Source organism: Ruegeria sp. HKCCD7221, assembly GCF_013031225.1.
Taxonomy (GTDB): domain Bacteria; phylum Pseudomonadota; class Alphaproteobacteria; order Rhodobacterales; family Rhodobacteraceae; genus Ruegeria.
Genome location: NZ_WPZE01000001.1, coordinates 396,263 through 508,818, shown reverse-complemented (window position 1 = coordinate 508,818; position 112,556 = coordinate 396,263). Strand labels below are relative to the sequence as shown.

The 112,556-nt window shown below is 57.2% G+C and carries 113 protein-coding genes, 2 tRNA genes, 1 pseudogene and 1 riboswitch (2 of these 117 running past the window's edge); of the genes and pseudogenes, 53 read left to right on the top strand and 63 right to left on the bottom strand.

All coding sequences use genetic code 11. The features are described from left to right. Positions 1 to 2,352, bottom strand: partial view of a helicase-related protein gene (locus GOX73_RS02535; protein WP_171122909.1) — the 5' portion only. 462 nt of this gene lie to the left of the window's left edge; the window shows 2,352 of its 2,814 coding nt (coding positions 1–2,352); the start codon lies at positions 2,350 to 2,352; the stop codon falls past the left edge of the window. 16 nt (positions 2,353 to 2,368) lie between these two features. Further along, positions 2,369 to 2,977: a tetratricopeptide repeat protein gene (locus tag GOX73_RS02530; protein ID WP_171134770.1), complete on the bottom strand. Its 609-nt coding sequence runs from the start codon at positions 2,975 to 2,977 to the stop codon at positions 2,369 to 2,371. A gap of 31 nt (positions 2,978 to 3,008) precedes the next feature. Between GOX73_RS02530 and GOX73_RS02525 the strand changes: the two genes are divergently transcribed. The 3 genes from GOX73_RS02525 to GOX73_RS02515 all read left to right on the top strand — a co-directional run bounded on the left by GOX73_RS02525 (position 3,009) and on the right by GOX73_RS02515 (position 6,163). Continuing rightward, positions 3,009 to 3,299: an SCP2 sterol-binding domain-containing protein gene (locus tag GOX73_RS02525; RefSeq protein ID WP_171121120.1), complete on the top strand. Its 291-nt coding sequence runs from the start codon at positions 3,009 to 3,011 to the stop codon at positions 3,297 to 3,299. Then, positions 3,299 to 4,276, top strand: a complete 978-nt coding sequence (locus tag GOX73_RS02520; protein WP_171122906.1) for an alpha/beta fold hydrolase — start codon at positions 3,299 to 3,301, stop codon at positions 4,274 to 4,276. The genes GOX73_RS02525 and GOX73_RS02520 overlap by 1 nt, the downstream gene beginning before the upstream one ends. A 66-nt stretch (positions 4,277 to 4,342) precedes the next feature. Next, entirely contained in the window at positions 4,343 to 6,163 is a 1,821-nt protein-coding gene (locus GOX73_RS02515; RefSeq protein WP_171122904.1) for a M3 family oligoendopeptidase, read from the top strand. On the opposite strand, the gene GOX73_RS02510 is transcribed toward GOX73_RS02515, so the two are convergent. Genes GOX73_RS02510 through GOX73_RS02500 form a run of 3 tightly spaced genes read right to left on the bottom strand, consistent with a single transcriptional unit; the run spans position 6,164 to position 8,369 of the window. Further along, positions 6,164 to 7,051: a DMT family transporter gene (locus tag GOX73_RS02510; protein ID WP_171122902.1), complete on the bottom strand. Its 888-nt coding sequence runs from the start codon at positions 7,049 to 7,051 to the stop codon at positions 6,164 to 6,166. It abuts the gene before it with no gap. 15 nt (positions 7,052 to 7,066) lie between these two features. Beyond that, the gene (locus GOX73_RS02505) at positions 7,067 to 7,336 is read right to left on the bottom strand and encodes a DksA/TraR family C4-type zinc finger protein (protein ID WP_171122900.1); all 270 of its coding nucleotides are present in this window, start codon (positions 7,334 to 7,336) and stop codon (positions 7,067 to 7,069) included. A 58-nt stretch (positions 7,337 to 7,394) separates the two neighbouring features. Further along, a complete protein-coding gene (locus tag GOX73_RS02500) occupies positions 7,395 to 8,369 on the bottom strand; it encodes a Gfo/Idh/MocA family protein (protein WP_171122898.1) in 975 nt (324 codons plus the stop codon). 131 nt (positions 8,370 to 8,500) lie between these two features. Between GOX73_RS02500 and GOX73_RS02495 the strand changes: the two genes are divergently transcribed. Next, positions 8,501 to 9,682: a dipeptidase gene (locus GOX73_RS02495; protein WP_171122896.1), complete on the top strand. Its 1,182-nt coding sequence runs from the start codon at positions 8,501 to 8,503 to the stop codon at positions 9,680 to 9,682. Positions 9,683 to 9,730: 48 nt separating this feature from the next. On the opposite strand, the gene rpoH is transcribed toward GOX73_RS02495, so the two are convergent. Continuing rightward, the gene (gene rpoH, locus GOX73_RS02490; protein ID WP_170383778.1) at positions 9,731 to 10,627 is read right to left on the bottom strand and encodes an RNA polymerase sigma factor RpoH; all 897 of its coding nucleotides are present in this window, start codon (positions 10,625 to 10,627) and stop codon (positions 9,731 to 9,733) included. A gap of 146 nt (positions 10,628 to 10,773) precedes the next feature. Next, positions 10,774 to 11,808, bottom strand: a complete 1,035-nt coding sequence (locus GOX73_RS02485; RefSeq protein ID WP_171122894.1) for an RluA family pseudouridine synthase — start codon at positions 11,806 to 11,808, stop codon at positions 10,774 to 10,776. Between GOX73_RS02485 and GOX73_RS02480 the strand changes: the two genes are divergently transcribed. The 3 genes from GOX73_RS02480 to GOX73_RS02470 all read left to right on the top strand — a co-directional run bounded on the left by GOX73_RS02480 (position 11,807) and on the right by GOX73_RS02470 (position 14,863). Next, positions 11,807 to 12,109 (top strand): DUF6476 family protein, encoded by a 303-nt coding sequence (locus GOX73_RS02480; RefSeq protein WP_171122892.1) that lies wholly within the window; start codon positions 11,807 to 11,809, stop codon positions 12,107 to 12,109. The two genes, GOX73_RS02485 and GOX73_RS02480, sit on opposite strands and share 2 nt — an antisense overlap. A 281-nt stretch (positions 12,110 to 12,390) precedes the next feature. Continuing rightward, a complete protein-coding gene (locus tag GOX73_RS02475) occupies positions 12,391 to 13,854 on the top strand; it encodes a glycosyltransferase family 2 protein (protein ID WP_254429108.1) in 1,464 nt (487 codons plus the stop codon). After that, positions 13,844 to 14,863, top strand: coding sequence for a glycosyltransferase family 2 protein (locus GOX73_RS02470; protein WP_171122890.1), 1,020 nt, complete (start codon positions 13,844 to 13,846; stop codon positions 14,861 to 14,863). The genes GOX73_RS02475 and GOX73_RS02470 overlap by 11 nt, the downstream gene beginning before the upstream one ends. A 108-nt stretch (positions 14,864 to 14,971) precedes the next feature. Here GOX73_RS02470 and GOX73_RS02465 read toward each other — a convergent pair whose 3' ends face one another. The 4 genes from GOX73_RS02465 to GOX73_RS02450 form a co-directional block, all read right to left on the bottom strand. Beyond that, a complete protein-coding gene (locus tag GOX73_RS02465) occupies positions 14,972 to 15,769 on the bottom strand; it encodes a sulfotransferase domain-containing protein (RefSeq protein ID WP_171122888.1) in 798 nt (265 codons plus the stop codon). Positions 15,770 to 16,473: 704 nt separating this feature from the next. Further along, the gene (locus GOX73_RS02460; protein WP_171122886.1) at positions 16,474 to 17,097 is read right to left on the bottom strand and encodes a hypothetical protein; all 624 of its coding nucleotides are present in this window, start codon (positions 17,095 to 17,097) and stop codon (positions 16,474 to 16,476) included. Between the two features lie 388 nt (positions 17,098 to 17,485). Next, the gene (locus GOX73_RS02455) at positions 17,486 to 17,731 is read right to left on the bottom strand and encodes a hypothetical protein (RefSeq protein WP_171134768.1); all 246 of its coding nucleotides are present in this window, start codon (positions 17,729 to 17,731) and stop codon (positions 17,486 to 17,488) included. Between the two features lie 269 nt (positions 17,732 to 18,000). Then, positions 18,001 to 18,087: transfer RNA gene (locus tag GOX73_RS02450), tRNA-Leu, on the bottom strand. Positions 18,088 to 18,229: 142 nt separating this feature from the next. Here GOX73_RS02450 and GOX73_RS02445 point away from each other — a divergent pair. Next, entirely contained in the window at positions 18,230 to 18,889 is a 660-nt protein-coding gene (locus GOX73_RS02445; protein ID WP_171122882.1) for a DsbA family oxidoreductase, read from the top strand. Positions 18,890 to 18,927: 38 nt separating this feature from the next. Further along, a complete protein-coding gene (lipB, locus tag GOX73_RS02440) occupies positions 18,928 to 19,584 on the top strand; it encodes a lipoyl(octanoyl) transferase LipB (protein ID WP_171122880.1) in 657 nt (218 codons plus the stop codon). 417 nt (positions 19,585 to 20,001) lie between these two features. Here lipB and GOX73_RS02435 read toward each other — a convergent pair whose 3' ends face one another. After that, positions 20,002 to 20,421 (bottom strand): HIT family protein, encoded by a 420-nt coding sequence (locus tag GOX73_RS02435; RefSeq protein WP_171122878.1) that lies wholly within the window; start codon positions 20,419 to 20,421, stop codon positions 20,002 to 20,004. A 287-nt stretch (positions 20,422 to 20,708) separates the two neighbouring features. Here GOX73_RS02435 and ctaD point away from each other — a divergent pair, with 287 nt between their 5' ends. From ctaD to GOX73_RS02420, 3 genes are all read left to right on the top strand, one after another. Beyond that, positions 20,709 to 22,367 (top strand): cytochrome c oxidase subunit I, encoded by a 1,659-nt coding sequence (gene ctaD, locus GOX73_RS02430; protein WP_171121106.1) that lies wholly within the window; start codon positions 20,709 to 20,711, stop codon positions 22,365 to 22,367. 338 nt (positions 22,368 to 22,705) lie between these two features. Next, positions 22,706 to 23,305: a 2-hydroxychromene-2-carboxylate isomerase gene (locus GOX73_RS02425; RefSeq protein ID WP_171121105.1), complete on the top strand. Its 600-nt coding sequence runs from the start codon at positions 22,706 to 22,708 to the stop codon at positions 23,303 to 23,305. 44 nt (positions 23,306 to 23,349) lie between these two features. Continuing rightward, positions 23,350 to 23,841 carry a DUF2244 domain-containing protein gene (locus GOX73_RS02420; protein WP_171122876.1) on the top strand — a complete coding sequence of 164 codons (492 nt, stop codon included), beginning with the start codon at positions 23,350 to 23,352 and terminating at the stop codon, positions 23,839 to 23,841. A 23-nt stretch (positions 23,842 to 23,864) separates the two neighbouring features. On the opposite strand, the gene GOX73_RS02415 is transcribed toward GOX73_RS02420, so the two are convergent. Beyond that, positions 23,865 to 24,350, bottom strand: a complete 486-nt coding sequence (locus GOX73_RS02415) for a GatB/YqeY domain-containing protein (RefSeq protein ID WP_171122874.1) — start codon at positions 24,348 to 24,350, stop codon at positions 23,865 to 23,867. A gap of 183 nt (positions 24,351 to 24,533) precedes the next feature. Between GOX73_RS02415 and carA the strand changes: the two genes are divergently transcribed. Next, positions 24,534 to 25,700: a glutamine-hydrolyzing carbamoyl-phosphate synthase small subunit gene (gene carA / locus GOX73_RS02410; RefSeq protein WP_171122873.1), complete on the top strand. Its 1,167-nt coding sequence runs from the start codon at positions 24,534 to 24,536 to the stop codon at positions 25,698 to 25,700. 81 nt (positions 25,701 to 25,781) lie between these two features. After that, positions 25,782 to 27,653: a glycosyltransferase gene (locus GOX73_RS02405; protein WP_171122869.1), complete on the top strand. Its 1,872-nt coding sequence runs from the start codon at positions 25,782 to 25,784 to the stop codon at positions 27,651 to 27,653. A gap of 3 nt (positions 27,654 to 27,656) precedes the next feature. Here the strand turns inward: GOX73_RS02405 and GOX73_RS02400 are convergent, their stop codons facing one another. Continuing rightward, positions 27,657 to 28,304, bottom strand: coding sequence for a GntR family transcriptional regulator (locus GOX73_RS02400; RefSeq protein ID WP_171121100.1), 648 nt, complete (start codon positions 28,302 to 28,304; stop codon positions 27,657 to 27,659). 100 nt (positions 28,305 to 28,404) lie between these two features. Between GOX73_RS02400 and GOX73_RS02395 the strand changes: the two genes are divergently transcribed. The 3 genes from GOX73_RS02395 (at position 28,405) to GOX73_RS02385 (ending at position 30,658) form a co-directional block, all read left to right on the top strand. After that, on the top strand, positions 28,405 to 29,049 hold the full coding sequence (locus GOX73_RS02395) for a pyrimidine 5'-nucleotidase (protein ID WP_171122868.1): 645 nt from the start codon (positions 28,405 to 28,407) through the stop codon (positions 29,047 to 29,049). Positions 29,050 to 29,136: 87 nt separating this feature from the next. Further along, positions 29,137 to 29,385 carry a hypothetical protein gene (locus GOX73_RS02390; RefSeq protein WP_171121098.1) on the top strand — a complete coding sequence of 83 codons (249 nt, stop codon included), beginning with the start codon at positions 29,137 to 29,139 and terminating at the stop codon, positions 29,383 to 29,385. Between the two features lie 76 nt (positions 29,386 to 29,461). Then, a complete protein-coding gene (locus tag GOX73_RS02385; protein WP_171122866.1) occupies positions 29,462 to 30,658 on the top strand; it encodes a UbiH/UbiF family hydroxylase in 1,197 nt (398 codons plus the stop codon). 10 nt (positions 30,659 to 30,668) lie between these two features. On the opposite strand, the gene GOX73_RS02380 is transcribed toward GOX73_RS02385, so the two are convergent. Beyond that, on the bottom strand, positions 30,669 to 31,796 hold the full coding sequence (locus GOX73_RS02380) for an aminotransferase class V-fold PLP-dependent enzyme (RefSeq protein ID WP_171122865.1): 1,128 nt from the start codon (positions 31,794 to 31,796) through the stop codon (positions 30,669 to 30,671). A gap of 317 nt (positions 31,797 to 32,113) precedes the next feature. On the opposite strand from GOX73_RS02380, the gene GOX73_RS02375 reads away from it, so the two are divergent. After that, entirely contained in the window at positions 32,114 to 32,728 is a 615-nt protein-coding gene (locus GOX73_RS02375) for a GntR family transcriptional regulator (protein WP_371808559.1), read from the top strand. A 1-nt stretch (position 32,729) separates the two neighbouring features. Here GOX73_RS02375 and GOX73_RS02370 read toward each other — a convergent pair whose 3' ends face one another. Together GOX73_RS02370 and GOX73_RS02365 are read right to left on the bottom strand one after the other, a co-directional pair. After that, positions 32,730 to 33,188 (bottom strand): Lrp/AsnC family transcriptional regulator, encoded by a 459-nt coding sequence (locus tag GOX73_RS02370; protein WP_171122861.1) that lies wholly within the window; start codon positions 33,186 to 33,188, stop codon positions 32,730 to 32,732. Beyond that, the gene (locus GOX73_RS02365) at positions 33,185 to 33,640 is read right to left on the bottom strand and encodes an Lrp/AsnC family transcriptional regulator (protein WP_171121093.1); all 456 of its coding nucleotides are present in this window, start codon (positions 33,638 to 33,640) and stop codon (positions 33,185 to 33,187) included. Before GOX73_RS02365 ends, GOX73_RS02370 begins: the two co-directional genes overlap by 4 nt. A 132-nt stretch (positions 33,641 to 33,772) precedes the next feature. On the opposite strand from GOX73_RS02365, the gene ilvC reads away from it, so the two are divergent. Both ilvC and GOX73_RS02355 read left to right on the top strand, forming a co-directional pair. Continuing rightward, positions 33,773 to 34,795: a ketol-acid reductoisomerase gene (ilvC, locus tag GOX73_RS02360; protein WP_171121092.1), complete on the top strand. Its 1,023-nt coding sequence runs from the start codon at positions 33,773 to 33,775 to the stop codon at positions 34,793 to 34,795. 66 nt (positions 34,796 to 34,861) lie between these two features. Further along, entirely contained in the window at positions 34,862 to 35,764 is a 903-nt protein-coding gene (locus GOX73_RS02355) for a DMT family transporter (RefSeq protein WP_171122859.1), read from the top strand. On the opposite strand, the gene glmM is transcribed toward GOX73_RS02355, so the two are convergent. The 9 genes from glmM to GOX73_RS02310 form a co-directional block, all read right to left on the bottom strand. Continuing rightward, positions 35,761 to 37,104, bottom strand: a complete 1,344-nt coding sequence (gene glmM / locus GOX73_RS02350; protein WP_171121090.1) for a phosphoglucosamine mutase — start codon at positions 37,102 to 37,104, stop codon at positions 35,761 to 35,763. The two genes, GOX73_RS02355 and glmM, sit on opposite strands and share 4 nt — an antisense overlap. 35 nt (positions 37,105 to 37,139) lie before the next feature. Beyond that, entirely contained in the window at positions 37,140 to 38,138 is a 999-nt protein-coding gene (folP, locus tag GOX73_RS02345; protein WP_171122857.1) for a dihydropteroate synthase, read from the bottom strand. Then, positions 38,135 to 39,055: a dihydroneopterin aldolase gene (locus GOX73_RS02340; protein WP_171122855.1), complete on the bottom strand. Its 921-nt coding sequence runs from the start codon at positions 39,053 to 39,055 to the stop codon at positions 38,135 to 38,137. Before GOX73_RS02340 ends, folP begins: the two co-directional genes overlap by 4 nt. Positions 39,056 to 39,157: 102 nt before the next feature. Next, complete coding sequence (locus GOX73_RS02335; RefSeq protein ID WP_171134767.1) at positions 39,158 to 40,528, bottom strand: multicopper oxidase family protein; 1,371 nt, start codon at positions 40,526 to 40,528, stop codon at positions 39,158 to 39,160. A gap of 73 nt (positions 40,529 to 40,601) precedes the next feature. Next, complete coding sequence (locus GOX73_RS02330; protein WP_171122851.1) at positions 40,602 to 41,243, bottom strand: cell wall hydrolase; 642 nt, start codon at positions 41,241 to 41,243, stop codon at positions 40,602 to 40,604. A 186-nt stretch (positions 41,244 to 41,429) separates the two neighbouring features. Beyond that, positions 41,430 to 43,991: a pyruvate, phosphate dikinase gene (locus GOX73_RS02325; protein WP_171122849.1), complete on the bottom strand. Its 2,562-nt coding sequence runs from the start codon at positions 43,989 to 43,991 to the stop codon at positions 41,430 to 41,432. Between the two features lie 43 nt (positions 43,992 to 44,034). After that, the gene (glyS, locus tag GOX73_RS02320) at positions 44,035 to 46,233 is read right to left on the bottom strand and encodes a glycine--tRNA ligase subunit beta (RefSeq protein WP_171122847.1); all 2,199 of its coding nucleotides are present in this window, start codon (positions 46,231 to 46,233) and stop codon (positions 44,035 to 44,037) included. Positions 46,234 to 46,242: 9 nt separating this feature from the next. After that, positions 46,243 to 47,457, bottom strand: a complete 1,215-nt coding sequence (gene gltS / locus GOX73_RS02315) for a sodium/glutamate symporter (RefSeq protein WP_171122845.1) — start codon at positions 47,455 to 47,457, stop codon at positions 46,243 to 46,245. Between the two features lie 7 nt (positions 47,458 to 47,464). Next, positions 47,465 to 47,986 (bottom strand): DUF6446 family protein, encoded by a 522-nt coding sequence (locus GOX73_RS02310; protein WP_171122843.1) that lies wholly within the window; start codon positions 47,984 to 47,986, stop codon positions 47,465 to 47,467. 91 nt (positions 47,987 to 48,077) lie between these two features. Here GOX73_RS02310 and GOX73_RS02305 point away from each other — a divergent pair, with 91 nt between their 5' ends. Then, positions 48,078 to 48,710 (top strand): MarC family protein, encoded by a 633-nt coding sequence (locus GOX73_RS02305; protein WP_171122841.1) that lies wholly within the window; start codon positions 48,078 to 48,080, stop codon positions 48,708 to 48,710. Positions 48,711 to 48,718: 8 nt separating this feature from the next. Here the strand turns inward: GOX73_RS02305 and GOX73_RS02300 are convergent, their stop codons facing one another. Next, a complete protein-coding gene (locus GOX73_RS02300) occupies positions 48,719 to 49,648 on the bottom strand; it encodes a glycine--tRNA ligase subunit alpha (RefSeq protein ID WP_171122838.1) in 930 nt (309 codons plus the stop codon). A 205-nt stretch (positions 49,649 to 49,853) separates the two neighbouring features. On the opposite strand from GOX73_RS02300, the gene GOX73_RS02295 reads away from it, so the two are divergent. Then, positions 49,854 to 51,587, top strand: coding sequence for a serine protease (locus tag GOX73_RS02295; RefSeq protein WP_171122836.1), 1,734 nt, complete (start codon positions 49,854 to 49,856; stop codon positions 51,585 to 51,587). 48 nt (positions 51,588 to 51,635) lie between these two features. On the opposite strand, the gene GOX73_RS02290 is transcribed toward GOX73_RS02295, so the two are convergent. Together GOX73_RS02290 and GOX73_RS02285 are read right to left on the bottom strand one after the other, a co-directional pair. Beyond that, entirely contained in the window at positions 51,636 to 53,210 is a 1,575-nt protein-coding gene (locus GOX73_RS02290; RefSeq protein ID WP_171122834.1) for a thiamine pyrophosphate-binding protein, read from the bottom strand. Next, positions 53,210 to 54,658 (bottom strand): TrkH family potassium uptake protein, encoded by a 1,449-nt coding sequence (locus tag GOX73_RS02285; RefSeq protein WP_171121077.1) that lies wholly within the window; start codon positions 54,656 to 54,658, stop codon positions 53,210 to 53,212. Before GOX73_RS02285 ends, GOX73_RS02290 begins: the two co-directional genes overlap by 1 nt. On the opposite strand from GOX73_RS02285, the gene GOX73_RS20980 reads away from it, so the two are divergent. Next, entirely contained in the window at positions 54,657 to 55,196 is a 540-nt protein-coding gene (locus GOX73_RS20980; RefSeq protein WP_171134766.1) for a hypothetical protein, read from the top strand. The genes GOX73_RS02285 and GOX73_RS20980 overlap by 2 nt on opposite strands. A 566-nt stretch (positions 55,197 to 55,762) precedes the next feature. On the opposite strand, the gene folE2 is transcribed toward GOX73_RS20980, so the two are convergent. After that, positions 55,763 to 56,866: a GTP cyclohydrolase FolE2 gene (gene folE2 / locus GOX73_RS02275; protein WP_171122830.1), complete on the bottom strand. Its 1,104-nt coding sequence runs from the start codon at positions 56,864 to 56,866 to the stop codon at positions 55,763 to 55,765. A gap of 172 nt (positions 56,867 to 57,038) precedes the next feature. Next, positions 57,039 to 58,229 carry an O-succinylhomoserine sulfhydrylase gene (metZ, locus tag GOX73_RS02270; RefSeq protein WP_171122828.1) on the bottom strand — a complete coding sequence of 397 codons (1,191 nt, stop codon included), beginning with the start codon at positions 58,227 to 58,229 and terminating at the stop codon, positions 57,039 to 57,041. 65 nt (positions 58,230 to 58,294) lie between these two features. Then, a riboswitch (SAM riboswitch) is annotated at positions 58,295 to 58,372 on the bottom strand. Between the two features lie 224 nt (positions 58,373 to 58,596). On the opposite strand from metZ, the gene GOX73_RS02265 reads away from it, so the two are divergent. Then, positions 58,597 to 59,286, top strand: coding sequence for a glutathione S-transferase N-terminal domain-containing protein (locus GOX73_RS02265; RefSeq protein ID WP_171122826.1), 690 nt, complete (start codon positions 58,597 to 58,599; stop codon positions 59,284 to 59,286). A 38-nt stretch (positions 59,287 to 59,324) separates the two neighbouring features. Here GOX73_RS02265 and GOX73_RS02260 read toward each other — a convergent pair whose 3' ends face one another. Together GOX73_RS02260 and GOX73_RS02255 are read right to left on the bottom strand one after the other, a co-directional pair. Beyond that, positions 59,325 to 60,089: a hypothetical protein gene (locus tag GOX73_RS02260; protein WP_171122824.1), complete on the bottom strand. Its 765-nt coding sequence runs from the start codon at positions 60,087 to 60,089 to the stop codon at positions 59,325 to 59,327. Between the two features lie 219 nt (positions 60,090 to 60,308). Next, positions 60,309 to 60,743 carry an OB-fold nucleic acid binding domain-containing protein gene (locus GOX73_RS02255; protein ID WP_171122822.1) on the bottom strand — a complete coding sequence of 145 codons (435 nt, stop codon included), beginning with the start codon at positions 60,741 to 60,743 and terminating at the stop codon, positions 60,309 to 60,311. A gap of 127 nt (positions 60,744 to 60,870) precedes the next feature. Between GOX73_RS02255 and GOX73_RS02250 the strand changes: the two genes are divergently transcribed. Then, a complete protein-coding gene (locus tag GOX73_RS02250; RefSeq protein ID WP_171121070.1) occupies positions 60,871 to 61,194 on the top strand; it encodes a 2Fe-2S iron-sulfur cluster-binding protein in 324 nt (107 codons plus the stop codon). After that, positions 61,194 to 61,970: a VCBS repeat-containing protein gene (locus GOX73_RS02245; RefSeq protein WP_254429107.1), complete on the top strand. Its 777-nt coding sequence runs from the start codon at positions 61,194 to 61,196 to the stop codon at positions 61,968 to 61,970. Before GOX73_RS02250 ends, GOX73_RS02245 begins: the two co-directional genes overlap by 1 nt. A gap of 117 nt (positions 61,971 to 62,087) precedes the next feature. On the opposite strand, the gene purD is transcribed toward GOX73_RS02245, so the two are convergent. Further along, a complete protein-coding gene (gene purD / locus GOX73_RS02240) occupies positions 62,088 to 63,350 on the bottom strand; it encodes a phosphoribosylamine--glycine ligase (RefSeq protein WP_171122820.1) in 1,263 nt (420 codons plus the stop codon). Between the two features lie 75 nt (positions 63,351 to 63,425). On the opposite strand from purD, the gene xseA reads away from it, so the two are divergent. Next, positions 63,426 to 64,919, top strand: coding sequence for an exodeoxyribonuclease VII large subunit (gene xseA, locus GOX73_RS02235; RefSeq protein WP_171122818.1), 1,494 nt, complete (start codon positions 63,426 to 63,428; stop codon positions 64,917 to 64,919). Between the two features lie 8 nt (positions 64,920 to 64,927). Here the strand turns inward: xseA and GOX73_RS02230 are convergent, their stop codons facing one another. Next, on the bottom strand, positions 64,928 to 65,323 hold the full coding sequence (locus GOX73_RS02230) for a hypothetical protein (RefSeq protein WP_254429106.1): 396 nt from the start codon (positions 65,321 to 65,323) through the stop codon (positions 64,928 to 64,930). 136 nt (positions 65,324 to 65,459) lie between these two features. On the opposite strand from GOX73_RS02230, the gene GOX73_RS02225 reads away from it, so the two are divergent. From GOX73_RS02225 to GOX73_RS02205, 5 genes are all read left to right on the top strand, one after another. Next, a complete protein-coding gene (locus GOX73_RS02225; protein ID WP_171122816.1) occupies positions 65,460 to 66,095 on the top strand; it encodes a lysoplasmalogenase in 636 nt (211 codons plus the stop codon). A 58-nt stretch (positions 66,096 to 66,153) separates the two neighbouring features. Then, positions 66,154 to 67,296 carry a signal recognition particle-docking protein FtsY gene (gene ftsY, locus GOX73_RS02220; RefSeq protein ID WP_171122814.1) on the top strand — a complete coding sequence of 381 codons (1,143 nt, stop codon included), beginning with the start codon at positions 66,154 to 66,156 and terminating at the stop codon, positions 67,294 to 67,296. A 91-nt stretch (positions 67,297 to 67,387) separates the two neighbouring features. Next, the gene (locus tag GOX73_RS02215) at positions 67,388 to 68,290 is read left to right on the top strand and encodes an EamA family transporter (protein WP_171122812.1); all 903 of its coding nucleotides are present in this window, start codon (positions 67,388 to 67,390) and stop codon (positions 68,288 to 68,290) included. A 16-nt stretch (positions 68,291 to 68,306) separates the two neighbouring features. Then, the gene (locus GOX73_RS02210; RefSeq protein WP_171122810.1) at positions 68,307 to 68,912 is read left to right on the top strand and encodes an inner membrane-spanning protein YciB; all 606 of its coding nucleotides are present in this window, start codon (positions 68,307 to 68,309) and stop codon (positions 68,910 to 68,912) included. 138 nt (positions 68,913 to 69,050) lie between these two features. After that, on the top strand, positions 69,051 to 69,719 hold the full coding sequence (locus GOX73_RS02205; protein ID WP_171121056.1) for a Crp/Fnr family transcriptional regulator: 669 nt from the start codon (positions 69,051 to 69,053) through the stop codon (positions 69,717 to 69,719). Positions 69,720 to 69,934: 215 nt separating this feature from the next. On the opposite strand, the gene GOX73_RS02200 is transcribed toward GOX73_RS02205, so the two are convergent. The 6 genes from GOX73_RS02200 to rpiA form a co-directional block, all read right to left on the bottom strand. Next, a complete protein-coding gene (locus tag GOX73_RS02200) occupies positions 69,935 to 71,464 on the bottom strand; it encodes a Do family serine endopeptidase (RefSeq protein WP_171122808.1) in 1,530 nt (509 codons plus the stop codon). Between the two features lie 92 nt (positions 71,465 to 71,556). Further along, a complete protein-coding gene (locus GOX73_RS02195) occupies positions 71,557 to 71,751 on the bottom strand; it encodes a DUF2065 domain-containing protein (RefSeq protein WP_170482677.1) in 195 nt (64 codons plus the stop codon). Then, entirely contained in the window at positions 71,751 to 72,629 is an 879-nt protein-coding gene (hflC, locus tag GOX73_RS02190) for a protease modulator HflC (RefSeq protein WP_170482680.1), read from the bottom strand. Before hflC ends, GOX73_RS02195 begins: the two co-directional genes overlap by 1 nt. After that, positions 72,629 to 73,774 (bottom strand): FtsH protease activity modulator HflK, encoded by a 1,146-nt coding sequence (gene hflK / locus GOX73_RS02185; protein ID WP_171122806.1) that lies wholly within the window; start codon positions 73,772 to 73,774, stop codon positions 72,629 to 72,631. The genes hflC and hflK overlap by 1 nt, the downstream gene beginning before the upstream one ends. Before the next feature lie 72 nt (positions 73,775 to 73,846). Then, complete coding sequence (gor, locus tag GOX73_RS02180; RefSeq protein ID WP_171122804.1) at positions 73,847 to 75,205, bottom strand: glutathione-disulfide reductase; 1,359 nt, start codon at positions 75,203 to 75,205, stop codon at positions 73,847 to 73,849. A gap of 133 nt (positions 75,206 to 75,338) precedes the next feature. Beyond that, positions 75,339 to 76,124, bottom strand: a complete 786-nt coding sequence (rpiA, locus tag GOX73_RS02175) for a ribose-5-phosphate isomerase RpiA (protein WP_171122802.1) — start codon at positions 76,122 to 76,124, stop codon at positions 75,339 to 75,341. 167 nt (positions 76,125 to 76,291) lie between these two features. On the opposite strand from rpiA, the gene GOX73_RS02170 reads away from it, so the two are divergent. From GOX73_RS02170 to GOX73_RS02155, 4 genes and pseudogenes are all read left to right on the top strand, one after another. Continuing rightward, positions 76,292 to 76,993: a glutathione S-transferase family protein gene (locus GOX73_RS02170; RefSeq protein WP_171122800.1), complete on the top strand. Its 702-nt coding sequence runs from the start codon at positions 76,292 to 76,294 to the stop codon at positions 76,991 to 76,993. A gap of 1 nt (position 76,994) precedes the next feature. Continuing rightward, positions 76,995 to 78,368, top strand: coding sequence for an L-serine ammonia-lyase (locus GOX73_RS02165; RefSeq protein WP_171121044.1), 1,374 nt, complete (start codon positions 76,995 to 76,997; stop codon positions 78,366 to 78,368). 21 nt (positions 78,369 to 78,389) lie between these two features. After that, entirely contained in the window at positions 78,390 to 78,818 is a 429-nt protein-coding gene (locus tag GOX73_RS02160) for a GFA family protein (RefSeq protein ID WP_171122798.1), read from the top strand. Positions 78,819 to 79,026: 208 nt separating this feature from the next. Then, positions 79,027 to 79,287 (top strand): annotated as a pseudogene (locus GOX73_RS02155) (EamA/RhaT family transporter); the annotation flags it as partial. On the opposite strand, the gene GOX73_RS02150 reads toward GOX73_RS02155, so the two are convergent. Next, positions 79,232 to 79,918 (bottom strand): thiamine diphosphokinase, encoded by a 687-nt coding sequence (locus tag GOX73_RS02150; RefSeq protein ID WP_254429104.1) that lies wholly within the window; start codon positions 79,916 to 79,918, stop codon positions 79,232 to 79,234. The pseudogene GOX73_RS02155 and the gene GOX73_RS02150 overlap by 56 nt on opposite strands. 144 nt (positions 79,919 to 80,062) lie before the next feature. Between GOX73_RS02150 and GOX73_RS02145 the strand changes: the two genes are divergently transcribed. Then, the gene (locus GOX73_RS02145; protein WP_171122794.1) at positions 80,063 to 81,739 is read left to right on the top strand and encodes a hypothetical protein; all 1,677 of its coding nucleotides are present in this window, start codon (positions 80,063 to 80,065) and stop codon (positions 81,737 to 81,739) included. A gap of 179 nt (positions 81,740 to 81,918) precedes the next feature. Then, positions 81,919 to 82,482, top strand: coding sequence for a GNAT family N-acetyltransferase (locus GOX73_RS02140; RefSeq protein ID WP_171122792.1), 564 nt, complete (start codon positions 81,919 to 81,921; stop codon positions 82,480 to 82,482). A 7-nt stretch (positions 82,483 to 82,489) separates the two neighbouring features. Here the strand turns inward: GOX73_RS02140 and GOX73_RS02135 are convergent, their stop codons facing one another. The 5 genes from GOX73_RS02135 to nthA all read right to left on the bottom strand — a co-directional run bounded on the left by GOX73_RS02135 (position 82,490) and on the right by nthA (position 85,861). Beyond that, positions 82,490 to 82,732: a DUF2842 domain-containing protein gene (locus GOX73_RS02135; RefSeq protein WP_171121034.1), complete on the bottom strand. Its 243-nt coding sequence runs from the start codon at positions 82,730 to 82,732 to the stop codon at positions 82,490 to 82,492. Beyond that, positions 82,732 to 84,027: an adenylosuccinate synthase gene (locus tag GOX73_RS02130; protein WP_171122790.1), complete on the bottom strand. Its 1,296-nt coding sequence runs from the start codon at positions 84,025 to 84,027 to the stop codon at positions 82,732 to 82,734. The genes GOX73_RS02135 and GOX73_RS02130 overlap by 1 nt, the downstream gene beginning before the upstream one ends. Before the next feature lie 213 nt (positions 84,028 to 84,240). Beyond that, a complete protein-coding gene (locus GOX73_RS02125; RefSeq protein ID WP_171122789.1) occupies positions 84,241 to 84,576 on the bottom strand; it encodes a nitrile hydratase accessory protein in 336 nt (111 codons plus the stop codon). After that, a complete protein-coding gene (nthB, locus tag GOX73_RS02120) occupies positions 84,573 to 85,250 on the bottom strand; it encodes a nitrile hydratase subunit beta (protein ID WP_171122787.1) in 678 nt (225 codons plus the stop codon). Before nthB ends, GOX73_RS02125 begins: the two co-directional genes overlap by 4 nt. Beyond that, positions 85,247 to 85,861 carry a nitrile hydratase subunit alpha gene (gene nthA, locus GOX73_RS02115; protein ID WP_171123571.1) on the bottom strand — a complete coding sequence of 205 codons (615 nt, stop codon included), beginning with the start codon at positions 85,859 to 85,861 and terminating at the stop codon, positions 85,247 to 85,249. Before nthA ends, nthB begins: the two co-directional genes overlap by 4 nt. Before the next feature lie 150 nt (positions 85,862 to 86,011). Here nthA and secG point away from each other — a divergent pair, with 150 nt between their 5' ends. From secG to GOX73_RS02065, 10 genes are all read left to right on the top strand, one after another. Next, entirely contained in the window at positions 86,012 to 86,377 is a 366-nt protein-coding gene (gene secG, locus GOX73_RS02110) for a preprotein translocase subunit SecG (protein WP_171121693.1), read from the top strand. Positions 86,378 to 86,537: 160 nt separating this feature from the next. After that, entirely contained in the window at positions 86,538 to 88,181 is a 1,644-nt protein-coding gene (locus tag GOX73_RS02105) for a CTP synthase (RefSeq protein ID WP_171122785.1), read from the top strand. A 103-nt stretch (positions 88,182 to 88,284) separates the two neighbouring features. Further along, positions 88,285 to 89,052 carry an isocitrate lyase/phosphoenolpyruvate mutase family protein gene (locus GOX73_RS02100; protein WP_171122783.1) on the top strand — a complete coding sequence of 256 codons (768 nt, stop codon included), beginning with the start codon at positions 88,285 to 88,287 and terminating at the stop codon, positions 89,050 to 89,052. 112 nt (positions 89,053 to 89,164) lie between these two features. Then, positions 89,165 to 89,614: a TerB family tellurite resistance protein gene (locus tag GOX73_RS02095; RefSeq protein ID WP_171121692.1), complete on the top strand. Its 450-nt coding sequence runs from the start codon at positions 89,165 to 89,167 to the stop codon at positions 89,612 to 89,614. A 20-nt stretch (positions 89,615 to 89,634) separates the two neighbouring features. Next, entirely contained in the window at positions 89,635 to 90,072 is a 438-nt protein-coding gene (locus GOX73_RS02090) for a TerB family tellurite resistance protein (RefSeq protein ID WP_171121021.1), read from the top strand. Next, entirely contained in the window at positions 90,069 to 90,821 is a 753-nt protein-coding gene (locus GOX73_RS02085) for a PhnD/SsuA/transferrin family substrate-binding protein (RefSeq protein ID WP_171122781.1), read from the top strand. Before GOX73_RS02090 ends, GOX73_RS02085 begins: the two co-directional genes overlap by 4 nt. Positions 90,822 to 90,946: 125 nt before the next feature. Beyond that, a complete protein-coding gene (locus tag GOX73_RS02080) occupies positions 90,947 to 91,723 on the top strand; it encodes an ABC transporter ATP-binding protein (RefSeq protein ID WP_171122779.1) in 777 nt (258 codons plus the stop codon). A gap of 32 nt (positions 91,724 to 91,755) precedes the next feature. Continuing rightward, on the top strand, positions 91,756 to 92,469 hold the full coding sequence (locus GOX73_RS02075) for a transporter substrate-binding domain-containing protein (protein ID WP_171122777.1): 714 nt from the start codon (positions 91,756 to 91,758) through the stop codon (positions 92,467 to 92,469). A gap of 72 nt (positions 92,470 to 92,541) precedes the next feature. After that, positions 92,542 to 93,429, top strand: a complete 888-nt coding sequence (locus GOX73_RS02070; protein WP_171123568.1) for an ABC transporter permease subunit — start codon at positions 92,542 to 92,544, stop codon at positions 93,427 to 93,429. Then, positions 93,426 to 94,232, top strand: coding sequence for an ABC transporter permease (locus GOX73_RS02065; protein ID WP_171122775.1), 807 nt, complete (start codon positions 93,426 to 93,428; stop codon positions 94,230 to 94,232). The genes GOX73_RS02070 and GOX73_RS02065 overlap by 4 nt, the downstream gene beginning before the upstream one ends. An 80-nt stretch (positions 94,233 to 94,312) precedes the next feature. Here GOX73_RS02065 and GOX73_RS02060 read toward each other — a convergent pair. After that, positions 94,313 to 94,389: transfer RNA gene (locus GOX73_RS02060), tRNA-His, on the bottom strand. Positions 94,390 to 94,436: 47 nt separating this feature from the next. Next, positions 94,437 to 94,919: a GNAT family N-acetyltransferase gene (locus GOX73_RS02055; RefSeq protein ID WP_171134765.1), complete on the bottom strand. Its 483-nt coding sequence runs from the start codon at positions 94,917 to 94,919 to the stop codon at positions 94,437 to 94,439. 77 nt (positions 94,920 to 94,996) lie between these two features. Here GOX73_RS02055 and GOX73_RS02050 point away from each other — a divergent pair, with 77 nt between their 5' ends. Beyond that, positions 94,997 to 95,185 (top strand): DUF6324 family protein, encoded by a 189-nt coding sequence (locus GOX73_RS02050; RefSeq protein ID WP_171122772.1) that lies wholly within the window; start codon positions 94,997 to 94,999, stop codon positions 95,183 to 95,185. Between the two features lie 4 nt (positions 95,186 to 95,189). Here the strand turns inward: GOX73_RS02050 and GOX73_RS02045 are convergent, their stop codons facing one another. From GOX73_RS02045 to GOX73_RS02020, 6 genes are all read right to left on the bottom strand, one after another. After that, on the bottom strand, positions 95,190 to 95,621 hold the full coding sequence (locus GOX73_RS02045) for an MmcB family DNA repair protein (protein WP_171122770.1): 432 nt from the start codon (positions 95,619 to 95,621) through the stop codon (positions 95,190 to 95,192). Between the two features lie 258 nt (positions 95,622 to 95,879). Further along, complete coding sequence (locus tag GOX73_RS02040) at positions 95,880 to 96,185, bottom strand: hypothetical protein (RefSeq protein ID WP_171121004.1); 306 nt, start codon at positions 96,183 to 96,185, stop codon at positions 95,880 to 95,882. Positions 96,186 to 96,244: 59 nt separating this feature from the next. Beyond that, entirely contained in the window at positions 96,245 to 96,727 is a 483-nt protein-coding gene (gene nusB, locus GOX73_RS02035) for a transcription antitermination factor NusB (RefSeq protein ID WP_171122768.1), read from the bottom strand. Next, positions 96,724 to 97,275, bottom strand: coding sequence for a 6,7-dimethyl-8-ribityllumazine synthase (locus GOX73_RS02030; RefSeq protein ID WP_171122766.1), 552 nt, complete (start codon positions 97,273 to 97,275; stop codon positions 96,724 to 96,726). The genes nusB and GOX73_RS02030 overlap by 4 nt, the downstream gene beginning before the upstream one ends. A 2-nt stretch (positions 97,276 to 97,277) precedes the next feature. Beyond that, positions 97,278 to 98,399 carry a 3,4-dihydroxy-2-butanone-4-phosphate synthase gene (gene ribB / locus GOX73_RS02025; protein ID WP_171122764.1) on the bottom strand — a complete coding sequence of 374 codons (1,122 nt, stop codon included), beginning with the start codon at positions 98,397 to 98,399 and terminating at the stop codon, positions 97,278 to 97,280. 102 nt (positions 98,400 to 98,501) lie between these two features. After that, positions 98,502 to 99,089 (bottom strand): riboflavin synthase, encoded by a 588-nt coding sequence (locus tag GOX73_RS02020; protein ID WP_171122762.1) that lies wholly within the window; start codon positions 99,087 to 99,089, stop codon positions 98,502 to 98,504. A 140-nt stretch (positions 99,090 to 99,229) separates the two neighbouring features. Between GOX73_RS02020 and GOX73_RS02015 the strand changes: the two genes are divergently transcribed. From GOX73_RS02015 to GOX73_RS02005, 3 genes are read left to right on the top strand one after another with little or no spacing between them, the layout of a single operon-like run. Beyond that, a complete protein-coding gene (locus tag GOX73_RS02015; RefSeq protein ID WP_171122760.1) occupies positions 99,230 to 100,576 on the top strand; it encodes a capsule biosynthesis protein in 1,347 nt (448 codons plus the stop codon). A 31-nt stretch (positions 100,577 to 100,607) separates the two neighbouring features. After that, the gene (locus GOX73_RS02010; protein WP_171122758.1) at positions 100,608 to 101,741 is read left to right on the top strand and encodes a polysaccharide biosynthesis/export family protein; all 1,134 of its coding nucleotides are present in this window, start codon (positions 100,608 to 100,610) and stop codon (positions 101,739 to 101,741) included. Then, positions 101,741 to 103,741 (top strand): capsular polysaccharide biosynthesis protein, encoded by a 2,001-nt coding sequence (locus tag GOX73_RS02005; protein ID WP_171122756.1) that lies wholly within the window; start codon positions 101,741 to 101,743, stop codon positions 103,739 to 103,741. Before GOX73_RS02010 ends, GOX73_RS02005 begins: the two co-directional genes overlap by 1 nt. Here the strand turns inward: GOX73_RS02005 and ribD are convergent. The 4 genes from ribD to GOX73_RS01985 form a co-directional block, all read right to left on the bottom strand. Further along, positions 103,738 to 104,835, bottom strand: coding sequence for a bifunctional diaminohydroxyphosphoribosylaminopyrimidine deaminase/5-amino-6-(5-phosphoribosylamino)uracil reductase RibD (ribD, locus tag GOX73_RS02000; protein ID WP_371808571.1), 1,098 nt, complete (start codon positions 104,833 to 104,835; stop codon positions 103,738 to 103,740). The two genes, GOX73_RS02005 and ribD, sit on opposite strands and share 4 nt — an antisense overlap. Next, positions 104,835 to 105,305, bottom strand: coding sequence for a transcriptional regulator NrdR (gene nrdR / locus GOX73_RS01995; RefSeq protein ID WP_171120987.1), 471 nt, complete (start codon positions 105,303 to 105,305; stop codon positions 104,835 to 104,837). The genes ribD and nrdR overlap by 1 nt, the downstream gene beginning before the upstream one ends. Before the next feature lie 121 nt (positions 105,306 to 105,426). Then, positions 105,427 to 105,840, bottom strand: coding sequence for a secondary thiamine-phosphate synthase enzyme YjbQ (locus GOX73_RS01990; protein ID WP_171122752.1), 414 nt, complete (start codon positions 105,838 to 105,840; stop codon positions 105,427 to 105,429). A gap of 18 nt (positions 105,841 to 105,858) precedes the next feature. Further along, positions 105,859 to 106,260 carry a hypothetical protein gene (locus tag GOX73_RS01985; RefSeq protein ID WP_171120983.1) on the bottom strand — a complete coding sequence of 134 codons (402 nt, stop codon included), beginning with the start codon at positions 106,258 to 106,260 and terminating at the stop codon, positions 105,859 to 105,861. 459 nt (positions 106,261 to 106,719) lie between these two features. On the opposite strand from GOX73_RS01985, the gene GOX73_RS01980 reads away from it, so the two are divergent. Then, on the top strand, positions 106,720 to 107,694 hold the full coding sequence (locus GOX73_RS01980; RefSeq protein WP_254428676.1) for an AraC family transcriptional regulator: 975 nt from the start codon (positions 106,720 to 106,722) through the stop codon (positions 107,692 to 107,694). 181 nt (positions 107,695 to 107,875) lie between these two features. Here GOX73_RS01980 and rpoD read toward each other — a convergent pair whose 3' ends face one another. The 4 genes from rpoD to GOX73_RS01960 form a co-directional block, all read right to left on the bottom strand. Then, on the bottom strand, positions 107,876 to 109,867 hold the full coding sequence (gene rpoD, locus GOX73_RS01975) for an RNA polymerase sigma factor RpoD (protein ID WP_171122750.1): 1,992 nt from the start codon (positions 109,865 to 109,867) through the stop codon (positions 107,876 to 107,878). 114 nt (positions 109,868 to 109,981) lie between these two features. Then, a complete protein-coding gene (gene dnaG / locus GOX73_RS01970; RefSeq protein ID WP_171122748.1) occupies positions 109,982 to 111,928 on the bottom strand; it encodes a DNA primase in 1,947 nt (648 codons plus the stop codon). Positions 111,929 to 112,008: 80 nt separating this feature from the next. Further along, a complete protein-coding gene (locus GOX73_RS01965; protein ID WP_171120975.1) occupies positions 112,009 to 112,305 on the bottom strand; it encodes a hypothetical protein in 297 nt (98 codons plus the stop codon). A gap of 144 nt (positions 112,306 to 112,449) precedes the next feature. Beyond that, on the bottom strand, positions 112,450 to 112,556 hold the end of the coding sequence (locus GOX73_RS01960; RefSeq protein ID WP_171122746.1) for a Glu/Leu/Phe/Val dehydrogenase. Its footprint extends 1,324 nt past the window's final position; the window shows 107 of its 1,431 coding nt (coding positions 1,325–1,431); its start codon lies beyond the right edge, outside the window; the stop codon is at positions 112,450 to 112,452.

Here is a 112,556-nt window from a genome sequence, read left to right as displayed (position 1 = left end):
GGCCTTATAGCCCAGACCCTGCATCAGGTCGGCGAATTGTTCCAACGTCATGCCGGTGATCGACAGCATGTCGGGCTTGGCTTCGAACCCGCCCCGGCTGTCCTCGGACCGCAGCATATCGGCCAGACGCTCCAGCATGTCGATGCGGATCGAGCGTTCACCTGCGTCACGATAGCCGCACATTGTGTCATAGCCTTTGGGCGCATCCTTGGCGACCGGCACAGTGACCAGGCCCGGAGGCGGTGCCTCGGGGAATTCCTGCAGACCACTGGACAGCGCCCACAGCACCAGACGCAGGCGCGTCGGCGCGGGTTTCAGCAGCAGTGGCATGAAGATGGTGAACTGACCAAAACGGATGCCGTGCTTGCGCAGCGCACCGCGAGCGTCCTGATCCAGATCCTTGACCTCTTGCGCGACCTGCGCGCGGGGCAGCACGCCCAAAGCTTCGACCATGCGGAAGGCAAAGCCTTTGGCCAGACCGGACAGTTCCTCGTCCCGCGACAGGTTCAGCAGCGGCTCGAACAGCGCGGCAACCTTACGGTCGATGAAGTGTTGCAGACGGCGCTGCACCTTCTGTTCAACGTCAGGGCCTGCGGCTTCGTCCACGAAGACTTCAACCATGGGCTTGAGTGGCTCAGCCCCGGCGACCAACTTGCCGACAGCATATTCGCCCCACATCAGGCCACCTTGTTCGGTGAAATCAATTTCGGTATCGGGCGCGTTGTAGAAGCGGTCGGCACGCAGATGGAATTGCGGCGCGAGAGCCTGCAAGGACGCCGATTTCAAGGCTTTCGCCTCGGCCCCCTGCGCGGCTTTGTCCGGAATGAACCGGAACCCTTCCAGACGACCGACGAATTCGCCTTCGACGGTCACTTCACCCTTGTCATTTACTTCGGCCAAAAGGGCCTCCTTCTGTTTGAGCCGCCGCAGCAAAACGGATGTGCGCCGGTCCACAAATCGTTGGGTCAGACGGTCATGCAAAGCGTCCGACAGCCTGTCTTCTACAGTGCGCGTTTCCTCACGCCAATGGGATTCGTCACGCACCCATCCGTTTCGTTGCGCAACATATGTCCAGGTGCGAATATATGCCAGCCGTTTGGACAGTGCATCAATATCTCCGTCTGTCCGGTCAATCCGGCGGATTTGCCGCGCCATAAAGTCATCAGGGATCGACTGACGTTCATGCAGATAGCCGTAGATCACCTCGAGCAGGCTGGCATGTTCGGCATGGCTGATGCCGCGAAAATCGGGGATTCGGCAGACATACCACAGCAGACGGATGGATTGCGGATCGCTGGCGCGGGCCATGACCTCGGTCACTTGTGACAGCGATTTCAGCACGTTCAGGTCGTCGGCCGGGCGCGCCTTGAGCAGGTTTTCATTGTCCGGGCCAACCTCAAGCGATGTGATCAGCGCCTCGATCGAGCCAAACCGCAGGGCGGCATTCCGCCAGTTCAGCTTTTTCATCGGCGTAAAGCGGCTGTCCATGATCGCCTGCGCCACACCTTCATCCAGCGGCGGGGCCTCGCCCGTGACGCCGAACGTGCCGTCCGACATGCCACGCCCTGCCCGGCCAGCGATCTGGGCCAGTTCGTTGGGGGCCAAGGGTCGCATCCGCCGACCGTCAAACTTGGTCAGCGAGGAAAACGCCACATGGTTTACATCCAGATTCAGCCCCATGCCGATGGCATCGGTGGCGACCAGATAATCGACCTCGCCATTCTGATAGAGGTCCACCTGTGCATTCCGCGTGCGCGGGCTAAGCGCGCCCATGACGACCGCCGCCCCACCCTTTTGACGGCGCAGAAGTTCCGCAATGGCATAAACACTATCGACCGAGAACCCGACGATGGCGCTACGAGGAGGCATCCGGCTAATCTTTTTCGACCCGGCATAAACAAGCTGAGACATGCGTTCGCGCCGCACAAACTGCGCCTCGGGGACCAACGCCGCGATGGGGCCGCGCATTGTGTCCGAGCCCAGAAAAAGCGTTTCGCTTGTGCCGCGCGACCGCAACAGGCGATCGGTGAAGACATGGCCGCGCTCGGGGTCGGTGCAGAGCTGGATTTCGTCGATGGCCACAAAATCAGCGCCCATGCCCTCGGGCATCGCTTCGACGGTGCAGACCCAATACTGGGTGCGCGGGGGCACAATGCGTTCCTCACCCGTGACCAGCGCCACGACAGACGGCCCGCGAATGGCAACGATCTTGTCATAGACCTCGCGTGCTAGCAGGCGTAGCGGCAGACCGATCACACCTGTCCGGTGACCCAGCATCCGCTCGATCGCGTAATGGGTTTTACCTGTGTTCGTCGGGCCAAGTACGGCCACAATTCGGGATGACCCGCTCACTCTTGCCCCCTGCCCCTTAGAGGGCCGAGCCCTCGACCTGAGGCTTCAGTCGATTCACGGCATTGGTTACTTCTTCGTGATGGGGATGTATAGCCAGCGCGCGTTCATAAGCCGCAAGCGCCTTATCAGGCTGACCGACAATCTCGAAAATCAAACCCAAGCCGTAAATCGCCTCGTAATTGTTGGGATTTAAAGTCAGGGCCTGCTCCAGATCGGCCGCAGCCATTCCAAAACGCTCGATCCCGAAAAACGCCGAGGCACGGACATGCCAGCCCTCTGCGAACTCGGGCGCGTGGTCGGTCAAAGCCGTCAAGTGATCAATCGCTGCCTTTGCGTCACCGTCGTCCAATGCCTCACGCCCGCGTTCCAGCAACAGGTCCGCCGAAGCAGACCCTGACAAAGCCCACAGCGCCTTAAGCTGCCGGTCTAACCCCAGCGCCTGTTCCGGCGTCGACTGCGCCAGTTGTTCAAGCAATTCGGTTTCGTCCCGGGAATCGGCGGTCTGAGCGACACAAGGAATGGAAAACGTGACTAGCATTGCGGTTGCCGCAACGATACCTTTGAGATTTGTGTAATTAGTGCCCATAACAACGTTCAGTGTAGCGTAGCGCAGAAGGATGTCCATTCCTCGCGCTCAAATCAAAGTGAGGAGAATCATGAGCGACACTCTGGAGAAAGCCGCAGCAGCGCTGAACGAAAAACTGGACGGCAGCGGTTTTGGCGCATCGGCCAAATTTGCCATCGAAGGTCTTGGTTCGATTGTTCTGGACGGCAGCGGTGCACGCGTTGGCGATGAAGAAACCGACGTCACCATGAGCGCGGATGTCGACACGTTCGAACAAATTCTCAGCGGTGAGCTGAACCCGACCGGTGCGTTCATGGCCGGCAAACTCAGCGTTGATGGCGACATGAGTATCGCCATGCAGCTAGCATCGGCTCTGGCCTGATGAAAATGTCGCCGGCCCCTTTGTTTGAAGACGTTGCCGGCGCACCCTCTGGCGGTGTGGCGCACTGGTTGGACACCGAAGATGGCGTGCGCATTCGCGCCGCCCATTGGTCGCCCAAAGACGAAGCCCGCGGAACGGTAATGATATTCCCGGGGCGAACAGAATATATCGAAAAATATGGCGAAGCCGCATCTGAATTTGTGGGCCGTGGGTATGCTGTTCTTTCTGTTGACTGGCGTGGTCAGGGGCTGGCGGATCGCCTGCTGGATGACAATCGTGTTGGACATGTCGACAAGTTCACCGATTACCAACACGACGTAAGGGCCGTTCTTGATCTGGCCCAGCGTCAGAACCTGCCAAAACCCTGGTATGTCATCGGCCACTCGATGGGCGGTGCAATCGGTTTGCGGGCGGTACTGGAAAACGACTGCTTTGCCGCCTGCGCCTTTACCGGGCCGATGTGGGGAATCTTCTTTACACCGCTGATGAAACCTCTTGGCCGGTTGACGGCTTATTGGGGACCTCGTTTTGGCCTTGGTGAAAAGACACCTCCAACTACGTCGCTGGATAGCTATGTTCTGTCCCAACCCTTTGACGGCAATGTACTGACCCGCGATCCTGACATGTACAAGATGATGCAGGATCAACTGGTCGCGCATCCTGAGCTGACATTGGGTGCGCCGTCGACCATCTGGCTGCGCGAGGCGCTGGATGAGTGTTCGTGGCTGATGGCGCAGACCGCCCCTTCCACCCCTTGCTTGACCTTCCTTGGCTCGCATGAGCAGATCGTCGACCGCAAGGCGATCCGTGCGCGTATGGCGAATTGGCCAAATGGAACTCTGGTCGAAATTCCAGACGGTGAACACGAAGTGATGATGGAAGCGCCGGATGTCCGCGGCCCCGTATTTGACCAGCTTGCAGCCCATTTCGGCGCAGCCAGCACCGACCCTGAGGCAAAAGCGGCCCTGTCGAGCTAAGACCCTGCTTGTGATCCTTGAGCGTCGCGCCTAGATGTTTGCAAATGCAGATTTTCGAGGTGATCCATGTGCGACCTTCCCTTTCCCGTCCGTGACGCAAATGCAGTCGGAGGAGCCGACAATCTTGGCGACCTGCCGGAATGGGACCTGACGGACCTTTACAGCTCTGAGGACGCGCCTGAACTGGCTGCCGATCTGGAATGGCTGGAAGGGGAATGTACTTCTTTCGCCGCCGATTACGAAGGTAAGCTGGCTGATTTGGATGCCGACGGCCTGCTGCAATGCGTTCTGCGCAACGAAAAGATCAACGCGATAGCCGGACGGATCATGTCCTTTGCCGGGCTTCGCTATTACCAACTGACCACGGATGCCGAGCGCGCAAAATTCCTGTCGGACATGCAGGAAAAGATCACGATCTTCACCACCCCGCTGGTCTTCTTCACATTGGAAATCAACCGCATCGACGACGAAGTGCTGAAGACGCATTTCGCGGAGAATGCTGATCTTGCCCGGTATGAGCCCGTATTCCGCCGTATCCGCGCGATGAAACCCTATCAACTGTCTGATGAACTGGAAAAGTTCCTGCATGACCTCGGTGTGGTTGGCGACGCATGGGAACGTATTTTCGACGAAACCATCGCCGGACTGACCTTTACGGTCGACGGCGAAGAACTGAACATCGAAGGCGCATTGAACTTCTTGACCGAGCAAGACCGCAACAAGCGCGAAGCAGCAGCACGAGAGCTGGCCTCGGTCTTTCAGGACAACATCAAGACCTTTGCCCGCGTTCACAACACGCAGGCCAAGGAAAAAGAAATCGTGGACCGCTGGCGCAACATGCCGACCGCCCAAACCGGTCGCCATCTATCAAACGATGTCGAGCCTGAGGTGGTAGAGGCGCTGCGCGAGGCGGTTGTGGCCGCTTATCCCAAGCTGAGCCATCGCTATTACGAGCTAAAACGCAAATGGCTGGGGCTGAACGTCATGCAGGTCTGGGACCGCAACGCACCGCTGCCGATGGAAGATACGCGCGTCGTAGGCTGGGACGAAGCCGAGAAAACGGTGATGAACGCCTATAACGCATTCGATCCCCGCATGGGTGAGATCGCGGCCCCCTTCTTTTCCAAAGGCTGGATCGACGCGGCGGTGAAGCCGGGCAAGGCGCCCGGTGCGTTTGCACATCCGACCGTGACTGACGTGCACCCCTATGTGATGCTGAACTATCTGGGTAAACCTCGCGATGTGATGACGCTTGCGCATGAGCTGGGCCATGGCGTTCATCAGGTACTGGCTGCGGATCAAGGTGAGATGTTGTCTTCGACCCCGCTGACTCTGGCCGAGACAGCGTCGGTGTTTGGCGAAATGCTGACCTTCCGCAAGATGCTGGATCAGGCCGATACGCCAGAACAGCGCAAGGTGCTGCTGGCCGGAAAAGTCGAGGACATGATCAACACGGTCGTCCGCCAAATTGCGTTTTATGACTTTGAATGCAAACTCCACGCAGCCCGCCGCGAAGGTGAACTGACGCCCGACGACATTAACGCCCTTTGGATGAGCGTTCAGGCCGAAAGCCTTGGGCCCGCGTTCGAGTTCATGGAGGGGTACGAGACCTTCTGGGCCTATATTCCGCACTTCGTCCACTCGCCCTTCTACGTTTACGCCTATGCGTTTGGCGATGGATTGGTCAACGCGCTCTACTCGGTTTACGAAAGCGGATCAGAAGGGTTCGAGGACAAGTACTTTGAAATGCTGCGCGCAGGTGGGTCAAAGCATCATAAAGACTTGCTGGCCCCTTTCGGGCTGGACGCGAGCGATCCGAAGTTCTGGGACAAAGGGCTAAGCATGATCTCGGGCTTCATCGACGAACTGGAAGCGATGGAAGACTGATCACGTCTGTTTCTTGGTCGTCAAAAAGACGGCGATCACAATCAGTACAGCACCTGTGGCCGCGATTGGCGTGATCGCGGCCCCCAAGAATATCGCCGCATTGATGAATGTGAACACGACCGAGGCCGCGAACATGAGTGTCGCGGTCAGAGTAGAGACACGCGCAGCAGCCTCGTACCACAGATAATATGCCAACGCCGTCGGCAAAACACCAAGAAGGATCAGGAACACAAGGTCTGTTGCCGTCGGCACCTGCATGGACAGTGCCGCGAATGGTAGCAACAGCAGTCCCGAGCACAAGAATATCCCGAATAGAAAATGCAAACGCTCGCCAGTGGATTTCGAGTTTCGCATTGCCCGGCTGCTTGCGATCAGGAATACCGCCCAACTCAGGCCCGCGCCGATTTCAAGAATATCGCCGAACAACGGTTCGCCACCGCCCTGAAAATCTTGAAAAACGGTCAGAAACACGCCCAAAATCGCGAGGCCCGTCGCCAGAACATCGGTTCGGGTAACGGGTGTTTCGGCGAAAAAGTACAAAAATACCAACACGAAGAACGGTGCCGTGTTCTCGAGCACCATGGCATTTGCGGCCCCGGTATGTTCCAGGCCTATGTGAAAGAGGATGTAGTTGATAACGGTGGACAAGACAGCAAGCTGAAAATAGCGATCGTGCCATCGGACTGACACCGGAACGTTCAAAACACGCAGCAGGCCATAGATCGCCAGCGCAGCAATAAATAGGCGTGATACGGCGATCTGCATTCCACCAAGATCTTTGGTCAGAAACCGAACGATGACACTATGCGTGCCCCACAGGAACGCCGCCATAAACCCCAAAACCAGCCCGTTTTGCCATATCGACTGCTGGGTGCGGATGTCGGACAAGCGGCACCTCCGGCGTTATTTAAGCTGGCTGTCTTTCGACCCGCGCCGATTGATCCCAACGCGCGACTTGTAGGTCCCGTCGCGGTCTTGCTGACAACCCAGACACAGTTTCACGCCTGGAATGGCGGCCCGCCGCTTTTCAGGGATCGGTTCTTCGCACTCAGCGCAATGGGTCAGGCTTTGCCCCACAGGGCGCTTTTGGGCCTGCATGCGGGCAAGCTCGTCTGAAATTGACGCCTCGATCTGTTCACCAACCGCGCCATCGCGCGCCCAGCCGCCAGCCATTTGCACTCTCCTCATCCGGTACCCGACAGGTTAGTCCAGTTGCGCGGCGGCGTGCAAGTCAGAGGGGTTCCGCGCCCTCGAAAACGCGGTCTATAACCTCTTGCGTGCCGCGCGAGAATTCAAGTGAGCATGGGTAATCTGCACCGTCACGGACCGATCGGCAGAACGCTTCGACCTGCAGCTTGTAGTGATCGTCGCCGGGAAAACGCGTGACCTGCACTTCCAGACCGGGGCGATGCAATTCCACGCGCGCCTCGCCGAAAACCCGCGCGTTGAACGGTGCCGTAAGGCGGATTACACCCCCTTCGCCGTGAAACACCATTTCCTGATGCGGATGCATTCGGATGGAGACATAGCTGGAATAGGTGAAATCCGGGAACTGCGCACGAATTTCGGTAAAGGCATCGATGCCGTCTTCCCAGCGGATTGCGGACTGCACCGAAACGGGTTCCTGCCCCGTTGCAAACCGGGCACTTCCGATTACGTAGACGCCGATATCGCGAAGGCCACCGCCGCCAGTCTCAGCCCGATTTCGGATGTTTCCGGTGTCGGTGCGATTGTCGAAACTGAATGCGCCGGTCACATGCGCCAGCTTCCCAATCGCTCCGTCCGCAATAAGATTGCGCGTGAACTGCCACTGGGGGTGGTGCACGATCATATACGCTTCGGCCGCGAGCAGCCCAGTTTGGTCACGTTTTGCAATCAACGCATCGAATTCAGCGGCCTGCATCGTCATCGGCTTTTCGCACAATACGTGCTTGCCAGCCTCGAGCGCCTTCAGGCTCCATTCCACGTGCAGATGATTGGGCAGCGGGATATAGACGGCCTCGATGTTCGGATCCCCCAACATCGCCTCATAGTCTTCATAGACTTTCAGATCTGGGCAAAACGCCTGAAACGGCTGGGCTTTTTCTGCGCTGGACGTGGCAAGCCCGGCTAAACGCGAACCATTTGCCGCATGGATCGCCGGAGCCATATAGCGACGCGCGAAATTGGCAGCGCCCAAAACGCCCCATTGAACAGGTTTTTGCATGTGTCTCCTCCCAATCCAGTCTCAGCCGGCCCGTGCCGCCGTGACCTCTTTATCAACCAGTGGACGTTAAGTCAGGCTTTTCTCGGCAGGCATTCTCCGTAACCTAGCGCCAACAACGAGAGGGAGAGCAAATGCGCAGGTTTTTCAAATGGGTTGGTATCCTGATCGCCGTCACGGTGGTTATAGGGGCGTTGGTTTTCTTCGTGTTTCTACCACCTTACATCGAAGCGGAACGCAACAATGTTATTGCGCACGCCCCCTACGATGTGACGAATGATGCCGCCGCCTTGCACGAGACCCTCATCGTCGGTGATCTTCACGCCGACCCATTGCTGTGGAGCCGGGACCTGACTGAGCGTGGTACACGCGGACAGGTCGATATCCCGCGCCTGATCGAAGGAAACGTGGCCCTGCAGGTTTTCACCGCTGTAACGAAATCCCCGGCGGGCCAGAACTATGAAGCCAATTCCGCGGAGTCGTTTGACAACATCACCCTTCTGGCCGTCGGTCAGTTATGGCCGCTGCGTACATGGGGCAGTCTGAAGGAACGCGCGATATATCAGGCAGAAAAGCTCCACCAGTTCGAGGCCGCGTCCAATGGCCAGCTTAAAGTCGTTAAGACACGCGGTGATCTGGAACAGGTGCTTGAAGCGCGCGCCGCGGGCAAGCCAATCGTAGGCGGAATTCTGGGCATCGAAGGTAGTCATCCACTGGAAGGTGATTTGGCCAATCTCAATGACATTTTTGACGCCGGGCATCGGGTGTTCGGGCTTCACCACTTTTTCGACAACGAACTGGGTGCATCGCTTCACGGGCAGGCAAATACCGGACTGTCAGATTTCGGGCGTGAGGTCGTAGCAGAGTTGGCAGCGATGCCAGTTGTGATCGACCTTGCGCATTCCAGCCCGCAGGTCGCGCGGGACGTGATCGCAATGACAGACGTCCCCCTGATCGTCAGCCACGGTGGGTTGCATGGGTTCTGCCCCGTCAAACGGAACTACCCTGACGATCTGATGCTGGATATTGCCGAAACCGGGGGCGTCATCGGCATGGGATATTGGGCGGACGTCACCTGTGGGGACATCACGCCAACCGGTATCGCCAAGATGATCAAGGCCGCCGTTGAAACGGTTGGCGAAGACCATGTTTCGCTTGGGTCAGATTATGACGGTTCGGTCGAGACCGCGTTTGACACATCCGAACTGGCGGCTCTGACCTCTGCCCTACTTTACGAAGGGTTGACCGAGGATCAAATCCGCAAGGTGATGGGCGGAAACATGGTGCGCGTGTTCAGGCAACAGCTTGCCCAGTAACAAAAAAAGCCCGCCAACTTCGGCGGACTTTTCCAGAATTAGGGTGGCTTAAACCGTTCCCAACATTCCCTTTTCACGCGCGAGATCACGCATCTTTTTCTGCAGCTTTTCAAACGCGCGCACCTCAATCTGACGAATGCGCTCACGGCTGACATTGTACTGCGTGCTCAACTCTTCCAGCGTGACGGCCTGATCCATCAGACGGCGCTGAGTCAGAATGTCCTTCTCGCGGTCATTCAGAACCTCCAAAGCAGCAGCCAGCAGCTCGCGCCGTGCGTCCAATTCATCACGCGCCTCATAGTCACCAGCTTGGTCGGCATCTTCGTCCTCAAGCCAGTCCTGCCACTGCATGGTGCCTTCGCCTTCGGACCCAACCGTCGCGTTGAGCGAAGCATCGCCACCGGACATCCGGCGGTTCATGCTGATCACTTCCTCTTCGGTCACGCCCAGATCGTTGGCGATCTGTGTCACGTTTTCGGGACGCAAGTCGCCCTCTTCCAACGCGCCGATACGGGCTTTGGCCTTGCGCAGGTTAAAGAACAGCTTTTTCTGCGCCGAAGTTGTACCCAGCTTCACCAGTGACCATGACCGCAGGATATACTCCTGGATCGAGGCACGGATCCACCACATCGCATAGGTCGCCAGGCGAAAGCCCTTTTCAGGGTCAAACCGTTTCACGGCTTGCATCAGACCCACATTGGCCTCAGAGATCACCTCGGCCTGAGGCAATCCATAGCCGCGATAGCCCATGGCGATCTTGGCCGCCAATCGCAGGTGCGATGTGACCATTTTATGCGCAGATTCAGTATCTTGCTCCTCCACCCAACGTTTGGCGAGCATGTATTCTTCTTCCGGCTCCAGCAGGGGAAATTTGCGAATTTCCTGCATATAGCGGTTCAGTCCGCCTTCCGGCGTCGGCGCGGGGAGATTTGCGTAATTTGCCATGTTTCATGTCCCTCCGACAAATGTTTAGTTCGTTAACATAGGATATGGGAGGTCATCCCGATCCATTCAAGAGGTACCTTTAACAGTTTGGAATTAACGATCTATAAAGGAAAGATAAGAACGCGTTACTCACAATGGTTTGCACTTTATGACAGTGGCGCGCGAAGCCGATCAATCAGATTCTCCATGTCTTTGGGAAGATTTGCCTCAAACCGCAAAGATTCGCCTGTGACCGGGTGCTCAAAACCCAAAACAGCCGCGTGCAGGGCCTGTCTGGGAAAGGCGCGCACCGCCTCGGCAGTTGCGGGATCAAAGGCTTTGACGGCCAGCTTTCGCTTGCCTCCATAGACCGGATCACCGACCAAACCGTGCCCCACATGCGCCATATGGACTCGGATTTGATGCGTGCGCCCCGTTTCCAGCCAGCATTCGATCAGGGCCAACCCAGCAGGAGCGCCAAAAGTCTCAACGACCCGCGCCCGCGTAACCGCGTGCCTGCCACCATGAAACAGAACGGCCTGCCTTTGACGATCCGTCTTGTGGCGGGCCAGTTGCGTGGTCAGACGCATGACATTGCCGGGCTCAAAACTGACCCCTTTGACCCCCCGCAATCTGGGGTCGTTCGCATCCGGCACCCCGTAACAGATAGCACGGTAATACCTCTCGACCGTATGCGCCTCGAACTGGGCGGCTAAACCGTGATGCGCTGCGTCTGATTTAGCGACGACCAGCAAGCCACTGGTTTCTTTATCAATTCTATGGACGATGCCGGGGCGCTTCACACCACCGACGCCAGACAAATCCGATCCGCAATGATGCAGCAGCGCGTTTACCAACGTCCCGTTCGGAGACCCCGGCGCTGGATGAACCACCATCCCCGCCGGTTTATTGATAACGATCAAGTCATCGTCTTCAAACACGACATCCAAGGGAATTTCTTCGGGTCCGATATGGCTATCCTCGGCTTCTGCGACGGTTATCTTGACCGTGGCCCCTTCTGTGACCTTGGCCTTAGGGTCCGTGACCTGAGAACCGTCAACCAGCACAGCGCCGCTTTCGATCAGACGCCCCAACCGGGTACGCGAAAGGTTTTCCTCGGCTGGCACATCACGCGAAAGCGCCTTATCAAGGCGTGACGGCGGATCAGCCGCGATGTGAAATTCAATCTGGCGAGTGCCCATGACTGTCCCTTCCGAACCCCAAGAACCGCTGGAAACGCCGCAGATCAGATTGTTGCGGCGAATGGTCATGCTGCTGACCGCGGTGATGATTGGCGGCGTTCTAGTGACATTCGCCCTGATTGTCATCCGGCTATCGGACCGAACCCCCACTCTGCCCGACCAGATTGAACTGCCGGGCGGCGCAAAGGCACAGGCTGTGACGATTGGCAACAATTGGTACGCGGTCGTGACCGATGACAATCGTATTTTGATATTTGACAAAACAACCGGAAAGCTGCGCAGCGAAGTTCAGGTCGAGTAACGCTTTGGAAGGACAGGCTGTGTTTGATTTGGTCTGGCTGCGTCTGATCGAACCATTTTGACAACCTCAAGGCAGAATGCCCCGCAGCTTGCGCCATCAGGCTTCCATCAAAAGGTTCAAAAATACCCGCTTTCGCCAGATTGTGGAATTTAACTTGAGCATTGAATTTGCTACTGAATGTCCGTGAACATCACTATGCGCGAAAAACCTCGAACCGCTTGGATCGGGAAAGACCCTCGTAAGAGCTGTTTATCGCCGGAACCGATAGGCATGGAGAACTAATGCCCAAACACCGCTTCACGATCATGTCCATGATGAAGGATGAAGGTCATTCGTTGGTGGAATGGGTCGCCTATCACAAGCACATAGGTTTCGATAATATCGTCGTTTATACAAACGACTGCACCGACGGCACAGACGACATGCTGATCCGTCTGCAAGAGCTGGGATGGGTACAACACTTCCGCAACGACGTACCCGAGGGGCGCAAACCGCAGCCAAATGCCCTTGCGCTTGGAACCAGAAATCCGGAAGTGACCGACAGCGAATGGATTCTGACGATGGACGCGGACGAGTTCCTTTCGATCAAAGTTGGGCGCGGCTGGATCACAGACCTTGTGGAAAACATTGACCCCAAGGCAGATGGGATTGCCATTACCTGGCGCTTTTTCGGATCGAATGACCTGACGCGATGGGACCCAGGGTTGGCAATCGAATCTTACACCCGATCCGCGCCGGATAGGTTTCCAAAAGGCTGGGGGGTGAAAACCCTCTTCAAGCCATATCGGGACATGAAACTTGGCATCCACCGACCGCACATAAAAAAAGCCAAGAAACTTCCCGCCAACGCCAAACTGCTGTTGGACCAGTTCTGGCTAAACGGATCAGGCGATCCCATGCCGCACGAGTTTTCTTTGTCAGGCTGGCGCTCTACAAAACCGACCTTGGGGTATGACTTGGTCGAGATGAACCACTATGCGGTCAAGTCCTACGAGTCATATTTGCTCAGGCGCATTCGGGGCAATGTTAACAACAAACCAGACAAGTATAACGCCGCCTATTTCGCGTTGTTTGACCGAAACGAGTCCGAAGCCACAAACGTGAAGCGACATATTCGCGCGACCAAGCGAAAAATCGAAGCGATCCTGGCCGACCCGATCATGCGGGAACTGCAGGACAAAGCAATCCACCACCATGAGAACCGCGTTCGACAACTGCGCGAGACCAAAGAATATGAAGGATGGCTGGAAGAGTTGAAGACAGCGGGTCAGGTTCCGCTGAATAAGCTTGACGAAGTTCTCTTTGTTCAACACTTGCCAAAAGAATGGCAGTTGAAGGTCAAGGAGCTGCAGGCACAAGGAGTATCCGACAGCGAGATTGCCAAAATGATCGCTCAGACTCAGACGGCGAAAAAAGGTCAAACGCGCCGCGAGTTGCTTGAACTTTCCGGCAAGACCCCGGCAAACGACCTTGAAGGCGACGAACCGGGGGCCGACAACCGAATGGATGACGAAAACGTCCCGGACAATCCATTTATGAACACTGAGGCTGCCGCAGGTTTGGGTGTACCATTGTCCAAGGACCGCACCCTTAAAATGGCGTTGGCTGCTCAAGCGGCAGATGAGGCCGACAACCGCGTTTCTGACGTGGTAGGTAAAGCCCAATCCGTGAAACACGCAGTTGGCAGATACAGTGCCAAGGGGGCATTGAAACGACCGACCAACGGGGATGAGGATGAAAACTGAAGACACCCCCCCGAACGCAGGCCGCAAGCTGTTGCTTTCTACGGTAAAAAACGAAGGAATATACCTGCTGGAATGGCTGGCCTATCACAAATCAATTGGCATTGACGATTTCTGCATCTTTTCCAACGACTGCAGCGATGGCACCAATCTAATGCTCAACCGCCTTGATCAATTGGGGGTGGTCCGTCACTTTGATAACCCCATCGGCCCGAGGATGGACCCGCAGCGCGCTGCCTACTCACGAGCGAACCGAATGGACTGGGTGCGGGATGCCGATTGGGTGCTCATACTTGACGCAGATGAATTCCTTAACGTCCACGTAGGCGATCGCAGCTTAGATGCACTGATCGACAATTGTGGCGCGCCAGACGCGATATCCGTCAACTGGCGCCTTATGGGGTCATGTGGGCTGGAACATTGGGACCCAGAGGCCCTAGTCACGGAACGCTTCACGCGCGGATCAACTTTCGAGGCCCCTGAAAACGGTTTGGTCTGGGGTTTCAAAACGCTGTTCCGCCCTTCAACGTTCGACTATTTCGGAGTGCACCGCCCCCGCTTTTTCAAACACCGCGAGATCGAGCCAGACATGGCGCGTTGGACAAACGCGGACGGAAAGCCAATGGGCGGGAATATTCTTCAAAAAGGATGGCGCGGCAACAGAGACAACGTCACAGGCAAAACTGCACAAGTAAATCACTATGCGGTCAAAAGCCGGGAAGAGTTTTTGCTCAAGCGGTTACGTGGAACTGCCAATTCAAAAAACAAAGACCGCATCGACATGGAGTATTTTGGGAAATACGACATCAACACAAGCCATGACGATTCAATCGACACCTCAGCCATTCGTTCAATTATGTCTGATTGGCTGAAAGATGGCGATCTGGCGGCTCTGCTTCGATCCTGCCACGACTGCGCGCGACGTGTTCTGGATTATCAACTTGAGGCGCCCGAGTTTCGAGAGTTTGTGGATTCTGGGTATTTTCCGAAACCGGAAGCTGAAACTTCATGAAGCATGGGTCGTTGCATCTTTGATGCAAGCCAAAGTCACGGCGCATTTGAATCCGACCGATTGCGGCGCGACACACCGAGCCACGCTATTCCGGTTTTTCGACGGCAATTATACGAAGATTTGACTGCTTGGCGGGCAGGTCTTCACCCAATCCGAGTTACTTTCATAGGCAAGCTTCCTCAGAGCACCACCATAGCGCGCCTCATAAACCTCGGCGACTTCACGTGGCAGTTTGCTTTGCCACTGCGCTTTAGCCCCTGACACGATATGCAACGAAATCCGTTCCGCTCGGTCAGTTTTCTTTTTCAAGCCCCCAAACAAAGAGTGCTTCCAATAGGACCGCACGGCTTTGTCGATATCCAATCCTTCAATGTCAAAATTGCTAAGAATTTCTCGGAACAAATCACACGTCGAGTCTTCGATCAAATCCTCGTACTTCACGTCTATCGCGTTCTCATGACCATATGGCCAAGCCATCATTTCGGTCAGAGTTTGATGGTGCTTGTTTTCCATTTCAAACATGAGCTTGTCGAGCTCATTTGGCAGGCTGGAAATATACTCTTTGTAAGTCTTGCCATCCCATTCTGCTCTTACCTCTCGCAGAAACTTCTCATTGCCGGTCGGCGCTATCTGGTGATAGCGAGTGCCGGACAGCAGCACATCACGCGGGTCTCGGATAACGTGCAGAAATCTGGCGTGACCCAGCTCCAGGAGCTCTCTAGGAAATTTAGACGACCAATTCACAATAATCTGTGGCCCTGTCTCAGCCGCGTCAGCAAGTCTTTTCGCTCTGTAGCACTGCATAAATGGGATGGATTGATCTTGATGGATTTCACGAAAAACCTTTCGCATCCAAATTGTGCCAGTCTTGTGATGTGTACCGACGCACAAAAATCTAGGCTTCATCGCGGAAAGTTCTCTTGAGTTGATGTTTTGAACACGTCAATTCGCTGTTGCGTTGAGCCTAGCGCCTGACGCGGCATTTCCTGGAAATTGTGTCAGATACCAAAGGCATTTAAGGCACTAATAATAAAGACGCGTGACCGCCTCAACCAATTCGTCATGCACGGCGTGCTTAATCGTGTCCTATGAACAATCAGCGCTATTCACTGCGCGAAAAGAGTGACAAAATAACGACTTATGACAGTCTGGTCACGCATGGCATGAAAACCTACGAAAACCTGGAGGATTGTACTGGTGCGGTCGAGAAGACTCGAACTTCCACGGGTGTTACCCCACAGCGACCTCAAGTAAACCGCGTGTCGACATTCCGTCTAACGCACTGAAAACTTGGTGTCTTTGACCGCGTGACATTCTTGGGTTCTTCGCACAGTTAAGTACTGCGAGTACGACACTTACTGTAACGGAATCTGGGTGGTCAACCCGTACATGTAAGGATGAGTCACATTGGCTCAGTGTGATTACACTGAATTGCACGAGAGGAATACATGGGGCACCGAATAGAAACCCGCTCGGTTACTTTGAGTATTCCTAGCAGTGTTACACGTTGCAACTCCGTTCCCGGCGGCAAAACTGCGACAATAGGCTAAAATTGTAGACGTGGTGTAGAGCGTAATAGTTGCAACAAGTAAAAAACGTTGATCGACAACTTAAAGTGAATATCCGGTAAACTGATTAGAGCTTGAAAACGCGTCATAGATTATTTTTTTATGACTTTCCAAAACTTCTATGTCCTGACGAAATCCTGCTTTTGCCCTTGCTCGCAAATCAAGCTTGAATCCAAGCATTTCTCCAACCGCATTTAGCTCTTCAGGCAAGTTTTCGTACTTTAAAATCTTATCGACGAGAAGGGCGCCATACTTGTCTGTATATTTCCCAGTATCTACGGGAAAATCTTTCATTTCCAGATAGTTCTCCCAAGATAAATTTTCGTTCCCGGAATTATGGTCAGGGCTGTTTTTTATCATACTGTACCAACTGATGCACTTATCTAGCGGCTCTCTTTCAACACAGAAAACAAAGTAGTTGTTAAATACACTGCCCCCAACAATTTCCTTAACCTCAGCGGCGCCCATGTGGTTCCGAAATCTTTTCGTAAAAAGGCCAAACTTCTTATATTCAAAATTTTGCGCTTCGTGGCCGCTTACTTTCGGGAAAATTGGAGTTGCAACGTCGCTCTCTCCCAGAATTTTATTCAAATCTACCTCAATAGAAGTTCCCGCAGTTTTTACTGTCTTGATAAAAATAAATTTGAACTTGTGAGATATAATCATTTTTTCAAGCCGTTGCCAAAGAGCCTTAAGATACCTATCGCTTCAAGCAATTCTGCTTTTTCTGGCAGGCAGCATGCAAGAACAAAACCTTAATTTGGTGCTACTCCCCATCTGGCGTTGGCTAGCATACAACGGGACGTGAATCCACCTACCTAGCCAGAACATTCGCAACGATTTTTTTTGGCCCGAAACTCGTCTTTCCTAGGGCCATTTTATTATATCCTCTCGGCGCCGAACGGGCCAAATCTTCTCTGGCGCCTGCACCGCCGAGCATATCGATAAAAGCAAGCTTATTTCACATCATAGTCCTTGGCGTCGTAGTTGGCCTTTAGTCAAGACTGCAAAAATGATTCAATTGACTCAGAGTGTTGCTCGCGGCAGCTTTCACTCAAGCTTCAACCTTGACCGGGAAGTCCAATTCTGCATCCAGACGCTGGCTGGCGTAAGAAGTAGCTGGAACCCTAGGGTCAATCGGTTGAACCTTATGTTCCTTCATTAGCTTTGCCGCCGTTGAAAGGTCGGTACCTGTGGCGGTACCTTCCTTAATCTTTGCAATCAATTCCCGAACAAACAGCCCGTTGAGTTCTTCGAGTTCACCTTGGGTCGCGTTCTTGATGCTATCCTCAGCCATCATACGGCCCCCAAAGTTGATCAAACGCTTCAAGCGCCTCGTCTCTGGTCAACTGACCTGTTGCAGCTTCGAACCAGATGTCCCGAACCGTCGCCTGTTACCCCGCACGATCTCTTTCTTGCCGATGATAGCTTGATATTCATTGGGTACCGCGACTCTTACCGCGTAACCCTTGCCTCTCCTAAAGAGGCCCTTTGGCACCCGTACATCCATCTCAAAAGGCTCCATTTACCGTTACATTCGGCGAAGAAACCTGTTGAAAATCAAGAATTTGGTGCGGTCGAGAAGACTCGAACTTCCACGGGTGTTACCCCACAGCGACCTCAACGCTGCGCGTCTACCAATTCCGCCACGACCGCACTGTATGTGACTTGGTAGAGGCGCGTATAGACGGTGCGGAACGGGATGTGAAGAGGCAAAAAACAAGCCGGATTGAATTCCTTTTCGACCTTCATATCTGTATCACAGATTTCACTTTGCCACCTGATCCGGAGACGCATCATGACTTCAACAGACACGCGCCCGATCATCCAGATCGACATTGTCTCGGATGTGGTATGCCCTTGGTGTATTGTCGGCTTCCGGCAGCTTGATCTGGCGCTGCAGCAACAGGGGGTGCTTGCGCAACTCCGATGGCACCCGTTTGAATTGAACCCTGCTATGGGGTCCGAAGGGCAAAACCTGCGCGAGCACATGGCTGAGAAATACGGGTCTACGGCCGAGCAAAGTCAGCAAGCGCGTGATCGGTTGACGCAGCTCGGCGCAGAGTTGGGTTTCTTATTTAATTTCAACGAAGAGTCCCGAATCTACAATACCTTTGCCGCACACCAGCTTTTGGACTGGGCCGATGCCCAAGGGCGTCAACACCCGCTAAAGATGGCTCTGTTTCAGGCATATTTCACCGACCAAAAGGATATTTCCGATCCCAAAGTCCTTCTCGACGGTGTTGAAGCCGTCGGATTGGACAGGGTCGCCGGACAGCAGGTCCTTTCCTCTGGTGCCCACGTGCAACCAGTGCGACAGAAGCAGGAATTCTGGACCAGTCGCGGCATCTCGGGCGTGCCTTCGATGGTGTTTGGCGGCAAGTACCTTGTGACAGGGGCGCAGGGCCAAGATACCTATGCGCAAATCCTTAGGCGCTGTTTGGCAGAGGCGGCGTAACCCCTTTTCCTGCCTGATACCGCGCGGTAAGAGACCTCATGGAATGGAAAATCACTGACGGCTTGACCGACTATGACGATGCCGTGGCCTTTATGGAGGCGCGGGTAGCGGCAATTGCGGCCGGTGAAGCAGGTGAATGCGTCTGGCTGCTCGAGCACCCCCCGCTCTATACCGCAGGAACATCCGCCCGGATCGAAGACCTGACCGATCCTGATCGGTTTCCCGTTTACGAAAGCAAGCGCGGCGGTGAGTACACGTATCATGGCCCCGGCCAGCGGGTTGCCTATGTAATGCTTGACCTGAACAAACGCGGGAAAGACGTCCGGCACTTTGTAAAACAGCTAGAAGCCTGGGTGATCGCGTCACTTGCGGAATTCAATGTCAAAGGTGAAATCCGGGATGGTCGCGTCGGTGTTTGGGTGCGCCGGGACGACAAGCCCTTGACGGCTTCGGGCACCCCTGCCGAGGACAAGGTGGCAGCGATTGGCTTGCGACTACGCAAATGGATCAGCTTTCACGGAATCTCGATCAACGTGGAACCTGATCTTGATCATTTCTCAGGGATCGTGCCCTGCGGGATTTCCGAACATGGTGTAACGTCTTTGGTCGACTTGGGGCTGCCTGTCACGATGGCAGACATGGATGCCGCGCTACAGAAAACCTTTTCCCAAATATTCGAAACGATCAGGGCCTGACGTCACAAACCGAATCGTTTCGCGACTCCAGTTGGTTAACAATCCACACCCCAGCTTGCGCTCTGTTTCCAAAGCGCGCCCAAAACTCGCACAAAAGCCGAGTGAATCATGACAATTGTCTGTTCAACCCCACTCAAATGAATACAGGCCCGAGATTTGCGGTTAGACTGATTTCACCGTTCTAGAGTGAGTGGTGTGTTAAACCGGTAATCGTGGGATTTCTGCGAAAACGGAAAAGTTTTTTTTACGAGTCTGCCGTTCCGACCCCAAATCGGAACGGCAATTCATTTCTGGGGCATCCACCCTCCGTACTTCGCGCATCCGGCTTTCCCAAACTTTCTCACTTTGGCCGAAGCCGCATCAACTGCCCAAGGCCCGCAAGAAGTTCCGACTACCCGGTGATCAAGTGCGTGACGTTCAGCCAACAGCAGTTCTGATTTTTTCGGCGTGCTCCGCGATCAGGTCGAAATCCCCCATTGTTCCGGGCGCACGCAAAGCAACATCTTCGTGGCGAGGAAGAACGTGGAAATGCAGATGGAACACCTCCTGCCCTCCGGCCGTTTCGTTGAATTGCTGGATCGTTACTCCGTCAGCGTCAAAGGCCTTCACCACCGCCTTGGCCAGTTTCTGAACAGTGGCCATCACTGATGCCAGTTGCTGCGGAGATGCATCCAGCATATTGCGGCACGGTGTTTTGGGTATCACCAAAAGGTGACCGTCCGATCGGGGCATAATGTCCATGAACGCAAGTGTATCGTCATCCTCGTAAACGCGGTTCGCGGGGATCTCCCCCTTCAGGATCTTGGCAAAGATGTTTTCTGGATCGTAGGCGGTCATGTCAAATCTCCGATTTCGGCGTTACGCCCAGTTCTGCGTTTCGTCCGCACCAGGGTCAAGCGAAGAAACCTCTGTCACGCGCAGCGCTTGAATTTTGACAGCCAATACCCAACTGAAAGGTGAATTTAGCCGACAATGCACGTTTCGGGCCCCTGCCCGCGACAATTAATCTTGATCCAGATCAAACTCGACCATTGAAGGCGCCCTCTTCGCATTCTAAAACCAGCAGGAATCCCGCGCGCCGGAGAGGTCCGGCTGCGCGGTAGAATTGTAACAGGAGGCACCTAATGGCAGACGCAGCCATTCATGGTCACGATCATGAAGACCAGCGTGGGTTCTTTACCCGCTGGTTCATGTCGACCAACCACAAGGACATCGGGATTCTGTACCTGATCTTCTCGGCGCTGGCCGGGTTTATCTCGGTGGCGATGACCGTCTATATGCGGCTCGAACTGATGCACCCCGGTGTGCAGTACATGTGCCTCGAAGGGTTCATGGCCGACCCATGTACCCCCAATGGACACCTGTGGAATGTGATGATCACATATCACGGCGTTCTGATGATGTTCTTCGTTGTCATCCCTGCCCTGTTTGGCGGATTTGGCAACTATTTCATGCCGTTGCAGATCGGCGCGCCGGATATGGCGTTCCCGCGGATGAACAACCTGTCCTTCTGGCTGTATGTCGCTGGTACCTCGCTGGGTGTGGCCTCGTTGCTGAGCCCCGGTGGCAATGACCAGCTCGGTTCAGGAGTTGGCTGGGTGCTTTACCCGCCGCTGTCCACGACAGAGGGCGGCATGTCCATGGACCTTGCGATCTTTGCCGTGCACGTATCGGGCGCCTCCTCGATCCTCGGCGCGATCAACATGATCACCACGTTCCTGAACATGCGTGCCCCGGGCATGACCCTGTTCAAGGTGCCGCTGTTCAGTTGGTCGATCTTCATCACCTCGTGGCTGATTCTTCTGTCGCTGCCGGTTCTGGCAGGCGCGATCACCATGCTGCTGATGGACCGCAACTTTGGCTTCACCTTCTTTGATCCAGCCGGTGGCGGTGACCCGATCCTGTATCAGCACATCCTGTGGTTCTTCGGCCACCCGGAAGTGTACATCGTTATCCTGCCCGGTTTCGGCATCATCAGCCACGTGATCGCCACCTTCTCGCGTAAGCCGATCTTCGGTTACCTGCCGATGGTCTGGGCGATCATTGCGATCGGTGTTCTGGGCTTTGTCGTCTGGGCGCACCACATGTACACCGTTGGCATGTCGCTGCGTCAGCAGGCCTACTTTATGCTGGCAACGATGGTCATCGCGGTTCCAACCGGCGTTAAGGTCTTCTCATGGATTGCAACCATGTGGGGCGGCTCGATTGAGTTCAAGACGCCGATGCTGTTCGCCTTCGGCTTCCTATTCCTGTTCACCGTTGGCGGTGTGACCGGTGTTGTTCTTTCTCAGGCCGGTATCGACCGTGCTTATCACGACACCTACTACGTCGTGGCACACTTCCACTACGTGATGAGCCTGGGCGCCGTCTTTGCGATCTTCGCGGGCGTATACTTCTACTTCTCGAAGATGACGGGTCGCCAGTACTCGGAATTCTGGGGCAAGGTTCACTTCTGGCTGTTCTTCATCGGCGCCAACCTGACATTCTTCCCACAGCACTTCCTGGGCCGTCAGGGGATGCCGCGTCGGTATATCGACTACCCCGAGGCATTCGCTCAGTGGAACTTTGTCTCGTCGATTGGTGCGTTCATCTCGTTCGCTTCGTTCCTGCTGTTCTTCGGCATCGTGATCTACGCCCTGCTGCGCGGCGCTAAAGAAACACGCCCGAACCCGTGGAACGAATACGCAGACACGCTGGAATGGACCCTGCCCACCCCGCCGCCCGAACACACGTTCGAGCAGCTTCCAAAGCAGGAAGACTGGGACAAAGGCCACGCGCACTGATCCCTTCCATTAAGGAACAAAGAAAGCCCCGCCTCGTGCGGGGCTTTTTCATTACCCGTCGGTAACGCGCGTTGGACAGATGCTCCGAGACTCCCAAAAAGATCGCAATTTGAAGTTCATGATGTTTCAGATGATTGGCGGACCTTCACATCAGTCCACCATGTGCAGAACGTTGCTATCGACATGCGTCAGGCAATCGGTGAGCAAGGTCATGCCCATGGGACGCATGGATAGCACCCTGTACTGACCTTTGTGGAAAGTCGTCAAACGGCAGAGATCGAAAAAATCCAAAAATTAGGCTATTATGGAAACTGAAACTCTGAGATCGGGGTGATCCAATGCCCGAAATTGATTTTTGGTATTCCATTGGCAGTACGTACAGCTTCCTGACGATCATGCGCTTGGACGACTGGTGCGCTGAGAATGATGTCGCAGTTGCGTGGCGCCCTTTCAATGTCCGAAGCGTCATGTCCGAACAGAAGAACATCCCATTTGCTGGTAAGCCTGTTAAGTCGGCGTATATGTGGCGCGATATCGAGCGGCGAGCTGCCAAGTATCATATCCACGCCCGTCTGCCTGCGCCCTATCCAATTTCTGACCTCGAACTTGCCAATCAGGTCGCATTGATGGGAATACAGGATGGATGGGGCAAGAGCTTTACACAAAACCTCTACCGGATCTGGTTCGAAGACGGCATCGAAGCTGGCAGCGAGGCGGCAATTTCCGAGGCTCTTTTACGGTGCCAGCAAGACCCTCGTCTGACTCTGGCACGTGCCCGCAGCCCTGATGCGGTTTCAGCACTGGAATTCGAAACTGACCGCGCCTCCCGTCTTGGCGTATTCGGCGCGCCCAGCCTTGTCGTGCGGGGCGAGGTTTTCTGGGGCGACGACCGGCTGGACGACGCCTTGTCATGGTCGCGCGTAGGTCACGTTGTGTGATCATTTGGCGTCGACTTTGCATTGCAAGACGTTATTTTTTGACCATGCCCTACCGATGGAATCAAACCTCTGGATCGAATCTGGAACTGCGCCTGTGGCCGCATAACTCACTGCCGCCAAAATGGGCTATGCGTGTTGTTCTGGCGGTCTTTTTGTTCGGCCTCATCCCCATGATGGCAGTTCTGGGTTCCGTGCTGTTATGGGGTTTACTTCCATTCCTGCTGCTGACAGTGGTCGGATTGTGGTTGGCAATACAGGCGAACTATCGTTCCCGCAGCGTTTTTGAGGTATTCACTCTGACAGGTACGCAGGCCCGGCTTGTCCATCACCATCCCGGCCGAGGGTCACAGGAATGGACCTGCAACCGATACTGGGCGCGCCCTGAGATGCACAAGCATGGCGGCCCCGTACCCAACTATGTCACGCTGAAGGGCGACGGGCGCGAAGTGGAAATCGGGTCTTTCCTGACCGAAGAAGAACGGATCGCCCTGTATGACGATCTGACAGAGAAACTGCGCGACCCGGTCGCGCAGTAACGTCGTGTTTGAGGCGAAAGCGGTCAGCAGCTGCCGCTTGCAGCCGCGCAGAGCTGATCTTTGACCATCGGTCCCACTTTGCCGAAATCCATTTGGCCAGTGTAGCGCGACTTCAGCTCGCCCATCACTTTGCCCATATCCCGAATCGAACCAGCGCCTGTTGACGAGATTGCCGTCTGGATGGCCTGAGAGACCTCATCTTCATCCAGTTGTTTGGGCAAAAATTCCTCGATAACTTCGACTTCGCGAAGCTCACGCTCGGCAAGGTCCAACCGCCCGCCCTCTTCATAGGCGCGCGCGCTTTCCTTGCGCTGTTTGGTCATTTTGCCAAGGATTTCAAGAACCTCGGCATCGCCGCAGCCCTTCGCCTCTTCGTTGTCAGAGGCACGTGACGCAATGTCACGATCCTTGATCGCGGCATTAATCAGCCGCAGCGTCGACAGACGCTCGGCCTCCTTATCTTTCATTGCCTGCTTCAGGGCTGAGTTCACCCTTGATCGCATATCCATATGATCTGTCCATCCCCATGGAAAAGGAACCACGACCATATCTAAACAAAAAGCGTGATACAACAGGGAAGAAATATGGCTAACCTATTGATTTTTAACAATAGCACAAAATTTGAACAGACTTGACCCAAGCGCCCAAGCCCCTTAGGTATGCGCCGATTTACCCTGCAAGAGAGTCGCCCCATGTCGCAGAACGCCCCGACCAAGCCCACCGCATGTCTGGCATTGGCCGACGGAACATTGTTCTACGGGATGGGCTTTGGCGCCACCGGACAGACCGTGGCCGAACTGTGCTTTAACACCGCCATGACCGGCTATCAGGAAATCATGACGGACCCGTCCTATGCCGGTCAGATCGTCACCTTCACCTTCCCCCATATCGGCAATGTCGGGGTGAACCCCGAAGATGACGAAACCGCTGACCCTGTTGCAGCCGGGATGGTGGTCAAATGGGACCCGACCGAGCCATCGAACTGGCGCGCGGCGGAAGAACTGAAAACCTGGCTGGCCCGTCGGGGACGTATTGCTATTGGCGGCGTGGACACCCGCCGCCTGACCCGCGAGATCCGTCAGCAGGGAGCGCCGCATGTCGCGCTGGCTCATGACCCTGAGGGGAATTTCGATATCGAGGCTCTGGTGGCGGCCGCACGCGGGTTTGCCGGACTGGAAGGCATGGATCTGGCAAAGGAAGTGACCTGCGCCCAGAGCTATCGGTGGGACGAGATGCGTTGGGCCTGGCCCGATGGCTACGCCCGTCAGGACGCCCCTGCGCACAAGGTTGTGGCCCTGGACTTCGGTGCCAAGCGCAACATCCTGCGCTGCCTGGCCACCGCAGGATGCGACGTCACAGTTTTGCCGGCCACGGCAACAGCAGCCGAAGTCCTTGCGCACGAACCCGACGGGGTGTTCCTGTCGAACGGTCCGGGCGATCCTGCGGCGACCGGCGAATACGCCGTGCCGATGATCAAAGAGGTGCTAGAGACCACCGACCTGCCCGTCTTTGGGATCTGCCTCGGTCATCAGATGCTGGCCTTGGCGCTGGGTGGTCAGACCGTCAAGATGAACCACGGCCACCACGGAGCAAACCACCCGGTCAAGGACCTGGATACTGGCAAGGTCGAGATTACCTCGATGAACCACGGATTTGCTGTCGACGCGCAATCACTGCCCGAAGGTGTCGTGGAAACCCATCGCTCGCTGTTTGACGGGTCGAACTGCGGTATTCGTATGAAAGATCGCCCTGTTTACTCGGTGCAATACCACCCCGAGGCATCACCTGGTCCACAGGACAGTTTCTACCTGTTCGAGCGGTTCGCCGAGGCGATGGCGAACCAAAAAGCAAAGGTATAACGGCTGCTTTAGTTAGAATTAACCCGCTGTTAACCTAAATATACCAACCCTGACACCGGTTTTACGTGTCAGGGTTTTTTTATGGTTGAACTGAACCTGCAACACTTTGCGCAGGCGGCGCCTATTCCTGTGCAGGTCAGAAAACCTTTGGGCATCTGCCTGCTTGAGAGTGGCCTGATTACCCAGGCGCAGTTGGAAAAAGCGCTGGATCTCAGATCCCGGCAGGACGTGCCACTGGGCGAGATTCTTGTGGCCGAAGGCTGGGTCAACCGCCGCGACGTGATGAACGCGCTTGCTGACCAAAACCATCTTCAATTTGCTGATCTGATCGCATCCCCGCCTTCTCTTGAGCTTTGCCAGATAAAGCCCGTTCGCTTCTGGCTTGAACATAACGCGATCCCTTGGAAACAGGTGGGCCCATTCCTTTTGGTGGCGACTGCCAAGCCGGATTGCTTTGAAACAGTTCGAGCGCACTTGGACAAAGTCGGCCTTACTGTCCTGCCCGTCCTTGCGGCGACAGATGATATAGACGGCACGATTGCCGCTATGTTTTCGCCCCAACTGGCAGCGGATGCCGAGACCCGAGTGGATGCAAAGCATAGCTGTCGATCCTGGGCACGTCGCGCACGGATTAAACCACTTGCAGCCCTGATCGCTGTGGTGGCGATTTTCGCAGCGTTACCAAAAATTGGACTGATGTTCTTCGTGACACTCGCGGTCTGCTCACTGATCTTGTTTTTTGCACTACGGTTAAGCGGCTTGCTGAGTTTTCTGCACCAGAGGTTTCAGACCCCCAAAAGCGCCCCGAAACCCTTGCCGCAGCCCCTTCCCCGTGTGTCGATCATGGTGCCTCTGTACAAGGAAGAAGAAATAGCAGACGCCCTGATACGACGGTTGCAACGCCTGACATATCCCAAGGCCTTATTGGACGTCATTTTGGTTCTTGAGGCATCCGACGATGTCACACGCGCGGCGCTTGCGCATGTCGACCTGCCGTCTTGGATCAGGTCCGTCGAAGTTCCGGCATCAAGCGGGCTGACAACGAAACCCCGGGCAATGAACTATGCACTCGATTTTTGCAGGGGCGACATTCTGGGTGTCTGGGACGCCGAGGATGCTCCACAGCCCGATCAGATCGAACGTGTGGTCACGCATTTCGCGAATGCAGACGATAGCGTCGTCTGTCTGCAAGGGGGACTGGACTATTACAACCCGCGCACCAACTGGAGGTCGCGCTGTTTTACAATCGAATACAATAGCTGGTTCCGCATTCTGTTGCAGGGTATCGCGCGCTTGGGTCTTGTGGTTCCGCTGGGCGGGACAACCTTCTTTTTCCGCCGGAAAAAGCTTTTGGAGTTGGGCGGATGGGACGCCCACAATGTCACTGAAGACGCGGATCTGGGTGTGCGGCTAAGCCGCGCGGGGTATAGAACCGAGATGGTCGACACCACCACCTTTGAAGAGGCTAATTTCCGCGCTTGGCCTTGGGTGAAACAGCGTTCGCGCTGGCTAAAGGGTTTCATGGTCACCTATCTCGTTCACATGCGTGACCCCGTCCAGCTTTGGAACGACCTCGGAGCCTTGAAGTTTCTAGGCTTTCAAGCGTTCTTTCTTGGAACGGTAGGGCAATTTCTGTTGGCACCCGCTCTTTGGGTGTTCTGGCTGACCGCGCTGGGGATGCTTAACCCGATGGAGGCACTGCTGCCGCGTTGGGCGCTGTTTTCGTTATTTGCCCTCTTCCTTGCCGCAGAACTCACAAACCTTTTCGCCGGAGTCCTGTCGGTTTGGGCGCGGGAAAGAAGGTTTCTTGTACCTTGGGTGCCAACTATGCCCTTGTACTTTCCGCTTGGGGTTGTCGCAGCTTACAAAGCGTTGTGGGAATTGATCGGAAACCCATTCTTCTGGGACAAAACCCAACACGGGCAAGCCTGCGAAGAGATTCAGCCAGAATAAACGTCAGTTTTCGCGGCGCACTGCATCCTGTTTCAGACGCGTCATGAAGGCGACGGAAATATGCTCTTTGAGCGCGCGGGCGGCAGCGGCTTCGTCACGGGCAGCGATGGCCTCGACAATGCCTTTATGTTCGCTCTGGGCGATCTCGCCTCGGCCCTGCACCGCCAAAGAAGTGGTTGCCATCAAAGCCATCGTTCGATGCACCAAATCCAATTGCTGAACCAAATAGCGGTTGTGCGAAGCCAGGTGGATCTGTTCGTGGAAACGGCGGTTGGCACGGGACAAAGCGGTCGGGTCATCGACCAATGCATCGTCGGCGGCAACCATATCCTGAAGCACCTTGATCTCTTCTTCGGTCGCGTGTTTCGCCGCCAGACTCGCGGCCAATCCCTCTAACTCACGACGCACCACGTAAAGCTCGGCCATCTGGTTGTGATCCAGCGAGGCCACGATCAACGACCGCCCATCCCGTTCCAGCAGCGACTGCGTCTCAAGCCGCTGCAACGCTTCGCGAATGGGGGTGCGCGATACGCCGAACCGCTCGGCCAGTTCGCTCTCGACCAGTCGGTCTCCGGGTTTGTAGACGCCCACGTCAATCGCTTCGAGTATCAGGCTATAGGCGTCCTTGTTGGACTGTTTGGACTGGGGCATGGGATGGATCGTCTCCTCGTTCGGACCTGTGTATCCGCCTCAGACCCCCGCAATCAAGTCCGGCATTGAAAACCGGGACATGGCGGCCTAAACCCAAGCCATGGTCAAACCTGCATTTGCTCACGTCACCCAATGGGTGTTCGACCTCGACAACACGCTTTATCCGCCGCATATGCGCCTGTTCGATCAGATCGAGGTGCTGATGACGGACTACGTGGTTCAGGCCATCGGCGTCGACCGGGCCGAGGCAGATCGGCTTAGGTCGCATTACTGGCGCGAATACGGCACCACTCTGGCCGGGCTGATGGCCGAGCACGACCTTGACCCGGACCCATATCTTCATGCCGTTCATCAGGTCGACATGAGCCATATGGACCCGGACGCCGATCTGGCCGATCACATCCGCGCCCTGCCGGGCCGCCGGATCGTCTATACGAACGGCAGCGCGCCTTATGCCGAGCGCGTATTGCAGGCGCGTGGCCTGAGCGGATTGTTCGATGCGATTTACGGCATCGAGCACGCAGAGTATCGCCCAAAGCCACAGAAAGCCGCGTTCGAAGCAATCTTTGAGCGCGACGGAATTGACGCAGAAAAAGCCGCGATGTTCGAAGATGACCCGCGCAATCTGGCTGCCCCGCACGAGATGGGGATGCGGACGGTCCACGTCGCACCCGAGCCGCACGAGGCCGATCATATCCACCATCATACCGACGACCTAACGTCATTTCTGTCCCGCCTGCGGTAGGCTGTCACACTACGACTTTCCGCGTATTTCGCAGACGCAGCATCGCCCCTATATGCGCCTCAGCGACGAATAGAAACGGAGACACCCATGACCGCGATCGAGGCCCCTCGGCGTCTGCCAATCTGGCAGCGTCTGTTGTTTGCAATTCCCCTGTTTGGCTGGATGGCCAAAGACGTTGCCCATGGCGAGGCCGAGGATTGGGGCTATGCCGCACTTGCGATCTTCAGCATGTGGGGTTGTTCGACCCTGTTGTTCGGCCTGCCGGGCCTTTACATCCCCGCCGTGATGATGGTGCCGGTGATGTTCTTGATCCTTTTGCTGATTACCCGAGGTTAAGACACGGGACAGGATGTCACTTGGCACACGCCTTGGAACCGCACTAGGGTCTGCCTAAGATACGGAGACCAAGGCCATGACTGAAAGCTGTGACATCCTGATTTCTGGTGGCGGGATTGCCGGTTTGACTGCTGCGGCAGCCTTTGGGACAGCCGGGTTTGACGTCGTGTGCGTCGACCCTGTTCCACCTGTTACCGAACGCGATGTCGACGGCTCGGACATGCGGACCACGGCGTTTTTGCAACCAGCACGCGGGTTGCTTGAACAGTGTGGGCTGTGGGAAAAGCTGGCCCCGCATGCCGCCCCTCTTCAGATCATGCGTATCGTGGATGCAGGCGGCGACGTGCCTGAACCACGTGTGGTGCGGGACTTTGACGCCGCCGACATTTCGGATCAACCCTTTGGCTGGAACCTGCCGAACTGGTTGCTTCGGCGCGAAATGGTGAACCGTCTGGCTGAACTTCCGAATGTCGATTTCCGCCCGGGGACCGGAACCGCCAGCCTGTTCACCCGAACCGCCTACGCCCGCGTCGGACTGAGTGATGGCAGCCGTGTTTCTTGCAAACTTGTTGTGGCTGCCGATGGGCGCGATTCCCCGATGCGCGAAGCTGCTGGAATTTCTGTGCAAACAACGCGCTACGGGCAAAAGGCGCTGGCCTTTGCAGTAACGCACCCAATCCCACACGACAATGTCTCGACCGAGATTCACCGGTCCGGTGGCCCATTCACTCTGGTCCCTCTACCGGACTGGCAGGGTCAGCCTTCTTCCGCGGTTGTGTGGATGGAACGTGGACCGCGCGCGGTCGAGTTGCTGAACACCGAGCCGCAAGCTTTTGAGGCCGCCATGACCGAACGCTCTTGCGGGTTGTTCGGCCCGCTGAAACTTGCCTCGCAGCGAACCATCTGGCCGATCGTCAGCCAGTCGGCTGAACGTCTGTCCGGGGAACGGATCGCATTGATGGCCGAGGCTGCGCATGTCGTTCCGCCCATTGGCGCGCAGGGTCTGAATATGTCACTGGGTGATCTTCGCAGCCTGCTGGACCTTGCCGCTGAACGGCCCGAGGGCCTTGGTGACGTGCAAATGCTGGATGCCTATCACAAAGCCCGACACACCGAGATCGCGATGAGGGTCAAAGGCATCGACCTTCTTAACCGCGCCTCGATGATCGAAACGCGGGCGTTGCGTGATGCTCGGGCGATGGGGCTGAACGCCCTCTATTCGCTGCCGACGGTGCGAAAGACACTGATGCAGATGGGCCTTGGCGTTCGGTGAATGCCGACGCTCAAAGAACCTGATCCAAGACGCGTTTCAACCGTGCGATGGTCCTGTCTACGTCATACAACTTATCCAGTCCGAACAGACCCAGCCGGAATGTGCTGAACCCGTCCGGTTCATCGCATTGAAGGGGCACACCAGCCGCGATCTGCATGCCCAGAGCGGCGAATTTCTTACCGTTTTGCACGTCCGGGTCCGACGTATAGCTTACCACCACCCCGGGTGCGCCAAAGCCATCGGCCGCGACAGAGATCACGCCCTTTTCCTTCAACATCGCGCGGACACCGTCACCCAGCGCCCATTGCGCGCGGCGTAGCTTGTCAAATCCATAGTCGCGGGTTTCAACCATCGTGTCACGAAAGGCGCGTAAAGCATCCGTCGGCATCGTCGCGTGATACGCGTGGCCACCGTTTTCGTATGCCGCCATGATCTGACGCCATTTTTTCAAGTCTATCGCAAAGCTGTCTGAGGTGGTTTCTTCCAACCGCGCCTCTGCGCGCTCGGACAACATGACCAAACCGGCGCAGGGCGACGCGCTCCACCCTTTCTGAGGGGCCGAGATCAGAACATCGACACCTGTAGCCTTCATGTCGACCCACGTGCATCCCGACGCGATGCAATCCAGCACCATCAGCGCACCAACCTCATGAGCGGCTCTAGCCATTTTTGTCACGTAGTCGTCGGGCAGAATGACACCCGCCGACGTTTCCACGTGCGGGGCGAACACCACATCCGGGCGCTGATCTTGTATGGTCGCAACGACATCTTCGATTGGAGCTGGTTCGAAAGGCGAAGGGCTGGAGTTCCCGACCTGCCGCGCCTTGAGCACCGTTGTCGAGGCCGTCAGACCGCCGGTTTCTATGATCTGGCTCCAACGATAAGAGAACCATCCGTTGCGAACGACCAGAACATTTCGATTCCGGGCAAACTGACGCGCGACGGATTCCATGCCATAGGTGCCGCCTCCGGGGATAACCGCGACGCCGTCCGCGTTGTAGACGTCTTTCAGCATCGCCGAAATGTCCCGCATGACCTGCTGAAACTGTACCGACATGTGATTCAGAGAACGGTCCGTAAAGACGACCGAAAATTCTTCAAGCCCATTTGGGTCAACGGTATCCAATAGTGCTGGCATGACACGTCCTTTCACTTTGCATTGCCGGCCCCAAATACGGGCACTTGGTGGCAAGTGATACCTGCCGAACGCAATTGACGTCAGGGAAGCCCATAAGTTCAATAGAAAACTTGATTTTTTTGGCAAAAAACACCCCAAAATGTGACGCCAAACAGTGTCAACGCCCCTTTACACCGATGCGTGTTTCTGACCAGATACACTCACTTTATGGAAGAAAGGTAATTCGGGTCGTGACGGCGCAAAAACGGATCAGTTTTCAAGTTGTTCGGGACGAGGTTAAAAGGCGAATCGAAACTCGAATTTGGCCACAGGGATCCTTGCTGCCGACGGAAACGCAACTCGCTGAAGAGTTCAATTGCGCGCGCGCAACCGTGAACCGGGCCTTGCGTGAATTGGCCGAACAAGGCTTTGTCGAGCGAAAGCGTAAAAGCGGTACGCGCGTCAAAAAAGAGCCCAGCAAACATGCAAAGCTGGAATTTTCGCTGGCGCGTCAGTCAGTTGAAAGCCAAAACTCTACCTACCGGTATTCCCTGGTCGAACGGAACGTGGTTGCAAGTCCGGGTTGGCTTGCATCACAGCTTAGCGTTTCGCCGGACGTGCGGGTGCTGCACGTGATTTGCATGCATTACGCCGACAATCGCCCCTTCCAACTGGAAGAACGCTGGATCAACATAGATGCCGTCCCAGAAGTTGAGCACGCCGATCTGAACGCACATGGCCCGCACGAGTGGTTGTTGAATGCAGCTCCTTTCACCGAGGCCGAGGTCGCATTCTGCGCGGTGTCTGCGGATGGTCGCCTGGCTGAATTCATGGGGACCACAGCAGGGGCATCCATGATTCAACTTGAACGCACCACATGGAAGAACGGTCAGCCCATGACCTTTGCGCGGATGACCCATCATCCGGGGTACCGCATCCGCACAAAATACTGATTTAGCCGATTGGCCCGGGTAATCGCTCTTCGCTGAGAAGAACATTGGCCTCGACATCTCCGGCTCCGGGCAAGGTCATGATTCGCCGTCGCAGGACACGCTCAAAGTCAGCAAGGTCGCGTGCAACGACCCGCAACCGATAGTCATACAGCCCTAGTACGTGCTCGACGGTTTGCACTTCGGGGATTGCGCTGACGGCGCGTTCAAAGTCCTCAAGGCTCACCTGCCCTTTGCGGGCCAGTTTGACGCCAAGAAAGACCGTCACGCCAAAACCCAAAGCTTCGGCGTTCAAACGCAAGCGGCGACCCTTTATCACCCCTGCATCTTCCAGTCGCCGAATACGGCGCCAGGTAGCGGGTTGCGACAGTCCCAACTTGCGCCCCAATGCCCCTGCGCTTTGCGATGCCTCCTGCACCAAAGCGCGCAGGATATTGCGGTCGATCTCATCCAACTCGATCATACTGGAAGAGCCACTTCGCTTTTGACGCGCGCGATGTGCATCAGGGCCTCGATATCCGCGATATGCGGCAGAGTCAGAATCTGATCCCGATAGAGTTTCTGATAGTGGGACATATCCCGCGCCAATATCGACAACCGAACATCCACACGGCCCAGAAAGGTTTGAATCTCTATCACCTCGGGCACCTGACGGGCGGCCGCTGTAAACTCGTCAAACGCGCGGGGTTGCGTTTTATCCAGCGTGACCCGAAGCGATACCTCTACGGCATACCCCAGCGCGGCCCAGTCGATGATGGCCTCCTGCCCTTCGATCACGCCGGCTTCCTGCATCTTTTCAATGCGACGCCAACACAGGCTTGCGCTGATACGACTGCGCTCGGCCAGTTCCGCGGTCGACAATGTGGGATCAGATTGAAAATGGCGCAGGATTCGCCGGTCGACGTCGTCGAGCATGATTTTTTCCAATTCTGGCAATTGAGAGAATAATTTCTCACAATCCATACAGAATAACAAGGAAAACGCTATCGCTATCTCGAAAGATCGCAAGTAGAACCGTCGCCAAGTCAAACAGAAAGGACCAGCGACATGCGCGTCTATTACGATCGCGATTGCGATATCAACCTGATCAAAGACAAGAAAGTGGCCATCCTGGGCTATGGTAGCCAAGGCCATGCCCACGCACTGAACCTGCGTGACTCGGGCGCAAAGAACCTTGTCGTTGCGCTGCGCGAAGGCTCGGCCTCGGCCAAGAAAGCCGAAGCCGAAGGTCTGACCGTGATGGGCATCGCCGAAGCAGCCGCATGGTGTGACCTGATCATGTTCACCATGCCCGATGAACTGCAGGCCGAAACCTACAAGAAATATGTGCATGACAACATCAAGCCCGGCTCGGCCATTGCCTTTGCCCACGGCCTGAACGTCCACTTCGGCCTGATTGAGCCGAAAGAAGGCGTCGACGTCATCATGATGGCCCCCAAAGGCCCCGGCCACACCGTTCGTGGAGAATATGTCAAAGGCGGCGGCGTACCCTGTCTGGTTGCCGTCGATAAGGACGAAACCGGCAAGGCGCTGGAAATTGGCCTGTCGTATTGCTCGGCCATCGGTGGCGGCCGCTCGGGCATCATCGAAACCAACTTCCGTGAAGAATGCGAAACCGACCTGTTCGGTGAGCAGGCCGTTCTGTGCGGCGGTCTGGTCGAACTGATCCGCTGCGGCTTTGAAACGCTGGTCGAGGCAGGTTACGCGCCTGAAATGGCCTATTTCGAGTGTCTGCACGAAGTGAAGCTGATCGTGGACCTGATCTATGAAGGCGGCATCGCCAACATGGACTACTCGATCTCGAACACGGCTGAGTACGGCCAGTACGTCACCGGCCCGCGTATCCTGAAATACGACGAGACCAAAGCGCGCATGAAAGAGGTTCTGAACGACATTCAGCAGGGTAAATTCGTTCGTGACTTCATGTTGGAAAACGCCGTTGGCCAGCCGACCATCAAAGCGTCGCGCCGTGCCAATGACGAGCACATGATCGAGGAAACCGGTGCCAAGCTGCGCGCCATGATGCCCTGGATCTCGGCTGGTAAAATGGTCGACAAAGAAAAGAACTGATCCTTTTGGGATAGTGCGAAAGGGCGGCCCACGGGTCGCCCTTTTTGTCCGGGCCGGAGGGCGTAAATGGTCGATCAACCCACATCCCGCGACTGGAGCGGTGTATTCTCTCTGGGCCTGATCTGGGGCGGCACATTCATGGTCGTCGCCATGGCGCTTGAAGGGTACGGACCGATCACAGTCGCGACCGCGCGCACCACTTTGGGTGCGGTGACGTTGCTGGGGCTTATGGCCGTCACAAAACGTCGGATGCCCGGATTTTCTGCGGCACTGTGGTGGTCGATTGTGATCATCGGCATCCTGTCCTCGGCCCTACCCTTCCTGTTGTTGAGCTGGGGGCAGCAATTTGTACCATCGGCTTTTGCAGGTCTGTCGATGGCCGCAATTCCACTGATGGTTCTGCCGCTGGCGCATTTCTTCTCGGATGAGCCTCTGAATGCGCGCCGCCTTGTGGGTGTATGTCTTGGATTTTCCGGCGCGCTGGTGCTGATCGGACCGGGATTGGCGCAGATCGGGCAAGGCACGGAACCTCTGGCCCAACTGGCCTGCGTCAGCGCCGCGCTGTGCTACGCCTGCGCATCCATCTTCACACGACGGTGCCCACCGATTGACCCCGTGGTTCTGGCCGCCCTGACCCTGTTGGTTGGCGCGATAATCTTGCTTCCCATCATGTTGATGACCGAAGGGTTGCCGGCATGGGAAGGTACTCGACCAAGCCTAGCCATCATCGCACTTGGCCTCGTGCCAACGGCGCTTGCCACATTGCTGCGCGTTTCGATCATCCGCAGCGCAGGATCGGTTTTTCTGACGCTGGTGAATTACCAGGTCCCAATCTGGTCAATGGTTTTTGGCGCATGGATTTTGTCCGAAGCGTTGCCACTTCGGTTCTTCGTCGCCCTAGCCATGATCCTGACCGGCTTGGCGATCAGCCAATGGTTCAGCCTGCGCAAGATGCTATTTGGTTACTAACCGGTAACAGCCTCGACTTCGGCCACGATACCGTCGACGACCTGACCCAACAAGGCATCGTCCTCGCATTCTGCCATGACACGGATCAGCGGTTCGGTCCCGGACTTGCGGATAAGAAGACGCCCCTGCCCGTTCAAACGCGCCTCGGCATCCGCGATTGCGGCCTGAACGCTTGCGGATTCCAACGGCGTCTGCCCGTCTGCATAACGCACGTTCTTCAACAACTGAGGCACGGTTTCGAACTGCGCCGAAAGCTCGGACGCCTTGCGGCCAGAATGGACCATCTCGGCCAAGAAATGCAGTCCCGCCATAAGACCATCGCCGGTCGTCGCAAAATCGCTCATGACGATGTGGCCGGATTGCTCGCCACCCAGATTGAACCCGCCTTCACGCATCCGCTCAACCACATAACGGTCGCCGACCGCCGTTCGCTCCAGCCGCAGCCCCTGAGCGATGAGATACCGCTCCAACCCAAGGTTTGACATAACCGTAGCAACCAAAGCGCCGCCATTAAGCCTGTCGGCCTTGGCCCACGAGGTTGCCAGCAAGGCCATCAACTGATCGCCGTCGGCCACTTGTCCGTGTTCGTCGATCATGACGACGCGATCCGCATCACCGTCAAGGCAAATCCCAACGTCTGCACCATGCGCCACAACCGTTTCTGCGGCCAGTTGCGGCTTGGTTGAACCACAGTTCAAATTGATGTTCTTGCCGTTGGGCGCAACGCCAACGGGAACAACCTCGGCCCCCAGTTCCCAAAGAACCTCGGGCGCGGTCCGGTGCGCGGCACCGTTTGCACAGTCCACCACGACCTTCAACCCGTCCAGTCGTAAATCGCGGGACAATGACGACTTGATACGCTCACCATAGCGGAAACGCGCATCGTCAACCCTCCGCGCACGCCCGATATTCTGCGCTTGGGCTGGGCGCACACCTTCTTCGATTAGTTTCTCAATCTCGATCTCGGCCTGATCGGACAGCTTGTACCCGTCAGGACCAAAGAACTTAATTCCGTTATCTTCCGCCGGATTGTGACTGGCTGAGATCATGACCCCCAAATCAGCACGCATTGACCGGGTCATCAGACCCACCGCCGGAGTCGGCACCGGCCCAAGCAAAAGCACGTTCATACCTGTCGACGTCAAACCGGCCGTCAAAGCACTTTCCAGCATATAGCCTGACAGACGCGTATCCTTACCGATTACCACCCGGTGTGCTCCGGATTGACTACGGCGGAAATACCGCCCAACCGCCGCACCGATGCGAAGGGCCATCTCAGCCGTTATCGGATGCGTGTTCGCGGTGCCCCGTACCCCGTCGGTTCCGAACAGCTTGCGCATAGATGTCACTCCGTAAATTCTTGCCTGTAGATGGCTTACCGGACGGCAGCCCAAAGACGCAAGGCTTGAGCCGTCTCAGCTACGTCATGTACCCGCAGGATCTGCACCCCTTGTGCTAGACCTGCCAACCCGACTGCAATCGACCCCGGCGCACGGGCATCCTTGCGCGTCTCTTTGCCGATCTGGCCGATAAAGCCCTTGCGCGATACACCCAATAGAATCGGACAGCCCAACCCGTGAAACAGGCTGAGGTTCTGGAGCAGAGTCAGGTTATGGGCCTCGGATTTGCCAAAGCCAATCCCCGGATCGACCAGGACCTTGCTGCGGTCCAGCCCCAGCCGCTCCAGATAATTCACTTGGCCGTCTAGAAAATCATACACATCCAGCAGAACGTCATCATAAGTGGGATTATCCTGCATCGTGGCCGGATCACCCTGCATATGCATAATGCAGACCGGCGCACCAACCTCGGCACAAAACGGCGCCAGTTGCGGATCAAAAGTGAAGCCCGAGACATCATTGATCAGCCCCGCGCCCGCCTTCCACGCGGCCTTTGCAACCGAAGATTTGCGCGTATCTATGGAAATGAGCGCATTCGTTTCAGCCCGAATTGCCCTGATCAGCGGTTCGGTCCGCGCGATTTCTTCGGCTTCAGGCACAAAAGAGGCACCGGGCCGTGTGGATTCACCGCCGATATCCAGAATGCTTGCATCATGGTCAACCATAGCCCGCGCAGCCGCCTGTGCCGCATGGACCGAGTTGTGAAGCCCACCGTCCGAAAAACTGTCGGGCGTGGCGTTCAGGATACCCATGATCTGAGGGCGGTCCATCGCCAGACCAGCAACCGGCTGGCGTGGTCTCGTCAAGCGATCCAAGTCCTGAACCGGTACTTCGCCTACCGGAAGAACCACAGGGGCATCCACGCGGCTAAGCCGCTCTACGTGAGAAAACCAAAGCTGCTGCCCAGCCAAGGCTACTGCCCCATCGGGACGAGCCGGGCCATGCTGAACCAAAGGGCGGTAGTATTCTGTCACAGTCGCGCCTGATCCACGGGTACTGCACGCAACGGGGTTTTCGGCGCTTCGGGCAAGCCCCCACCGATCACCATCATCTCGCTGGCCTCAAAAGTCGCGGCGAACCATGCGGCCAATGCAACTGCATCAGACGGAGCAGCAGACGGTCCATCCACCGCGTCTAGAACAATCTTGGACGGTGCCCATACGCAAATCTGGCCGTTCTTCATCGCCCAATCCAGTTCCGTTCGGGTCGACACAACGACACAGCGATGATCCCGCGCAGCCAGCACCCAAGCATTTTGTTCGATGGCCAGCAGGTCAATCCGACGCTGTGTCATCGCGTGCCCTGTTTGCGGAACCGCCATATCTGCGGCCCCGACACAAAGGATCAGCGGGCGTTTACGGTTCTCCAACTGATCAATCCAACCGGTCAGATTGTCGGACGCAATGGCCTCGTTCGACAAGAATACCAGTCGCGGGTGCGGGCGCTCTTCCTCGACCAGATCATGATGGGCCATATCCCGGCCACGCACGATCTCAACGCCCAAGGCACCTGGGCCGCGATCCAATTTTTCTATTCTTACAAAAGCCCTTACAGCCTGAGGCTCAAACAAAATCCGTTCCGCAATCCGGTCGGCCAGAGTTTCCAGCAGGTTTAGACGCTCGGCGGCCAGTTCATATGCGATTGCTTCTGTCACCCGGTCATAGGACAAAATCCGGTCAACATCATCGTCGATAGGATCGGTCAGCGGGCGCACTTCAACAACTATGTTAAAGCAGATGCGCTGCGTCGTACCGCGCTCCGCCTGAAATGCGCCGATCTCAACTTCGACAATATGGTCGCGCAGAGAAATGCGATCCAACGGCCCCAGAGTGGCAGTTGCCTCGGACCGCTCAGAGGGGTGCGCAAAGGCAAGACGGATTTCGGAACTCATGCAGCGAACCTTTTCGGGCTTTTGGGACGGGCTTACCCAAATTAAACGATGCGGGCGCGTATAACACCGCAACAAACGCCTTTCTAGTCGTCGAATGCGGCGTCAGGTGACGCGGAACCAGCTCATCATACCCGAAGCAGCATGTCCCAGCATATGACAATGCAACAGCCAGTCGCCCGGATTATCCGCCACAAGTGCGATTTGACGGGTTTGCCCACGCTCAACCAAAACAGTATCGCGCCACGGGCCCAAGGTCCCGTCCTGAAGGATCAGGCGAAAATGGTGACCGTGTAAGTGCATCGCGTGTGGAAACGCAGTCTCGTTGACGAACTCGATCCTATGGGTCGTCCCCTTTTGGACATCCAAAAACGGCTCTGCCGGTCGCTCGGCATTGCCGTTCAATGCCCAAAACCGCCCGAGCTGAGCCAGTTCCTGCCCCGAAAGCTCTGTCTCTCCGATCCTTGCCGTGTCCAGCCAACGCATCGCGCCTCCCTGCATCTCCATTCGATGCAGAGGAGTATCCTCAACCAAGACCTTAGGCATTTGGTTCGGGACCAATGGCGTAATTCCGGCTCGAGCAGGTTTCGACGGGCCGGAAACGCCGAACCGAACCAGCCCATAGCTACCGTCCCTTTCAAAACTCACGAGGTTCGCAGTACCAAAAGGTTCTGCCCGGACATCCACGATCAGGTCTACCCTTTGCGCCGGTGCCAGGGGAAATCTGTCGCTGACCTCTAGCGGACCCTCTAAGGGCATACCGTCAAGTGCAACGATCCAACCGGTCAGGCCATCCAGCCTAAGATCAAATATCCTGGCATTGGACGCGTTAATCAGTCGTAAACGCAACCTCTCGCCGCTGCCCACCGAATAGGCAGGATCAAACCGCCCATTGACGGAAACAAGGTTTCCCAGCCGTCCCGCATGGCTCAGGTCATGACCATTCCCAAAATCGTCCATGATTTGCGCGGTTTCAGGGTCCAGTCGCCAATCATCCAACATCAATGTCAGATCGCGATCGACATCCGGCGCGACCGCCTCTTCAACGATCAGCGGCCCGTAAAGCCCCCGCGCAACCTGCTCCATCGAGCGATTATGCGCGTGATACCAATATGTTCCGGCATCTGGGACCTTGAAATCATAGTCAAAGGAAGATCCCGGTTGAACGACATCCTGAGTCAGCCCCGGTACACCGTCCATTGCGTTGTCGATGCGAATCCCGTGCCAATGCACGGTTGTCGGCTGCGGCAGAGTGTTCGACAATCTTCGTTGGACGCGCGCACCCTGAGATACCCGGATTTCCGAACCGGGCACCTGACCGCCATAGGTCCAGACGCGCGTCTTAGAAAACCCTTCCGGGGCAATCTGTTGCACAGCTTCCTGAGCCACTAGCGCAGGGTATGAAGCCCACCCAAAGCTGGGCAAAACGACCGCCGCAGCAGTCGTTTGCATGAATTGTCTGCGGTTCAATGTCATTACGGGCCTCCCGGCCCGCAACATAAGTCAAAAAACATCCCGCGCCAGCAAGCTTCCAGCGCGGGTGCGTCAGTTAGTTGCTCGCCGTCCGATAGTTGTGACGGTAGAAAATGTGCACGCCAATGCGCGCCGTTTCCTTGTACACACGCGACCAGGACGGGCGAACCGCAGTGGTGTGGTAATGCGTGGCACCTTCGGTCATTTCACCGACTACACCATCAATGGCCGCCCGCGCGACTTTCGACACACGCTCGTAGGCCTTCTTCTCGTGGATCACTTCCTTGCGCCCATCACAGGTATAAGTGAACTGGCATTGGTACTTTTTGCCTGTCCCCTGCTTGATCACACCGCACAGCGAATTTGGAAACCGGCTGCTTTTGACACGGTTCAGAATAACTTCGGCCACAGCAAACTGGCCGCGAACGCTTTCGCCACGGGCCTCAAAGTACAGCGCCTCGGCCAAACACTTGAAGTGTTCATCCCCCGCAGCCGCAGGCTGTTCGTCCAGCCATGACTTCGAGTAAGACATTTTTTGTGGTTCAACCGTTTTTCGCGGTTTGAACAAACTCAGATATTCACGGAAATTCTGACCGGGCAATTCGCTCCGCGTCACAAGTTCACGCTTGGCAGTATCAGTGGTTTCCCTCTCAGCGACGGAAACACTCGGCAGCACGGTTGCTGCCAATGTGGCAACAGCCAGTATGTATCGTAGCATCAGATAACCTCGCACAGGCACATTCCGCGCCAAACCCTCCCCCGGCGGGCGCGACGAGGCTCATACCGAATTGAAACGGAAACGTCCAGTTTTCGCGGAAAAGCAAGTGGAAAATCGCCGTAACGTCAAAAATGATCGACGACGGCGTGCTTTGTTTCCTACTAATCCTAGCGGAAAGGGTAAGTGTCAACCCCCAAGTCTGGACGAAATCGCTAATTGCGCGGCAGCCAGCCGAGCGACCGGCACGCGGAACGGTGAACAGGACACATAATCGAATCCGAGCTCTCGGCAGATGGCAATTGATTCGGGATTGCCCCCGTGCTCGCCGCAGACGGACAATGTCACGTCCGGCTGGGCCTGTCTGCCGCGCTCGGCCCCCAATCTTAGCAACTCGCCCACACCGTCCGGATCAAGCACGTGGAACGGGTCTTCGGCGAAAACACCCTGCCGAACGTAAGCCGACATAAAGCGCCCCGCGTCATCTCGGGAAAGCCCATAGGTCATCTGGGTCAGGTCGTTCGTCCCAAAGCTGAGAAACGAAGTCTGTGGCGCGATCTCGTCCGCCCGCAGACATGCACGCGGTGTTTCGACCATGACCCCTAGACGGTACTCGAACTCCTGCCCCTGTTCGGATGCAACCGAGGCTGCGACGGAATCGATACGGGATTTCACAAGCTCGACCTCACGCTTGGCCGAAACCAGCGGGATCATCACCTCGGGCACAACGGGTGCACCGTTCTTGCTGGCCTCAAGCGTTGCCTCGAAAATCGCTCGCGCCTGCATGTCATAGATTTCGGGAACAGTGACACCCAGCCGAACCCCGCGCAGCCCCAGCATCGGGTTATACTCGGTCATGGCGGCGACGCGGCGCTCGACATCCGACACCGGCAGGTCCAGCGCCTCGGCCAGCTCGCGTTGACCGCTGCGCGTGGTGGGCAGAAACTCGTGCAGAGGCGGATCGAACAGTCGGATACAAACGGGCTGACCTTCCATGATCCGGAAAAGCTGCACGAAATCGTCGCGCTGCATCGGCAATAGCCGTTCCAGCACCGCCTCTCGGCCCGACGAGGTTTGCGCAAAGATCATCTCGCGCATCACGATCAGGCGGCCGGGATCAAAGAACATATGCTCGGTCCGGCACAGGCCGATCCCCTGCGCCAGAAAGTTTCGCGCAGTTTGCGCGTCGGCGGGTGTATCGGCGTTGGCACGGATGGCGATGTCGCGTTCGGCATCGGCCCAGCCCATTAGCGTTTGGAAACAGTCATCCAGCGCGGCTTCCAGCATCGCGGGCTGCCCGGCAAGAACCTGACCGGAGGTCCCATCAATGGTCAGCGTATCGCCAGTCTGGAACACACGCCCGTCAGATGCCGTCAGCAGTTTCTTTTTCGTCTGAAACCGCATCTCGGACGCGCCGACGATACAGGGCAGGCCCAGACCGCGCCCGATAACGGCTGCGTGGCTGGTCATCCCGCCCTTCTCGGTCAAGACCGCGACGGCCGCATGCATCCCGCGTACGTCTTCAGGCGCGGTTTCGCGGCGGACCAGAATACACGGCTCGCCCCGGGCAGCGCTGGCCTGCGCTTCGGCGGCAGTGAATACTATTTTCCCTGTGGCTGCGCCGGGGCTGGCTGCGATGCCAGTGGCCAGCACATCCCGGCGCGCTTCGGGATGAACCTGACGGTGCAACAGTTCGTTCAGAGAATGCGGATCAACCCGCATGACGGCCTCTTGCGGTGGGATGATACCATCCTCGGCCAGCCGCACGGCAATCCGCATAGAAGCCCTTGCGCTGCGCTGAACGCGAACGCCATCCAGAATATGGACGTGGCCGTTTTCAATGACAAACTCGACCTGCATCTCTTCGCGCAATTTAATGCGCATCAGGGCAGCGTGCGCCTTAAGTTCGGCAAAAGCCTCGGGCGCGACGTCTTCCAAAGACGTCCCGCGCGGGTCCTTTTCCAAATACAGTGCGGAAACGCCTTCGCCCAATGCATCGCGGCCCTGGCTCTGACTAAGGTACCGGCCAGTCAATTGCGGCATTCCGGTCGTGGGATCAACCAGTTGCAGCACACCCGACCCACATTCACCCTGCCCGACACCGGGGATCATTTCCTGAATGACCAGACCCAGCCCGGCATCCGCAGGGGCACCCTTGGCCTGCCGCAACAGGCGCGCGGACGTCCCGTCCCAAGCCCGCGCCATCGAGCGGAGAACGGCAACCAGTTGCTCTCCTCTATCCTGGGGAAAGGCTTCGTCCGTTTCATCTTCGTAGGCGCGAAGCGATAGCTTCAGACCTTCGCGGCCGTCAGAGTCGATATCGTCAAATACGTCGGCATCCAAACGTGCGACATGGACGGCAAAGCTTTGGACAAAACGCAGGTAAAGCGCCGCCGCAGCTTCGACACCCATTGAATCGGACAGGTCCACATAGCGCGCGTCATTCATCCCGATATTCAGGATAGCGCCAGGCCCGCCCCAGTCAGGATCCTCAGAGCTTGGGCGGACACATAGCAACGCAGCCTGATCAAACTGTTCAAGAATTGCGTCAATGTCCGGAACCTGACCACTTGCGATCTTTTGCACGGCATCAAAGGACAAAGCCACCGTGCGTGGCACAGGCAAGTCCAGACGAACAAGGCGTTGCAGACATTTCGCCCGGCCACCATGAGATGTGGTCGCAACGGGCGCTGTCGGAGTAATAAGCGTGGTATGCGGGTTATTCTGCACTGCGGCACCTTTTGGTTTCACCGCAGCATAAGCCCCTGCACCAGTGGCGCAAGGGCGATCTAGCTTAACCTTCGATCTTGCTGAGGTCAGCCACGCGCGCACAAACCTGCCGGATCTGACTGAGCAGGTTCAGGCGGTTGCGGCGCAGGATATCGTTGTCGGTGTTAACCTGAACATCCTCGAAAAACGCATCCACCGGACCACGCAGGGCGGCCATGGCGGTCATGGCGGTGGGGAAATCCTCGGCCTTTTGCGCCGCCTCGATCTGCCCCTGTGCGTGATCCAGTGCCGCAAACAGCGCCTTTTCGCCGTCGGTTTCCGCGAATTTCACGTCCGCACCGTACGAGTATTCGACACCGTCCTTTTCCTCGGCCTGCGTCAGGATGTTGTTGGCGCGTTTGAACCCCTGCACAAGGTTCTCACCATCCTCGGTCGCGATCACCGCATTCAGCGCGCGGGCGCGTTTGACCAACAGGTTGAGGTCATCATTGCCGTCCATCGCGATACAGGCGTCGATGATGTCGTGTCGGATGCCCTCATCGCGCAGGAACACTTTGAGGCGGTCGTGGAAGAAAGACAACAGGTCTGCCGGGGCATTGGTAACGATTGCGGTCGCTGCTTCGACCTGATGGGCCAGCCCGTGAACCTCTTGCGCGGCGGCCTCGGCATCCTCGGCCTTGGCTTGTTTCGCCTTGGCCTCAAGCAAGGCAGCCTGCCATTCGGGCAGCTTCAGCAATTTGCCAAGCGCCCCTGCAAAAGTATCATTCAACGACAGGCGCAGATCGTTGGTCAGGATCAACCGGATCACCCCAAGCGCTGCTCGGCGCAGGGCAAACGGGTCTTTTGATCCGGTGGGCTTTTCGTCAATCGCCCAGAACCCGGTCAACGTGTCCAGCTTATCGGCCAGAGCGACCGCCACGGAAACCGGCGCGGTCGGCACATCATCGGACGGGCCAAGCGGAGAATAATGTTCCTGACTCGCCTGCCCCACCTCTGCTGGCAGATCAGCGGCATCGGAATAGTAGCGGCCCATCAGGCCTTGCAATTCGGGAAATTCGAACACCATCTCGGATGACAGATCGGCCTTGCACGCCTGCGCGGCCATCATCGCCAGCGCGGGTGTTGCACCTGTTGCTCCGGCCAGTTCATGCGCCAGCGCGGCGATGCGCTGAACCCGTTCACCCTGCGAGCCCAACTGCGCGTGGAACGTGACAGCATCCAGCTTTTCGACCCACGGTTCAAATCCGTCGGATTTGACGATGCGCAGGTCATTCTCCCAGAAGAATTTCGCGTCAGCCAAACGAGCCGACAGCACCTTTTGGTTCCCCGCCAGAATGGTCACGCCATTGTCGGCAGTTTCGCGGTTGGCTACGGTGATGAACTGTTCGATCCGGCCAGTCTTGGGGTTCTTCACGGAAAAGAATTTCTGATGCTCTCTCATCGAGGTCTGCAATACCTCGGGCGGCAGGTCGAGGAATTCGTCGTCGATCTTGCCCATTAGCACCACGGGCCATTCGACCAGCCCCGAGACCTCGGCCAGCAGGCCCTTATCCTCGACCACTTCCAAACCAGCAGCAAACGCCATGTTTTGCGCGTCGTTCCAGATATGCTCGGCCCGGTCCGCAGGGTTCAGGACGACGAACGCGCGTTTCAGCTTGGCGGCATAATCGTCAAACGACGAAACCGCGAAACGATCCGGCGCCATGAAACGATGACCGGCCGTTGTGTCACCGGATTTGATCCCCTCGACCTCTAACGGAACAACTGTTGTGCCCGCTTCATCGCTGAGAATGCAAAGGATCGAGTGCAGCGGGCGCACCCAGCGTAATGGTCCACTGCCCCAGCGCATCGACTTGGGCCACGGGAAATTGCGAATGGTGGTTTCAAGCACTTCGGCCACGATCTCGGCAGCCGGACGTCCAGTTTTTTCGATGGTGGCGAAATAGACTGCGCCTTTGGGGGTTTCGCGCTCTTCCAACTGATCGCGGGTCAAACCTGCACCACGCAAAAAGCCCTCAATCGCCTTGTCCGGGGCACCCACTTTGGGACCCTTGCGTTCTTCATGAATGGTGGGGCTTTCCGCCAGCAAGCCTTCGATTGCCAGCGTCAAACGGCGCGGCGAGGTCAGGGCGGCGGCCCCGGCATAGGTCAAACCGGCCTCGACCAGACCGTCGGTGATCCGCTTTTTCAGGTCCTCACCGGCGCGGGTCTGCATACGCGCGGGGATCTCTTCAGAGAACAGTTCGATCAGCAGGTCGGGCATTGTCAGTCCTTAGAAATTGACGATCGTCTGGATGACGATTGCATTGGCGATATCCACAAAGAAGGCGGATACAAGGGGCAGCACGATAAAGGCAATAGGCGATGGACCATATCTCTTGGTCACTGCGGTCATATTGGCAATAGCGGTAGGTGTCGCACCCAAGGCGAACCCTCCGAACCCGGCGGCCAGAACTGCGGCGCGGTAGTTGCTGCCCATCACCGGGAACAGCACCCAGATTACGAACATCACCGCAAACAACGTCTGCGCGGCCATGATCACGACAATGGCCATTCCAAGTTCAGCGATAGTCCACAGTTGCAAGCTCATCAACGACATGGCCAAAAACGCGCCCAGCGAGAATTCCGAGATCAGAGCCAGTGACGGTGTCCGCGACACGGGTGGCGCGTTGGGGGCCAGGGCCGTGCGGATATTTGCGATGACGATCCCCATGATCAGGCAGGGCACGAACAGAGGCAGCCTCAGCCCCGCCGCCTCAATGACCCCATTCAGCATATATCCAAAGATGATCGCCAAATTCAGATACAGCAGAACGCGCATGATGGTCAGGTGGTCGATCTTAGCCTCGGCCTCGGTGGCGTCCTCAGGCAGGCCGACCGTATGCTCTTCGTTTGGGCGGTCAGGCGTCAGGTTCTTGCCTTCAACCAAAAAGCGGGCAATCGGCCCGCCAACCACCGCCGCCAGTACAAGACCCAGAGTCGCCACGGCGACCCCCAATTCGGTGGCGCCGCTTAGACCGGTGACCGCGCCGACCTCAGGCGCCCAGGCGATCGCAGTTCCATGACCGCCGATCAGGGCAGCCGAGCCGAACAGAACCCCTGCCTGTGCCGGATAGCCGAACGCCACCGCGCCTGCCGCTCCAACCACATTCTGAGCGACAATCGTAACTAACGTCAAAATAAGAAGCAAAAACAGAGGTTTGCCGCCAGAAATCAAATCGGACAGACGAGCATTCAGCCCGATCCCTGCGAAGAACACGATCAACAGGAAATCGCGGGCAGAAAGGTCGAAACTCAGCTCAAGGCCGGTGATGAGATACAAAAACAGCAGAGTGAACGAGGCAAGCAAACCGCCTGTGACCGGCTCGGGTATGTTGAACTGACGCAGCAACGCGAAGCGCGCGTTGATCTCGGCCCCGATCAGGTAAACCGCGATGCCAAGCGTCGCGGTAAGAAAATTAGGAACGTGCAGCGCGGCGTCGTTCATGGGGCCCTCAACTCTCGGGTCGGGGTGGGCATTCCTCACCCACTACCGTTCCGTCATAGGCTTTCTCACCGCAATTATTTAGCGCGTGCCAGACAAAACCTTTGCCATCTTCTGTAATGGCGACAATGCGATCAACGCCGTAGTGGATGTTTTTGACCCCTACAAACGCGCGGGCCTGCCCCGATTTCAAAGCATCTGCGATGGCTATCGCATCATAACATTCGAACCAGCTTGGGGCCGTCAACGGCTCGGGGCTTTCGGCAGGCAAGAAGGCTGACAAAGTCGAAGCGTTTTCTTCTGTCTCAAAACAGGCCCGATACCGGATCGGCGAGCTGTCGGCGTCAATCGCCTGAAAAGCGGTGTGTTCAAGGGGAATGGACGTTTCACCATCCGCGGACAAAAGAACGACATCCTGATCCGAACCGGGTTCGACCGAATAATAAAACCCATAGACCTGTAAGTAGTACATGGCCGCACCAGCGATGCCAGCCGACACAAGCAACAAAATAGCAAGCAGTTTTCCGGTCATAGTTTCCACACCCCGATCACGCGACCTCTTTCAAACTTGCGAAAAATGCGACAGGTTTCAATCCAATACAGGTTGAGTTGAGGCACACGGAATGGACCCCACCCTTGCCGCCGGTTTTTTCGGCGCGTTGTTCGCAATCATGAACCCCATCACCAACCTGCCCGTCTTCCTGAGCGTGACAGATGGCCTGTCGCCCGCCGATCAAAGAAAGGTCGCGACCAAGACCGCACTTTATTGCCTGATACTGGGTGGAGCGTTTGCCGCTGTTGGCAACAAAACCCTTGGTCTTTTCGGCATCAGCGTGGACGACCTGCGTGTCGCGGGCGGGTTGGTTGTTCTCATGATTGGGCTGAACATGCTGAACGGGAACGAAAGCACCTCTCATCACGGGACGGAAGGAGAAAAACAATCCTACCCCAAGCCCGAAACCGTAGCTTTCTATCCGTTGGCCTTCCCCATTCTTGTTGGGCCCGGCACGATCACGACGCTGATCCTGTATGCGCACCACGTTTCCAAACCCGTTGACGCCATGATCTACTCGGGCGTTTTTCTGGCGGTGCTGTTCTTGCTGTTCATCACCTTCTGGAACGCATCGGCATTTGCCAAGCGGCTGTCTGCAAACGCCCGCGTCATCATGAGCCGTTTCATGGGCATGATCCTGTCGGCCATCGCAATCGGGATGATTGCAGACGGCCTGAAGGTTCTGTTGCCCGGTTTGGCGTGATCGAGGCATCAGGCCTCGAACCCGGCGGCCTCAGTCATCACAAAGGCGTCGGCGCATTGCTTGGCCAACGCCCGAACACGACCGATATAAGCCTGCCGCTCAGTGACCGAGATCACCCCCCGCGCGTCCAGCAGATTGAAAATGTGGCTGGCCTTGATGCATTGATCATAAGCCGGATGCGCCATCACGATCCGCTTGCCGGTTTTCGGGTCGTCATGTTCCTGCGCCAAAATAGTGGCGCACTCGGCCTCGGCCTCTTCGAAATGCCGCAGCAGAACCTCAGTATTGGCCACGTCAAAATTCCAGCGGGCGTATTCCTCTTCGGTCTGCTTGAAGATATCACCGTATTTCAATGGGCTGGGGGATTGGGGATCGTTGAACGGCATGTCCATAACATGATCGATGCCCAGCACATACATGGCCAGACGCTCAAGGCCATAGGTCAGCTCGCCTGAAACAGGCGCGCAGTCATGGCCGCCGACCTGCTGGAAATAGGTGAACTGGCTGACTTCCATACCGTCACACCAGACTTCCCAGCCCAGCCCCCACGCGCCAAGGGTGGGGCTTTCCCAGTCATCCTCGACAAAACGGATGTCATGCAGATCCATGTCGATCCCGATCGCCGCAAGCGACCCCAGATACAGCTCTTGCAGGTCCGGCGGGCTGGGTTTGATCAACACCTGATACTGATAATAGTGCTGCAGCCGGTTCGGGTTTTCACCGTATCGCCCGTCTGTGGGGCGACGCGAGGGCTGCACATAGGCGGCAGCCCAAGCCTTTGACCCCAATGCGCGCAACGTGGTCGCCGGGTGGAACGTACCTGCGCCAACTTCCATGTCGTAGGGCTGTAGAATGGCACACCCTTTCGAGGCCCAATAGGTTTGTAGCCGCAGGATTATCTCCTGAAAAGAACGAGGTGCGCTGGACTGTTCGGTCATGACTTTCCCTTTGGGCGGATTTGCGCCCGGTTCCGATGGGTTTTGCCCTTCCTATGCAAGGGGCCAATGGGCGTCAACGTCCCAGTGCACCTTGGCTGTCACTGGACCGCCACACTGGAAATTCCCCGTAATCGGGGCATAGCGTTCAATGGTGCAAATCGCTTAGTCTGACCCAAAGATAAAACACTGCGGACACGGGCAGACAATGACACGCATATTCACTGCAATTCTGTTTCTATTCTTCTTTGGCGTGCGCGCCGTATTTGCGCAGCAAGACGCTGGCGTCTGGGTTCAGGTCGAGGCACAGCCCTCACTTCGTGAGGCGCAGGAACGGGCGCAGGTTTACGCCAACGTATTGCCAGACGTGAACGGATTTCGCCTCAACTCTGGCTGGTATGCCATTGTAATCGGACCATATTTGCAAAACGACGCCGAGCAGGTCCTGAGGGTTTACCGCGCTGAGGGCCAAATCCCCGCTGACAGCTACATCGCGTTCTCAAACTCATTGGAGCAGCAGTTCTGGCCCGTCGGAGTCAACATTCTGGATCGAGGGGTCGTAACGCCACCTGTCGAGCCTGCGGCCGAGCAGCCCGTGACAGGACTAACGCACCAAGTTTCAGATGAAAGCCGCGCGCAAGCCCTTCAGAGCGAGCGTCTTTTGACCGCACAGGAACGTAAAGACCTGCAGACGGCGCTTCAGGCCGCCGGGTTCTATAACTCGACAATCGACGGCGCGTTCGGTCCGGGCACACGCCGGTCGATGGGCGATTGGCAACGATTCAATGGATTTGAGGCTACAGGCGTTCTGACCACCGCCCAAAGGCAGGCACTGATGGATGCCTACAATGCACCCCTGATCAGTGTAGGCATGGCACGCCATAACGACCCGCAGGCCGGGATAAATATGGACATGCCACTGAGCGTGGTTGAATTCGAGCGGTACGAGGCGCCATTCGCTCATTTCAACGGCACCTCAAGTCTGGACGCCAAAGCCTTGCTGATCAGTCAGGACGGCGGCAAGGACACGCTGCGCGCGCTCTACGAAGTTATGCAATCGCTTGAGATCATCCCCTTGGAGGGCCCAAGACAGTTGCGCGCAGACAGCTTTATGATCGAAGGGCGCGGAAACGACATCGTGTCCTATACACAAGCACAATTGAAAGACGGCGCAATCAAAGGCTTTACCCTTGTCTGGCCCGACGGGGACGAGGCGCGCCGCGCGCGCGTTCTGGCCGCGATGAAAGCCAGCTTCACGACAACTGACGCTGTTCTGGACGCGGGTGCAGGGGCGAACGCAGATCAGCGCGTCGACCTTGTATCTGGTTTGCAGGTGCGCAAACCGCGTCTTTCACGCTCGGGGTTCTTCGCGGATTCCAGCGGTACGGTTCTTACCGTTTCCGAGGCAGCCGACACTTGCGCACGCGTGACACTGGACGACGAGCAAGAGCTGCAGGTTGCCTGGACCGACGCGGATTTAGGTGTCTCTGTCCTGCGGCCCAAAAACAATCTTGCGCCGATCAGCATTGCGGAATTCAACTCTGACACGCCCAGAATTCAATCCGAAGTGGCGGTTTCGGGGTTCTCTTACGAGGGGGCATTGGGTGCTCCGACACTGACATACGGCCAAGTGGCAGACATCCGCGGCCTGAACGGTGAAGAAGGTGTGAAACGCCTGGCATTGGCCGCCCTACCCGGCGACGCGGGCGGCCCGGTTTTTGACGATAGTGGCCAAGTGGTTGGCATGTTGCTGCCAACACCGTCAGACGGGCGCACCCTGCCCGCCTCGGTCAGTTTGGCAGCGTCAGCGGCACGTCTGAACGAAATTTTAGATAAGGCTGGCGTATCGGGGCAGTCCGGGCAGGCCACGGCACAGGTTACTCCGAATGAACTGAATCGCCGGGCCACGGGAATGACGGTATTGGTTCACTGTTGGGACTAACCAAGAGCCCAGTAAACCAAAGCGCCGCTCATTCGAGCGGCGTTTTTTTCAGACAATGTCCGGAGTGACTCGGATCAGCGTCGGGACCGGAGCGTCGAGTGCTGCCCGCACAGCCTTTTGCATTTCATCCAGACTGGATGGTTCTGCCGACAACGCACCAAATGCCTCGGCCAGTTTGCAAAAGTCGGGATTGTGCGCAACGACAGCATTGGGCGCAATCTGGCCACGGACCATGCTGTCCTCAATCTCTTTTAGCTTACCGTTATCCCACAGGATTATGGGCAATGAGAGCCCCAATTCAACCGCAACGCCCAGCTCCATCATCGTGTAGTGAAAACCATAGTCGCCCGCGATGACGGCTGTCGGCTTTCCGCGGCGGGCCACGGCTCCACCGATTCCCGCAGGCAGCGCATACCCAAGGGTGCCGAACCCCGTGGGGTGATGCCAGAGATAGGGATAGGCCATATCCCAAACCTCTTTCGCGACATAGGCGAACTGGGTCATGTCTGAATAAATCATCGTATCAGCCGGCAACGCGTCGCGCAGTGCGTCGATCACGGGCACAACACCCGGACGCACGGCGTCGACTTCGGCTTTCCAACGGGCCCGGGCCTCGGCCACCTCTTCCTTCGCCCAACCGGTCGCGGGTTTCACATGGTCAATGGAGGCCCACAAAGCATGGGCGAAACTCTCACCATCCATTTGAAGTTTGACCGCAGCGCGATGGTGATCCGACAGCACTTTGGGATCCAGATCCACACGGACAAGGCTTGCCGTGTGGCCCAATTCGTTACGCCACAGGTCAACTTCGCCCAGTTCTGCGCCCACCGCGACGACCAGATCGGCCGACGCGATCACTTCGGCACTGCCCGGCCGCGACAAGTGGGCCCCAAAATCCAACGCATAATTCAGACCGGCCATGCCCCGACCTGCAAAAGTCGTAAAACAAGCGGCCCCCAATTGCGTCAGTATCTGACGCCAAAGGTTCGACCGCGTGCCTCCACCCAAAATGAACAATGGCCGCCGCGCGATGTTAAGCATTGACAGAACCGGAGCAACATCCGGCGGCTTGACGCTGGTCCTGAGCCCGAATTGGTTTGGAAATGGCGCGGCATCAGCCTCAGCCTCAAGCTGAGCAATCGGCACCTGAATATGTTTGGGACGCGGACGGGCCAGTGCAAACTCTTCAAACGCGCGCTCCACCAAACCATAAGCGGCCTGCGCGGTGTTGGCCTGACACGACCAGTCAGCCACGGCCTCAGCCGCGGCGCGCTGATCCTTCATCTGGTGCAACTGACCGCTCGCAGCCTGCGTTTCATCCAGACAGGACGAGATGACCAGCATCGGGACTGAATCCGAATAGCCCTGCCCCATCGGAGTCATGATGTTGCACAGGCCCGGCCCGGTTATCACATAGGCCACGCCGGGTTTGCCTGTCGCGCGGGCGTAACCGTCCGCCATAAAGCCCGCACCCTGTTCGTGCCGCGCCAATACGTGCGTTATGCCCGCCTCTTCGATACCGCGATACATCTCTTGGTTATGGACGCCCGGAATACCAAAGATCACATCCACACCACGCTCTTTCAGCATATGCGATATCTGCGCACCAAGCGGTCGTTTCATCAGCTTCTCCAGAATTGAACGGTGAACAGGGCATACACGGCCAGCAATTCGAGCCGACCCACCAGCATACCGATCGAAAGCAGCCACTTTGCCGTATCGCTTAGCCCTGCAAAATTACCAGCCGGGCCGATCTGTTCCCCCAGCCCCGGCCCCACATTGGCCAAGGCCGTCGCCGCCCCGGACACCGCCGTGATAAAGTCCAGCCCGGTCAAGGCCAATGCCCAGGCCAGAATGCCCATCGAAAGGACGAAAAACATGAAAAAGCTCATGACAGAAGTCAGCACGTCCGTTCCGATGGGGCGCCCATCGTAAAGCGGCATGAAGACCCCATGCGGCGATCGAATGCGCCTGATCTGGGTTTTGATCGAGGCGAACAACAATTGATAGCGGAAAACCTTGATGGAGCATGCGGTTGATCCCGCGCACCCGCCGATCAAGCCGATCAGGAAGAAGACCATCACTGGGAAGCTTCCCCAGGTCATGTAGTTCACACTGGCGTACCCGGTGCCCGAGATGATCGAGGTGATATTAAACAGGGATTGCCGAAACGCCTGCTCCCAGTGATGCGGGAAGACCCACAGCAAAAACACCGTCATGACCAGCACCAGCACAATGATGGTGATCAGGAACGTCCGTATTTGGCTATCCTGCCAAAGGGACCGCGTATTGCCATTTGCAAGCTGCACGTACCGCACAAAAGGAAGCGCGGCGAGGATCATGAAAATTGCCGCAGCGTACTCGGTCGGCCCGGAAAACGCTGCGAACGAGTCGTCATAGTTCGAGAACCCGCCCGTCGCGATCGTCGTCATCGCATGCACCAAAGCGTCGAAAAAGCTCATGCCAAAGCCCGCGTAGACCAGAACGCAGACGAAGGTCAGAAACACGTAGATCAGAGAAATCTGCCCGGCAATCTCCTGCGCACGCGGCAGGATTTTCCCCATGGTTTCAAACCCTTCAGAGCGGAAGATCTGCATCCCTCCGACACGGAGTTCGGGTAGGAACACCATCGCCACAACGATGATCCCGATACCCCCAAGCCACTGGAGCACACCACGCCACAGCAGCAACCCCTGAGGAAGGTCATCCAACCCCGAAATAACGGTAGAACCGGTCGTTGTCAGACCTGACATCGCCTCGAAATAGGCGTCAACAAAGCGCAGCTCAGTCTCACCGAACAGAAACGGAATGGCACCAAAGAAGGGCAGAGCCACCCAAACTCCGGTGGTCAGCAAAAAGGTCTGTCGAATTGTCAGACCTTCCCCGACCCCGTTGGAACAGCTCATTGCCAGAACCACTCCGGTCAGGACAGTGATGACGCCGCTTTCAAGGAAAACGTGCCATTCGCCGCGCCCCTCGATCAGGTCCGCAATCAACGGCAAAATCATGGTCGCCCCAAGAATGGCGACCAAGAGGCCAATCACATATCCAACCGGGCGCATATCCGTCATGAGGCGCAGCGTTGGCGCGCCTGCACGACGGTGTCAAGCAATAGTCCGGTTTTACTTGGTCGTTTTGCCGGTCGGCACTGGCATTGCCGGAGGTGTGGACGGGGCACGCGTTCGCCGCATAGGGGCCGCAGGCTTTTCCGCTTCGGCCTTCTGCGCAACAGTTTTTACAACCACTTTGCTTGGCGCTGCCGGTTTTGCAGCCGCAGGTTTCGCGGCAGCCGGTTTTGCGGTGGCTGTTTTGGTAGCCGCAGGTTTGCTGGCCGCCGGTTTTGCAGCCACAGGCTTAACAGTCACAGGTTTTGCGGGTGCAGGTTTGCTGACCTTAGGTTTCGGGGCAACCGGTGCAGCCGCCACCTTGGGCGCGGGCTTTGCAACAGTGGGTTTGGCCTGGGCAGTCTTAGCGACGGGTTTACGCGCTGCAGGTGCTTTCGGCGCAGCAGGCTTTGCGACTGTTGTCCGACCAGCGCGCGCCGCAGGTTTCGCATCAGGTTTGGCCGCAACACTTGCTGGTTTAGCTTTAGCCGCCGCTTTGGGTTGAGATGATTCGGCCTTGGGTTTTGCAACTGTCTTCGCAGCCACAGCGGGCTTTTCTTTCACAGTCGGCGCGGCCTTGCGCGCCGTTTTCCGTACGGTTGGCTTTGCCTTTGGCTTGGCTTTTGGCTTGGGTGTAACCGGCTCAGGTGCAGACGAAGACGTGTGCAACGCATGCACCGAGACAAACGGCAACTCCAATGCCGATTGCGTCAAAATATGCATTATTTTCATTTGGTTGCTAACCGCATAGCCCGCCATCTTGATGGCGGCAGCCTGAAATTCCAATGGCTGGATAATCGGGTTCATACGTAGTCTCTCCTCTGAAAACAACGCAGCCAGCCGAAGAGTAATAAGCCCTGCCCGCCGCGAAGTTTCGGGCGGAAAGCGATGTCGCGCAGTTTCAGGCGTCGCACGTCTCAGCTTCCTTCAGGAGTGGCCCGTACCGCCAAGAAACGGCCCTGCCACGGCTGCATTCCACATGAGCCTACTTCAAAGATTGTGCTGTTGCAGCATTTTTCGCTGCGATGCGGCAAAAACATGCCGTAAGGTCAATACTGAGACCTTAAAACCTCACCCGACGTGAAACAGAGTTGAAAACAGCTTTGGGTCCAGGCTGGCTGACACAAATGTCGGCCCTTCCGTCAGGACAGACACTGCGTCATGGCTGTGCAGGCTTTCTTGATGGCTGGCGATAACGCGGAAATCACCCACGTGATGGTCCGCCAGCAACTCGGCGCAGAATAGCCGCGCGGCATCTTCGACAAAAATCGGGTTGGCCGCATTAAGCTCGGCAAAGGCCTGTTCGTCCTCGCGCTTGACCATGACCTGCGTCTCCGTGGGCACCGCGCGGCGGCACAACGCAATCAGATCTTCGAACCACAGGCAATCTGCATCACAGTCCACCACAACGGAAATACGCGCAACCGAGCGCTGCGAATGTGGTGTTGCCAATTGGCCGCGCGTGGACCGCGCGTGTTCGCTCAGTTCCAGCGAACAGGGACAGGTCGAGGAATACACATAGTCCAGATGCATGATCTTCTGGCGCACGCCGTTCTGTTCGACCAGTTCCAGCGCGATATCGTAGTACTGATAGCCCTCAAGTCCCGAACGCAGGCTTTTCACCTTGTCGGGATAGGAAAACCGCATCTGTATCCGCGCGTCAAAGCTGTCCAGATCGGTCATGTAGTCGCTCAACGCAGCCTCCATGACCTCAAAACTGAATGTCCGCTCGGCATGTCTGTAAAAAGACCGCATGATCCGGGACATGTTGATGCCCTTTTTCTCGGCATCCAGACTGACCGTGCCGGTGACCGAGGTCTCAAGCGTCAGATCATCGCCCTGTTTACGGTGGAACCGGATCGGCAGGCGGAAGTTCGAGATGCCAACGTGCTGAATCTGCTGCTTTGCCCCACGGATCAGGCTGGACGGTCCGTTTTGAAGATCGGGCAGCGTGGAGCGATAGGCTGCGTCAACCTCGAACCCTTCGGGATACTCGCGCGACAGCGATGGATAGTTAACCGGCACCAGCCCCGGAACAAGGCGCGCGATTGCGGGATCAAGCTGGCTGATCTCGGCCTCGGTCGCGGTCTGGGCCCATTTGCGCAGCGTCTTCAGCGCGGCTGCGGCTTCGTCATTGTTTGGGGCTTCGTCAATGTCACGGGGATGCACGTTCATCGATCGGGTTTCCTTGGGGTTGGTCGCCGGACTATATACAGCTTTGGCGTGTTTACCAATTATTCTCTATACGTCGGAAAACACAGTCCGGATCGAATTTCGGTGCGGGAAAAGCAATTTACCACCCCGCACACTAACCTTTGACAAAACCCTATCAGGTCTGGACGCTTCCTTATCGCTGAGAAGCGGCCAATGCCTGCCTGATATCGGCAAGCAGGTCGCCTGCGTCCTCAAGCCCAACCGAAAAACGGATCAGGCCCGGTGTGATCCCCAATTCATCCTTCTGCGTGTCACTCAGGCGCTGATGGGTCGTCGTAGCCGGATGGGTTGCAATCGACTTTGCATCCCCAAGATTGTTTGAGATCACCGGAATCGTCATCGCGTTGAGGAAGGCAAATGCAGCCTCTTTTCCACCCTTGATGTCCAATGACAGAACCGTGCCGCCCTTGCCGCCTAGTTGAGACTGAACCAAAGCGTTCTGCGCGTGTGTCTTCAGGCCGGGATACAATATGCGTTCCAGCGCGGCATCCCCCTCTAACGCCTCGGCAATGATCTGGGCAGACTCGGCCTGCGCGTTGACCCGCAAGGTCATCGTTTCCAGACCTTTCAACATCACCCACGCGTTGAACGGGCTAAGCGCCCCCCCGGTGTGTTTGAGATACGGCTCGATAGTTCCGCGAATGAAATCCTTGGTGCTTATGATGACGCCGCCAAGCGCCCGCCCCTGCCCGTCAATGTGCTTTGTTGCAGAATAAACCACCACATCCGCACCTTGCTGGATCGCACGCGAGAAGACCGGGGTCGAAAAAACGTTGTCGACAATCACGGTCGCGCCGACAGCATGAGCAAGTTTGGCAACAGCCGAAATGTCGATCACTTCGAGCGTCGGGTTCGACATGGACTCGAAAAACACGGCTTTAGTATCCGGGCGGATCGCCGCTTGCCACGCGTCCAGATCGGTGCCATCTACAAACGTCACCTCGACCCCATAGCGGGTCAGGATGTTTTCAAGGATATACAGGCAAGAACCAAACAAAGCCTTGGCCGAAACCACATGGTCGCCCGCTTTCAGCATCGAGGTCAAAGCAGCATTCACCGCCGCCATACCAGACGCGGTGGCAAAGGCGTCCTCGCCCCCTTCCAACGCCGCGATGCGCTGTTCGAACATCGACACGGTCGGGTTCCCGTAGCGGGCATAAATGAACTCATCCGGGCCGGCTTCGATGAACCGTGCCTCGGCCTGTTCAGCGTTTTCGTAAACAAAGCCCTGCGTCAGAAAGATCGCCTCGGACACTTCGTTATATTGGCTGCGACGAATGCCGCCGTGGACGGCTTGGGTGCGTTTGTTCCAGCTCTCGCTCATCTCATTCCTCTCGGCCCTTGCCTAGCAAGGGCATCAAAAAAACCCCAGACGCGGTCAAGCGAAAGGGGCCTTTCATCCTGACCTTTTAGCGGTGTTATTTAGCGTGGCCCGCAATCCGGTAACAAATCGCCACGTATTACCTTGCGCTTACGCCTCAGTTGTCAGCGCGTCAACCCTGACCGGTGCAACGTCACGGGTCCGCTTCGCCCCGCTCACCCAAGCGCCATAGCGCCCAGGCAAAACGGTGCCACAATATCTTGTGCCGGGCATACCGCCGCTGGTCACGGCTTTTTGCCTTATCTCAGTCACAACAGCTATTGCCCTTCGGTCAGAAAGCCCCATGATCCTCTCAACCTGAGGAGACATCATGATCGACTTGTATTTCTGGCCCACGCCAAATGGTTGGAAGGCCTCCATCGCGCTGGAAGAGATGGAGTTGCCCTATACAACTCATCTGATCAACATCGGTAAGGGCGACCAATTCGACCCCGAGTTTCTGAAGATCGCTCCGAACAACCGAATGCCTGCAATCGTCGACCCAGACGGACCGGACGGACAGCCGATCTCGGTTTTTGAAAGCGGCGCGATCCTGATGTATCTGGCCCGCAAGACCGGCCGGTTCTATGGCACGACGGAACGAGATCGAGTGGCGGTTGAAGAATGGTTGATGTGGCAAATGGGCGGCGTCGGACCGATGGCGGGTCAGGCGCACCATTTCCTTAAATACGCCCCACAACTGGACCCGCCTCAGGACCTGCCCTACGCGAAAGATCGGTATCGCGCTGAGGTTGGCCGCTTGTACGGGGTGCTCGATCGTCGACTGGCTGAGAATGAATATGTTGCAGGTGACTTCTATTCTATCGCCGATATTTCGATCTGGGGATGGGCTAGCTTGTGGGAAGGACAACAGCAGGTGCTGGAAGACAAACCTCATTTCACCCGCTGGCTGGAAACCGTCAGCGCCCGCCCCGGTGTTCAAGCTGGTCGCGCACTACACGCCGAGCTGCGAGGAGATCACCGGGACAAGCAATCGCAGGGGGTTTTGTTCAAGCGGTGAGGCTGGCAGACTTTTGAACCGCGCCCGACTTGAAACTGCTAATATTGTGGTCGGTGATCACCGGCGTCGGACTCACCACCGCCGAAATGCCGCGCCAGATCGTTAATCGGGCTGCGATACGGCAAATCCCTGATGCAGACTGAGTCCAACCCTTGAGATTGCCTAAGGTGTGACAGCAGGTGATCTGAGCCAAAGTCCTCGATCCAGAACCCAATGGACTCAAACAGGTTGGATTCGCTTTTCTGTGTGATGGTTGAACAGAGCGACCGGCCCTTTCTCTGCTCTACGCGCAGTTCCTGAAGGTCGTACCTAATATCACCTTCGATATCGTATCCGTACATAATAAGCTGAAAGCACGCACCCTGCTCTTGGATTCGTGTGCGCTTTGTCATGATTTCCGTGGTCGGCAAATATGTCGCGGGGTCAAACGTGTTCATCTCGAAGGAAGTGGTGAAAAAACCGTCGGCGTCTGCTGGCCCGGTGGCATGAAATCCGTCATCCGCATCCGGTTTCGCCTTCAGGATTTCAAATGCCGCATCGGCAGACAAGGGAACCGACACGCGGGACTTGTCACGTATGGATCGGGATGGGATCGCGATCAGGACAAACATTGACATGTACAGGCCCAACCACAGAAATATGCCACCGAAAACGACAATGAATATCGTCCACAATACCGCCATGACGCCTTGGTCTCTGGGCATATATTCCGGCAGTGTTTCCAGCAGCGGCAGGAACATGAGCAGCAACCCCAACACTGTCGCCGCGCAAATCGTATCCCACCAGACGCGTGGATACACCATGATCAAACTCAGAATAGCGGTCGTGCACGCCAAGGCGACCCCTGCCTTTATGATCGGGTTCGCAATTAAATCCGCAGACCCAAACAGAGATATCCCAGCAAACCATCCTAAGAACGGGAGTGCCAAGCTGACGACAATCAGCCGTCTCAATCGAAAAATGCGGTATAAATATTTGTTTTTCATATTTCTTTTTCCAATAGTTGAATTGATGTCTATCATTCAACTAGGGCGGCAATATGACCGAAGTCGGATTTCAGCGTTTTGCACGGGTTTTCCGTCGCGCCCGCATACTCCCCCCACCAACACATCCAGCATTTCCGAGATATCTTCGATCTCTTCGGCGATCACATGGGTCACCGAATGCGCACGCTGCATACGCCCCGTGACCCGCAACAACCGCCCCGAGATCACGGCGCGGCGAAAGCGTTCATAGATCGCACGCCAGACCACCACGTTCACGATACCGGTCTCATCCTCAAGCGTCAGAAAGATCACCCCCTTGGCCGTCCCCGGCCTCTGCCGCAGGATCACCAACCCGGCAACGGCCACCCGCGCGCCTTCGGGTGGGTCGTCCAGCCGCTTGGCTGGCAGACAGGCAGGTGGGCGCGGCCAGTCTCGGTTTGAAACCGTAGGGCGAACAGGGGCAACAAGCATGAGAACAAAAATAGAACATACAGCCAGAAAGTCCAGACATAGCGCGCCAAGTCGCAAATGAGGCTGGTCAGACCTAAATGCCTTCACTAAGGAAGAATTCGACAATCGAAAAAGGAAGACGCACGCAATGGCAAAGATCACCTATGTCGAGCATGGCGGTACCGAGCATACTGTCGAGGTCGCCAACGGACTGACCGTCATGGAAGGGGCCCGCGACAACAACATCCCCGGCATCGAGGCCGATTGCGGCGGCGCCTGCGCCTGCTCGACCTGCCACGTCTATGTCCATCCCGACTGGGTCGAGAAAGTTCCCGCCAAGGATGACATGGAAGAGGACATGCTGGACTTTGCCTTTGAACCCGACCCTGCCCGCTCGCGCCTGACCTGCCAGATCAAGGTCACGGATGAGCTGGACGGTCTGGTCGTTCAGATGCCGGAAAAACAGATCTAATGCAGTCCAAAGCGCCGCGCCTGCCCGCTCGCCTGTGGCAACGCGGGACCCGCGGCGCGCTGCTGGCGTTTGGGTTATGGTTTTCCGGAGTTGGCTTCGCCACCGCCGCCGACACTGTAACTGCCGCACGGTACACCGAACCCACCACACGCTATGCCCATGGCGTTTTGGGGGACGATATCGAATATGGTGCACTGGAAATCACCGTTGAAAGCACCGACCCCAAGGAACGGTCGAACGAACAGTCGGTACTAACGATCCGACTGCCGCAGGACCGGGTGTTCGAGGACCTCGCCCCCCGATTGTCAGACGTTGACCTTGATGGAACAAACGAGGTCATCGTCGTGGAATCGCAGGAAAGCACCGGTGCACAACTCGCCATCTATAATGCACGCGGCGAAAAGATAGCTGCCACGCCTCATATTGGCACTCGCAACCGCTGGCTTGCCCCTGCAGGGATTTGGGATCTGGACAATGACGGCCAAATCGAAATCGCCTATGTAGATCGCCCGCACTTGGTCAAAACCCTGCGCATCTGGCGCTACTCGGACGGCAAACTTACTGAAATCGCTACTCTTCCCGGCCTGACCAATCACCGTATCGGAGATGCATTTATCGCTGGCGGTCTAGTCTATTGCACGACAGGTCCCGAACTGATCTTGGCAAGCGCCGACTGGTCCCGCATCATCAGCGTCACCTTTAGAAACGGCTGGATAAAAAGCGATCTCGGTCCGCTCAAAGACCGCAAGACCCTTACCCAAACCCCGAGCTGCTGATCCGCCCTTCATCTGGCTATAATATCCCGGGGAGCCGCCATTGGTGCAAGCGCCAATGGCGGCGGGGCAGCGCCCCTCGCCCCAAGAATTCAAGACGGGCGCAGCCCGGCAATTGGATTACAACGCGCGCCAGCCGATATCGCGGCGGAAAAATCCGCCGGGCCAGTCTATCCCGTCCACCATCGCATAGGCCCGGTCACGCGCGTCCTGCAAAGTCTCCCCCCGTGCAGTCACGTTCAGCACACGACCGCCCGCCGCCAGAATTTGACCATCCTCAGCTTTGGTTCCCGCGTGGAAGACCATGTTCTTACTGTCTTCAGGAAGTGCGTCCAAACCGTTGATCATACTTCCCTTTTCATAAGACCCCGGATACCCGTTCGCCGCCATCACAACGGTGATCGCATGGTCATCCGCCCAGTTCACGCGCGCCTCTGCCAAGCGTCCCTCGGCCGCGGCATGCATAAGGTCCATCACCTGCCCGCCCAGACGCATCATCAGCACCTGGCACTCCGGGTCGCCAAAGCGCACGTTGTATTCCACCAGCCTCGGCTGTCCGTCCTTGATCATGAGACCGGCATAAAGCACGCCCTGAAACGGCGCGCCACGACGCTTCATCTCATCCATGGTCGGGCGCACGATTTCATCCATTGCGCGTGCCTCAATCTCGGCGCTTAGAACCGGTGCCGGAGAATACGCCCCCATTCCGCCGGTATTCAGGCCGGTATCGCCTTCGCCGACGCGTTTGTGGTCCTGCGCTGTGCCGACTGACAGGATGTTTTCTCCGTCACATAGCACAAACAAAGAGGCCTCCTCGCCCTCCATAAACTCCTCGATCACCACCTCGGCGCCGGCCCCGCCAAACGCGCCGCCGAACATATCGTCGATCGCCTCCAGCGCGGTTTCTTCGTCCATTGCAACGATCACCCCCTTACCGGCGGCCAAACCATCGGCCTTGACTACAATCGGCGCACCCTGTTCGCGAATATAGGCTTTGGCGGGGTCAGCTTCGGTAAACCGTGCATAAGCCGCAGTCGAAGCACCGGCGGCATCACAGATTTCCTTGGTAAAGCTTTTAGAGGCTTCCAACCGGGCTGCTTCTGCCGACGGACCAAAGACCAGAACGCCTGCCTCTCGCAACCGATCTGCAACCCCGGCTGCCAAAGGCGCCTCGGGGCCGACAATCACGAAATCAATCGCGTTTTCCTCGGCAAAGCTGACCACTGCGCCGCCATTCTCGATATCAAGCGCCGCGCACTCGGCGATCTGCGCGATTCCGGCATTTCCCGGCGCGACGATCAGCCGATCACATTTGGGGTTCTGCATCACTGCCCAGGCCAGGCTGTGCTCCCGCCCACCACTGCCGAGAATGAGGATATTCATGACTGCTCTCCGATCTGCTTGGCCTCGCCTTCCGCGCGTTCTAAGCTGGGCAGGCATTTGACACAAGGCGCTGAAATGTCCGACCTGCTTGACGACCCCATTCCCGGCCATAACACCCCCGAATACAGCGTTTCGGACATTTCAGGTGAGGTTAAGCGCACGCTTGAAGGCGCGTTTGGCCGAATCCGTGTGCGCGGCGAGGTCGGACGCGTGTTCAAAGCGCGCTCGGGCCATCTGTATTACGACATCAAGGATGACCGAAACGTGCTGGCGTGCACCACGTGGAAGGGCCAAATCTCGGGCTTGTCCGTGGTGCCGGAAGAAGGGCTTGAGGTTGTTGTAACCGGTCGCCTCACAGCTTTCGGTGCACAATCCAAGTACAACCTGAATGTCGATGAGGTCGCGGTCGCCGGACAAGGTGCCCTGATGGCGCTGCTGGAAAAACGCAAGAAACAGCTTGAGGCCGAAGGGCTATTCGCGCCAGAGCGCAAGAAGGTTCTGCCCTACCTGCCGCAGATCATCGGCGTTGCGACATCCCCATCAGGCGCTGTGATCCGCGATATCCTACACCGTCTGCGCGACCGGTTTCCGCGCAAGGTGCTGATCTGGCCGGTGGCCGTACAGGGATCAAACTGCGCACCCGAAGTGGCGAACGCCATTCAGGGATTCAACCGAATGACCCCCGGAGGCGCCCTGCCGCGCCCCGATCTGATCATTGTCGCCCGTGGCGGTGGGTCGATCGAAGACCTGTGGGGCTTTAACGAAGAAATCGTCGCGCGCGCTGCCGCCGCCTCGGATATTCCACTGATTTCGGCCGTGGGGCACGAAACAGATACAACACTGATCGACTTCGTTTCTGACCGACGCGCACCCACGCCGACGGCCGCAGCGGAACTGGCGGTTCCCGTTCGTATGGAACTGTTGGCCTGGACCGGAGAACAAGGCGCGCGTCTTTCCCGTTCGGCCACAGACGCGGTTCAACGCCGCGCCCAGCGTTTGCGCGATCTGTCCCGGGCCTTGCCACGACCGGATACCTTGTTGAACATTCCACGCCAACGTCTTGATCTTGTTGCAGATAGGCTGGCACCCGCGCTTGACCGAAGTGTTCAGAACCGGCGTTTGCGTGTCGTTGAGATCTCTGCACATCTGCGTCCGGCCACGCTGCGCAATCTGGTGGCGGCGCGGCAAGAGGCCGTTCGCAACCTGTCTTCCCGGCTGTCCCTGCGGCCAATCCAACGCGAGATCGAAGCGCAGCGAAATAACGTCACCCGACTGGCGGAACGCCTGAGCGGCGCGCAGACCGCACGTCTCGACCGGATGCGCCAGAATCTTGAGGCGACGGACCGTCTGCGCGAAACACTCAGCTACAAAGCGACGTTAGAAAGGGGCTACGCAGTGGTGCGCGCAGAAGGTCAGGTCCTGACGACCAAAGAACAGGCTGGAAAGCACGCTTCCTTCGAGATCGAGTTCGCGGACGGTGTGCTATGTACAGGTCGGTCAAACCCGTCACGTTCATCGCAGAAGAAAACGCCAGCCAAGAATACTCCGGATCAGGGATCGCTATTTTAAGGGGCGCGCTAAACGCCGACGTCGGGGCCGTGGCAGACCATTTCCTCGTCGATCTCATCGGCTTCATATAGTTCGGTTCTGTCCGGGTTCCCTTCAAACTGAGCGATCAAGCCGCTCCCCGATTCTGTGAACAACCAGCATTGCGGGTCCAGACGATCCTCGTACAGGAAACATATCTGGCCGCTTTGCTCGTACCAAACACCTTCCTTGCAGTCCCCATCCAAAAAAGACCATATAACTCTGCGGTTTGGCAGGTAACGTTCAACCCCGTAAACCTGCCCCTGAAACCCGTAGAACAGAGTTTTCCCGCGTGTGTATGCATCAAATTCCGATCCCGAAAGACCAGGCTCCGCGCCTACAGCCGGACCGGACATTACCATCAGAATCGCGATAGACCTCAGCATATGATCATCTTCGCAGATGTGGTGCAGCAACGCCAACTTTGCGCGCAACGCACGACTTACCCAACGTAACAGGTTGAGGTAATGCCGAGTTCCCGGCGACGCTGTTCAAATAACCATATTACGGAAGAGCCGCCAAATGACCGCCCTGTTTCTGATCGCCGCAGCCTGCGCGCTTGTGTATCTGCCGATGTCACCGAAACCCGCAAGTTGGCCGAGGTCAGTCCTAAAGACGCTGTCGGTTGCCATACTTGCGCTTATCGCAGCCCGACAGGGCGCGCCACTGTTGCTGACCACAGCTCTGGCTCTCTGCGCGGCCGGCGACGCATTACTGTCTCGGGACTCCGACGCCACATTCATGGCCGGCATCGGTGCTTTTGCTGCCGGACACTTGGCCTATATCGCTTTGTTTCTGTCCCATCCGTCCAGCGAAACAGCGCTTATCTTCGACAGGCCCGGCTTCTTCTGGTCGCTGATTATATTTGGCATCGTTGCCGTAACCTTGCTCGCCCCCCGCGCCGGAGAGTTAAAGGTGCCCGTTCTTGGATATATCCCGATTATCCTCGGTATGGGTCTTACCGTTTTGGCAGTGCCCGACATCGGCCCTTTGCGTTGGGCGTTGCCCGCAGCGTTGGCCTTTATCGCGTCCGACCTGATCCTAGCGACGGAAAAGTTCCTGCTGCCCCAAAATCATCCAAGCCTCCGCTTCACGCCTTACATGGTGTGGATATTGTACTGGGGCGCTCAGGCCGGGTTGCTGATTGCCTTTCTGTGACCCTTTGCAACTGGTTCAAATCCGCATTAGGTGAGAGGAACATCTGCGGAGACCAAAAATGGCGTTTTTCTCAAAGCTCAAGGACAAGCTGTTCAAATCCTCGTCCCGACTCGAACAGGGGTTGGACGCCATCATCGAAGATGGCGGCGAAGAAACAACAGCCCCTGACCCTGTCATCCCCGAGCCAGAGCCGCAGCCAGAACCCGTACCTGAAGTTCCGCAGCCACAGCCTCAACCGCAGCCTGTTGAAACCCCTGAACCAGTTCCAGCAGACCCAATGCCAGCCCCCCCGCCACCAGAGGCCGCACCGTCCAAAGGTGTTCTGGCGCGGATGTTCAGCCGGAACGAGGCAAAAACCGTTATTCGCCGCACGCTTGACGACGACATGCTGGAACAACTCGAAGAGCTGTTGATCGCCTCGGACATGGGTGTAGACACCGCCTTGCGCGTCACCTCCAACATGGCCGAAGGGCGTTTGGGCCGCAAACTTTCAACACAGGAAATCAAACAGCTGCTGGCACAGGAAGTTTCCCGCGTGATGGAGCCTGTCGCCAAACCGCTGCCGATCTACCCCAAGCGCCCTCAGGTGGTGCTTGTGGTCGGCGTGAACGGATCCGGAAAGACCACAACAATCGGCAAACTCGCAAGCCAGTTCAAAGCTGCAGGCAAAAAGGTCGTAATTGCAGCGGGCGACACATTCAGGGCTGCGGCGGTCGAACAGCTTCAAGTCTGGGGCGAACGTGCCGGCGTGCCCGTCCTTACAGCGCCCGAAGGATCCGACCCCGCCTCTCTCGCATTCGATGCCCTCACGCGCGCGCAAGAGGACGGAGCAGACCTGCTGATGATCGACACCGCTGGCCGCCTGCAAAACCGCGCCGATTTGATGGAAGAGCTCGCCAAAATCGTCCGCGTCATCCGCAAGGTCGACGAAACCGCTCCGCATAACACCCTTTTGGTGCTGGACGCGACCACCGGGCAAAATGCACTCAGTCAGGTCGAGACATTTCGCAAGCTGGCCGATGTCTCGGGTCTTGTGATGACCAAATTGGACGGCACGGCCAAAGGCGGCGTTCTGGTGGCGCTCGCGGACAAATTTGGCCTACCGATCCACGCGATCGGCGTTGGGGAGCAGATCGACGACCTCGCCCCCTTTGACCCGGAAGAATTCGCCGCCGCCCTCACCGGCCTTGACCAAAGCTGATCCGCCGCTTCATCTGGCTAAAAATATCCTCGGGGGGTGTGGGGGGGCAGACAGCCCCCCACACTCACCTCCCAACGCAAAGATCCGACACTTGAGCGACTGGCTGATCTCACTCGAAGGCACCGAAGCAGGCCATCAGCTCGCGCTGGGATTGGCATTGATGGCGGCGTTCCTTCACGCGGCTTTCGGAGCATTGCAGAAGGGTCGTCACGATCCCTGGCTGTCCCGTGGTGCCATCGACGCGTGTTACTGCCTGATGGCAGCGCCCTTTGCCTTTTTCGTCGTGCCGTGGCCAAAGCCCTACATGTGGCCCATCTTCGCCGTCGTGTGGCTGATTCACATCGTCTACAAAACGCTACAGGCTATGGCTTATACCAAAGGCTCATACACCGTCGTTTACCCGGTCGTCCGTGGAACCGGCCCCTTGTTCACCGTTATCGGCGCCTACCTGCTGTTCGGTGAGACTTTTACCGGCATCCAATGGCTGGGTGTCGCGGTTTTGCTTGCCGGCATATTCGGACTGGCGGCCTACAACTTCCGCTTTCTCGAAACCAACCGCGAAACGCTTGGGATCGCCCTGGCGCTGGCAATCGCCACCGGATTGTTCGTAGCGCTTTACACAACCTATGACGCTTATGGCATACGCGCGACCGCCGACCCTTTCACCTTTTTGGCCTGGTTCTTCATGATCGACGGCGCCACCATGCCCATTTACGCCTTCCTGAGATGGCGTGCGATGGTCAACCGGCCCGCGATCGGTCCTTTGATGCTGCGCGGTTTGGCTGGCGGCATCATTGCCCCGCTGTCCTTTGGCTCTATCATGCTGGCAACGCGATTGGACAAAGTTGGCGAGGCTGCCGTTCTGCGCGAAACCTCGACCGTCTTTGCTGCCCTGATCGGCTGGCTGATTCTGAAAGAAACCGTTGGGCCAAGGCGGATCGCTTTGATGGCATTGATTGCATTGGGCGCCGTAATAGTTGAAATGGGCGGGTAAACAGCAGGAAACTGACATGACAGGCAAGAAAGAAATCAATCCATTTCTAAAGCAGGTGCTGGAACTTGGCCCTCCGCTGGCCTTTTTCTTCATCTACCTACGCTTGCGGGATGACAGTTTCGAGCTTGCCGGAACTGAATATTCCGGGTTCATCGTCGCGACCATCATCTTCGTGCCCCTGATGCTGTCTGCAATGGCCGTGCTATGGTACCTGACCGGGAAACTCAGCCGGATGCAGATATTCACCGCGTTCATGGTCATTTTCTTCGGCGGCCTGACAGCCTGGTTCAATGACGAACGGTTTTTCAAAATGAAAACCACGCTGGTCTACGGATTCTTTTCGATCATCCTTGGCATCGGATTGCTGCAGGGTAAATCCTATCTCGCCTATGTTCTCGATGAAATGCTTCCCATGCGCAACGAGGGCTGGATGATCCTCACGCGCCGACTGTGCGGGTGTTTTGCAGTTCTAGCCGTGGCCAACGAATTGGTCTGGCGCACGATGTCCACCGACCTTTGGGTCAAGATCGAAACGTTCGGGTTTCCGATCGCGTTGATGGTCTTTCTCATGCTTCAGTTCAGCATGCTACAAAGCTATATGGACGACCCCGACCATCAGTAAACCGGGTGGTCGAACCGGTCCTGTGGAGCGCCAACGCACAGCCAACTTTCGGAATTCGCATAAAATCCTTGGCTAAACGTCATAGCTATGGAAAGTTGTGGGACCACTCACCATTGGCAGCCGGAGCACCATATCCACATGACGGCCATCCCAAACAGCGGCTTTTTGGCCGAGGCGTCTGACAGGCTCAGGGCCATGCTTTCTGCCCAGGCGACAGAAATTTCGCTTGAACAGGGTGAGACCCTGTTTGAACAAGGTGACGAAGGTGACTCACTTTACGCCCTCACTGAGGGCACATTGGAAGTGTCCTTTCTGGCCATGAGTGGTCGAAAACTGTCATTGAGCCTGATGAAGCCGGGCGAAATCTTCGGTGAAATCGCCCTGTTCGACAACGGACCGCGCACCGCCACGATTGCGGCTGCTGAACCGTCCCGCGTTCTACGCGTCCGGCGCAGCGACGTAATGAACCAAATCCGTCAGCATCCCGATCTTGCGGTCGATTTGATCCGCCTTGCGGGATTGCGTATGCGTTGGATGGGATCGCAAATGAATGAGCAGGTCTTTCTGCCAATGCCCATCCGTTTGGCGCGTAAGCTGCTGCACCTGTCCGGCCTTCAGGACGACCCTGCAAAACGGATTACCCTGTCGCAGAGCGAACTGGCCGAGTTCGTTGGCGCGACACGGGAAGCGGTATCCAAAACGATCTCGACCTGGAAGCGCGATAACGTGGTCGAGGCATCACGCGGCGGTCTGATGATCCATGACTTCGAAGCCCTGCGCGAATTGGCGGAATCCGATCTGATCTGATCCGTTGTGACCTGCTTCACATACGACCGGCCGCGTTAAGACTATCTTCGTAATTGTTACCGTAGGAGGTCAGAGAATCATCCCCGATATCTGTCCACTGACCTCTCCCTGTATCAGAGCCACGCGCCTTCCCCGGCGTGTGGCTCACTTCTTTGCAGAACAGAAAAAAGGCCGGAGCAAACGCCCCGGCCCAATCATTCAAGTAGACCCGAATTTCACTCTTCCAAGCTTAGAGCCACAAATCGCGGGTCACCGCCACGGCGCACCAAAAGCAGCAGGGATTTCCGCCCAGCCTCTCGCGCTTCGTCCATCCGTGCTTCCAGATCTTCGACCGAAGTGACCTTTTGCTGGCCAGCCTCGGTAATGAGGTCACCCGAGCGCAATCCCTTTGCGTAAGCCTCCGAGGCTTCGTCAACCTGAGTTACAACCAAACCTTCGACGTTTTCATCCAAGCCCATGTCGGTACGCATCTCATCCGTCAAAGGCGAGATCGTAAGACCCAGTATGTCGGCATTTTCCTCAACTGGCGCTTCTGACGTTTCTTCCTCGCCGTCCTCAGACCGCTCAGCGTCTTCACGCCGTCCGAGTGTCACCAGTACAGTCTGCGTTCCACCATCCCGGTGCACGACCACGCGGACGGACTTGCCCACTGTGGTTTCGCCAACCTGACGGACAAGGCCGCGCGTATCCTCGACCTCGACCCCATCGAAGCTGAGGATCACGTCACCAGCCAACAAACCGGCGTCTTTTGCCGGCCCGTCCGGCACATCGCTGATCAAAGCGCCACCCGGTTTGTCCAGTCCCATGGCTTCGGCCATATCCTCGGTCACGTCTTGTATGCGCACACCCAGCCAGCCGCGGCGGGTCTCACCGAACTCACGCAGTTGGTCCACAACCTTAACGACAACATTCGATGCCATCGAAAACCCAATCCCGATCGAACCACCATTGGGCGACAGGATGGCCGTATTCACACCGATCACTTCGCCGTCCATGTTGAACAACGGCCCGCCCGAGTTACCTCGGTTAATCGCCGCATCGGTCTGAATGTAGTCGTCATAAGATCCGCTCAGCGCACGGTTGCGGGCCGACACGATCCCGGCCGAAACCGAAAATCCCTGCCCCAACGGATTGCCCATCGCGATCACCCAATCGCCTACGCGGGCCACGTCGCTATCGCCAAATTTGACATATTGCAGCGGCCCCGTCGCCTCGACCTTGAGCAGCGCAATATCGGTTTTTTCGTCCGTGCCAATTACCTTTGCAGGCAATTCCTTCTTGGGCTGCCCGTCACCCGGAAAGAATTCGATCAGAATCTCATCCGCTTCGGCGATCACGTGGTTGTTGGTGACGATGTAACCATCCTCTGAGATCACGAACCCCGATCCAAGTGCATTACTGCGTCGCGGGGCGTTCTCGCCATTATTGCCCCGGTCCTGAAACTCGCGGAAAAAATCTTCGAAGGGCGACCCTTCGGGAACGATGCCCTGCGGCCCGGTCTGATTTTCGATCAGGGTCGAGGTTGTGATGTTCACCACCGCCGGGCTGATCTTTTCGGCCAACGGCGCAAGGCTTTCCCCGCGCGCAAATGCTGCCGATGTCTGCGCCAGGATTATCAACATCCCCGCAAATGCCAGCCACATCAGCCGCAAAAAACCAACCCTGTCGTCCGCTCGGACGGAAATACTGCGCGCTTGTGCCTGCACTTGGGTACTCCTTGTCGTCAATTCTGCGGGATCGCGCATGAACGCCTCCCTCTTGGCAACCAATGTAGTCGGTTTAATCAGGCCCGCAACTGAGGATCGCGGGGAAATCACCTGCAATTGAAACCACGACACTAAAACCCGACCTGATACGCGCCCCAAAGCAGGATAAAGCCGCTGACCACGCACAGCAGCCCCGCCAGTCGTCGCGCCTGTTCAGGCAGCGATCGTAATGCTTCCAGCATCCGTTCAATAAGCGAAGGGGCCAGCGCATAGGCCAGCCCCTCGACAATCAGTACCAGCCCGAGGGCCAGAAGGATCATACCCATTACTGGGATGCCTGCCCTGTTGGTGACTTCAGATAGTTAAAGAACTCTGAATCCGGGCTCAAAACCATCGAACTGTTGCTGCCGCCCAACGCGCGCTCATAAGCGGACAGAGACCGATAGAATTCAAAGAACTCTGGGTCTTTGCCAAATGCTTCGGCGAAGATCGCGTTACGTTCAGCGTCAGCTTCACCGCGGATGATCTCTGCCTCGCGGTTGGCGTCCGAGACCAGTTCGACCACGGTACGATCAGCTTGCGCGCGCACACGCTGCGCCGCCTCGTTACCACGGGCGCGTTCGTCCGTCGCTTCACGCTCACGCTCGGCCTTCATCCGGTCGAATGTCGCCTCAAGGTTGGCCTGCGGCAGATCGGTCGCTTTCAGGCGCACGTCGATCACGTTCACGCCCAGCGCACGGGCTTCAGCAATCGCACTGTTGCGGATACGCAGCATCAGCGCGGCACGGTCCGAGCTCAGGATATCGCGGGACGACACCGAACCCAGAACCTCACGCGTTTCAGCACGCAGGATACGGTCCAGACGATCTTCGGCGACCGGAATTCCGCCGACACCAACGGCCTGACGGAACTGCTCCAGATCGGAAATCCGGTAGCGGGCAAAGGCATCAACCACCAGACGACGATCATCCAGAGGCGTGACCTCCAGCGGTTGCACGTCAATAGAAAGGATGCGGTCGTCATAGCGGACAACGTCCTGAATCAACGGGATTTTGAACGCCAGTCCGGGCTCTTCTTTAACGGCGACCACGCGACCGAACTGAAGAACCAGCGCACGTTCACGTTCATCCACGATGAAAATCGAAGACAGACCAACAACGCCAATGATCACCAAGGCAATGAGGATAAGGGGTGATTTACGCATCAGTTGCTCTCCTCAGCCTGATTGCGGCGCAACTCATTGAGCGGCAGGTAAGGCACGACGCCCTGCCCCTGACCGGTCGAGTTTTCGTCCAGAATGATCTTGTCCACGTCGCCAAGCACCTGTTCCATCCGTTCCAGATACAGACGCTTGCGCGTCACGTCCGGAGCTTTGGAATATTCCTCCAGAACCGCGCTAAAGCGGCTGGCTTCACCTTGTGCGCTGTTGATCTGCTGCGCGCGATAGGCTTCGGCCTCTTCCAGAACCTGCGCGGCTTCACCACGTGCTTCGGCAAGAACGCGGTTGGCATAGGCGTCGGCCACGTTCTGCAGACGGTCACGTTCCTGCGCGGCGGCCTGAACGTCACGGAAGGCGGCGATCACGTCCTGCGGCGGGTCGGCCTTGTCAAAGTTGACGCGGATGATGTTCACGCCCGAATCGTAGCTGTCCATCGTTGTCTGAATCAGTTCCTGCAGGCGTTCGGCAATGACACCACGGTCACGGTTCAGGATCGGTGCCAACTCGCTTTGCGCAATAATCTCGCGCATGGCCGATTCCGACACGGCGCGGATCGTCTGGCGCGGGTCACGCAGGTTAAAGAGGAACCTGGCCGGGTCGCTGATGTTCCAGACGACCTGATAGTCGATGTCGACAACGTTTTCGTCGCCGGTCAGCATCAGGCCATCATCGCTTCCGCGCGTACCTCCCATATCTTCGGTTTGTTCGCGCGTTACCGGGATAACCTCAGCCGTAACAAAGGGCCAAGGCGCAAAGTTCAGACCCGGATTACCGACAGCCGAAAACTCACCCAGAAACAGTTCAACCGACTGTTCTTCGGGTTTGACGGTATAAAAACTGGCCGCACCCCAAAGAACCGCCGCAACGACCACGCCGATCAAAACGGTTCCCTTGGTGAAAATGGGACCGCCCCCGCCAGAGCCCTGCCCGTTTCCGCCCCGGCCTGAACCACCGCGACCGCCCATAAGGACGCGCAGTTGTTCCTGACCTTTTTTCATCAATTCGTCGATCTCGGGGATCTGCGGGCCATCGCCTTCGGGCGGGCGTTGCCCGTTCCCGTTGTTACCCCGATTTCCTCCGCCACCCGAAGAGCCTCCGCCCCCCCAGGGGCCGCCGCTGTTGCCCGCCATATGTATATATTCCCTTGTGTTGGACCGTGTGATCACGGGTTCCCTTGTAACTTGTGTGCGCGCAGTTGCAAATCAAGCAGTGCGTACAGGTTGCCGCATTGTCACCAGCTCTTCTGCCATGACCGGGTGAACGGCGACGGTGCGGTCGAAATCTTCTTTGGTGGCGCCCATTTTAACGGCGATACCTGCAAGCTGGATCATCTCGCCCGCGCCCGGTGCCACGATATGACAGCCCAGCACCTTACGGGTTTCCTGACTGACGATCAGCTTCATCAAAACCCGCTGCGTTCCACCTGCAAAAGCCTTCTGCATGGGTTTGAACGACGTGGCATAAACCTCGATTGGCTCCTGTGCGGCAGCCTCTTCTTCACTTAGGCCGACGGTTCCCATTTCAGGTTGTGTGAAGATCGCCGTTGGGATCAGCTCATGATCTACCGGGGTCGGATTGCCCCGGAAGACCGTTTCAACAAACGCCATGCCTTCGCGAATCGCTACCGGCGTCAGGTTCACCCGGTCAGTCACATCCCCAATGGCATAGATCGAGGGCACAGCGGTCTGGCTGTATTCATCAACGACGATTTCACCCTTGCGTCCGCGCGCAACGCCCAGCGCTTCAAGTCCAAGATCGTCGGCATTTGGGGCACGGCCCGTTGCGTACATGACCACATCGAACCGGTCCTCGGTACCGTCAGTGGCTTTCACACGGATCTGCTCGCCCTCTTTGGTCATCTCAAGCACGTTGGTCCCCAAACGGACGTCGATGCCGTTCTGGCGCATTTCTTCGCAGATCAGGCCACGGGCTTCTTCGTCAAAGCCCCGCAGGATTTGCGCACCCCGATAAAACTGAGTGGTTTTCACGCCCAACCCGTTCATGATCCCGGCAAATTCACTGGCGATATAGCCGCCTCCGACAATCAGGATGCTTTCGGGCAGCTTCTCCAGATGGAAAATCTCGTTCGATGTGATCGCCAGGTCCGACCCCGGAAACTCCGGCACAACCGGGCGGCCACCAGTGGCGATCAGGATATGCTTGGCGGTCTTGCGCGTTCCGTCCGCCAACTCGACAGTATGCGGATCAACTACATGAGCGCGCTGGTCAAAGCTTTCGACGCCGTTGTTCTTCAGGATATTACGATAAATACCTTCGAGCCGGTCAAGCTCAGCGACCAGCTTGCCGTGAAAGGTGTTCCAGTTGAATGCACCGGGCTGAATGTCCCAGCCATACGCCTGCGCGTCTTCGACCATGCCCGAGAATTCGCTGGCAAACACCATCAGTTTCTTGGGCACGCATCCCCGGATGACACATGTACCGCCATAACGGTCTTCTTCTGCAAGTGCGACTTTTGCTCCGGTTTCCCCGGCTGCAACGCGCGCCGCGCGGACCCCGCCCGAGCCTCCGCCGATGACAAACAGATCATAGTCAAAGCTCATCCTGAGTTCCCTTGTTCTTTCAAGCCAAAATTCGTTGAGTATCTGGGGTCGATTACCAAACTGCCAACCCTTGATGTTTCAGAAAGTTCGCTGAGCTATTCGCGTTCGCGCAAAGTTCAGCTTCACCACCTTGTTAATCCGCAAGATCCGCGAACAGGTTTTCTCCGCCTTCAGTGGGCTGATCCACTTCGGTTGTCCCTTCGTTGATATCGCGCACTTCGACACGGCCATCCCCATAACCGATCACGATCTGGTCACAGATATCCACGAACAATCCGTTCTCAACCACACCGGGGACCTGGTTCAAGACCAATGCCAACTGCCGCACATTCCCAATACGCTGAAGGTGCAGATCCAGAATGTGGTTGCCTTCGTCAGTCACATACGGTGCTTGCCCGATCATGCGCAACGCGGTCGAGGTGCCCAACACATCCATCGTATCCAGCACTTCTTCGATCAAAGTGCGTGTTGTCTGCCAGCCTAATGGAATGACTTCGATCGGCAGGGGAAACGCGCCCAGCGTTTCAACCTCTTTGCCGGCATCTGCGATCACGACCATCTGATCACTGGCTGTGGCGACGATCTTTTCCTGCAGCAGCGCTCCGCCACCGCCTTTGATGAGGTTCAGTTCGCCGTCAAACTCATCCGCGCCATCAATGGTGATATCCAGCCATCCAGCCTGATCCAGAGAGACAACGTCAATCCCGACCTCACGGGCCAGTTGCGCCGTGCGGGTCGAAGTTGGCACACCCTTGATCTTCAGGTCTTCTTGCTGCGCCCGTTCCCCCAAACGCCGCACCATCCAGTCGGCAGTCGACCCGGTGCCAAGCCCGACGCGCATTCCGTCCTGCACCATGTCAGCCGCGTGGCGCGCGGCGACATATTTGGCTTTGTCGATGGGTGACAACTCTCCGATCATCGCCGTAAATCCTTATTTTGCTGCCGGACTTATACGGAATGCCTGCGACAACTGCGAGAGCGAATAAAACATTTCGCAATGCTTGCACGGCTGAAAACTACGCGTTTCCGATTGGAAACGTCGCAATCGAAGGTTTCGCCTTCTGCGCAGCGGTGTACACAAGCGTTATGAACGCGCGCTACCGTCTGCACTATGCCCCCGACAACGCCTCGCTGGTGATCCGGCTGGCGATGGAAGAGATGGGCCTGCCCTACGATACGGCTCTGGTCGATCGCAGTCAGAATGCACAAGACGGTGCGGCCTATCGCGCGCTGAACCCCAACGGTCTGATTCCGGTGCTCGAAACCCCTCAGGGCCCGATTTTTGAAACGGCCGCGATTTTGCTTTGGCTGGCCGACACCCATTCACAACTTGCACCTGCACCGCACAGCCCCGACCGGGCCGCGTTCTTGAAGTGGCTGTTCTTTGCATCGAACACTCTACACGCTGACCTGCGCATCCTTTTTTATGCAGAAAAATACATTGAGGCGACGCAGACCGATCCTTTGCGCGCAGGAATACGCCAGAGATTGCGCCAGCACCTTCAGGTTCTGGAAGCCACAGCAGAGCAAACCCCGAACTGGCTGCACCCCGAGAAACCCTCGGTTCTAACGTATTACCTCGCTTGCCAGATGCGGTGGATGGCCCTCTACCCGATGCAGTCCGACCGCAGTTGGTATCAGGTGCACGATACACCGCGCCTGCGGGACGTGCTTATGCACCTGGAAACCCGCCCTGCGACCCGCGCGGTTATCAAAGCCGAAGGGTTGGGGGTTACACCGTTTACTTCTCCGACTTATGCTAACCCTCCAGAAGGCTCCGCTACCTGATATGTTCCTGTCTGTCTTCGATATGTTCAAAGTGGGCATCGGCCCGTCCTCGTCGCACACAATGGGTCCGATGGTGGCCGCGGCACGTTTTCTGGACCTTATGCGCGATTCTCCGTTCGAATTTGCGGGCCTGCGCGGCTCGCTGCACGGCTCTCTTGCTTTTACAGGTGTTGGGCACGCCACGGACCGCGCGACGATACTGGGGCTGGCTGGATTTGTTCCCGATACTTACGACAATGAAAAAGCCGAAGCCGCGCTGCTGGCCATCAAAGAGAGCCACAGCGTTACCCCCGATGGTTTGCCGACGCTGCATTTCGACCCCAAGGCGGATTTGGTCTTTGATTACGATCACACCCTACCGGGCCACGCCAACGGCATGATCCTGATGGCCACGGACGCACAAGGCGACGTAATCCTGCGGCAGGTCTACTATTCGATCGGGGGCGGGTTTGTCCTGACCGAAGAAGAACTGGCCGCAGGCAAAGCCACCGACGAAGGCGCCCCCGTCCCCTTTCCGTTCAAATCGGCGGTCGAAATGCTGGACATGGCCAAGGCCAGCGGCAAAAACATCGCCGAGATGAAGCGCGCCAACGAAATCGCGCGCGGTTGTGCCGACAGTTTTGCCAAAGGCTCGGCCCGTCTGTGGCAAGTCATGAACGACTGTATCGAGCGCGGCCTGCACACCGATGGCATTCTGCCCGGTGGCCTGAGCGTGCGCCGCCGCGCTAAGGGTATCCACGACGCGCTTCAGGCTGAACGAGGGATGAACCTGAATGCCCCGCACACCATCAACGATTGGATGAGCGTTTACGCCATGGCCGTAAACGAGGAAAACGCCGCCGGTGGTCAGGTCGTAACAGCGCCAACAAACGGCGCTGCCGGGGTTCTGCCTGCGGTCCTGCGCTATTACCTCGATCACGTGCCCGGTGCTTCGGAAACGCATATTGAGGATTTCTTGCTGACTGCGGCTGCCATTGGCGGGCTGGTCAAGTTCAACGCGTCGATCTCGGGTGCCGAAGCTGGGTGTCAGGCCGAGGTTGGCAGCGCCTCGGCAATGGCTGCGGCGGGGCTGTGCGCTGTGATGGGTGGCACGCCTGAGCAAGTGGAAAACGCGGCTGAAATCGCGTTGGAGCACCACTTGGGCATGACCTGCGACCCGGTCGCAGGGCTGGTTCAGGTTCCCTGCATCGAGCGCAACGGGTTGGGCGCAATCAAAGCAGTTTCCGCAGCGTCTTTAGCGTTGCGCGGTGATGGTCGTCACTTTGTCCCCTTGGACGCAGTCATCGAAACCATGCGCCAAACCGGGCATGACATGCATGAAAAGTACAAAGAAACATCGTTGGGTGGTCTGGCCGTGAACGTGCCCAATTGTTGAGCCCCGAGTCGGAGGAGCCTTATGCACGGACACTGCCTATGTGGTTCTATAACCTTTGAGGTCGATCCCCCTGCCCTGTCCTGCGTGACCTGCCACTGCGACAGTTGCCGACGGCAATGCGCCGCACCAATGACAACATATTTCGGGGTGCGCGACGGCCAGTGGCGCTGGACAGGCAAGGAACCAAAGACCTTTACGTCTTCGCCCGGCGTTGAACGCAGTTTCTGCCCGGAATGCGGCACGCCGATCTCGTTTCGGTCTCAGGCGATGTCGGGCATCCTGCATCTTTACGTCGCGACGCTGGACAATCCCGACGCTTTGCAGCCGACGCTGCATGTAGCCCACGAAGAAAAGCTGGAATGGCTTAGGCTGAATGACGATCTGCCGGTCTGCATTGGGCCGGACTACACCCAAGTACAGCCCTTGCCCGAAGACCCCCATTCAACTTAGCGTCGCGGGCATGACACAGGATCGCCCCGTCTTCGGCATCGTCTTGATGCTTGGGTTTTGCGTGCTCGCCCCCTTGGGCGACGCGATTGCCCTTCAAGCTGTTTCGGGTGCGATGGCCACCATCATCATGTTGCCCGTCCTGATCGCTGGAACCGCGACGGAGGTCTGGCACCTTTCGCTGGTCGTCCCAACTGAAGGCACCCATTTCCTGTTCTTGGCGATAGGCCTGCTTGGGACCGTCGCGCATCTGTTTATGACGTGGTCACTGCGCTATGCGCCCTCGGCGACGCTGGCCCCGATGCAGTACCTTGAGATACCAGTCGCCACCCTGTTCGGCTGGCTGGTCTTTTCGGACCTGCCCAACGGCATGGCCGCGATCGGTATTGCGGTCACTGTTCTGGCCGGCCTCTATGTCATTCTGCGCGAACGGGCCAGCGCCCGATCTGCCCCGACTGAAACGCCTGCATAACCGTATCCAAAGCCGTCCTTGGGACCATTACCAACAACCCCGGCGTGTCCATGGTTAGCGTAACCTCAGACACTGCCCGGTTCGATGTCCCAACCACTCCGTCAGGTTCCAGAACCAGCGTGTCGATCGGCCATTCCAATCCCGTACTCCGCCCCGTTACCTGCTGAAATGGAAACAATGAGACGACGTCACCCGGCGCAAGCGCAAGCCTGATGTTTGGCGGTGCGTGAAACACGACCTCATGCTCCCCCAACAGGACGCAGGGCCGATCCTGCCGCCTGACCAACCCGTTAAGCACGGCCAATTGGTGATCCAACCGCCCGCCAAGAAACCCGACCCCCAGGATCAGCGGCGCGTCTAGGCTGCGCAATGCCTTGTCAAAGTCCGTGCTGTCTTGTTCACGAATTGGAAACAGACGGTCGGATGGAATCTGCGCTTTGTGGGATGCCTCCAACGAATCGAAATCACCGATCACGGCCTCGGGGATATGTCCGGCCTCAAGCACCGGTATCGCTCCGCCATCGGCAGCTACGACCCTACCTGCGCGAATCAGCGCGATTTCCAGATCGCGGGGCCCAATTTGCCCGCCTCCGACCAGCACAATTGGCTCGTCAGAGCGCACAATTGGCATATTTTTTCTAAGATTGATCATTTTTCCCGGTTTTGGACACATTCAGACCACAAAATGATAGGTTTATAAGCAAAGTTTCGAACCAATAGGGGTGCCCGGACCTGGGCAGGTTGGTTCAGGTAGTTTGTAAAGGACGTGCGTCTGATGGTACAGAATAACAAGGTTTTAACCGTTTCCTACGGAACCTTCTCATGCACTTTGGAAGGCTTTGACGATTCCTTCGAAACGATGAAGGCCATCGCCGAGTACTTTCGCGACCTTGCTGCGGAAGACCGGTACTTTGGGTCAGAACCTCCCCAGCCCGACGCCGAGATGTTGGCCCGCATCGCGCAGCGCGACGCATCCACACGCGTGGAAGCCCGCCAGAACGAAAGCGGCCTGTTGCTGCGTGCAACCGAAGTTGCGGCAGCGCCTTCCGAACCTGCAACGCCAGTAGAACAAGCGCCGAGCGCGGCAGAGCCGGAACAAGCCCCCGCTGTTTTCTTTGATGACGCGGAAGCGGTTGAAAACGCCCCTGCCCCGGCCGCTGACAGCATAGCCGCCAAGCTGCAGCGCATCCGTGCCGTCGTATCCCATACCGACGAGAATTCGGTCATTTACGCTGAGGACGAAGAAACGACGCTGATGAGAGAGGCCGCTGGCCCCTCGGATGCCGTCGCTGCCGCCTTTGAAGCCGGTTCGTTGAGCGCGGCAGACCTGCAGGAAGACGTCCCGGCAGAAGATGTTGCCCAAGCCGACGCAGCGCCGTTCGAAGCAGAGGACACCGCACCAATTGCCGAAGACGACCAGATGCCCACGGCCGAGGCGGCTCCCGAAGCCGTGGAACCTGTTGCTGAACTGGACGAGCTTGCCAAAGAATACGATCCGTCCATTGAGGCGGTGATTGAAGCCGTCGAAGATCTGGACGAAACCTCGGTGCTGCCCACCGAGGACGTGATCGAGGAAGAGATTGCCGAGACTGAAATCCAGCTTTCGGATGACGAACAGGACAAAGACGAAGAGATCCTCAATATCCTCAGCGAGGATGCCTCGGACAACGACGATGTCGAAATTGAAGAGACCGCTGCCGAAGAAGGTGTTCTGAGCGCGCAGGACGAAGAAAACCTCCTTAGCGAAATCTCTGAGGTTGAGGCGTTTCTTGCCAATCGTGCGAACGAACCCGCAGCCGATTCAGCGGCATCAGACCAGGACTTGACGCGCCTGATGGACAAAGCCGGTGTTCAGATGGACGATCCGGCGAACACACAGCGCGAGACCTATTCTCACCTCCGCGCGGCTGTAGCTGCAACCGAAGCAGAGCGCAAAGAACAGCCCGAGGCAGACGATGAGGAAGAAGAATATCGCAACCTGACATCGTCCGTAGTCAACCCTCGCCGCCCCGAGGTTCAGGTGACCAGCATGCGCCCGCAATCGAATACGCTGGCTCCGTTGAAGCTGGTGGCAGAACAACGCATTGACACTCACGACGAAGATGCCGGCCCCGTTACGCCCCGCCGTGTAAAGTCCGAGGATGAAGATCAGGCGAGCGAGGAAGGTGGATTTGCATCCTTCGCGCAAGAGCAAGGCGCGCAGTCCCTGCCCGATCTGCTTGAGGCCGCAGCGGCCTACCTGTCATTCATCGAAGGTCAGGAGCAATTCTCGCGCCCGCAGTTGATGAATAAGATTCGCTCACTCAAGCAAGATGAGTTCAACCGCGAAGAAAGCCTGCGGTCCTTCGGTCAGTTGCTGCGCGACGGCAAGATCGAGAAAGCAGGCGGCGGACGATTTGCAGCGTCAAACCAGATTGGCTTTCGCCCGAATGACGAACGCGCCGCTGGCTGACCATATACAAGCTTGAAATCAAAGGGCCGGTGCTATGCACCGGCCTTTTCTTTTGCCTATTCAAACTGATACCTCCGCGCCCGATTGTGACGAAACGTCCTTTTTGCTGCACTGCAGAAAAATGGTAACCTATCGCCATCTAATTTGATGCCCACATTCGTTAAAACAGGAGTCGTGCCATGTATGAACTCCCAATACGGCGCCTTCGAATATACGACAAACCGAAAATAGTAAGCCATTACAGAAACTTAAACGAAGACACGCTGACCTCTCGGTTTGGCGTCCCTGTCAGACCGGAATTCGTGCAAAACTATCTGGACGGAATATTTGACAATGCCGCGCTTGTTTTCGGGGCCTTTCCAGATTCCTGCCTGCGAGGTGTTGGAGAGCTTCGGACTGTACCCGATAGCCAGAATTTCGTGGCAGAAGTTGCGATGACAGTCGAAGCATCTTGGCAAGACCGCGGTATCGGCGACGCCCTACTCTCTCGGATCATTGCAGCCGCGCGAAACCGAGGCATTCGCGAGGTTCATATGCTGTGCCTGGCGACGAACCAGAAAATGCGCCGTCTGGCGGCAAAACACAAAGCTGAATTGAAGCTTGTCACCGGACAGGTCGAGGCCACACTGACCACACCATGGCCAAGCCCGTTCAGCCTCGCCGAAGAAATTTCGGGCGAGTATCACGCCTTAGCGAGCGCAATCCTGACTTGGCCATTACCCGAGCACGGAAACAGGCAGTAAAGACCGCCTATTCCGATGGCTGATCCGGATCTTCTTTGCCGACGCCCTTAAACACGAACTTAAACGGCAAAGCCCACAAGACGCCAAGCACGACATAGACCAGCAGTTCCAACCAGATCGGCGGTCGGTCGAGCCAATTCACAATTGTCACCACCGCCACGATATAGGCCGGCAGACCAACCAGGAGCAACACCATCGACCAACGACGGCGTGCCTTATAGCTGAGTCCTGGTTTCTGATCGGTGCCCATCAATCTGCAAACGGGTCAGTCACCAGAATGGTGTCGTCCCGCTCCGGGCTTGTCGACAACAGGGCAACCGGGCATTCGATCAGTTCTTCGACCCGGCGCACATATTTGATGGCGTTGGCAGGCAGGTCTGCCCAACTGCGGGCGCCCTCGGTGGATTCGCTCCAACCCGGCATTTCTTCATAGATCGGTTTACAGCGGGCCTGCTGATCTGCGGCGGTCGGCAAGTAATCCAGTCGCTCGCCGTCCAGATCATAACCCACGCAGATTTTCAGCGTCTCAAACCCGTCAAGCACATCCAGCTTGGTCAGCGAGATGCCGTTCACACCGCTGGTGGCACAGGTCTGCCGAACAAGGCAGGCATCGAACCACCCGCAGCGGCGTTTGCGTCCTGTCACCGTTCCAAATTCATGACCCCGAGTGCCCAGACGGTGGCCGTCCTCGTCATCCAGCTCGGTCGGGAAAGGTCCCTCACCGACGCGGGTGGTATAGGCTTTGACGATACCCAGAACAAAATCCACCGACCCCGGCCCAATGCCTACGCCCGTTGCGGCCTGCCCTGCGATCACGTTCGAAGACGTCACGAAAGGATAGGTGCCAAAATCAATATCCAGCAGCGCCCCCTGCGCCCCTTCAAACAGAATGCGTTTCCCTGCCTTGCGCTTTTCATTCAGCACTTTCCAGACCGGAGCAGCAAAAGGTAGGATTTCCGAGGCGATCTTTTTCAACTGAGCGATCAGCGCGTCACGATCCACTGCTTCGATCCCCAGACCCTTGCGCAACGGATCATGGTGTTGCAGCGCCCGATCAACCCGTGCCTCAAGCGTTGCCTCATCAGCCAGATCAGCAACGCGCACCGAGCGGCGCCCCACCTTATCCTCATAAGCCGGGCCAATGCCGCGCCCTGTGGTACCGATCTTGGTACCCTTGCTTGCCGCTTCTTCCCGCGCTCGGTCCAGCTCACCATGGATGGGCAAGATCAAAGGCGTGTTTTCGGCAATCATCAGCGTTTCCGGGGTGATCTCGACCCCCTGTTTGCGGATCGAGGCAATTTCGTTAACCAAGTGCCAAGGATCCAGAACAACACCGTTGCCGATCACGCTCAGCTTGCCACCACGTACCACACCTGAAGGCAGCGCGTTCAGCTTGTAAACTTCACCATCGATGACCAGCGTGTGCCCGGCATTATGCCCACCCTGAAAACGCGCGATGACATCTGCCCGCTCACTGAGCCAGTCGACGATCTTGCCTTTTCCTTCGTCACCCCACTGGGCGCCGACAACAACCACATTGGCCATATCCGGTCCTTTTGCGCTGAGATATCAAACTCGGCTCGTATAACGAGGAGAAAGCGGCAGGGAAACCGGTAATTCGCCGCAGACCATAACCGCGCTGCGCGCGATGCCTCCGGCGGGGATATTTATAGCCAGATGAAGAACGGATCCCCCGCTTCATCTGGCTACAAATATCCCGGGGGAGGCGCGCGGAACGCGCGGCGGGGGCAGAGCCCCCTAGTCGGCACTCAATTCAACAGGGCTGCCATGGGGTGTGGTCAAATACGCTTTTTCCCATGCCGCTGATACATCGTCGATATCGCCGGCACTGGTTTCACCACCATCCGCCAGAAGCGTTTCCAGTGTCTCAAGCCAAGCGCGAAAATAATCCTCGCCGCCATCGAGTTCCTTCTTCAACCCGTGACGCTTCAACGTAGCAGAAAATCGTGTCGCCCATTCCGGCCAATCGAATCGCCCCGCTTCGTTCAGCGCAACTGTCACGGCAAAGACTTGAGCGTGCCATGGTTCGGCAAATACCGGCTCGGGAGCTGTATGCGCGATGCAATCGGTCATGATGGCTCCAGATAACTTTGCCAGAGGTCTAGTACGACCTCGTCCTTGGGATTTTCGGGCGCTGCCCAAAGTTCCGATGCGGCGAAAACCACTGCATAAAGCGGCTCGGGCGATTCTCCGAGGCCGTGCGCGTTTGAGTCCGGTAAGACATGGCTGCCGTGAACACGCAGAACCCGCCCCTCGGCTCCAGCGGCGTAGGCTGGCAATCGTGTGTGACCGCCATCCACCAACCGATTGGAAGCAGGGTGAACGGTCCGAACGTTCTGGCCGATTTCATATCGCACTGGCACGTTGGACGGTCGATCCGCTGGACCACCTTTGGATAGCGCGGCACTAACGGCTTCAGCTTTGAGCGTCCTTGATGCCAGAGGATGCGGCCCCTCTTGTTCCGCCCCTCTCAAGTCGGCCAATGTCAGAACACCTTGCTCGACCAACAAGTCAGCCAAGGCAGATATCCATTTTTCGCAATAGGAAAACCGCGTGTAATCCTTCGGCGATAAGCGCTCACGCGCATGGCGCGAAATGTCGATGTTCCACTGGCCTAGAAAGCCTGCTGCCAGAGTTACAGCCAATGCGCGACCATGCCACTCCTGGGGAAAAACCGGCGCGTCTACGGCATCGGGGACTACCGGGCCATCGCCAAACCGCCCACCCATGTCGTGAACCCGTGTCATGAGGGCACCTTGGGCAAACCGGTTCCAATCATGCTGTCGCGTGTCACCAGGGCGGCCAGAGCGTCTTCGTCAAGCGATACAGAGCCCTTGGGCCGCATTGGTAAAACCAGATAGCGGATCTCGGCGGTCGAGTCCCAAACCCGAACGGCAGTTTCGTATGGCAGCGTCACGCCGAACTCGGTCAGTACTTTACGCGGTTCCCGAACGGCACGCGCGCGATATGCGTCGGACTTGTACCACCCCGGGGGGATACCGAGCAGCGGCCACGGGTAACAACTGCACAAGGTGCAAACTACCATATTATGTTGGGCAGGCGTATTCTCGACCACTACAATGTGTTCGCCCTGCCGCCCATAAAATCCAAGATCAGCAACAACCGGGGTCGCATCCTCAAGCAAAGCGCGTTTGAATTCCGGGTCCGTCCACGCCTTTGCGACGACACGTGCACCATTCTGAGGGCCTATCTTGTTTTGGTAGGTGTCGATAATCTCATCCAAAGCCGCGGGGTCAACCAGCCCCTTGCGAGTCAGAATCGTCTCGAGCGCCTTGACGCGCAAGGCAGGTTCGGGTGGCAAAAGGGCATGCGGGTGGTCGTGATCATCATGGGGCATGGCCGCAGGTTGCGCCACGATCCGCCGATCTGTCCAGTCCCTTTGCCGTGATAAGGCACATCATTGATCCTGATGGAAACTCGTGACTTGCCCCCGGAACCAAACTTGCATAAGTACCACGCGATACACGCCACGCTGCACAGGACCACCATGGAAAACGTCGTTCTCATCATCCATCTTCTTCTGGCTCTGGGCCTGATCGCCGTCGTCCTGATGCAGCGGTCCGAAGGCGGTGGTCTTGGCATGGGTGGCGGCGGTGGCGGCGCCGTTAGCGGCCGCGCGGCTGCAACTGCGTTGGGCAAGGTCACATGGATTCTGGCGGCGTGCTTTATCGTCACGTCGATCACGCTGACGATTCTGGCGGCTCAGAAATCCTCGGGCAGCTCGGTTATCGACCGGTTGGGCGTTCCCGCCCCGGCTGCGACTGAAGAAAGCGCACCGGCGGTTCCGTCGGCGGACGATCTTCTGCCTCCGGTACAGGGCGACAACGCGCCGCTGATCCCGCAGGCCGACTGATCCACAAAACCTAGAAACCTGACAGAGAACTGCAACAGCATCTTGCGGTTCTCTTGCGCTTTGGGCGCGAATCCTTTATGTATGGAGTCCCGTGATGCAACGGTTTTTCGGAACCGTCGGGCAGCTGATTTTGACGTCTCACGGGAGCTAGCCGAACAACATGGCGCGTTTTATTTTCATCACCGGTGGTGTGGTTTCGTCCTTGGGCAAAGGGTTGGCCTCGGCAGCTTTGGGTGCCTTGTTGCAGGCACGCGGATACTCGGTCCGGCTGCGCAAGCTGGACCCCTATCTGAACGTCGACCCCGGCACTATGTCTCCGTTTGAACATGGTGAGGTGTTCGTCACCGATGACGGGGCCGAAACCGATCTGGACCTTGGCCACTACGAGCGTTTCACCGGAGTCGCCGCGCGCAAGACCGACTCGGTCAGCTCGGGGCGGATCTATTCGAATGTGCTCGAGAAAGAGCGCCGCGGCGACTATCTGGGTAAGACCATTCAGGTGATCCCGCACGTCACCAACGAAATCAAGGATTTCATTGCCATTGGCGAGGATGAGGTTGATTTCATGCTGTGTGAGATCGGCGGCACCGTTGGCGATATCGAGGGCCTGCCCTTTTTCGAAGCCATCCGTCAGTTTAGCCAGGACAAGCCGCGCGGCCAGTGCCTGTTCATGCACCTGACGCTGCTGCCCTACATCAAGGCCTCAGGCGAGTTGAAAACCAAGCCAACCCAGCATTCGGTCAAAGAGCTGCGCTCGATCGGTCTGGCCCCTGACATTCTGGTTTGCCGGTCGGAAGGTCCTATCCCAAAGAAAGAACGTGAAAAGCTGGCCCTGTTCTGCAACGTGCGCCCTGACAGCGTGATCGCGGCGCAGGACCTTAGCACGATCTACGACGCGCCGCTGGCCTATCACAAGGAAGGTCTGGATCAGGCAGTTCTGGACGCGTTCCAGATCAGCCCTGCCCCGAAACCCGATCTGGCCAAATGGGAAGATGTCAGCGACCGCATCCACAACGCCGAAGGCGAGGTAAAGGTTGCCATCGTCGGTAAATACACCCAACTGGAAGACGCCTATAAGTCGATTGCCGAGGCGCTGACTCATGGTGGCATGGCCAACCGCGTCAAGGTCAAGGTCGAGTGGGTTGACGCCGAGGTGTTCGATACAGAAGACGCCGCGCCCCATCTGGAAGGATTCCACGCCATCCTTGTCCCCGGCGGCTTTGGCGAGCGCGGCACGGAAGGCAAGATCAAAGCCGCGCAATACGCGCGCGAGCACAAGGTTCCCTATCTGGGTATCTGTCTTGGCATGCAGATGGCGGTTATCGAAGCAGCCCGGAACGCGGCTGGCATCAAAGAGGCGGGTTCCGAAGAGTTCGACCACGAAGCCGGCAAAAAGCGTTTTGAACCTGTGGTCTATCACCTGAAGGAATGGGTTCAGGGCAACCACAAGGTCGAACGCAAAGTCGGCGACGACAAAGGCGGCACCATGCGTCTGGGCGCATATGATGCGGTTCTGGCCGATGGCTCGAAAGTGGCCGAGGTCTACGGCGGCACCAACATCGAAGAGCGCCACCGCCACCGCTATGAGGTCGATATCAAGTACCGCGAGCAATTGGAAAAGGCCGGGCTCAAATTCTCGGGCATGTCTCCTGACGGACGTCTGCCGGAAATCGTCGAATGGTCGGACCATCCGTGGTTCATCGGTGTTCAGTATCACCCTGAACTAAAGTCGAAGCCGTTCGACCCGCATCCGTTGTTCCGCGAGTTTGTGCGCGCGGCCAAGGATACCTCTCGTCTGGTCTGACCTTCACAGGATCACTGCCTTGTGACAGCCGATGCGAAAAATTCTGTACGCATCGGCTGTTTGCGCCTTTAACTGTCGTCACAACAACGACAGGAGACCGGCCATGACAGATCAGATCACACGCGCAGAAACCTTTGCCGCCCTGCACAAGAAGGGCGACCCGGTTATTCTGCACAATATCTGGGACGCTGGCAGCGCCGGTGCCGTGCGTGATGCCGGGGCCAAAGCGATTGCCACGGGTAGCGCCCCGGTCGCGATGGCGCAGGGGTACGGGGATGGTGAGAACATTCCCATGGAGGCCGCGCTGGACAATGCCCGTCGCATTGTGTCGGCCGTCAATCTTCCTGTGACACTGGATTTCGAAGGGGCTTACGCATCGGACGTGCTTGGCGTGGCCGCAAATGTCGAACGTGCCTTGGAAACCGGGGTGATCGGTTTCAACTTCGAGGATCAGATCGTCGGCACGAAAGAGTTGTATGACATCGAGACTCAGGAAGCGCGGGTACGGGCAATGCGCGAGGGCTGTGATGCCGCCGGGATTCCCGCCTTTATCAACGCGCGCACAGATATTTTCCTCAAGGCCAGGCCCGATACACATAGCGATGACATGTTGGACGATGCAATCGCACGCGCCAAAGCCTATGCCGAAGCAGGGGCCAGCGGCTTTTTTGCGCCGGGACTGAAGGATGAGGTGCTTATCGCGCGGTTATGCGAATCGACCGAATTGCCTGTAAACATCATCGCCCTGCCCGGAACACCGGACACTGCAACATTGGCATCACTGGGCGTGGCGCGCATCAGCTATGGCCCCGTGCCCTACAAACAGATGTTGGGATGGCTGCAAGAACAGGCGACAAAGGCTCTGAACTAAACTTCAGGGTCTTATGGCCCGCTGAAACCCACACAGCGGGATTTTGACGATTCCAGTCCATGACATGTAGTCCGTGCTTGGCGGGCTACAAAATATGGAATATTCTAAAATTATGTTGAAGAAGTTCTTTCAGGCGTTTCGCCCGCCACAGCATACGAATCTGCCCGACCCGGACGCCGAATTGGCGTTGGGTGCGTTGATGGTGCGCGTGGCGCAGGCGGATCGCGACTATAAGCTGGAAGAAATCAGCCTGATTGATCGGATACTTGCCCGTCTGTACCAGCACAACGCGATTGAGGCCGCCAAGGTCCGCGCCACTTGCGAAAAACTGCACGCGGCGGCCCCCGAGACTGACACGTTCGGCAAACTGATCCGCGAAACCACAGACCTGCACGAGAGACTGGCCGCCCTAGACGCCCTGTGGGAGGTCGTTCTGGCCGACGGCAATTCCGACGAAGGCGAGATGAAGATCGTCGAGGAAGCCCGTATTGCGATGGGCCTCAGCTTCAACGACAGCCAAGCTGCACGCGGCCGCGTGCAAAGGCGCTTGGAAGAAACCTAGTCGGCCTCTATATCTTTCGCATGTTCAGTGAATTCCTGTCCCGGCTTACTCAGCCTCAGCCCGACCCGCTTGCCGATGACGATGCGCGATTGGCGTTGACCGCCCTATTGGTCCGCATTGCTCGGTCAGACAACGACTATGCCGACAGCGAGATGGCGCGGATCGACCGTATTTCCGCCGAACGCTATGGCCTGTCCCCGTTCGAAGCGGCCGCCCTGCGCGCTCGCGCCGAAGATCTTGAGGCCGAAGCCCCGGACACCGTCCGCTTTACCCGCGCGATCAAGGAAGCCGTCCAATATGAAGATCGGCTTGCCGTGGTTCAGGCAATGTGGTCGGTTGCGCTGGCCGATGGGCACCGCACGGGAGAGGAAGATTCCCTTTTGCGACTGGTGGTCAGCTTGTTGGGGGTCAGCGATGTCGACTCGGCCCTGGCGCGGCAAAAGGCAGCCAAGGCGTGATCGCTGCGTTGGGCATGTATGACATGCCCGCTGTTCGATCCGCGAATGATCGTTTCTGGCTTTTGATTCGTGAAAACCTTGGCTTCGGCCCCGCCAGCCTGACACGGGACGAAGATGCATGGAGCATATGGCAGAGTCCCGACCTTCTGTTTGCCCAGACGTGCGGGATGCCCTACCGAACCCGATTGCACGGCAATGTGCAACTGGTTGGAACACCGGATTACGGGCTGCCGGGATGTCCACCGGGGCATTATCGTTCGGTCTTTGTTGCCCGGCAGGATGACCCCCGTGGGTTGAAAGAGCTTGCAGGCGGGACATTTGCCTATAACGAGGCGCTTTCGCAGTCCGGCTGGGCTGCTTCTATGGTTCACCTTGCCAAAGACGCCCAGTTTCCGTCTGAATTGCTTATGACTGGCGGTCACGCGTATTCAGCCCAAGCGGTTGCGGATGGTCGCGCCGACTATGCCTGTCTGGATGCCGTCACTTGGGCGTTGTTGAAGAAACACTCAGACTTGGGAACAGCGTTGCGCCCTGTTGAAGAAACATCCCCGACACCCGCCCTTCCCTTCATCACGGCCATCGGGCAAGACGCAGCCGCCATCGCACGGGCGACTCAAAAGGCGATAACCGAATTGTCTGATCAGGACGCAGAACTGCTGCTTCTGCGGGACCTTATCTACATCCCGGCGGATGACTATCTGGCTGTTCCCAATCCACCGCAAGCGGCTGCCGAGTTGCTCAATCCCTGACCGATTTGGCCAGAACGTCTGGTCATTTTGACAGTTTCTGAGCGGTAACGCATCATTTGCGCATTGCATTGCTCAAAAATTTAAGCCCTAGTACCGCACCAACACCAATAACACTCAGGGCTCCCGTGACAGATTCCACTCCGGTCATCGAGATCAAAAACCTACACAAGAGTTTCGGCAATCTAGAAGTGCTGAAAGGGGTGGATATTACGGCCAGACGCGGCGATGTGGTGTCTTTGATAGGGTCGTCCGGGTCTGGTAAATCCACGCTTCTACGCTGTTGCAACCTGCTGGAAGACAGTCAGCAGGGGGAAATTCTGTTCAAGGGCGAACCCGTCCGTTGGGCAGGCCAAGGTCAACACCGTCGTCCCGCCGACGCGAAACAGGTTCTGCGTATCCGCACCAACCTGTCGATGGTGTTTCAGCAATTCAACTTGTGGGCCCACATGACAATCCTGCAAAACGTCATGGAAGCCCCAGTCACCGTGTTGGGCCGTGACAAGGCCGAAGTTGAGGACAGCGCGCGGAAATATCTGGAAAAAGTCGGTATCGGCGACAAGTGCGACGTATATCCGGCGCAACTTTCAGGCGGTCAGCAACAACGTGCCGCGATTGCGCGCGGACTGTGCATGGAGCCCGAGGCGCTGCTGTTTGACGAACCGACCTCGGCGCTGGACCCTGAGTTGGAGCAGGAAGTCATCAAGGTCATCAAGGATCTGGCCGCTGAAGGCCGCACCATGATCATCGTGACCCATGACATGAAAATGGCGGCCGATATCTCAAGCCACGTGGTGTTCCTGCATCAAGGGCTGATCGAGGAAGAGGGCCTTCCGGAAGACATCTTCACCACCCCTGAATCCGCACGGCTTCAGGGCTTTCTATCCGCCACCAAGGCGGCATAAACTCAGGACAGAACTAAACTGGGGAGTTACCAATGAAAAACCTGATTCTGACCACAGCAGCGCTGGCGCTTGGCGCGGGCATGGCCATGGCGGACACGATCCGTCTGGGCACTGAAGGTGCTTATGCACCGTGGAATTTCGTAAACGACGCGGGCGAGATCGACGGGTTCGAGCGCGAACTGGGCGACGAGCTGTGCAAGCGCGCCAGCCTGGATTGCGAATGGGTCAAGAACGACTGGGATTCGATCATCCCGAACCTGGTCTCGGGCAACTATGATGCCATCATCGCCGGCATGTCGATCACCGATGAGCGGGACGAAGTCATCGACTTCACCCAGAACTACACCCCGCCAGATCCGTCGGCTTATGTTGCCATGTCCGATGGTGTTGATCTGGAAGGCGGCGTCGTCGCGGCCCAAACAGGCACCATTCAGGCTGGCTACATTGCTGATTCCGGCGCAACTCTGGTGGAGTTTGCAAGCCCCGAAGAAACCATCGCAGCCGTCCGCAATGGCGAAGCTGATGCGGTTTTGGCTGACAAATCATTCCTGGTGCCCTTCACCGAAGACGGCTCGGGCATGGTCTTTGTCGGTGACGAAGTCCCGCTGGGCGGTGGCGTCGGCATGGGCATCCGCGAGTCCGACGGTGAGCTGAAAGAGAAGTTCAACGCCGCCATCCAGTCCATGAAGGACGATGGCAGCCTGAACGAGCTGATCACCAAGTGGGAAGTGTCCTCGACCTTCTAAATTGCTAATTGCGGCGCGCCTGACAACCGGGCGCGCCGCATTCTGAGCCTTTGCCAGTCAAAGAGGCCCGCCATTTTCTCGTTCTGCACTGATCCCGAAACGCTCGGCACTGTCCGTTGGTTCTCTTGCTATTTGACCAACGGCGTTCATTGGCTGTTTTACCTGTCCTTCTTCAAGGTTCTGCTGCTGTTGGCCATTACCGCGCCCGTAGCCTTGGGATTCGGCTTTCTGGGGGCCATGGCTGCCCGGTCGCATATCCTGCCGCTGACCTGGTTGGGAAAAGGGTATATCGCCATCGTGCGTGGCGTGCCGGATATCGCATTTTTCATGTTCTTCGTAATCGCGCTGGATCAGGCGTTTGAATGGACGCGGCACAAGATACTGTGTCCTGAATGGACGGACCCAATCCGGCAGGGCAATGATTTTATCGTCTGTCAGTCGGCGAAATTGCCGCTGGGCACAGCCCCCGAATGGGTGCACGAAACCTATGGCTTCTTTCTGGCCGTGATCACCTTTTCCATCGTATTCGGAGCTTTCGCCGCCAACGTCCTGTTTGGCGGGATGCGCGCGGTTCCCCATGCGCAATTGGAAACGGCGGCGGCTTATGGGATGACACACCGCCAGACCTTCTGGCGTATCCTTGTGCCCCAGATGTGGGTGTATGCCCTGCCCGGCCTGTCGAACCTATGGATGGTGCTGATCAAAGCTACGCCGTTGTTGTTCCTGCTGGGTATCGAAGACATCGTTTATTGGGCGCGCGAACTGGGCGCGTTCAAGAACCCGAAATTCACGCAATACCCGCATGGCGACTGGCGCATGTGGTATTTCCTTGCCCTGCTGGTGTTCTACCTGGGCATGACCCGAGTTTCTGAAATTGGTCTTGAACGGCTGATGCGCCGCCTGTCCCACGGTCAGGCCACATCAGGCGGAGAGCTGCTGCGCAAGGAGACCACCGCATGAGCTGTATCCAGACCATTCAGGACTATGGCCTGCGCTCAATCGGTATTGGCGAGCGGGCCATTCCCAAGGCTGATTTCACCCTGTGCGAACAGTTCACCCTGATCGGTTCAGGCATGATCTGGAACATCTATTTCGGAATCATGGCGCTGGTCACGGGGTTCTTTCTGGCCACGGCACTGGCACTGGGCAAAGCGTCAACAAATGTATGGCTGCGTAAACCGTCGGAATGGTTCATCTTTCTGTTCCGGGGCTCGCCGCTGTTCATCCAGTTCTTCTTTGCCTATTTCTTCTTCTTGTCTCTCAAGCAGAGCTTTCCGCTCCTTGATGCGCTGACCTCGGCCTGGCTGGGCGCGCTAATCGTGCTGTTCTTCAACACGGCCGCCTATTCGGGCGAGATCTTTTACGGCGCGCTGCGTTCAATTCCCAAGGGCGATATCGAGGCTGCAGACGCCTATGGCATGACAGGTTGGTCCCGCTTCCGTCGCATCATCTGGCCCACGATGCTGCGACTGGCGTGGCCTGCCTATACGAACGAAGCAATCTTTCTGTTCCACGCCACCACACTGGTCTTCTTCTCGGCGTTTCCGGTCTGGCAGCAACGAGGCGATGCGCTGTATTACGCAGGGTATTTTGCAGACAAGACCTTCAACCCCTTCATTCCCTACCCAATTCTGGCCTTCTACTTCATCCTGCTGACACTGGTGGTCATCTGGGCGTTCGGGCTGGTCAACAAGCGCCTGAACCGGCACCTGCCTGCCGCCAAGCGCAGCAAAATGAAGCTGAGGCTGAACCTGGCGCGCTGATTTTCGGCGCGCTACTTCATTTTCAATGCATGAATGAACGGCCTAGCCTGCCGTGTCACCAATCTCTGATCAGGGAGAAGTGGTACCGCCTCCCTGGCTTGAACAGGGGACCTCTGGATCCACAATCCAGCGCTCTAACCAACTGAGCTAAGGCGGCACTCGTGAGGGGCGATTTACCGAACGCGCCCGGGGAATGCAAGAGGATTAAAGCCGAATTTTCCAGCTTTGTTCGACAAGATCGACACCGAAGGAATGGACCGGTTTGCTGCCTGCCAAATGCCAGCCTGTCGCCTTGTAAAGCGCGCAGGCGGCGCGGTGACTTTCGTGCGTCCACAATGACATCTGAGCGAACCCTACAGCGCGCGCGTGGTCCATACATGTGTACAACAGGCGTTTGCCCAGCCCCATTCCCCGCGCCTCGGGTACAAGAAAAAACAGGCGCAGCTTTGCGGTGCTATCGTCCAGTCTGACGCAGAAAATACTGCCTAAACGCTGACCTTCTTGTTCGGCAATCCAGCCTCGCTCAAACTCGGGGTCATGGGTCGCTACGAAATCCTCAAGAATCCGTTGAACCAGCGGTGCGAAGGTTTCGTCGAATCCTTCATCACGCTCGTAGAGGGTCCCGTGCTGTTCAACCAGCCACGGCACGTCCAAAGCGCAAAAGGGTCTTATCTTTGCATTGTTCATAATGCATCTGACCGCATCAGCGTCTTGATTCTCAAGCCTTTGCGCGATAGCACGAATGCTCATCTCCGGAGGCTAATATGGGCATCAACACCGAACGTGACATTCAGGCCAACCTGCAAATCGGCCCGACCGATCAGGGCATGGTGCGCCTGTTCATCGAAGCCGACGGTCTGGAAGTCCCGATGGATTTTGACCCCGAAGAAGCCGAAGAGATTGCGGATGAAATCCGAGCCGCCGCGCAAGCCGCACGCGCGGTAAAAGGTTGATCTTTCAAAGCCTTGGATCGCGAAGCGCGTGCAGTCTACGTGCCGCGTCCGTTGCAAATTTCTGTATCATTTTCTTGCGTCGCGCCGGGGCCAGCTTGTCTTCGGGCGCCATGCGCACAATCTCGGCATCATAGGCGTCAGCAATAATAAGGCCGGTTTCCTGAGGCAGCAGGTCTGTTGGAAAATCAGTATCCACGGCCCAGAAAAACCGATCACACCATTCAAGATAGCCCTGCCATTTGGCATCCGACTGATAATCCGCGCGGCTGGACTTGCACTCAACCACCCAAAGCTCACCCTTGGGGCCCAGCCCCATGACATCCACACGCAACCCGCGCACGGGCACAAACTCTTCAACAGAGACGAATCCATGCGCACTGAGATGGCGCGCGACACCGCGTGCAAGCTTCTGTCCTGGCTGCAAGTCCAATACCATCCGGGGAATGTGAACAATTAGAGAACAAAAATCAACCCGCCTCCCCTTGCTTATCCAGTCAGCAACACCTAGTTAGACCCTTGGCGGGTTCTGCGCTTCTTGTGATTGGTAGCATTCTGGTGGCCTTAAGCAATTCCGAGGGGGCTGGCTCTGTTCAGGTCCTGGCCTGATTACCTGGCGCCCACCTGTACATACAGGTCCTCGGGAATCACACCGCACGGTTGACTGGCGGTCCCGCCACATTTTTCCAAGCTTAGCTTATTTCCCCGCAGGGGCGTCCCGACGAACGACAGCAGGCTCAAAGCTGTGCACAACCGGAGAACCACGGCGCGGGCCACCGGGTTTTTCAGCCATGCTCATGATCTTGTAAGCGAATTGCACACCGGCAAAAACGATGCCGTTCATGAACCAGATCATCAACAGCGCAATCAGTCCTATATCCGACCCAGTGATGAGGCTGCGCAGGTTGGCCACGTTAAACGCCAGCAAGACACCGACAAACACTGCCGAGATCGCGAAACCCCAGGCAACCTGAGTAATATACAGACGGATCAGTTTGGGCATTGCGGGCCTCCTTGCGCTCCGACGTTCAGCCTAGCGCATATGGGCCCTGCGTAAAGGCGTCAGAACGCCTCGGGCTGGGCCTCGCGCGCCATGTGGTCCAGAACTGCGTTGACGAACTTCGGCTCTTTCCCTTCGGGGAAAAACGCCCGTGCCACGTCGACGAATTCAGTGATGACCACCTTGGGCGGCGTGTCGCTTTGGGTCAGCTCGGCGCCTGCGGCGCGGAACGCGGCGCGCAGGGTCGGGTCGATGCGCGCGATAGGCCATTTGGCAACCAGCGCGCGGTCAGTCATCTGGTCGATCGGTGCCTGATAGTTCACGGCGTCTTCGACCAGTTTACGGAACAGGCGGATATCGCCGTCCAGCATTTCCTCACCCTCATAGACGGCACCAAACCGGTGATCCAGAAACTCGTTGACAACCTGTTCGGTGGTCTGATCCGACTGCTCCATCTGGAACAGCGCCTGCACGGCATACAACCGGGCGGCGGATTTCATCAGGCGTTTCTGGTTGGCCGGTTTCGGCGCGTCTGTCTGGGTCATGCTGTCGTGGGTCCGTTGCTGTCGCCCGCCACAAGGATGGACTCGGACGGCGGCTTGAAGCCCACGCCCTTTTTGGAAGAGCCCCACTTACGGCTGAGCGCGATCAGATGCAAGGCCGCAGCGGCTGCTCCGCCGCCTTTATTCATCTTTTCTGGGTTCGCACGAACCTCGGCCTGCTCGTCATTCTCGACGGTCAGGATGCCGTTGCCGATCAGCAGACCCTGAAGGCCCATCAACTGAATGGCACGACTGGAGTCATTGCACACCGTTTCGTAATGTGTGGTCTCGCCGCGAATGACGCAACCAAGCGCGACATAGCCGTCATAGTTACACTGACGGTCTGCCATGGCGATGGTGGTCGGGATTTCCAGCGCGCCGGGAACCTCGACCACGTCGCAGGTACCACCTGCTGCTTCAATCTCGGCCTTGGCACCTGCGACCATATTGTCGGCGACAGCGCGATAGAACGGGGCCACCACCAGCAGCAGCTTCACCGGTTTGTCGAAGGTCGGGGTCGGCAGGACGCCGTGTTTATCTTGTTCAGCCACGATCAGTCTTCCTTGAGGATAGAGCGGGTGCCGACGATGGACAGGCCAAACGCGTCGAGCCCCAGATATACGGTTTCGGGCGAGTCAGTCAGCAGCACCAGTTCCTGAATACCCATCTTGGACAGGATCTGCGCGCCCAGGCCGGTTTGCTTGATGGTGCGCGGGCCTTCGTCCTCGGCGGCATAAAGTGAATTGCGCGGCTGGCGGAACAGGCAGACCACGCCGCGGCCTTCTTCGGCTATCTTCTCCATCGCGCGCGGCAATTCGCGCGAGGATTTGGGTCCAAGGCCCAGAATGTCGGGCGCTTCATGCAAAGCGTGAGTACGGGTCAGAACCGGCTCGGGTGTAGTCACGTCACCTTTGACCATGACGACGTGTTCGATGCCGTGGGTTTGATCAGTGAAAATCCGCATCTCCCATTCGCCACCATATTCCGAGGTGACGGTTTCCCGCGAGGTCTCGACCACCAAATTGTCATTGCGCGAGCGGTAAGTGATCAGATCGCTGATCGTGCCGATTTTCATGTCGTGGGTTTTGGCGAACTCCACCAGATCGGGCAGCCGCGCCATGGTGCCATCGGGTTTCATGATCTCGCAGATCACGCCCGAGGGATTCAGCCCGGCCAGGCGCGAGATATCCACTGCGGCCTCGGTATGGCCTGCGCGCACCAGCACCCCACCCCGCTTGGCGCGCAGGGGGAAGACATGGCCGGGGGTGGCGATGGCCGCCATGGTGTTCTGTTCGTTGATCGCGGTCGCCACGGTCAGCGCGCGGTCAGCGGCGGAAATCCCGGTCGACACACCTTCACGCGCCTCGATCGATACGGTGAACGCTGTTTCATGACGCGACGAGTTGTTGACCGCCATCATCGGTAGACCCAATGCGTCCACACGTTCGGCCGTCATCGGCAGGCAGATCAATCCCCGCCCATGGGTGGCCATGAAGTTGATCGCCTCGGCATCCGCGAACTCGGCGGCGATAACCAGATCGCCCTCGTTCTCGCGGTCTTCGTGGTCGACCAGAATATACATCCGGCCTTTGCGCGCCTCTTCGATGATCTCTTCGATCGGGCTGATCGCGTCGCGCAATTGCGCCTCGACGGGTCCGGGGGTTTCAAAGCTCATTGGGCAGCCTTTCGCTGAGCAAGTTTGCACGGGTGGATAGACCACCACGCGCGCAAAGGCCAGTCTGCAAACGCCCCGAACCGGCCAGAACGCGGCGTCTGGTCAGGACATTTCGGCCAGACGCGCGACATAGCGGGCCAGCGTGTCAATCTCGAGGTTCACTTTGTCACCGACAGAAACGCCGCCCCAAGTCGTCACTTCCTTGGTGTGCGGGATGAAGTTGATGCCAAAATCACAGCCTGCCACGTCATTGACTGTGAGGGACGTTCCATTCAGAGCGACCGAGCCCTTGGGCGCTATGAAACGCGCCAAGTCCTTAGGCGCACGCAGAGTTACACGGGTGCTGTCGCCCTCGTCTTCCACCGCGACAACTTCGGCCACACCGTCGACATGACCGGATACAATGTGCCCGCCCAGTTCATCCCCGACTTTCAGAGCACGCTCCAGGTTTACACGCTTGCCAACCTGCCAACTATCCAAGTTGGTTTTCGACACGGTTTCAGCGCTGATCTGGACATCGTACCAGTCATCACCCAACGCGATTACAGTCAGACAAACACCGTCGCTGGCAATCGAGGCGCCGATATCAATGCCGGTTGTATCATAGGCCGTTTTAATCCGCGCCCGCAGATCGCCCTGCTGGTCCAACTCGGTAACAGTGCCAACATCTGTGACGATCCCGGTAAACATTGCTTTAACCCTCAGCTTCTAACCTGTGACCAGTTTTCCAAGCCGAGGTAAGCGTAACCGACTGTAGGGGCAAGCCCCGCCTTGCCGTGATAGACACAAATAGGCATAATTTCCGCACCAAAATGAAACGAGCAGTACCAATGCCACCACTCAATTCCGGCGCCGATGGCCGCGTGTTCCTGTTCCTACAGGGGCCACATGGGCCGTTCTTCAGCGCTCTGGGTCGCGCGCTGCGCGGAACCGGGGCCAAGGTCTGGCGCGTGGGTTTCAATGCCGGGGATGAGGTGTTCTGGTTCGACCGGAGCAGCTTCGTTCCCTTCCCCGACCCTGCCGGCACATGGCCTGAGTGGTTTTGCAATTTCGTCGAAACCCTGAGCGTCACCGATATCGTGTTGTACGGAGACACCCGGCCCGTCCACGCCCAAGCGGTCGAAATCGCGCGCACCCGCGGCATCACCGTGCATGTGTTCGAAGAGGGATATCTTCGCCCATGGTGGATCACTTATGAGCGTTCAGGTTCCAACGGCAATTCGCGTCTGATGACACTGAATGTCAGGCAGATGGAGCGGGCGCTGGATCGCTCTGACGCGCCGAAGCCGCCCCCTCCGTCGCATTGGGGTGATATGCGGCAGCACATTTTCTATGGCGCGCTCTACCATTGGTTCCTTTTGTTTCTGAACCATCGTTACAGCAACTTCCGACGGCACCGAGAGCTGCCGGTCTCAAAAGAATTCCGCTTGTACTTTAAACGGTTGATGCTAATGCCGTTTCACAGGGTTCAGCGGCGATGGGCCACGGCGCGAGCACGCAGAAGTGGATTGCCGTATCATCTGGTCCTGCTTCAGTTGGGGCATGACAGTTCGGTTCAGACTCATTCGGATTACACCTGCATGTCCGACTTTCTCGAACATGCAATCCAAGGTTTTGCTGAAGGCGCACCCCGGCATCACCAGCTTGTCGTAAAAGAGCATCCGCTGGAAAACCATCGCGAACCCTTGCGACGCAAAACCCGCTTTTTTGCCAACAAATACGGGATCGCGGATCGGGTCCATTATGTTCCGGGCGGAAAATTGGCGAAACTGCTGGATGATGCGAATTCCGCAGTTACGATCAACTCGACAGCAGGTCAGCAAGTTTTGTGGCGTGGCATCTCTATTCGCACCTTCGGCACATCGGTCTATGACAAACCGGATTTCGTGTCAGAACAGCCTATTGCAGAGTTCTTTGCGCGCCCTGATCCGCCCGACCACGACGCCTATCAGGTATATCGGGACTTTCTTTTGAAAACCTGCCAAGTGCCGGGCGGTTTCTATTCCAGACACGGTCGGCGCCAGTTGCTGCGCCGCGTCACAGACATGATGCTCAGCCCGCACGATCCTTACCATTCGGTCCTTGATGTGACAGAGACTCAGACGCCACAGTTAAGAATAGTGGAAGGAAACGAACAGGTTGATGCTGGAAGTTGCGAGAAGAAACAGATAGCGTAACGCAAACAAAAAAGACTGAGGATATTCGGCAGTGCAGAGCTTTCCAATCCAATGGATACGGGGGGTTTCCCTTGTGGCCGCGCTTGGCCTTCTGGCGGCGTGTCAACTTCCAAAGTCCGGCCCCAGCAAGAACCAGATTCTGGCCGGGTCCGTCGAAAACGGTGGCAACGCCTTTGTTGTAGAAGTCGATGATCGTGTCGCGCAGGCCACGTCCGCGATTCCACAATTTGGCTTTCCCGCCTCGTTTCAAAGCGCGCAGAGCTTGGCCGCCGACACAGTGCGACCGGGTGACGTGTTGGGACTGACCGTATGGGAAAACGTCGATGACGGCCTGTTGACGGGGCCAACCGGGGCCGCAACTGCGCTGAACGAGGTTCAGGTAGACAGCGACGGGTTTATCTTTGTGCCCTACGCGGGGCGCGTCCGTGCAGCCGGGAACACCCCGGAACAGTTGCGCATGCAGATCACCCAAGAGCTCAAGGATCAAACGCCCGACCCGCAGGTCGAAGTGCGCCGTATCGCGGGTGATGGATCAACCGTTTCACTGACAGGCACTATCGGGGCGCCGGGCATCTACCCAATTGAACGTCCGACGCGCACCCTGACGGGCATGCTGTCCCAAGCTGGTGGTGTTGCTGTCGGGTCGGATATTGCACTGGTGACGCTTATTCGCGGCAACGAACGGGGCACGGTGTGGTACGAGGACCTGTTTAGCAACCCTCGGATGGATGTGGCCTTGCGCGGCGGCGACCGTATTCTGGTTGAGGCTGACGCGCGGTCTTATATCGCATTGGGCGCCACTGGTGGACAGTCGCGTGTTGCCTTTGACAGTCAGGACCTGTCCGCGCTTGAAGCGCTTGCTCAGGTTGGCGGCTTGCAGTCCTTGTCTTCGGACCCAACAGGCATTTTCGTTCTGCGGCGAGAGCGACAGGACATCGCTCGCACAGTTATGGGGCGTGCGGATTTGCAGGGGGATCAACGTATGATCTACCTGCTGAATCTGACTGCCCCGAACGGGCTTTTCGTGGCCAGAGACTTTGTCATTCGCGACGACGACACGATCTATGTGACCGAGGCGCCCTACTCACAGTGGAGTAAGTCAATTTCCCTCATCGCGGGCGGGCTGACACCCTTCGCAAACGTCGCCACTCTTACGGGCGGCTGATGTATTCCCAAGCGTCGGCCGGGGCGGATCGCACCCGATTGTTTGTGTACAATGGCGGTTTTCTGACCGGGCGACGTATACGCCGAATTCTGACGCTTGCCAGGTATGACATCCGACTAGGCCTTCCCAAGGACGGCGATGTTGTCGGCATTTGGGGCAACAGCCCAACGGCCCATCGCGGCCTAAACATAGCCGAGAAGCATAACGCGCCCCTTCTCAGGGTCGAGGATGCCTTTATACGATCGCTGCATCCCGGCCGAAGTGGCGAGGCGCCGCTGGGCCTGCTGCTGGATCGAACCGGGTTGCACTTCGATCCGGCCCAACCGTCGGATATTGAAACGCTTCTGAGCACGCACCCGCTGGACGATACCGCCCTGCTGAACAGGGCGCGCGGCGGGATCGCCCGTATGAAAGAGCTCAACATCAGCAAGTATTCTGCGTTTGATACGGCCCTTTCGCCACCCGACCCCGGATATGTTTTGGTCGTGGATCAGGCGCGCGACGACGCATCCGTCACCGCCAGCAAAGGCGACGCTGCCCGGTTCCGTGAGATGCTTGTCATGGCGCAGGAAGAGAATCCGGGCGCACGCGTTTTGATTAAGGCCCACCCTGAAACGATCGAAGGGCATCGCGCCGGGTATTATTCTGAACAGGACTTGTCCGACCGGGTCACACTCTTTGACGCACCACTCAGCCCCTGGACGCTGCTGGAAGGTGCCGTCGGCGTTTATACCCTGTCGTCCCAGTTGGGGTTCGAAGCCATCCTCGCCGGGCACAAACCCCGCATTTTTGGCGAGCCGTTCTATGCCGGTTGGGGATTGACGCAGGACGAACATTTTTTTCCCCGCAGGCAGCGCACCTTGACCCGCGCGCAGTTGTTTGCGGCTGCGATGGTTCTGTACCCGAAGTGGTATGATCCGTTTCAGGATCAATTGTGCGAGTTGGAAACGGTTCTCGACATTCTTGAGGCGCAAACGCGCGCTTGGCGGCAGGATCACAAAGGTTGGACAGCCTCGGGTATGCGGCTGTGGAAGCGCAAACACCTGCAACAGATGTTCGGGCGCGAAAAGAAAATGCGGTTCACGACCGAGATTCCTGAAAATCCGGACCGGCCGCACATGGTGTGGGGCAATCACGCACGCGATGCCGGGCATGTCACGCGGGTCGAAGATGGATTTCTCCGGTCCCGAGGGCTTGGCGCGCGTCTTGTGCCACCCCTGTCTCTGGCAACCGACGACATCGGAATCTACTACGACCCTACCCGTCCGAGCCAGCTTGAGGAGATGATCGCCCGGCGGGAAACCCTGCGTCCCGATCAGCAAATCCGAGCTGAAAAGCTTATCTCGCGCATCGTGTCTGCGAACCTCAGCAAGTACAATACGGGTGGGTCATGCCCGAAACTGCCCGAGGGTCACCGGATACTCGTCCCCGGTCAGGTAGAGGATGATGCGTCAATCCTTTTGGGCACCAACAACGTGCGGACAAATCTTGAACTATTGCGAACGACGCGCGAGGCGAACCCAGACGCCGTCATCATCTACAAGCCTCACCCGGATGTCGAAGCCAAGCTGCGCGAAGGTGAGATTGACACGGCAGGACTTGCTGACGTCGTTGCAGTGAACTCCGACCCCGCACTTTTGCTTACCAAAGTGCAAGAAGTCTGGACCATGACGTCGCTGCTGGGCTTCGAGGCGCTTTTGCGCGATGTCAGCGTTACGACGCTTGGCGGACCTTTCTATGCCGGTTGGGGACTGACCCAAGATCTGGGGTCCGTTCCTGCGAGACGCGGAGCGCGCCCATCATTGTTGGGTTTGGTGCACGCGTCTTTGATAGATTATCCGCGCTATCTGGACCCCGTCACCGACCAACCCTGCCCCGTTGAAGTCGCCCTACAACGTTTGGTGGACGGTTATGGGGCGACAGGCGGCACGTCTGTTCGACTGCTGTCCAAACTACAGGGCGTTTTTGCCACGCACGCGCATTTCTGGCGCAGAGGTTAGCGGAAAGATCGCGTCCATCGGTGCAGCACATCCGGCCCAACGGCCCGCACCTCCAACAATTCGAACCGAGGTGCGGTGTCCAAAGTCTCTAGCCCCAGTGAACCAATTGCCGACAAGCCTTCTGCACCGATTGTCAGGCCAGCACTGAATCCGACCAACTCATCGACAAGGTCTTCGGCAAGTAGTGACGCCGCAAGCGCAGACCCTCCTTCGCAGAAGACACGGGTCAGACCGGCCTGCCCCAACTGCTGCAAAAGGTCCGTGGCATCAATCTGGTGATCATTCAACGCGCAAGGGATCAGCGTCGCGCCAAGCCCTTCCCACGCACGTGCACGCTCGGGGTCCGGCGACGGGCCGTGGCACAGCCACAGCGGAATTTGAGCGGCGGTTCTGGCAAGTTGACCGATCAGCGGAATATCCAGATGGCGCGAGACAACAACTCTGACAGGCTGGTTGCCTATTCCAAGATCGCGGACATTCAGCGACGGGTCATCTGCCCGCGCGGTTCCTGCCCCGACCATCACCGCATCATGCCGGGCGCGCATCGCATGAACCACACGTCTAGCCTTGGGGCCGGTTATCCACTGGCTGTGACCGCTTGAGGTCGCGATCCGGCCATCAAAACTACTGGCCAGTTTGAGCGTCACAAAAGGCCGCCCCTGTTCGGTTTTTAAAAAGAACCCCGCATGATCCCGCGCCGCTTGATCGGCAAGAACCCCGGTCGTCACCTCAATTCCCGCATCACGAAGCATCGCAAAGCCCTGCCCGGCCACGCGCGGATCGCTGTCCTCGATCGCGGAGACAACGCGTGAAACACCCGCCGCGATCAGAGCTTCGGCGCAGGGCGGCGTCTTTCCGTGATGAGAACATGGCTCCAGAGACACATATGCTGTCGCTCCGCGCGCTGCATCTCCGGCTTGACTCAGAGCTTCGGTTTCGGCGTGGGGCCGTCCGCCCGGTTGCGTCCAGCCACGCCCAACGATCCGACCGTCGCGCACGACAACGCAACCAACAGCCGGGTTTGGCCAACACGTTCCTTGACCGCGCTGACCCAAGGACAGGGCCAACGCCATATATCGCTTATCTGTTTCGATCACTCGTCTGACGAAGGCTGCGGCGGTCGCAACTCGTGGACGAACTCCTCAAAGTCATCGGCCGCCTGGAAATTCTTGTACACGCTGGCAAAGCGAACATAAGCCACCGTGTCAATCCGCGCCAGAGCCTCCATCACGATCTCGCCGATCTTGCTTGAGGGGATATCGGTTTCACCCATGCTTTCCAGACGGCGCACAATGCCAGAGATCATCTGGTCAATGCGATCCGGCTCAATCGGGCGTTTCTGCATCGAAATGCGGATAGAACGTTCCAGCTTGTCACGATCGAAATCTTCGCGCTTGCCGTTGGTCTTGATTACAACCAAGTCGCGCAACTGTACACGCTCATACGTCGTGAACCGTCCGCCACACGCCGGGCAGAAGCGACGTCTGCGGATCGCAACGTGATCCTCAGCCGGACGTGAATCTTTCACCTGAGTGTCGATATTTCCGCAAAACGGGCAGCGCATCCGCCGTCTCCTCGTCCCTTTGTCCACCTCTTTTTGTAAGCGCTACGGCTTACTTATCCACAACTATAGGGCAGCCGCTAGGGTTTGGGTAGTCGGAATTTATCACCGCAAGATAAAGGGTTCAGGCAAAATGCGCAGCGACCCTTCTATTGTGTGCCATCGCACGATGCTCAAACAGGTAAACGCCCTGCCACGTTCCCAACATCGGCTGCCCGTTTGTTACCGGAATGCTGAGGGAAACCGGTAAAAGAGCAGCCTTGATGTGCGCAGGCATATCGTCGGGGCCTTCGTAGGTATGACGCAGGTAAGACATAGACGGATGATCAGATGGCGGCACCAGCCTTTCAAAGAAGGCTTGCAAATCGGTCCGAACCTCGGAATCTGCGTTTTCCTGTATCACAAGCGAACAAGACGTGTGCCGCACAAACAATGTCAGCAAACCGTCACCTGAGACCGAGCTAAGCCAGTTGCGCAGGTCCAAGGTGAATTCATACAACCCCGGCCCTTTCGTCGAAATAATAAACTCGGTCTGCATTTAGTGGTTGACTTAACCTCAGTTCAAGAAAGGGCGGACATTACAACGCCCATTGGCACCCTGAACTGACATGCTTTCGCCGGGGTTGAAACCCGAAGTTATGAAACTGCCTTGCTGGGGCACCCCACCCGCAGGCGGTTGGGTCGAGAACTGGACGGCTGTACGGCGGCCCGTTGCCTCGCTGGGGCCATAGCCACGCACGACATAGATGCGATCCTGCCAGCCAGCTCCCAGAGTTCGACGCGCAAAATCCGCAGCTGCGCACCAATATCCATCAACATCCCTGCGTGAGCGCGGGATCACTTCAAAAACCGAGTTGTTCAGCGCAACTGTCTGAAATCCGTTCCGCGCCGCTGAGGCAGAAGCTGGTGTACTCAGCAAGACCGCAGCGGTCACTGCCGTGGTGATAAACTTTTTCATAATCATACTCTTTCCTGTTACGAGGTGAATTTTGAAATAGTGTACATTCATAGCGAGCAAGACCGGTTCACAATCAATTCAGGCGCGCCCAAAATTCACGTGAGCGCGCGTTAGAATGGTATCAAGTTGCACGCGTTCTTTACAGGGCTTCGCCCCGAAAGCGCCAAAGTACACTGGATAATTGGCAGGTCACGTGTCGGGGAGCCTCTGGTCGTCTGCGCGACAATTTGGCTGGGCTCTGACCTTCATCCCCATAAAGGTACGGACCCGACAACGCGCGGATATTAGATGGATCGCCAACACAGGTCTTGCTGAATCCTGCCAACCTTTTACGATTTACAGTCAGTTGAAAGACAGTTCACACGAGAACCCCAGCAGGTAAACTGGTGGAAATCACAATGTATGCGCTAAAATCACATTATGGACGTTGATATTGCTCGCCTTCAATTGTTGACCAGAATGCTTGAAGATCAAGCGAACGATCCGGCTATTGTGGATCAGGTTCTGGAAAAAAGTGGCCTAACTCGCGACGACCAGACATCAGCAACCTATAGCGCCCAAAAAGAGGCGCTTTTTGTGCGGTTCGCCTGCGATGTGCTGGCAGACGCTACATTTGCGGCCAGGGCCGGCCTACAGTTCAAATCTTCATCAAGCCTGACGGCATATATCAGTAAATACTCCCGCGATCTGAAGCAGGTACTGGAAAACGCGTCCCGGTTTCACGGTCTCATTGACCCTGCCCTAATGTTCAGCCTGAGGGTTGCAGGAAATTTCGCCGCGATTGAGGCTGAATGGAAAGATGCAAGTTATGCCCGTTATCATCGGCGAACCGAGTTTCTTTTGTTCGCGGGTCTTGCCCGCCTGCGGGACCTGACGCAATCAAACTTCTTTCCTATTGAAATTCGCTTTCAGCACGAAGTTGGGAGCAGCAGAAACAAATACCAAAGGTTGGCGGGTTTTCCCGTGTTGTTTGGGGCTGAGAGGGTGGAAATCGTTCTGGCTCTGTCTTCGCTGGATCTTCCGGTTCCAACCTACGACCCAAAACTGCGCGAACATCTGCTGGAATATGGTGACCGTGTCATCGCCGAAAAGCGGCAACCGAAACAAAAGCTGCGCGCTCAGGTCGAAGGGCTGATCACCCGCTCATTGCCCGGCGCGATCATTCAATCCGAAGACGCCGCCGCAAATTTGGGGCTAAGTACCCGGACCTTTGCCCGCAGGCTCAAGGAAGAAGGCACAAGCTATCGGGAAATCGTCGAGGACCTGAGGTGTGATTTGGCCCAGACCTTTATCACAAATGGAATGCCTCTGTCCGAGATTGCGTTCTCGTTGGGGTATGCCGATCAACCCGCGTTTTCGACCGCATTCAAAAGATGGACAGGGCAAGCCCCCAGTGCGTTTCGAAGCAGGCTGGATGTGTCGACCAAAGCCTGAGACCGGGGGTCATTGGCGCAAACGCCTCGCCCCGGCCCGTCCCATGAGTGGACAAGCGCGATATAGAAACCCCGAGACCTTATAACTTGTGAGTTCTCGCCAATTTGAGGTTTGAACAAGACTTCGTGTTTATGGCGGATGCCCAAAGAAAAAGGCGCCTGATGTCAGGCGCCTTTTTTGATCACTGGTCCAGGAACGACCGAAGTTTACGCGATCGGCTGGGATGTTTCAGTTTCCGCAGGGCTTTCGCTTCGATCTGACGGATACGTTCGCGGGTCACGCTGAACTGCTGGCCCACCTCTTCCAGCGTGTGATCGGTATTCATGCCGATGCCAAAACGCATCCGTAGAACCCGTTCCTCACGCGGCGTGAGCGAGGCCAGAACGCGCGTTGTGGTTTCCTTGAGGTTTTCCTGAATGGCGCTGTCCAGCGGCAGCACGGCATTCTTGTCCTCGATGAAATCGCCCAGCTGGCTGTCTTCCTCGTCGCCAATCGGCGTTTCCAGAGAGATCGGCTCTTTGGCGATTTTCATCACCTTGCGAACCTTCTCCAGCGGCATCTGCAGCTTTTCCGCCAATTCTTCCGGCGTCGGCTCGCGGCCGATTTCGTGCAGCATCTGGCGGCCGGTCCGAACCAGCTTGTTAATCGTTTCGATCATGTGCACCGGAATACGGATGGTGCGCGCCTGATCCGCGATGCTCCGCGTGATCGCCTGACGAATCCACCAGGTCGCATAGGTCGAGAATTTATAGCCGCGACGGTATTCAAACTTATCCACCGCCTTCATCAGGCCGATGTTACCTTCCTGAATAAGATCAAGGAATTGCAGGCCACGGTTCGTGTACTTTTTGGCAATCGAGATCACCAGACGCAGGTTGGCTTCGACCATTTCCTTCTTGGCCTGACGCGCCTCTTTCTCGCCCTTCTGAACCTGCTGCACGATGCGGCGGAATTCCGGGATATCCAGACCAACGTATTGCCCGACCTGAGCCATATCATTGCGCAGTTCTTCAACCTTGGCGGTCGAGCGTTCGATGAACATCTGCCAGCCCCGACCCGGTTTTTCGGCCATATCCGACAGCCAGTTCGGGTCCAGCTCGCGGCCACGATAGGCGTCGATGAATTCCCGACGGTTGATCCGCGCCTGATCCGCCAGTTTCACCATCGCACTGTCCAGCGACATGACGCGACGGTTGATACCATAAAGCTGGTCGATCAGAGCTTCGATCCGGTTGTTATGCAGGTGAAGACCATTCACCAGCTCAACAATCTCGGCCCGCAGTTTCTGATAGGTTTCTTCGTCCTTTTCGCTGAATGAACCGTCTTCGTTCAGGGTGGCCGAAATCCGGCTGTCCTGCATTTCAGACAGCATCGAGAAGTCGGTCGAGATCCGCTCCAGTGTCGTCAGAACCTGATCTTTCAACGCGGCTTCCATCGCGGCCAGCGACATGTTGGCCTGATCGTCGTCGTCATCATCATCGTCATTGTTCAGCGGGTTGCCGTCGGCATCCAATTCGGGGCCGGTATTCTCTTTCGCGGGCTTGGCAGCCTGCACGTTCGAGGTATCGACCACCGGTTCTTCGACATCGCCGTCTTCGTCCATCTGGTTGCCGAAGGTGGCCTCCAGATCAATGACGTCGCGCAGCAGAATGTCTTCGGACAGCAATTCGTCATGCCAGATGGTGATCGCCTGGAAGGTCAGAGGACTTTCGCACAGACCGGCGATCATCGTGTTGCGGCCGGCCTCGATCCGCTTGGCGATGGCGATCTCACCCTCGCGGCTCAGCAGTTCAACCGAGCCCATCTCGCGAAGGTACATGCGCACCGGATCGTCGGTGCGGTCCAGCTTCTCGGTTGCTGCCCCTGACAGGGCAACTTCGCGGTTGCTTTCGGTCGTGGTGAGTTCGGTTGAACCTTTGTTTTCTTCTTCTTCGGCTTCTTCATCCTCGATGATGTTGATGCCCATCTCGGACAGCATCGACATCACATCTTCGATCTGTTCCGAACTGACCTGATCCGGCGGCAGCACCTGATTAAGCTGGTCGTAGGTGATATAACCTTTCTCGCGGGCCTCGGCGATCATCTTCTTGACCTGGGCCTGGCTCATGTCCAGCGAGATTTCCTGTTCCTGCTCGTCGGATTTGCGGTCTTCGTTGGTATCCTTGGCGGCCATTCAATGCTCCTGCAGGGATGGGTGATTCGTCTGAGCCGAATCATTAGCGCGTAGAAGTGATTCGGCCACCCGTTTACCCGTTTTTCTTTTCCAGTGCCTTACGAAAACACCACTTTACCGGCGTTTTCGCTCAAAATTGATTCCGGACATGATTGCCTCGAACGCGTCTTTCTCGTCGCGGTTGATTCGCGCGCCATTGTCGGCCACGTCGAAAATCGCCCTGTCTTCGTTCTGACTGCGGCTTGTGCGGTTTCGCTCTTCGGCGGCCTGAGCCAGCCGATATGTCAGCGCCTCATCCGGCAGTTCAGACAGTTCCTCCTCGGCTTCGGCAATCTCTGCGTCCAACCCCCTGAGAGCTTTGATTTTTGCGAGTTCCTCGGCCAGTGTCATCTCGGCCTTTTCAACGTCGCCCGGTTTGAACACACAGGGGATCACTGCGACATGGCGAAGGCGCAGGAGGTTTTCAAGGGCGTCCGGCCCCAAAGTTTCGGCAATGTGGTCTTTCAGGTTTTCGGGATCATCAATAGCATGGCGCAAGATCGCGCCGCGCAGGGCGGCATGATCAGGGTCACGACACTCCATCTCTTCCAATTGATGTTCAAACTGCACCACGACCTGCGGGTTCAGCGCCGCGATCGCCAAAATCGCACCTTCGCGCAGTTGGATTTCCGCGCCCTCTGACGAAGCAAGGAACGAAGCGCGCGCACCCGGTGTCGCCGCCGGTTTGGGCTGCCACTTGCCGCGCGGTTGCCAAGGGCGATTCTGCGACTGGCGCTGTGGGCGGAATAGCTGCCAGCGCAAATCCTTGATTTCCTGCCCATAATGCGACCGGATCGACGGGTCGCGGATCAGCTTGATCTTGTCGCGCAGCACCTTGTCCAGCGCAGCCTTGCGCTCGGGGCTGTCGAACACTTTACTCTCGGTTTCGCGCTGCCACAGCAGTTTGACCATGGGGATTGCGCCCTCCAACACCGATTGCACAGCCCCCGGCCCCTCGGCCCGCAGGAGGTCATCGGGGTCTTTGCCCTCGGGTATCAGGGCAAAGCGCAGGGATTTGCCAGCCTCAAGCAACGGCAGCGCCAGATCAACCGCGCGCATCGCGGCGCGCAGACCGGCTGTATCGCCATCCAGTGCAATGATCGGCTCGTCCGATATCCGCCACAGCAATTGCAACTGATATTCGGTAATCGCCGTGCCCAAAGGCGCAACGGACGCGCCGAACCCAGCCTCGGCCAGCGCAATCACGTCCATATACCCTTCGGCAACGATCAGAGGTTGCCCCTTACCCGCAGCCTGCCGCGCGGGACCGTGGTTATAGAGATTGCGCCCCTTGTCGAACAGCTCAGTCTCGGGCGAGTTCAGGTACTTGGCGTTGTCATTTGGGTCCATCGCCCGGCCGCCAAAAGCGATGCAGCGCCCGCGCGGGTCGCGGATCGGGTACATAATCCGATTGCGGAATGTATCGTAAGGCTTTTTGCCCTTGTTCGAAGGCTTCGCCAGACCTGCCCCAAGGATCAAGTCCTCGGTGACGTTCTTACCCGTCAAATGGTCCCACAACGCCTGCCATCCATCGGGGGCAAAGCCGATCTCCCACCGGTCCAACGCCTGCGCATCTAGCCCCCTGCCGGTCAGATAGTCGCGCGCAGCACTTCCTGCACCGGTCTTAAGCTGCAGGCGGAAGAACTGCACAGCCTGCTCCATCACCTCAGCCAGTTGCGCACGGCGGTCCTGCTTTTCCTGCGCCTTGGGGTCACGCTGTGGCATCGGCATCCCGGCCTCGCGTGCCAGAATCTCAACCGCTTCGATGAACGAGACATTCTCGGTGTCTTTCACAAAGCTGATCGCGTCGCCTTTGGCGTGACAACCAAAGCAGTAATAGAACCCCTTTTGATCATCCACATGGAACGAGGCCGTCTTTTCATGGTGAAACGGGCACGGCGCCCACATGTCACCCTTGCCCTGATTGGACTTGCGTTGATCCCACATGACCTTGCGCCCAACGACCTGAGACAGGCTAAGGCGTGTGCGCAGTTCATCAAGAAATCCGGGGGGCAACGACATGGGTCAAACCTGACAGAAATGAAAACGCGCGCCAAGGGGATGACGCGCGTTTGTCCACAGCGAATTACTGAACTTGTGGATTATTGCTGCAAACACAGCTCCAGCCATGCGGCAGCAAGGTCCTTTTTGCGGATATCGCGCATCTTTTGCTCATAGACCCACGGTGTGATCAGCGGAATTGCGGCATTGTAATTATCCGGCCAAGTCGGGGCTGATGCAGCAACGGCCTCCGGCACGTCCCGCTCTTTCACCTTATCAAGCCGCGCTTTCTGAATCGCTGCGACGACGTCGGCCTGATATTGGCAGTCTTGTTTCTTGGCTTCCTGCGCAGCCAAAGGCGTGGCCGCAAGAAAGGCAATCATTGCTATTCGCAACACGGTTGTCTCCCGGATTTGATTCCTTCCGGGCAGCTTACCCGCCACTGGGCATCCCCGCCATCGCCCATTTGCACCTGCCCGGAGTACTTTCCGAAAACATAAGGGCGGCCGAACATTTAATCGACCGCCCCGATTTCATATGCGTCAGAGACCTTTGGCGCGATAACTTTTCGCCACACGGTCCACGGCCACGATATAGGCTGCTGTCCGCAGATCCTCGACATCGTCGCGGTTGTGCCAGACTTCACGCA

What these genes read in the sequence shown, in the direction of transcription:
- GOX73_RS02530 (WP_171134770.1), bottom strand. Translation starts at nt 2,977, where the DNA reads ATGGACATCCTTCTGCGCTACGCTACACTGAACGTTGTTATGGGCACT.
- GOX73_RS02525 (WP_171121120.1), top strand. Translation starts at nt 3,009, where the DNA reads ATGAGCGACACTCTGGAGAAAGCCGCAGCAGCGCTGAACGAAAAACTG.
- GOX73_RS02520 (WP_171122906.1), top strand. Translation starts at nt 3,299, where the DNA reads ATGAAAATGTCGCCGGCCCCTTTGTTTGAAGACGTTGCCGGCGCACCC.
- GOX73_RS02515 (WP_171122904.1), top strand. Translation starts at nt 4,343, where the DNA reads ATGTGCGACCTTCCCTTTCCCGTCCGTGACGCAAATGCAGTCGGAGGA.
- GOX73_RS02505 (WP_171122900.1), bottom strand. Translation starts at nt 7,336, where the DNA reads ATGGCTGGCGGCTGGGCGCGCGATGGCGCGGTTGGTGAACAGATCGAG.
- GOX73_RS02500 (WP_171122898.1), bottom strand. Translation starts at nt 8,369, where the DNA reads ATGCAAAAACCTGTTCAATGGGGCGTTTTGGGCGCTGCCAATTTCGCG.
- GOX73_RS02495 (WP_171122896.1), top strand. Translation starts at nt 8,501, where the DNA reads ATGCGCAGGTTTTTCAAATGGGTTGGTATCCTGATCGCCGTCACGGTG.
- rpoH (WP_170383778.1), bottom strand. Translation starts at nt 10,627, where the DNA reads ATGGCAAATTACGCAAATCTCCCCGCGCCGACGCCGGAAGGCGGACTG.
- GOX73_RS02480 (WP_171122892.1), top strand. Translation starts at nt 11,807, where the DNA reads ATGACTGTCCCTTCCGAACCCCAAGAACCGCTGGAAACGCCGCAGATC.
- GOX73_RS02485 (WP_171122894.1), bottom strand. Translation starts at nt 11,808, where the DNA reads ATGGGCACTCGCCAGATTGAATTTCACATCGCGGCTGATCCGCCGTCA.
- GOX73_RS02475 (WP_254429108.1), top strand. Translation starts at nt 12,391, where the DNA reads ATGCCCAAACACCGCTTCACGATCATGTCCATGATGAAGGATGAAGGT.
- GOX73_RS02470 (WP_171122890.1), top strand. Translation starts at nt 13,844, where the DNA reads ATGAAAACTGAAGACACCCCCCCGAACGCAGGCCGCAAGCTGTTGCTT.
- GOX73_RS02465 (WP_171122888.1), bottom strand. Translation starts at nt 15,769, where the DNA reads ATGAAGCCTAGATTTTTGTGCGTCGGTACACATCACAAGACTGGCACA.
- GOX73_RS02460 (WP_171122886.1), bottom strand. Translation starts at nt 17,097, where the DNA reads ATGATTATATCTCACAAGTTCAAATTTATTTTTATCAAGACAGTAAAA.
- GOX73_RS02455 (WP_171134768.1), bottom strand. Translation starts at nt 17,731, where the DNA reads ATGATGGCTGAGGATAGCATCAAGAACGCGACCCAAGGTGAACTCGAA.
- GOX73_RS02445 (WP_171122882.1), top strand. Translation starts at nt 18,230, where the DNA reads ATGACTTCAACAGACACGCGCCCGATCATCCAGATCGACATTGTCTCG.
- lipB (WP_171122880.1), top strand. Translation starts at nt 18,928, where the DNA reads ATGGAATGGAAAATCACTGACGGCTTGACCGACTATGACGATGCCGTG.
- GOX73_RS02435 (WP_171122878.1), bottom strand. Translation starts at nt 20,421, where the DNA reads ATGACCGCCTACGATCCAGAAAACATCTTTGCCAAGATCCTGAAGGGG.
- ctaD (WP_171121106.1), top strand. Translation starts at nt 20,709, where the DNA reads ATGGCAGACGCAGCCATTCATGGTCACGATCATGAAGACCAGCGTGGG.
- GOX73_RS02425 (WP_171121105.1), top strand. Translation starts at nt 22,706, where the DNA reads ATGCCCGAAATTGATTTTTGGTATTCCATTGGCAGTACGTACAGCTTC.
- GOX73_RS02420 (WP_171122876.1), top strand. Translation starts at nt 23,350, where the DNA reads ATGCCCTACCGATGGAATCAAACCTCTGGATCGAATCTGGAACTGCGC.
- GOX73_RS02415 (WP_171122874.1), bottom strand. Translation starts at nt 24,350, where the DNA reads ATGGATATGCGATCAAGGGTGAACTCAGCCCTGAAGCAGGCAATGAAA.
- carA (WP_171122873.1), top strand. Translation starts at nt 24,534, where the DNA reads ATGTCGCAGAACGCCCCGACCAAGCCCACCGCATGTCTGGCATTGGCC.
- GOX73_RS02405 (WP_171122869.1), top strand. Translation starts at nt 25,782, where the DNA reads ATGGTTGAACTGAACCTGCAACACTTTGCGCAGGCGGCGCCTATTCCT.
- GOX73_RS02400 (WP_171121100.1), bottom strand. Translation starts at nt 28,304, where the DNA reads ATGCCCCAGTCCAAACAGTCCAACAAGGACGCCTATAGCCTGATACTC.
- GOX73_RS02395 (WP_171122868.1), top strand. Translation starts at nt 28,405, where the DNA reads ATGGTCAAACCTGCATTTGCTCACGTCACCCAATGGGTGTTCGACCTC.
- GOX73_RS02390 (WP_171121098.1), top strand. Translation starts at nt 29,137, where the DNA reads ATGACCGCGATCGAGGCCCCTCGGCGTCTGCCAATCTGGCAGCGTCTG.
- GOX73_RS02385 (WP_171122866.1), top strand. Translation starts at nt 29,462, where the DNA reads ATGACTGAAAGCTGTGACATCCTGATTTCTGGTGGCGGGATTGCCGGT.
- GOX73_RS02380 (WP_171122865.1), bottom strand. Translation starts at nt 31,796, where the DNA reads ATGCCAGCACTATTGGATACCGTTGACCCAAATGGGCTTGAAGAATTT.
- GOX73_RS02370 (WP_171122861.1), bottom strand. Translation starts at nt 33,188, where the DNA reads ATGATCGAGTTGGATGAGATCGACCGCAATATCCTGCGCGCTTTGGTG.
- GOX73_RS02365 (WP_171121093.1), bottom strand. Translation starts at nt 33,640, where the DNA reads ATGCTCGACGACGTCGACCGGCGAATCCTGCGCCATTTTCAATCTGAT.
- ilvC (WP_171121092.1), top strand. Translation starts at nt 33,773, where the DNA reads ATGCGCGTCTATTACGATCGCGATTGCGATATCAACCTGATCAAAGAC.
- GOX73_RS02355 (WP_171122859.1), top strand. Translation starts at nt 34,862, where the DNA reads ATGGTCGATCAACCCACATCCCGCGACTGGAGCGGTGTATTCTCTCTG.
- glmM (WP_171121090.1), bottom strand. Translation starts at nt 37,104, where the DNA reads ATGCGCAAGCTGTTCGGAACCGACGGGGTACGGGGCACCGCGAACACG.
- GOX73_RS02340 (WP_171122855.1), bottom strand. Translation starts at nt 39,055, where the DNA reads ATGAGTTCCGAAATCCGTCTTGCCTTTGCGCACCCCTCTGAGCGGTCC.
- GOX73_RS02335 (WP_171134767.1), bottom strand. Translation starts at nt 40,528, where the DNA reads ATGACATTGAACCGCAGACAATTCATGCAAACGACTGCTGCGGCGGTC.
- GOX73_RS02330 (WP_171122851.1), bottom strand. Translation starts at nt 41,243, where the DNA reads ATGCTACGATACATACTGGCTGTTGCCACATTGGCAGCAACCGTGCTG.
- glyS (WP_171122847.1), bottom strand. Translation starts at nt 46,233, where the DNA reads ATGCCCGACCTGCTGATCGAACTGTTCTCTGAAGAGATCCCCGCGCGT.
- gltS (WP_171122845.1), bottom strand. Translation starts at nt 47,457, where the DNA reads ATGAACGACGCCGCGCTGCACGTTCCTAATTTTCTTACCGCGACGCTT.
- GOX73_RS02310 (WP_171122843.1), bottom strand. Translation starts at nt 47,986, where the DNA reads ATGACCGGAAAACTGCTTGCTATTTTGTTGCTTGTGTCGGCTGGCATC.
- GOX73_RS02305 (WP_171122841.1), top strand. Translation starts at nt 48,078, where the DNA reads ATGGACCCCACCCTTGCCGCCGGTTTTTTCGGCGCGTTGTTCGCAATC.
- GOX73_RS02300 (WP_171122838.1), bottom strand. Translation starts at nt 49,648, where the DNA reads ATGACCGAACAGTCCAGCGCACCTCGTTCTTTTCAGGAGATAATCCTG.
- GOX73_RS02295 (WP_171122836.1), top strand. Translation starts at nt 49,854, where the DNA reads ATGACACGCATATTCACTGCAATTCTGTTTCTATTCTTCTTTGGCGTG.
- GOX73_RS02290 (WP_171122834.1), bottom strand. Translation starts at nt 53,210, where the DNA reads ATGAAACGACCGCTTGGTGCGCAGATATCGCATATGCTGAAAGAGCGT.
- GOX73_RS20980 (WP_171134766.1), top strand. Translation starts at nt 54,657, where the DNA reads ATGAGGCGCAGCGTTGGCGCGCCTGCACGACGGTGTCAAGCAATAGTC.
- GOX73_RS02285 (WP_171121077.1), bottom strand. Translation starts at nt 54,658, where the DNA reads ATGACGGATATGCGCCCGGTTGGATATGTGATTGGCCTCTTGGTCGCC.
- folE2 (WP_171122830.1), bottom strand. Translation starts at nt 56,866, where the DNA reads ATGAACGTGCATCCCCGTGACATTGACGAAGCCCCAAACAATGACGAA.
- metZ (WP_171122828.1), bottom strand. Translation starts at nt 58,229, where the DNA reads ATGAGCGAGAGCTGGAACAAACGCACCCAAGCCGTCCACGGCGGCATT.
- GOX73_RS02265 (WP_171122826.1), top strand. Translation starts at nt 58,597, where the DNA reads ATGATCGACTTGTATTTCTGGCCCACGCCAAATGGTTGGAAGGCCTCC.
- GOX73_RS02260 (WP_171122824.1), bottom strand. Translation starts at nt 60,089, where the DNA reads ATGGTGTATCCACGCGTCTGGTGGGATACGATTTGCGCGGCGACAGTG.
- GOX73_RS02255 (WP_171122822.1), bottom strand. Translation starts at nt 60,743, where the DNA reads ATGCTTGTTGCCCCTGTTCGCCCTACGGTTTCAAACCGAGACTGGCCG.
- GOX73_RS02250 (WP_171121070.1), top strand. Translation starts at nt 60,871, where the DNA reads ATGGCAAAGATCACCTATGTCGAGCATGGCGGTACCGAGCATACTGTC.
- GOX73_RS02245 (WP_254429107.1), top strand. Translation starts at nt 61,194, where the DNA reads ATGCAGTCCAAAGCGCCGCGCCTGCCCGCTCGCCTGTGGCAACGCGGG.
- purD (WP_171122820.1), bottom strand. Translation starts at nt 63,350, where the DNA reads ATGAATATCCTCATTCTCGGCAGTGGTGGGCGGGAGCACAGCCTGGCC.
- xseA (WP_171122818.1), top strand. Translation starts at nt 63,426, where the DNA reads ATGTCCGACCTGCTTGACGACCCCATTCCCGGCCATAACACCCCCGAA.
- GOX73_RS02230 (WP_254429106.1), bottom strand. Translation starts at nt 65,323, where the DNA reads ATGCTGAGGTCTATCGCGATTCTGATGGTAATGTCCGGTCCGGCTGTA.
- GOX73_RS02225 (WP_171122816.1), top strand. Translation starts at nt 65,460, where the DNA reads ATGACCGCCCTGTTTCTGATCGCCGCAGCCTGCGCGCTTGTGTATCTG.
- ftsY (WP_171122814.1), top strand. Translation starts at nt 66,154, where the DNA reads ATGGCGTTTTTCTCAAAGCTCAAGGACAAGCTGTTCAAATCCTCGTCC.
- GOX73_RS02210 (WP_171122810.1), top strand. Translation starts at nt 68,307, where the DNA reads ATGACAGGCAAGAAAGAAATCAATCCATTTCTAAAGCAGGTGCTGGAA.
- GOX73_RS02205 (WP_171121056.1), top strand. Translation starts at nt 69,051, where the DNA reads ATGACGGCCATCCCAAACAGCGGCTTTTTGGCCGAGGCGTCTGACAGG.
- GOX73_RS02200 (WP_171122808.1), bottom strand. Translation starts at nt 71,464, where the DNA reads ATGCGCGATCCCGCAGAATTGACGACAAGGAGTACCCAAGTGCAGGCA.
- GOX73_RS02195 (WP_170482677.1), bottom strand. Translation starts at nt 71,751, where the DNA reads ATGGGTATGATCCTTCTGGCCCTCGGGCTGGTACTGATTGTCGAGGGG.
- hflC (WP_170482680.1), bottom strand. Translation starts at nt 72,629, where the DNA reads ATGCGTAAATCACCCCTTATCCTCATTGCCTTGGTGATCATTGGCGTT.
- hflK (WP_171122806.1), bottom strand. Translation starts at nt 73,774, where the DNA reads ATGGCGGGCAACAGCGGCGGCCCCTGGGGGGGCGGAGGCTCTTCGGGT.
- gor (WP_171122804.1), bottom strand. Translation starts at nt 75,205, where the DNA reads ATGAGCTTTGACTATGATCTGTTTGTCATCGGCGGAGGCTCGGGCGGG.
- rpiA (WP_171122802.1), bottom strand. Translation starts at nt 76,124, where the DNA reads ATGATCGGAGAGTTGTCACCCATCGACAAAGCCAAATATGTCGCCGCG.
- GOX73_RS02170 (WP_171122800.1), top strand. Translation starts at nt 76,292, where the DNA reads ATGAACGCGCGCTACCGTCTGCACTATGCCCCCGACAACGCCTCGCTG.
- GOX73_RS02165 (WP_171121044.1), top strand. Translation starts at nt 76,995, where the DNA reads ATGTTCCTGTCTGTCTTCGATATGTTCAAAGTGGGCATCGGCCCGTCC.
- GOX73_RS02160 (WP_171122798.1), top strand. Translation starts at nt 78,390, where the DNA reads ATGCACGGACACTGCCTATGTGGTTCTATAACCTTTGAGGTCGATCCC.
- GOX73_RS02150 (WP_254429104.1), bottom strand. Translation starts at nt 79,918, where the DNA reads ATGCCAATTGTGCGCTCTGACGAGCCAATTGTGCTGGTCGGAGGCGGG.
- GOX73_RS02145 (WP_171122794.1), top strand. Translation starts at nt 80,063, where the DNA reads ATGGTACAGAATAACAAGGTTTTAACCGTTTCCTACGGAACCTTCTCA.
- GOX73_RS02140 (WP_171122792.1), top strand. Translation starts at nt 81,919, where the DNA reads ATGTATGAACTCCCAATACGGCGCCTTCGAATATACGACAAACCGAAA.
- GOX73_RS02135 (WP_171121034.1), bottom strand. Translation starts at nt 82,732, where the DNA reads ATGGGCACCGATCAGAAACCAGGACTCAGCTATAAGGCACGCCGTCGT.
- GOX73_RS02130 (WP_171122790.1), bottom strand. Translation starts at nt 84,027, where the DNA reads ATGGCCAATGTGGTTGTTGTCGGCGCCCAGTGGGGTGACGAAGGAAAA.
- GOX73_RS02125 (WP_171122789.1), bottom strand. Translation starts at nt 84,576, where the DNA reads ATGACCGATTGCATCGCGCATACAGCTCCCGAGCCGGTATTTGCCGAA.
- nthB (WP_171122787.1), bottom strand. Translation starts at nt 85,250, where the DNA reads ATGACACGGGTTCACGACATGGGTGGGCGGTTTGGCGATGGCCCGGTA.
- nthA (WP_171123571.1), bottom strand. Translation starts at nt 85,861, where the DNA reads ATGCCCCATGATGATCACGACCACCCGCATGCCCTTTTGCCACCCGAA.
- secG (WP_171121693.1), top strand. Translation starts at nt 86,012, where the DNA reads ATGGAAAACGTCGTTCTCATCATCCATCTTCTTCTGGCTCTGGGCCTG.
- GOX73_RS02105 (WP_171122785.1), top strand. Translation starts at nt 86,538, where the DNA reads ATGGCGCGTTTTATTTTCATCACCGGTGGTGTGGTTTCGTCCTTGGGC.
- GOX73_RS02100 (WP_171122783.1), top strand. Translation starts at nt 88,285, where the DNA reads ATGACAGATCAGATCACACGCGCAGAAACCTTTGCCGCCCTGCACAAG.
- GOX73_RS02095 (WP_171121692.1), top strand. Translation starts at nt 89,165, where the DNA reads ATGTTGAAGAAGTTCTTTCAGGCGTTTCGCCCGCCACAGCATACGAAT.
- GOX73_RS02090 (WP_171121021.1), top strand. Translation starts at nt 89,635, where the DNA reads ATGTTCAGTGAATTCCTGTCCCGGCTTACTCAGCCTCAGCCCGACCCG.
- GOX73_RS02075 (WP_171122777.1), top strand. Translation starts at nt 91,756, where the DNA reads ATGAAAAACCTGATTCTGACCACAGCAGCGCTGGCGCTTGGCGCGGGC.
- GOX73_RS02065 (WP_171122775.1), top strand. Translation starts at nt 93,426, where the DNA reads ATGAGCTGTATCCAGACCATTCAGGACTATGGCCTGCGCTCAATCGGT.
- GOX73_RS02055 (WP_171134765.1), bottom strand. Translation starts at nt 94,919, where the DNA reads ATGAACAATGCAAAGATAAGACCCTTTTGCGCTTTGGACGTGCCGTGG.
- GOX73_RS02050 (WP_171122772.1), top strand. Translation starts at nt 94,997, where the DNA reads ATGGGCATCAACACCGAACGTGACATTCAGGCCAACCTGCAAATCGGC.
- GOX73_RS02045 (WP_171122770.1), bottom strand. Translation starts at nt 95,621, where the DNA reads ATGGTATTGGACTTGCAGCCAGGACAGAAGCTTGCACGCGGTGTCGCG.
- GOX73_RS02040 (WP_171121004.1), bottom strand. Translation starts at nt 96,185, where the DNA reads ATGCCCAAACTGATCCGTCTGTATATTACTCAGGTTGCCTGGGGTTTC.
- nusB (WP_171122768.1), bottom strand. Translation starts at nt 96,727, where the DNA reads ATGACCCAGACAGACGCGCCGAAACCGGCCAACCAGAAACGCCTGATG.
- ribB (WP_171122764.1), bottom strand. Translation starts at nt 98,399, where the DNA reads ATGAGCTTTGAAACCCCCGGACCCGTCGAGGCGCAATTGCGCGACGCG.
- GOX73_RS02020 (WP_171122762.1), bottom strand. Translation starts at nt 99,089, where the DNA reads ATGTTTACCGGGATCGTCACAGATGTTGGCACTGTTACCGAGTTGGAC.
- GOX73_RS02015 (WP_171122760.1), top strand. Translation starts at nt 99,230, where the DNA reads ATGCCACCACTCAATTCCGGCGCCGATGGCCGCGTGTTCCTGTTCCTA.
- GOX73_RS02005 (WP_171122756.1), top strand. Translation starts at nt 101,741, where the DNA reads ATGTATTCCCAAGCGTCGGCCGGGGCGGATCGCACCCGATTGTTTGTG.
- nrdR (WP_171120987.1), bottom strand. Translation starts at nt 105,305, where the DNA reads ATGCGCTGCCCGTTTTGCGGAAATATCGACACTCAGGTGAAAGATTCA.
- GOX73_RS01990 (WP_171122752.1), bottom strand. Translation starts at nt 105,840, where the DNA reads ATGCAGACCGAGTTTATTATTTCGACGAAAGGGCCGGGGTTGTATGAA.
- GOX73_RS01985 (WP_171120983.1), bottom strand. Translation starts at nt 106,260, where the DNA reads ATGAAAAAGTTTATCACCACGGCAGTGACCGCTGCGGTCTTGCTGAGT.
- GOX73_RS01980 (WP_254428676.1), top strand. Translation starts at nt 106,720, where the DNA reads ATGCTTGAAGATCAAGCGAACGATCCGGCTATTGTGGATCAGGTTCTG.
- rpoD (WP_171122750.1), bottom strand. Translation starts at nt 109,867, where the DNA reads ATGGCCGCCAAGGATACCAACGAAGACCGCAAATCCGACGAGCAGGAA.
- dnaG (WP_171122748.1), bottom strand. Translation starts at nt 111,928, where the DNA reads ATGTCGTTGCCCCCCGGATTTCTTGATGAACTGCGCACACGCCTTAGC.